The sequence below is a fragment of the Aneurinibacillus sp. Ricciae_BoGa-3 genome (assembly GCF_028421645.1).
Taxonomy (GTDB): domain Bacteria; phylum Bacillota; class Bacilli; order Aneurinibacillales; family Aneurinibacillaceae; genus Aneurinibacillus_B.
This window is the reverse complement of the sequence record NZ_CP116887.1, coordinates 4,395,172-4,510,514: the sequence shown is the minus strand read 5'-3', so window position 1 is coordinate 4,510,514 and position 115,343 is coordinate 4,395,172. Positions and strand designations below refer to the sequence as shown.

Sequence of the window (115,343 nt, the reverse complement as noted above, 5' to 3'; positions counted from 1 at the left end):
CACCGCCCGTCACACCACGAGAGTTTGCAACACCCGAAGTCGGTGAGGTAACCGTAAGGAGCCAGCCGCCGAAGGTGGGGCAGATGATTGGGGTGAAGTCGTAACAAGGTATCCGTACCGGAAGGTGCGGATGGATCACCTCCTTTCTATGGAGAATCGGCACACTGGCACTTTCACTGTTCAGTTTTCCAGGAACGTCTGGAATTAAATAAGATGTGGGGGTATAGCTCAGCTGGGAGAGCGCCTGCCTTGCAAGCAGGAGGTCAGCGGTTCGATCCCGCTTACCTCCACCATGTCTGGCAATTACGGCGAAGGGGTCACACCTGTTCCCATCCCGAACACAGAAGTTAAGTCCTTCAGCGCCGATGGTACTTGGGCGGCAACGCCCTGGGAGAGTAGGACATTGCCAGGCCGGCAACCTAACGGTTGCTGTCACATTGCACTTTGAAAACTGAATCATGGAAGAAACAATGCGCAATAGGAAAATCCAATTGTAAAAACCTTTTAGGTGAAACCGGATTTCCATGAAAGAAAGCGGCATGAGAAACGAGAGATTCAAGGCGCGGCAGGACCGAGCAGCGGAGCGTATGATTTTGATACGTGAGCAGCGCAGGGATAACGCAACGCAGAAGATCGACGTTGATCAGGACGCTTGATTGGAAACCAGAGGTTAAGCTATAAAGGGCACACGGTGGATGCCTTGGCGCCAGGAGCCGAAGAAGGACGTGGCGAACTGCGAAATGCTCCGGGGAGCTGTAAGCAAGCGTTAATCCGGAGATGTCCGAATGGGGAAACCTACGATTCGTAATGGGATCGTACTCCTGCCTGAATCCATAGGGCAGGTAGAGGCAGACCAGGGGAACTGAAACATCTAAGTACCCTGAGGAACAGAAAACAATAGTGATTCCGTAAGTAGCGGCGAGCGAACGCGGAGAAGCCCAAACCGGAAGGTTCGCCTTCCGGGGTTGTAGGGCGTCTCACATGGAGTTACAAAAGACGGTCATAGATGAAGCGGCCTGGAAAGGCCCGTCACAGAAGGTAACAACCCTGTAATCGAAATGGCCGTCTCTCCGAGACGTACCCTGAGTACCGCGAGACACGTGAAACCTCGTGGGAAGCTGGGAGGACCATCTCCCAAGGCTAAATACTACCTGGCGACCGATAGTGGACCAGTACCGTGAGGGAAAGGTGAAAAGCACCCCGGGAGGGGAGTGAAAGAGAACCTGAAACCGTGTGCCTACAACTAGTCGGAGCACATTAACTGTGTGACGGCGTGCCTTTTGTAGAATGAACCGGCGAGTTACGGTTGCGTGCGAGGTTAAGGTGAGAAGCCGGAGCCGCAGCGAAAGCGAGTCTGAACAGGGCGAGTGAGTACGCAGCCGTAGACCCGAAACCGTGTGATCTACCCATGTCCAGGGTGAAGGTGCGGTAACACGCACTGGAGGCCCGAACCCACGCACGTTGAAAAGTGCGGGGATGAGGTGTGGGTAGCGGAGAAATTCCAATCGAACTCGGAGATAGCTGGTTCTCCCCGAAATAGCTTTAGGGCTAGCCTCGGATTTACTGTACCGGAGGTAGAGCACTGATTGGATGCGGGCCCCTCGCGGGGTACCAAATTCAGTCAAACTCCGAATGCCGGCTACAGATATCCGGGAGTCAGACTGCGAGTGCTAAGATCCGTAGTCAAAAGGGAAACAGCCCAGACCACCAGCTAAGGTCCCTAAATCTTCACTAAGTGGGAAACGATGTGGAGTTGCCCAGACAACCAGGATGTTGGCTTAGAAGCAGCCACCATTTAAAGAGTGCGTAATAGCTCACTGGTCGAGTGACTCTGCGCGGAAAATGTAACGGGGCTAAGTGAAGTACCGAAGCTGTGGCTTGACACCGTAGGTGTCAGGGGTAGGGGAGCGTTCCTGCAGCAGTGAAGCTCGACCGAAAGGACGGGTGGAGCGGCAGGAAGTGAGAATGCCGGTGTAAGTAGCGAAAAGAAGGGTGAGAATCCCTTCCGCCGAAAGCCTAAGGGTTCCTGAGGAAGGCTCGTCCTCTCAGGGTTAGTCGGGACCTAAGCCGAGGCCGAAAGGCGTAGGCGATGGACAACAGGTGGAAATTCCTGTACTACCTCTACTTCGTTTGAGCAACGGAGGGACGCAGGAGGGTAAGGCAAGCAGACTGCTGGTTATGTCTGTCCAAGCAATGAGGCGTGTGTATAGGCAAATCCGTACACTGTAACGCCGGGTTGTGATGGCGAGGGAAATTTAAGTACCGAAGTTCCTGATCTCACACTGCCAAGAAAAGCTTCTAGCGAGAAGTAAGGTACCCGTACCGCAAACCGACACAGGTAGGCGAGGAGAGAATCCTAAGGCGCGCGAGAAAACTCTTGCTAAGGAACTCGGCAAAATGACCCCGTAACTTCGGGAGAAGGGGTGCCCCGCTAGCGTGATAAGCGTGAGGGGGCCGCAGTGAAAAGGCCCAAGCGACTGTTTAGCAAAAACACAGGTCTCTGCGAAGCCGCAAGGCGAAGTATAGGGGCTGACGCCTGCCCGGTGCTGGAAGGTTAAGGGGAGCGGTTAGCGCGCAAGCGCGAAGCTGTGAACCGAAGCCCCAGTAAACGGCGGCCGTAACTATAACGGTCCTAAGGTAGCGAAATTCCTTGTCGGGTAAGTTCCGACCCGCACGAAAGGCGTAACGACTTGGGCACTGTCTCGGCAAGAGACTCGGTGAAATCATACTACCTGTGAAGATGCAGGTTACCCGCGACAAGACGGAAAGACCCCATGGAGCTTTACTGCAGCTTGATATTGAATGCTGGTATGATTTGTACAGGATAGGTGGGAGCCTTTGAACCCGGACCGCCAGGTTCGGTGGAGGCATCCTTGGGATACCACCCTGATTATGCCGGCCTTCTCACTCGCATCCCTTATCGGGATGGAGGACCGTGTCAGGTGGGCAGTTTGACTGGGGCGGTCGCCTCCTAAAGTGTAACGGAGGCGCCCAAAGGTTCCCTCAGAATGGTTGGAAATCATTCGCAGAGTGTAAAGGCACAAGGGAGCTTGACTGCGAGACCTACAAGTCGAGCAGGGACGAAAGTCGGGCTTAGTGATCCGGTGGTTCCGCATGGAAGGGCCATCGCTCAACGGATAAAAGCTACCCTGGGGATAACAGGCTTATCTCCCCCAAGAGTCCACATCGACGGGGAGGTTTGGCACCTCGATGTCGGCTCATCGCATCCTGGGGCTGAAGTAGGTCCCAAGGGTTGGGCTGTTCGCCCATTAAAGCGGTACGCGAGCTGGGTTCAGAACGTCGTGAGACAGTTCGGTCCCTATCTGTCGTGGGCGCAGGAAATTTGAGAGGAGCTGTCCTTAGTACGAGAGGACCGGGATGGACGCACCGCTGGTGCACCAGTTGTTCCGCCAGGAGCATCGCTGGGTAGCTATGTGCGGCCGGGATAAGCGCTGAAAGCATCTAAGCGTGAAGCCCCCCTCAAGATGAGATTTCCCACAGCATAAGCTGGTAAGACCCCTTATAGATGATGAGGTAGATAGGTTCGGGGTAGAAGTGCGGCAACGCATGGAGCTGACGAATACTAATCGGTCGAGGGCTTAACCCAATTTTTAAGGAATTCCTAACGCATCGTTCCTTCCAATTCAGTTTTGAAAGTGCAAATCTTCAGTTTACATAAGCAGGTTCTGCTAAAAAAGAGGCTTAATCTTTTTCTGAGACAGAATGACTAACACCGTGTTATTCCGCAGTAGCTCAGTGGTAGAGCAATCGGCTGTTAACCGATCGGTCGCTGGTTCGAGTCCGGCCTGCGGAGCCATATTTTCTTTGTGAAGAATACATATTGCTACAGATTACGTTTGGGCCCGTTGGAGAAGCGGCTTAACTCACATGCCTTTCACGCATGCATTCAGGGGTTCGAATCCCCTACGGGTCACCATAATATCCTGGTTTTTATTGGAGGATTAGCTCAGCTGGGAGAGCATCTGCCTTACAAGCAGAGGGTCGGCGGTTCGATCCCGTCATCCTCCACCATTATTTAACTAAAATGCGAACTATATGGCCGGTGTAGCTCAACTGGTAGAGCACCTGACTTGTAATCAGGGGGTTGAGGGTTCAAGTCCTTTCGCCGGCACCATTAATGTTGATTTTAACTACGTCGAATAAGCCTCGGAGTTAAAATCAAATCAGTAGTACCCGCAGGGTGAACCATTAATATTCATTCTATCTACGTCGAATAAACTTCTTAGCAAGGAATGAAATCAGTAGTACCCGACAGGGTGCACCATTAATATTGTGGTACGCGTATACGATGCACCACTATTTTTTTTTGCGGAGCCGTGGTGAAGTTGGAGTTCACGCTGGACTGTCACTCCGGAGGTCGCGGGTTCGAGTCCCGTCGGCTCCGCCATTAAATAATAATGTAGACGGCACTCTCACCCGAGAGGGAAACTACATAAAGTTGGCTCGGTAGCTCAGTCGGTAGAGCAGAGGACTGAAAATCCTCGTGTCGGCGGTTCGATTCCGTCCCGAGCCACCATGTATTTTGGAGGGGTAGCGAAGTGGCTAAACGCGGCGGACTGTAAATCCGCTCCCTTGGGTTCGGCGGTTCGAATCCGTCCCCCTCCACCACTTTTGGGGTATAGCCAAGCGGTAAGGCAACGGACTTTGACTCCGTCATGCCCTGGTTCGAATCCAGGTACCCCAGCCATTTTTTAGGTACGAGCCATTAGCTCAGTTGGTAGAGCACCTGACTTTTAATCAGGGTGTCACTGGTTCGAGTCCAGTATGGCTCACCACATTCAATTAAAGGTGATGAGTATGATCATCTGCAGACTTCGTAAATAATGCAAACAGGACTCTCACCAGAGAGGAAGTTCTGCTAAAAGCGCAACGTCGTGTTGCAACGCAGAACCTTGCACATCCTGTGCATCGGAGTCCAGTATGGCTCACCACATTCAATTAAAGGTGATGAGTATGATCATCTGCAGACTTCGTAAATAATGCAAACAGGACTCTCACCAGAGAGGAAGTTCTGCTAAAAGCGCAACGTCGTGTTGCAACGCAGAACCTTGCACATCCTGTGCATCGGAGTCCAGTATGGCTCACCATTAATACATTCAAATAACAAATAGACTGAAACCATTTTCTTACGAAAGTGGTTTTTATTTATTTTAAATGAACAAACATGTAGGATTTTATGATTTACCTAACATACACTCAGGTTGTGTAAGTGGGTTATTTTGAATTATGATATACTTGAACTATGAGTAAGAAAACAATGGAGGGACATATGGGCAAACAGCAATACGTGCCAGCGAAAAAGAATAACATTGTTCCCATAAAAATGGATGCCTCTTTCTACTATGAAAGAGCAATGAAATCATTAAACAAATTAAATTATCAAAAAGCGCTGCGCTACTTTCGTAAAACATTAGAATGTGAACCAAACAACCCCGTCCATTACTGCAATACAGCCTGCCTGCTGGCGGATTTAGGCAAGTTTGAGGAATCAAATCGCATTATATGGCATGTACTTGAGAGGATCGATTCCGACCTACCTGAATGTTATTTTTATTTAGCAAGCAACTATGCTAACTTAATGGATTTTGAACTGGCTGAACAATATGCATTAAAATATTGCGAGACCGCTCCGATGGGCGAATATATAGAAGACGCAGAAGATATATTGGATTACGTGGCGGAGAATTTACAATTTCCTCCCAGGGAAGGCGGCCATGAAAATCGGGAACTTTCCCTGAGCCATGAGAAGGCTCGGAGGCTTCTGGAAGAGGGGCGATTCGCCGAGGCATCCCGCCTTCTGCAAAAGCTTGCGGGGGAAAATCCTGACTTTATCGCTGCTCGCAACAATCTGGCACTGTGCTACTATTATATGGGCCGCTTTGAGAAAGCGATGGAGACCGTTAGACAAGTGTTAGAGAGTGAACCGTTTAATATTCATGGGCTATGCAATCTGGCTGTCTTCTACTCGCATATTCAAAATCAGAGTAAGCTTGATGAGTTGCTTGCCATGCTGAAAAAAATTGTTCCTTACCATTATGACCAGACATATAAGCTTGCAACTACGCTTGGAATCCTGGGAGAAAACGACGCAGCCTACTTTTTGTTTCGGCTAATGATCGCTCATACGGGCTACAGTGACCCTTATATCATGCATTATTGTGCCGCTGCTGCCTATAACACAAAGCGTTTTGGAATAGCGGAACGCCTATGGGAAAAGATTAACCGCCTCGATCCAGGTCAGCCGGTTGCATCGTATTACTTACAGCACATTCAGGCGAAAAAAGTTGGCAAGCCTGCTATAGAAGAGGCATCTTATCATTACGAAATTCCGGATATGGAGAAGCTGCTCTGCACGGAATCACTTAAAGGTGAGGGCTTAAGCGAAGAAATGAAAAAGAACCCTTTAATTCGCTCTTCCTTTTTGTGGGCTCTCCGCTTTGGGGATAAAGATACGAAGCTTCAGGTTATCCAATCCTTTGAGCATATTGCGGATAAGGAAGTCGAAGAGGCTCTACGCTTGTTTCTCATGAATCCGGCCGAGGATGATTATTTAAAGAAAGTCGCCGTATTTGCCCTTCGCAAAATGGGCGCAAAAGAACCAATCGACGCCATTATTAACAACACAAAGCAAACCATCGATCCGAATGACATGCCAGAAAAGCCTCCCGTGTGGCTGGATAAATGGCAGCGGGTTATGGATTGTGTGTATACAAGAATGGATGAACGCTATGACATATTCCAACAGCAGCAAGCGCGCAACCTGTGGATGCAATATATTGATGCTGTGTATCCGGATGTTCCCGTTATCCGAAAAGAGGAAGCCTGGGCAGCCGCCATTGAATACCTGGTTGCCAGGCAAAACCGCGCTGCCGTTACACAAGCGGAACTCGCCAAAAGGTATGGTGTTTCAACCGCATCACTTGCCCGCAACTGCAAATTGATTAGTCAGGCTTGCAGCCTGCAGGAGTAGGTGGAAAGCATGCTGAACACTGTAGATAAGCCCCGGTAACCCGGGGTTTTTGTTTTGACTTTTTAGCGCTTTGGCTTTATGATAGAACTATTAAATCGAAAAGAATCGATGAAATCGAATAGGTTATCCCATATTGAGGTAATCTATTATATATAGGAGGGAAATGGGATGAATGAAGAAAAAATTTATGACGTAATTATTGCGGGGGCAGGGCCCGCCGGCATGACAGCAGCAGTGTATACGTCTCGTGCAAATATGACCACGCTTATGATTGAGCGGGGAATTCCAGGCGGCCAAATGGCGAATACGGAAGAAATTGAGAACTACCCTGGCTACGAATCAATCCTTGGACCTGACCTTTCTAATAAAATGTTTGAACATGCGAAGAAGTTTGGCGCTGAATACCAATATGGCGATATTAAAGAGGTTATCGACGGCGACCCTTATAAGATTGTTAAAGTTGGAGACAAGGAATTTAAGGCAAAATCCGTTATTATCACAACAGGTGCCGAACACCGAGAACTGGGTGTTCCTGGTGAAAAAGAATTATCTGGACGTGGTGTTTCGTACTGCGCCGTATGTGACGGGGCCTTCTTCCGCGGGAAAGAACTTGTTGTGGTAGGCGGGGGAGACTCTGCGGTTGAAGAAGGGACCTTTTTGACCCGCTTTGCGACAAAGGTAACCATCATCCACCGCCGAAATGAACTTCGTGCCCAAAAAATTCTGCAAAAGCGCGCGATGGAGAATGAAAAAGTTGATTTCATCTGGAATACAACCGTCAAGGAAATTCGCGGTGAGGGCGTTGTACAGTCTGTTCTTCTGCAAAACACGGAAACGGGAGAAGAAACAGAGTTTAAGGCAGATGGCGCTTTTATTTATGTCGGTATGGATCCGTTATCGAGCTGCGTTAAAAATCTGGGTATTACAAATGAAGCGGGCTATATTGAGACAGATGAAAGAATGGCCACCCGTATCCCAGGAATTTTTGCAGCGGGTGATGTTCGGGAGAAAACACTACGCCAGGTTGTAACGGCAACTGGCGATGGCGCCGATGCGGCATTATCTGCCCAGCATTATGTAGAGAATCTGGATGAGCGCCTGAAGGAAGAAGCAGCAGCCGCTTCCAAATAACCATAATAAAATTTTAATGTCTCTGTAACATGAATGAAATATTCCTCGGGTATTCTAAAGATACTTAATTGACCCCTTTTATAATATACTTTAGCGCAGACGAAAGTCTGCGCCCTTTTTTTGGCCTCCTGTTCGCTGGATACGGTTGATTTGACAGAAGTGGTATGCTTAAATTAGCAGGATAGCGTTAATTTGCTTATATCCTTTCCGTAGGAAGTGAATATAGTATGGAAAAACCAGTGAATCAAATAAATCTTTTGATTATTACGGGGTTGTCAGGTGCCGGAAAGACGGTGGCCGTTCAGAAGTTGGAGGATCTGGGCTTCTTCTGTGTCGATAATTTGCCGCCTGTTCTGATCCCTAAATTCGCTGAACTTATCGATCAATCGGGCCGGGGCAATATCGAACGCGTTGCCCTTGTTATTGACCTTCGGGGACGGGAATTTTTTGACTCACTCTCGGATTCGCTGGAACGTCTGAGCGAAATGGAGCATATTTCATACCAAATTCTCTTTTTAGATGCCAGCGATCAGGCGTTGGTTCGCAGGTACAAAGAAACAAGGCGACACCACCCGCTGGCTCCGAATGGTCTGCCGCTCGATGGCATTCGTTCTGAGCGGAAGCTTCTTGAAGAACTTAAAGGCCGCGCCAATCTAATTATTGATACGAGCAGTCTGAAACCTGCAGCACTGAAAGAAAAAATCAGCCAGATGTACGCAAACATGAACAACGGGTTGATGGTAAACATCCATTCGTTTGGCTTCAAATACGGCATTCCGATTGACGCCGATTTGGTGTTCGACGTGCGTTTTCTACCAAACCCCCACTATGTTGACACGCTGCGTCCGAAAACAGGGAAAGACGAAGAGGTTTATGAATACGTTTTTAAATGGGATATTGCAACGGATTTTATGGAGAAATTAACAGGCTTAATCGACTTCACGCTTCCGCACTACCAGAAAGAAGGCAAAAGCCAACTTGTGATTGCGATCGGTTGTACCGGCGGTAAGCATCGCTCAGTAGCCATCGCTGAATATCTGGGGAATCGTTATCAGGAGCAGTATAATGTTCGTGTAACGCACCGGGACATGGAGAAGGGCCGCTCATAGAGGTGTAGGATGGGAAGAAAAAATGGCAAACCACGCGTGGTGGTTATCGGAGGCGGGACAGGTTTGTCTGTTCTGCTTCGCGGATTAAAAGAAAAACCTGTGGCGATTACAGCAATTGTAACCGTCGCTGATGATGGTGGAAGCTCTGGCCGGTTGCGTTATGAAATGAAGATGCCGCCTCCTGGAGACATTCGAAATGTGCTCGTTGCACTGGCTGACACGGAACCGGTGCTTGAAGCGCTCCTCCAGTACAGGTTTGTTTCAGGAAACGGGCTGTCAGGGCACTCCATCGGCAATCTGTTACTGGCTGCGCTGATGGAACTAAGCGGGGATTTTGTGACCGCGATTGAGCAGATGAGCCAGGTATTGGCTGTACGAGGTCGGGTTCTGCCTGCAGCAGAGGAAGCGATTGTTCTTCATGCGGAAATGGAGGATGGCAGCATTGTAACCGGTGAATCCATTATTCCTAAATCAGGCAAGCGAATCAAGCGCGTTTTTATTGAGGACAATGTGGAGGCGCTTGAGGACGCCATAAAAGCCCTTAAACAGGCTGATGCCATTATTATTGGACCAGGGAGTCTATATACAAGTATTCTTCCAAATCTGCTTGTTCCAGGGATTGTAGAAGCAATTCGGCAAAGCAAAGCAACCAAAGCGTATATTTGTAACGTCATGACACAGCCAGGAGAAACTGATGGCTATAATGCGGCTGACCATCTTGCCGCTATTCACAGCCATGTTGGAAATTCCTTATTCCAATATATTATTGTGAACAATGGCGTTGTACCCGATAATGTCCGTACCATGTATAAGGAGCAGGGACAGGAACCCGTTTCCTATTCTGAGGAGGACCTAATCGCTAAAGGATATAAGGTAGTCGCTGAAGAACTTTTGCTATACGATAAATTTTTGCGGCATAACGCGGCTAAACTAAGTGAAATCATTATGGAGTTAATCGGCAAAAAAGCATGAGGTGATGGTATGTCTTTCGCTGCACAAACTAAAAAAGAGTTAACCCAACTCGATACCTCCCCTTGCTGTGAAAAAGCGGAGTTAACGGCGCTAATTCGCATGAATGGAGCATTGCAGTTTGGCGGCAAGCGTTTCGTACTTGATGTATCTACTGAGAACGCTGCAATTGCCCGCCGCATCTATACGCTGGTAAAAAAAATATTTCAAATACACGTAGAACTTCTTGTTCGGAAGAAAATGAGACTCAAAAAAAATAATGTCTACATGGTTCGGATTCCACAGCTGGCTCGTGAAATTCTTGAACAGTTGGGTATTATGGAAGCAGGGGGATTTTCCTATGGGATATCTCCTGAAATTGTGGAGAAAGAATGCTGCAAGCGCGCATATCTCCGCGGCGCGTTTCTTGCAGGGGGTTCCGTCAATCATCCCGAGGCATCAAGCTATCATTTGGAGATTTTCTCCTCCCATCATGAGCACTGTGAACACCTTGTGGAGTTGACGAACTTTTTTCATCTGAACGCGCGTTGTATCGAACGTAAGAAAGGCCATATCATGTATATTAAAGAAGGAGAAAAAATTGCCGAATTTTTGCGTGTCATCGGCGCCAACCAGGCCCTTTTCTTTTTTGAGGATGTCCGGATTGTAAAGGATATGAAAAATTCCGCAAACCGGCTGAACAATTGTGATATGGCAAATTTGAATAAAACAGTGTCGGCAGCTATGCAGCAGATTGAGAATATTCTGCTGATCGACAAGGAACTTGGACTGGATAACCTGCCTGATCGGCTGCGGGAAGTAGCAGAACTGCGGCTTAAGCATCGCGATATGAATCTTACAGAACTGGGAGAAATGATTCCCAGCGGAAAGGTAAGCAAATCCGGCATTAATCACCGTTTGCGAAAAATTGGTGAAATCGCGTCTAAACTTCGTATTCCACAGTAAAACCGTAAGGATAAACCCGCAGTATCATGCTATAATGGAAAAATATAATCACTCTAATTGTCAGAATAGGTGGGGGAGGTCCTACTATGGTCCAAGAAAAGGCCACTGTAAATCTAAAAACAGGGCTGCAAGCTCGTCCTGCTGCTTTTTTTGTACAGGAAGCGAACCGATTTGTTTCCGATGTTTATTTGGAAAAGGATAATAAACGAGTAAATGCCAAAAGCATTATGGGAATTATGAGCCTTGCTGTTGGTTCAGGTGTTGTGATCCTCATAAGTGCTGAGGGAAATGATGAGGAAGAAGCAGTAAAAAAGTTAAAAGAATTTGTAGAAAAAGAAGAATAACAACAAGAACAATAAAAAGAGTCGATTCCTATTTGGTATCGGCTCTTTTTATGTAGATTATATTTGTTTTTGATTACAGAACATCCGGGTCTTTTTTGCTGAGACTTTCAATAACCTGGTCAATCAAGCCATACTCTTTCGCTTCATTAGCGGACATGAAATAATCTCGGTCTGTATCTTTTTCTACTCGTTCAAGCGGCTGGCCGGAGCGATCCGCGATAATCCGGTTTAGCTGATCGCGCATCTTAAGAATGCGGGTGGCAGCAATTTGGATATCAGATGCCTGCCCCTGTGCGCCGCCGAGTGGCTGGTGGATCATAACTTCGCTGTTAGGGAGTGCGAAACGTTTGCCAGGCGCACCCGCTGTCAGCAGGAATGCTCCCATAGAAGCGGCCATTCCAACGCAAATAGTGGAAACGTCAGGCTTAATAAACTGCATCGTATCATAAATGGCCATACCTGCTGTAATGGAACCGCCAGGACTGTTCACGTAGATGCTGATGTCTTTGTCAGGGTCTTCAGCAGCCAGAAAAAGAAGCTGGGCTACGACACTATTAGCAACCTGGTCGTTGATGGCGGTACCAAGAAAGATAATCCGGTCTTTTAAAAGACGGGAGTAAATATCATAGGCTCTCTCACCACGGTTGGTTTGTTCGATTACTGTAGGAATTAGATTCATTGTTTCTTCCTCCTCTCGGGATTTATCTATATAGTACAACAATGGTCAATAAAGGTCAAATATGAAGAGCTGCACTATACCTTTTCATTTATATGCGTTTTTCCCGGATTTTACACATGCGAAACAAATTTGTCGAGCCGTTGCTTTTTGCAGGAACCTTTGTCGAAGATAAGGCATATTCTAATTAAGTATGCCATAATATTTGAAAATACAGAATTGATTTCTGAAGGGAGCTATCATAATGAATCAATACGATGAATGGACCGGTAAAATGGTACAATTAACATACAGCGATCTGGACGGTGAAACCGTCCAAGGAATCGGAAAAATTCTCTATACATTGAAGAATCGGGCTTTTGTTTTTGAAACTATAGAAGAGGGACGCCAGGTGATTGTGTATAACCGACACGTTATGGACATTCATCCTACATCCATGATTCCCCCGATCCTAACGGGTGACGAAATTATACAGGATGATATAAGCAGCAGGTAATCTAGTTTAGGTACAAGGAGAGATTCGATGAAGCAGTCTTTTCAACTAGTGCGTAAAGAAGGATTAACCATTCGCGGAGATGTTTATCTGGAAGAAACGGAGCCTTATCGTAAACCAGTCATTATCATATGCCATGGTTTCAAAGGGTTTAAGGATTGGGCCATGTTCCCCGTTGCAGGTACATACTTCGCACGGCACGGCTTTATCGCCATTACCTTTAATTTCTCAGGGAATGGAATCGGAGAAGACCTGCACAATTTCACAGAACTAGAGAAGTTTGGGCGCAATACGTACCAACAGGAATTAAGCGATCTCGATTTCTTAATTCAGATGCTTAAAGAAGGACGTCTTCCCTTCGCTGAACATACGGACACAAGCCGCATCGGGCTGGTCGGCCACAGCAAGGGCGGAGGGGACGCGATTCTGTATGCGACCTCCTATCCCGAAAACATCCGCGCTACTGTTACCTGGAACGGCGTTGCACACGTGGATGTCTTTGGTCCGGAAATTCGAAAACAGGTAGAGGAAAACCAGGTGGGCTATGTCGTGAATAGCCGTACAGGCCAGAAGATGCCCATTGAAAAAATGGTTCTTCAAGATATTGATATTAATGCAAGACAGTACGACCTGCTGAGCCGGGTGGCTGAAATGGAACAGCCGTTGCTTATCATCCAGGGCAGGGATGACTCTGAGAAGCTTGTTCGCGGTGCTGAATCGTTAAAGCAGCATGCGCGTAATGCGCTCCTCCATTGGATAGAAGGAGCGGGCCATACTTTTAACATGGTCCACCCGTCTAAAGGCTACACGCCACAAATGCTCGAAGCGCTGGATGTTACGGCTGGCTTCTTTAGCGATCACCTGTAGAACTCTTTGTTTGTCCCTGCGAAAATACGGGTAATTCATCTCTATAACGCCATTTACTTAAAAGGAGGAATCGCAGCATGAACGACGACAAACTAAAAGGCAAATGGGATCAGGTAAAAGGTGAAGCCAAAAAGCAGTGGGGCGAGTTAACCGGTGATGAATCCACCCGTCTCGAAGGAAACGTAGACAAGGCAAAAGGCAAAATTCGTGAAGGATATGGCGATGCCAAAGAAAGTGCTGCCAGAAGCATCAACAAAGCCCTCGACGACGATGATCTATAATATTCGGTAATAAGTATAGAATTAGATAAGCGGTAAAGAAAGGATCGGGGCCTCCCGATCCTTTTCAATGTACTTACACCAAAGTATCTACTTTGAGAGAGGGAAGCAAGAGCGGGCATCAGTCACGAGGTTTTTTAGAAATTGGCAGGATTTTTGCTAGTGAAACAAGCCAGCATTGATGTATAATAAAGAATATTACAAGCAATTTGTGAGTAGAGGGTGATGCCAATGCAAATGGGTTTCGGATTATATCAACAGCAGACACTAAAATTGGTCATGACACCTGAATTACGCCAGGCGATAACGATTTTACAATACTCATCCGTCGATCTCGTTGATTTTCTACACCAGCAGGCTAGTGAGAATCCTGTACTCGAGATTACAGAGAATGATAAGAATTACCTTCGGGAGACGGCTACGACAGACCAGGTTGCAGCTGCTAAACCGGAAATTGACTGGCTGGAGTATGCCCGTGTGCGTGCCACAGGGGATACCACCTATTCCTCAGGCGCAACTCGCAGAACCGACGTGGAGCCTCTTGATTTTGTTCGTGCAGATGACTTAACGCTCGAACGCCATTTATCTGAACAAATCGCAATTATGAAGAACCTTTCAAAGCTTGAACGAAAAATATTACGATTTCTTATTGGAAACTTAAATGAAAGCGGTTACCTATACATTGATGCAGCAGAAGCTGCTTCTATACTGGATGTTCCGCTGGAGCAAATGGAAGACATGATCACTTTTTTGCAGGGTTTAGACCCGGTTGGAGTAGGCTCCCGCAATCTGGTGGAGTGCCTCCAACTGCAAATTCTGGCGCGTGCGGATGCCCCCCCACTTGTTTATGAAATCGTAACGCATTACCTTCAGGATGTAGCTGACAGGCGTTTTCCAAAGATCGCCTCGGCTTTGGGTGTTACGGTTCAAAGTGTGCAGGAAGCAGCCGATTACATCAAAAGCTTAAACCCTCGTCCCGCGGGACAATTCGGCGGCAGTTCCCCGCGTTTTATTACGCCTGATGTTACCGTTGAAAAGGTTGGAAATGAATATGTCGTAATTGTTACGGACAGCATGACACCGAACCTATCAATAAGCCGTTTTTACCGCCAAATGCTGCAGGACGGTGATCAGGCAGGCGCCCAGCGCTATATCCAGGAAAAACTCAATTCTGCTATGTGGCTCATCAAAAGCATCGAACAAAGAAGGATGACGCTCTATAGAGTTACACAGGCGATCGTTGAGGAGCAGCAAGCTTTCTTTAAAAGTGGGATTACTTCTTTAAAGCCGATGACACTAAAGGACATTGCCCAAAAAGTAGACCTGCATGAATCGACCATCAGCCGGGCAACCAGCAACAAATATGTGCAGACCCCTCGTGGATTGTTTGAACTCAAATACTTTTTTACCAACGGGTTGGGCCGCTCGGATGGAGGGGATGCAGCTTCTGCGCTCTCGGTAAAGAAAAAAATAAAAGAGCTAATTGACTCTGAAGATAAAAATAAGCCTCTTTCCGACCAAAAAATCATGGATATACTGGTGGCAGACGGTACCCAGATTTCCCGCCGGACGGTAGCGAAGTATAGGGAGGAACTTGGAATTGCCGGTTCTTCAAAACGCAAAAGATTTTAATTCGAAGGAGATCCTGGGGTGGATAAGATAAACAAGAAGATTGTGGTTACCATTTACACCCGCAAAGGCTGTGGGTTATGCGAAGAAGCAAAAGAAAAAGTACTATGTGCATCCCGGGAATTTCCCATCCAGCTTGAGGTGGTTGACATTGCGCAAGACCCGCTTCTCGTTTTGGAATATGACCTGTACATCCCTGTCGTATTCATTGATGGGGAGAAGGCCTTCGTTTCGAGAATGGATGAGAAGTGGCTGTATCGGGAATTAGAAATTCGATCACGGAAGCAAGTTGAATAATGAAGTGGAATTTGATAGAATAAGTAAGGAAATGAATACCTGTTTTTATCAGGTATTTTTTTAACAGGCCTGTTGGGACATAAAATATCTTATAGGGACAAAAAACGTCCCTTAAAAGGTGAGACGAGTGCCAGAGTATAAATGGATTTCCCTGCTTCAAAGGATGTCACCTGAAGCAATCGACGTTCTTGAGAAGCGCTACCGGATTCTGCGCCAAATTCGCCTGCTCCAACCGGTAGGGAGAAGGCTGCTGGCTGACGTTCTGCAGAGTACGGAGAGGGTCATACGGCGTGAAGTTGACTTTTTGCGTGAACAAAGGCTAATAGACTCTAATCGTGCAGGCATGTTTGTTACGCCAGATGGTGAAGAGATGCTCGTGGAATTCCATCCTCTATGGAAAGAAATCGGCGGCATTGGCTACCTCGAGCGAGAGATGGAGAGACGTCTAAAGATACGGCGTGTCATTATTGTTCCCGGAGACTCCGATGACAGTGATTGGGTTAAAGATGATATGGCCCGCCATGCGGCAGAGGAGCTTGCTAACATTCTGGCTGATGGTGTGACCGCGGCAGTAGCAGGAGGAACTTCTGTTGCGCGCGTAGCTGATCACCTGCGCCCTGTGCAGGGGCTTGACAGAGTCACTATTGTTCCCGCCCGCGGTGCACTTGGCGAAGAAGTAGATATACAATCCAACACGATTGCAGCCCGGATGGCACAGAGACTGAATGTTTCCTATCGGCTGCTACATATGCCGGATGTAATGGAAGAAGAGATACGCCGCAATCTGAAACGCGATCCAGTTATTTCAGAAGTATTACAACTCATTGAGCAGGCAACTGTATTGATTCACGGTATTGGTGAAGCGGCAGAAATGTCCCGACGCCGCGGTTTGAATGATGATATCCTTCATATACTACAGAAATGTAAAGCTGTTTCTGAAGTGTTTGGTTATTATTTTGACCGTACCGGAAAACTCGTATACCGTATGAGCACGATGGGTCTGCAAATGGAGAAAGTTCAACAATTGGATACAGTTCTTGCGGTAGCGGGCGGCAAAAGCAAGGCGGAAGCCATTCTATCCTACATCGAGAACCGTCCTAACTATGTACTGGTTACCGATGAGGCTGCCATGCGCGAGTTGCTGGCGTGGACGGCTCATGCCTGAACCGCACGCTTCCCCGAGAATCTTTTTCGTCTATAACAAATTTTATACTTGTGTTATAGACCATAAGGTAACAAAGGCTGATTGCCCACGCGAGGCTTGGCATCAGCCGAGTTTTGTTCACACATAAAGGAGGAAGTAAAAATGGTTAAAGTTGCAATTAATGGTTTTGGAAGAATTGGGCGTAACGTATTTCGTGCTTCGATGAAAAACCCTGAAATCCAGGTAGTTGGCATTAACGATTTAACGGATGCTGCCACTCTTGCACACCTTCTGAAATACGATTCCGTTCATGGCACCCTCGATGCTGACATTCGCGTTGGCGAAAACAGCATCATCGTGAACAATCAAGAAGTAAAAGTTTCCGCTGAGCGCGACCCGGCTAACCTTCCTTGGAAAGAGTGGGGCATCGACATTGTAGTTGAATCAACCGGCCGTTTCACAAAACGTGCGGATGCTGCAAAACACCTTGAGGCTGGCGCGAAAAAAGTTATCATTTCCGCACCTGCTACAAACGAAGATATTACGATTGTTCTTGGTGTTAACCAGGAAGCCTATGATCCGCAAAACCACCATGTTATCTCCAACGCTTCCTGCACAACCAACTGCCTTGCTCCGGTAGCGAAAGTGCTTGACGATACATTCGGCTTAAAGCGTGGTCTGGTAACCACTGTTCACTCATACACAAATGACCAGCAAATTCTGGATCTGCCTCATAAAGACCTTCGCCGTGCCCGTGCAGCTGGCATGAACATTATCCCTACAACAACAGGTGCTGCCCGTGCAGTTGCTCTTGTACTGCCGCATCTTCAAGGTAAATTAAATGGCTTTGCTATGCGTGTTCCGACTCCAAACGTTTCTGTTGTCGACCTTGTAGCTGAGTTTGAAAAAGACGCAACAGCAGAACAAATTAACGAAGCGCTGAAGCAAGCAGCTGAATCCAGCATGAAGGGTGTACTTGGCTTCACGGATGAACCGCTTGTATCCAGAGATTTCAATGGGGATTCCCGCTCTTCTATCGTTGATGGCCTGTCTACTATGGTTCTGGATGGCAACATGGTGAAAGTTGTGTCCTGGTATGACAACGAATGGGGTTATTCTAACCGCGTAGTAGACCTGGTTAATTTTGTTGCAAGTAAAGGTCTCTAAACTATAAAATAAATGAAGCTACCAGGAGGAGGAGAAAACGTGTTGATTCTCTCCTCTTTCTCTTTATTTAAGGAGGGCTTTTCATGAACAAGAAGTCAATTCGTGATGTAGATGTGAAGGGAAAACGCGTATTTTGCCGCTTTGATTTCAACGTACCTCTTGAAAACGGCAGGATTACGGATGACACGCGGATCCGTGCGGCGCTGCCTACCATTGAATATTTAATGAACCACGGTGCCCGCATTATTATGGCCAGCCACCTGGGACGCCCGAAAGGACAGGTCGTTGAAGAACTGCGTCTGAATCCGGTTGCGGACAGACTGGCCGAGCTTCTCGGACGCGATGTGCTCAAAGTCGATGAAGTGTACAGTCAAACCATCCGGCAGGAAGCAGACAAGCTTGCGGATGGCGATCTTATGCTGCTTGAAAACGTACGTTTTCTTCCAGGCGAAGAGAAAAACGATCCGGAGTTAGCGAAGCAATTTGCATCACTGGCTGATTTGTTTGTAAATGACGCATTCGGAACCGCTCACCGGGCCCATGCCTCAACAGCCGGAATTGCCGCTTATGTTGAGAGTGTAGCAGGCTTTCTGATGGAGAAGGAAATTGAATTCATGGGCAAGGCTCTTTCCAATCCGGAACGTCCTTTTACTGCCATTATAGGCGGAGCGAAAGTAAAAGATAAAATCGGTGTCATTGAAAACCTTCTTGATAAAGTGGATACGTTAATTGTGGGCGGCGGCCTTTCCAACACGTTTATCAAAGCGGAAGGCTACGATGTGGGAAATTCTCTGCTTGAAGAAGAGAAAGTAGACCTCGCGAAGTCGTTTATCAGCCAGGCCAAAGAAAAAGGCGTTCGGTTCCTTGTGCCAGTTGATGTGGTGGTTGCGGATGCCTTCTCAAACGAGGCCAATACGAAAGTGGTAAATGTAAGCGGAATTCCTTCCGGCTGGCAGGCGCTTGATATCGGACCTAAAACCGTTGACTTGTACCGCAAAGCCATCGTTGAATCGAAGACCGTTATTTGGAACGGACCGATGGGTGTGTTTGAAATGGATGCTTTTGCCAATGGAACGAATAAAGTAGCAGAAGCGCTGAAAGAAGTAGACGGCACCACAATTATCGGCGGCGGTGATTCGGTAGCTGCAGTGGAGAAAGCAGGCGTTGCAGAAGCAATGACCCACATTTCCACAGGCGGCGGTGCTTCCCTTGAGTTTATGGAGGGTAAAGAATTACCGGGCGTTGCTGCGTTAGCAGATAAGGAGTGAATCGTAATGGCTGAACGGACACCAATTATTGCGGGCAACTGGAAAATGCATAAAACCATCGAGGAAGCGCGCGCTTTTGCCGGCGCTGTAGCAGCAAAACTTCCTCAGAAGAATGTGGATGCGGTCATCTGCGCTCCTTTTACCGCGCTGCCATCGTTAGTTGAAGAGCTGGGCGGCAAAGCGGTTGGAATCGGCGCGCAGAATATGCACTGGGAAGAATCCGGTGCTTTCACGGGCGAAATCAGCCCTGTTATGCTTAACGAACTTCGCATCGAATATGTCATTCTGGGGCATTCTGAAAGACGGCAGTACTTTGCAGAAACAGATGAAACGGTCAATAAGAAAGTCAAGGCGGCTTTTGCCCATAACCTGACACCGATCGTTTGTGTGGGAGAAGACCTGCAGCAGCGCGAGTCCGGCCAGACTAAAGAGTTTGTCCGTGAACAGGTGATGAAGGCGGGTGAGGGCCTCTCTTCAGCTGATGCGAAAAAGCTGATCATTGCTTATGAACCGATCTGGGCGATCGGGACTGGCAAATCTTCTACCGCAGACGATGCACAGGATGTCATCGGATTCATCCGCGGCACCGTGGCGGATGCTTTTGACCAACAGGTGGCAAACGAAGTCCGCATCCAATACGGCGGCTCGGTTAAACCGGACAATATCGCGTCATACATGGCGCAGCCAGATATTGACGGGGCCCTGGTGGGCGGTGCAAGTCTCGAAGCGGTTTCCTTTCTTAAACTTATTGAAGCAGTTGTAGGGGGCAATCAATCATGAATCGACCCAGACCGGTAGCATTAATCATTATGGACGGTTTTGGACTAAGGAACGAAAATTACGGGAATGCAGTAAACCAGGCGAATAAGCCTAATTATGACCGCTATCGTGCAGAGTTTCCAACTACTCAGCTGCAGGCCAGCGGGGAAGCGGTTGGACTTCCTGAAGGGCAGATGGGTAACTCAGAGGTTGGACACCTTAATCTGGGTGCCGGACGGGTTGTCTATCAGTCTCTGACGCGTGTATCCAAAGAAATTCGTGAAGGCAACTTTTTCACCAACGAAACGTTTTTGGGTGCAGCCGAGAACTGTAAAAAGCATAATTCCGCGCTCCACCTGTACGGGCTGCTCTCGAATGGCGGCGTTCACAGCCACATTAATCATCTGTTCGCCCTGCTTGATTTTGCGAAGCGGCAGGGACTAACGCAGGTATATATCCATGCATTCCTGGACGGGCGTGATGTAGAGCCGGATAGTGCGGTGAATTACATCGAGGAATTGCAGGAGAAAATTAAACAAATCGGCGTTGGCCAGATTGCTACCGTACAGGGACGCTATTATGCGATGGATCGCGACAAACGCTGGGAGCGTACAGAAAAATCCTATCGTGCTATGGTGTATGCGGAAGGTCCCCAGTACCATGATCCCATTAAAGCCGTGCGTGAGTCGTATGAAAAAAGCGTGTACGATGAATTTGTGATGCCTACCGTCATTATCCATGAAGACGGCACCCCAGTAGCAACGGTTAAAGACAACGACAGTGTGATCTTCTTTAACTTTCGCCCTGACCGTGCGATCCAGCTGTCCCAGGTGTTTACCGATGAGAAATTCACTGGCTTTGACCGGGGCGATAAGCTGCCGCACAACCTGTACTTTGTCTGCATGACGAGATTTAGCGAGTCTGTGAAAGGCTATGTGGCTTACAAGCCAGCCAATCTGGATAATACGCTGGGTGAAGTAGTGGCAAATGCTGGCCTGAAGCAGATACGCATCGCGGAAACTGAGAAATATCCGCATGTTACGTTCTTCTTCAGCGGCGGCCGGGAAGCCGAATATGAGGGTGAGAAGCGGATCTTGATCCCTTCGCCAAAAGTGGCGACCTACGATTTGAAACCGGAAATGAGCATTTACGAGGTAACAGATGCTCTCCTTAAAGAAATTGAGAATGAAACAGCGGACGTGATTATCCTGAACTTTGCCAACTGTGACATGGTAGGGCACTCCGGTATGATGGCGCCGACTATCAAGGCTGTAGAAGCCACAGATGAATGCGTGGGTAAAGTAACCGAAGCGATTTTGGCAAAAGGCGGGGTTGCGCTTATTACAGCGGATCACGGCAACGCTGATATCATTCTGGATGAGAAGGGCAATCCGGTTACCTCCCATACCACGAATCCTGTGCCGTTTATTCTGACGAAGAAGGGCGTCGAGCTGCGTAAAGATGGCATTCTTGCCGATATCGCACCCACAATGCTTAAATTGCTCGGAATTGAACAACCTAAAGAAATGACCGGAAAACCTCTTTACTAATCCGGAAAACTGCGATAAAAATAAACCTGGGCAGCCATATAAGAGAAGAGCTCCTCAGGCTGCCGGGTACCTTACATATAGAAACCTAAAGGAGATGAAGCAGCAATGTCTATTATATCTGATGTTTATGCTCGCGAGGTCCTGGATTCCCGTGGCAATCCGACTGTAGAAGTTGAAGTTTACCTGGAGTCAGGCGCAAAAGGCCGTGCTATGGTACCATCCGGCGCTTCCACCGGTGCGCATGAAGCGGTGGAACTGCGCGATAACGAACCAACCCGCTACCTTGGCAAAGGGGTATTAAAAGCGGTTGACAATGTAAACAACATCATTGCACCTGAAATCATCGGCTTCGATGCTCTGGACCAGGTTGGCATCGATGAGATGCTGATTGAACTGGATGGAACAGAAAACAAAGGCAAATTGGGTGCGAATGCGATTCTGGGTGTATCCATGGCGGTTGCGCGTGCTGCGGCAGATTACCTGGATATCCCGCTTTATAACTACCTCGGCGGATTTAATGCCAAAACCCTGCCTGTGCCGATGATGAACATTGTAAACGGCGGTGCACACGCGGATAATAACGTTGACATTCAGGAATTCATGGTTATGCCAGTAGGTGCGGAAAGCTTCAGCCATGCCCTTCGCATGGGTTCTGAAATCTTCCATAACCTCAAATCCGTCCTGAAAGAAAAAGGGCTCAACACGGCAGTAGGGGATGAGGGCGGTTTTGCTCCTAACCTTGGCTCTAATGAAGAAGCGCTGCAAACCATCATCCAGGCGATTGAAAAAGCTGGCTACAAACCTGGTGAAGAAGTTATGCTTGCGCTCGACGTTGCTTCAACAGAAGTGTTCAAAGATGGCAAATATGAGCTCGCCGGTGAAGGAATCACGAAAACAACCGATGAAATGATCGATTATCTTGAAATGCTGGTTAATAAATACCCGATTATCTCGATTGAAGATGGTCTGGCTGAAGACGATTGGGAGGGCTGGAACAAACTTACCCAGCGCATTGGCAAGAAAGTACAGCTTGTAGGGGATGACCTGTTTGTAACGAATACAGAGCGTCTCTCCAAGGGAATTGAAGAGGGTACAGGAAATTCCATCCTCATTAAAGTAAACCAAATTGGAACGCTTACCGAAACATTCGATGCGATCGAAATGGCGAAGCGCGCTGGCTACACAGCAATTATCTCCCACCGTTCAGGTGAGACAGAAGACAGCATCATTGCCGATATCGCGGTAGCAACAAACGCCGGCCAGATTAAAACGGGTGCACCGTCCCGTACGGACCGCGTAGCGAAATATAACCAGCTTCTTCGCATTGAGGACGAATTGGCTTATATCGGACGCTTCGGCGGAAAGAAAGCTTTCTACAATCTTAATTTAAAATAGGGTAAACCAGGACGAAAAGTGGCAGGGTTCTCTTAATGAGAATCCTGCCGCTTTTTTTTGGCAAAAATAAGGAACAGCATGAGCAGGCATCGCCTACGGTGTCTATCCAATTTGTAATGAATTCTAACAGATAGTATATTATAATAGGGAAAACCTTTGCAGCGCCAAGTATTCAACGAGAAAAAACGGAAAGGAGGACAACCGATGAATCCAGGCATTATTGACACGGTTATTCAGCGCATCAAGGAAAGAGGAGGGCGTGTAACCGTTCAGCGACTTGCGATCATAAACGTTTTAATGAGGCTGGACCATCCGACCGCAGAAGAGATTTATCAGTACATGCGTGCAGAGTTTCCCACCCTTTCCTTTACAACGGTATATAATACGCTTAAATCCTTAAAAGATTTGGACGTCGTTCGGGAGTATTATCAGGATGAGCGGTCCCGCTTTGAAATAAGCGAGAACCTTCACCATCATTTTCACTGTGTTCATTGCAATCGGCTCATTGATATAGAACCCGGGGGCATTTCAGTGCAAATAAGCCCTGAAATCGAAGATGAATTCGGCCCTTTTGATAAAGAAGTCATTTTGCGTGGTATCTGCCGCTCATGCCGGGAGAAACGAGCGGAATCTTCTTGAAGCGAAAATAGGTTTATGATACAGTAATTTAGGGTATCTCTATAAATTGTATGTCTCCGCGAAGGAGGAGGAACGGAAATGGCAATTGCATTAAAAATTCTGCTCGTTATCGTATCGATCGGCCTGATTCTCGTTGTATTGCTTCAATCAGGCAAAAGCGCAGGCTTGTCTGGCTCAATTGCGGGCGGCGCTGAGCAGATTATGGGTAAGACGAAAGCTCGGGGAGTGGACGCTCTCTTAAATAGACTGACTGTATTTCTCGCTGTAGCGTTTATGCTGCTTACTATCGTTGTGGTATATGTAACCCACTAACTTCATATCGATTAGCAACATATTCTTGAGACAGCAAGTGAAGGACTTGCTGTTTTTCTTTTTCATTAAGTTGGGTATGAATATCATACATATTAGAAAGTTTCAAATCCGCCCGTATAATAGACAGCGGGAAGCATGTACGGGGGGCTGGGGGAAGCGAATGAAAAGCAGAGAAAGGGCGAACGACTATGATAGGGTGTCTGCTTATACACGGTTTTACCGGGAGTCCCTATGAAGTGGAGCCGGTAGCCAGAAGGCTTGCTAAATATGGCTGGCGAATTGAATCGCCAGTATTAGCCGGCCATGAAGGCCATTCTGAATCCCTTGGAAGGGTAACCTGGCATGATTGGGTCCACACAGCCGAAGAAGCACTTAAGAATTTGCTCGCTGAATGCGAAACCGTGTACATCGTGGGATTTTCTATGGGCGGATTGATTGCAGCCCACCTATCTACCCGCTATCCAGTGGATAAGTTGGTGATGTTGAGCGCTTCCCTTTTTTACATCAATCCGCAGCAGCTTTTTCATGATGTAGCGTCTCTCATCAAAAGCAATTTTAAAAATGCTGCGGGCAGTAAAGAACTTTTCCGGCGCTATGCGGCGAAGGTGAAGACCACGCCGCCACGCGCTGTTATTCACTTCCGCCATCTGGTCAGGGTGCTTAAAAATGACATTTCGCACGTTACCACTCCCGCACTTATTATACAGGGTGGCAAAGATGATCTGGTTGAGCCGCGGAGCGCGCACTATATATATGACCATATCGCGTCTAAAGAAAAAGAATTACACATTCTTCCTGATTCGAAGCATATCATCTGCCACGACTGTGAACAGGAAATGCTTCTTTCTTTGATCGAATCCTTTTTATTGGGGGAAAAAACACCACAAGGGGGAGCGCATGATGAAGATTAGGCCGCGATCACCGGAGCCTTTTTTATATGAAGGAGGGGAAACCGGCATTCTCCTTATTCACGGCTTTACAGGCAGCACGGCTGAGATGCAGCCCATGGGCCGATATTTCCAGCGTGCCGGCTATACGGTGCATGCTCCACTTCTGGCCGGACATGGCACAACACCCGAAGATATGGCCACAACAAGGTGGCCTGACTGGTGGAACAGTGCGCTTGCGGGCTTTCAAGCGCTTAAGCGGCGCGGCTGTAGAGCCATTATTCCAGCAGGCCTCTCTATGGGCGGCCTGCTTGCTCTCCGTCTCGCCATCCACCAACCAGCAACAGCCGTCATCTCTATGAATGCGCCAATTGAGGTGAGAGACAAGAGGATTAGGTGGGCCAAATATGTCCGTTTTGTTAAACCCTATATTTTGCGCACAGAGAAGAAAGCGGATCACATTGAAGCTGGCATGTTTCCGTACGACCGCAGCCCGTTAGTCTGTACGGCCAGCTTGTGGGATTTAATCAAAACCGTAAAAAGAGAATTGGACCATGTCACAGCTCCGGCCCTGATTATACAGTCTGAACAGGATGAAACAATCGAGCCTGACAGCAGTGGTTATATTTATTCGACTATTCGGTCAAACTATAAAGAAATCAAGCTGTATGGAAAATCAGGCCATATTATTACACTTGACCGAGAGCGGGAACAGGTATTTCAAGACATCGCGAATTTTATGGAGGGTTTACCAGGAAACGATGCAGCAGTTTAACTGCTGCCGAATCAAAGGAGGCGACAAAATGCCAGATGAAGATAAAATTATAACATTTATGCGGGAACAGGCTTACCGGCCTATGACCATCAAAGAGCTGGAAGAGGCATTTGAAGTGGACTCAGCCAGTTCTTTTAAGGAGTTTGTCAAAGTACTAAATAAGCTGGAAGAGGAAGGCAAGGTTGTCAGGACGCGGACAAACCGATACGGTGTACCCGAAAAGATGAATTTAATTAAAGGAAGACTGCAGGGCCACGCCAAAGGGTTCGGCTTTGTGCTGCCTGAAGAGGAAGGAATGCCGGACATTTACATTCATGCCAACGACATGAACGGCGCCCTCAACGGCGACACGGTTCTGGCCCGCCTGAATCCGAACTCCCATGGCCCGCGGCTGGAAGGGGAGATTGTCCGGGTTGTCCAACGTGCAAACCATCAGATCGTCGGAACATACCAGGACGAGAAGCATTATGGTTTTGTGATAACGGATGACAAGCGAATTAACAAGGACATTTTTATTCCGAAAGGCGCATCTATGGGTGCTGTAGATGGCCATAAGGTTGTGGTGGAAATTGTAAAATTTCCGGAGACCGGACGCGGTAACCCTGAGGGCGCAATCGTTGAAGTACTTGGCCATAAAAATGATCCAGGCGTCGACATTTTATCGGTGATCCGCAAGTACCAGCTGCCTGAAGCCTTTCCTGAAGATGTTATGAAAGAAGCAGAGGCTGTTCCAGATGAAATCAGCCCGGCAGAAATAGAGGGCCGCCGCGATTTAAGAGAGCGTACGATGGTGACCATCGACGGTGCGGATGCAAAGGATTTGGATGACGCCGTTTCAATTGAAGTGCTGGACAACGGAAATTATCTTCTGGGCGTCCATATCGCCGATGTGAGCTATTATGTACGGGAAGGGTCAGAGCTTGATAATGAAGCGTTTAAGCGGGGAACCAGCGTATACCTGGTTGACCGGGTTATCCCGATGCTGCCGCACCGCCTCTCCAACGGAATATGCAGCTTAAATCCGCGGGTAGACCGCCTTACATTGACGTGCGATATGGAGATGGACAGCCAAGGCAATGTGGTTAAACATGAGATTTATGAGAGTGTCATCCGCACAAATGAGAGGATGACATACAGGGATGTATATAAGATCCTCGAGGAAAACGATGAAAAGTTGATTGCCCGGTATGATTACTTGGTCGATCATTTTCAGAGAATGAAGGAGCTGGCGCTCACACTTCGCCACAAACGGATGGAGCGGGGGGCCATTGACTTTGATTTCGGTGAGGCCAAAATCCTGGTTGATAAGGAAGGAAAGCCAACTGAAGTGAAAATGCGTGAGCGCACGATTGCTGAGCAGATGATCGAGGAATTTATGCTGGCAGCGAATGAAACAGTAGCCGAACATTTTCACTGGATGCGCGTACCGTTTATCTACCGGGTTCATGAAGATCCAGACGCGGACCGGCTGCAGACTTTTCTCGAGTTTGTTACGAACTTCGGTTATTATGTGCGAGGCAAGGCCAGCAGCATCCATCCGCGCGCTCTGCAGACTTTATTGGAAGAGGCAAAAGGGACACCTGAGGAAATCGTCATCTCAAAAGTGATGCTGCGTTCCATGAAGCAGGCCAAGTATGAGGCGGAGAATCGGGGACACTTCGGGTTATCCACCGAATATTATACGCATTTTACTTCGCCTATCCGCCGGTACCCGGACTTAATCGTACACCGCATGATTCGTGAATCGCTTAAGCCAGGCGGATTTACTCCAGAGCGCGCTGAAGAGTGGACGATCAAAATGCCGGAAGTGGCGAAGCACTCTTCTGAGCGGGAGCGCAACGCGGTTGATGCTGAGCGGGAAACAGACGATCTGAAAAAGGCCGAATATATGCTTGAACACATGGATCAAGAATTCGATGGAATCGTCAGCAGTGTCGCTTCGTTCGGAATGTTCATTGAACTTCCAAATACGATTGAAGGTATGGTGCACATCAGCTACCTTTCTGATGACTATTATGATTTCCATGAGAAGCAGTATGCCCTCATCGGCCAGCGGACAGGTCGCATGTTCCGCATCGGGGACGAAGTGCGGGTTAAGGTTGTTAATGTTAACGTAGATGAGCACACGATTGACTTTGAAGTCGTCGGACTTCCTAAAAGTGGCAAAGGGGGGCCTCGCCGCGGGAGAGAAGAGCGTAAGCCACGCGTTATTGCCGTTGATGCCCCCAAGCGCAAGAAAAAGACGGGGGCCAAGCCAAGGGCCGGTAGAGACAACCCGTTCTGGATGGACGCTGTTGAGAAGAAAAAGAAGAGAAAAAGCAGTTCGCCCTCTGTCCCTAAATCGGTAAGAAAGAAAAAGAAGAAATAAGAGAGGCATGGTAAGCAGATCACGTACGCCCGAATTTTGCCTTCTTAGGATGGCGGATTTGGGCTCACGCGCTTGGAACCGCATTGTTGAGATCTTTTTCACACAGCGAAACTGTGGTAAGATCTATTAACAATGTTGTTTAAGGAGAAGGCCATGAGCAAAGAAGGAATCAAAGTAGTTGCGCAGAACAAGAAGGCGCGCCATGACTATTTTATTGAAGAAACATATGAAGCAGGAATTGTACTGACAGGTACAGAAATTAAATCGATTCGCGCGGGGAAAGCCAACTTGAAAGACAGCTATTGCAGCATACGCAACGGGGAAATCAGTGTGCTGAATCTGCATATCAGCCCGTATGAGCAGGGCAACCGATACAACCACGACCCGCTGCGTCCGCGAAAACTTCTGCTGCATAAGGACGAGATCAACAAACTGTTTGGGCACATGAAAGTAAAAGGGATGTCGCTTATCCCGCTTCGCTTATACCTTAAGGGTGGCTTCTGTAAAATAGAAATCGGACTGGCTAAAGGTAAGAAAAACTACGACAAAAGAGAAACGATCAAGCAAAAAGATGCCCAGCGCGATATTCAGCGTGCCCTGCGTGAGCGCAACCGATAATGCTTGCATCGTATATCAATTTGTGATATACTCAAGCTATAACTTCATAAGAGGTACAAATGCTCTGATTTCCCAGGAGCGACCCTTATTATATGGGGGCGTTCTGGATTCGACGGGGATGGTTCGAGCATGAGTAGCGAGCCGGTGGGTTGCGATTCCGTAAACAACGCAAGCGTAAATACAAACGCTAAAGAACAAAACAACTTCGCTTTAGCTGCCTAATAAGCAGTAGCGGTCCTCTCTCTCTATCGTCCATGTGGCGGGAATAGGACTCACCTTTTAGTGGACTACGCCTAAGGCTTCCGTCTGGAGCTGAGGGAAGAGACTAATCAGACTAGCCTATCAGGTAGTGGGTTGCCTGGCAGCCGGGTAGGCGAAACCAACCACAGGTAACTGCGCTCGGAGAAGCTTATGTGTCGGAGTCTTCGGACGTGGGTTCGATTCCCACCGCCTCCACCAATACATATGTGTGGAGCAGGTACAAATGTGTGATTTGAAGCATAATTTTGCCGCAACGGCAACGGTATGCTTCAACAATATAGCAATGCAGAGGTCGACTTTAATTAGTCGGCCTTTTTGATTAATGACTCTACATTTAACGAGTGCCCGAAGAACATCTCTTATTGGCGTATTTGTAAGATACATTGATTTATCTTCGAGTGAAATAGCAATGAATAAAATTCTCAAAACGATTAATGAGAATACCAGATAAATAACGTAAAAAAGTGGGAAGCATTCTTTTCCCACTTTTTTTGATAATTAGTGTGTGTTTAGGTTGATTTACTTTTATTAAAATTACACCTTATTCAACTAATGATTATTATCGAAATCACAGGGACCTTTACTTTCATAAGAGATCTGCTTCGGCGGTCCTTTTTTGTTCTGCTAACGGGCAAGATACGCAACAATACAAAAAATAATCCGTCCTATCCTATAGTAAAAATAAATCAATAACATATTACTTAGTGAATATGGAGGTTATTATAACAATGAAAGAAAGTATTGTTATTGCTTGTTAGGAGGTCTGCATTAAATGAAGTTGATTAAAATTATAGTACAAGTTGCATTGTTATACGCTTTTTCTTTTGTTGGAGATTGGTTGCGAAACATATGTATTTGTCAACTCAAAATTCCCCCACTTAATCATTTAAAATTCCCCCGCCTAAGTTTTCCGTTTAGGCGCAGGAATGTCTATTTTTCCATTAGAAAGGGAAGTATTCCAACTTGGTTAGTAATTCATTCATCAACTTTCGGTTTCCGCTACACCAGTTGCTGCTTTTCCAGCCATTCCTTGGTTTGTTTCATTCGATAGGAATTCCCGTTCATATTGACAAGATAAGCCTGGTGGGTAAGCCGGTCAATCATGGCTGCCGTCATCACGGGATCCTGGAATATTTCCTCCCATCTCTCAAATGATAGGTTTGTTGTGATGATGGTGGATTTCTGCCCCGCACGGAGAGAGAGGTGCGTGAACAATAATTCCGCCCCTTCCTTGTCGAAGGAGATATATCCCATCTCGTCAGCGATGACCAAGTCGTATTTCTCAAAGCGTTTCTGGAAAGCCCGAAGGGTCCTCTCGGACCGGCACTCCTTGATTTGGTTGATCAATAGTGGGACGGTCGTGAACCAAACCTTATAACCCTCTACACACGCCTTCATCCCTAAGCCTATTGCCATATGTGTCTTTCCGGTTCCGGGGTTTCCGGCTAGGATGAGGTTCCTGCCTTCCTTGATGAATTCAAGGGTCTTCAAACGCTTGTATTTCTTTTGGGCATCTTCCGGCAAATCATACACCGATAGATCCTCCAAATGCTTCTTATAAGGGAACTCAGCCCTCCGGATCCTGTTGTATTGCGCGGAATCCTGTCGGGAGTCCCACTCTTTTTGCAATAAGGCTGCCAGGAATTCCTCATAGCTCGCATCCTTTTGATTCGCCTCTTTGATCAGTTCCTGGAAGCACTGGCGGACGATGGGGAGCCTAAGATCCTTGCTGTAATTGAAGATTTCTTCCGCCCATTCCTTCTGTTTGCTCATGCGATGGCCTCCTTGTTCCCTACTTCTTCCGTCTTGAACAGGGCATCGTACATTTTCAAATGTGCTTTCGATTGTTCACTGATGTCCTTTGTTTCCTTTGAAAGGGCAGAGTCAAGAGGCTTTATCTCTCTGTTTTTGGCACAAAGAATCTTTATCTTATCCGTCGTCACATGGCTTGCATTGATCTTTTTGAGTTTCGTGATGCTCTGTTCAATCTCGGCTATGCTTGATTCTTCCTTCAAAAACTGCATCAACTCTATAAATTCCTTCTCCCGACTGCTATAATAAGTCGTATAAATTGATTTTATCTTTTTGTCTGCCTGTTGTAATGCTGTGCTACCAGCTAATGCACCAGGCTTTTTCTTTAGTGTTTCAAGATAATGCTCCAAGTGCACACTCCATTCATGGCATCCTGTCAGGCGAAGATGCTCAGCTATTCTTTTTTCTTCGTGGAAAAAAATAATCCGGTTTGAGTAGGCTTTCACCTTTACAATTTCGCCAACCAAATGATCGGGGACCGAATAATGGCTTTGATCAATTACTACCGTCGAATACTTGTCGACACGCACGTTTTGGATTCGTGCGGCATCGAATGGAGGGGGAAGGGGGAGGAATTCATCTTGCTCGATTTCCAGACACTCTTCGGCAGTATGGTTTTGTTGGGATGGCTGGGATTTTCGGTTTCGCCGCTCACAGACTTTCATTAAGTATTCATTTGCTTCTTCCAAAGATGCAAAGCTATCCTGAAAAGCAAACGCCTTTCTTCGAACGACCTCAACGCTCCGCTCAACGTGTCCTTTTTCATTTCCTTTCCTTACATTACAAAAGCGATGTCTGAATCCATAATACAGGGATAGCTTCATTAGCCCATCGGTAGGTTCCTTTTCAGTTCCGACAAACCGTTTGACGGCGACTCTCATATTGTCGTAGACCATGGTTTGGTAAACACCGCCGGTGTTCTGGAAGAAGAGGGCATGTGCTTCCTGGAAACACTCCATCTTCTGGGTCATGAACAGGTAGGCCATGCGATAATTTCCAAAAGCCGAAGTGAAAACAGCCATCTGCAGCTTACGCCATTTTCCCGCTATTTTGACCTTCACTTCGCCCCAGTCGAATTCACATATATCACCGGGTAGATAAGTGCCTTTTATAAATGCTTCCTTTGTTTTTTTCTCCAGCTGCCTGATGGTCCGAAGGACGGTACTGTAACTGACTCCGATATCTTCTGCCTCTAGCGCTTCAAAAATATCAATAGGTTTTTTTAGTTGTTTTCGCAGCCCTTTCTTCCGCTTTTGTTCATTTTCTTCAAGGTATCGTATTATCTTTTGTTCTATTTCCTTCGTCATCACTCGCTTTTGACGAATGCCCACCTTATACTTTGGGGCCTCCACAAGTTCCTGGATCAATTCTCCTGTATGTACAGAATCACCACATTGTTCCACTTCAATCTTTTTATTCTCATATTCTTTTATATATTTGCTTACCGTCTTGCGGTCAATCCCTGTCTCTCTTGCAATCTCCCTTTGCGACTTTGCCTCCCTTAAGTACATCAGTAAGACTTCCTGTTTCTTTCTCAACGTAATCAACACTCCAGGCTCCCCACATTATGAAATAATATCTGTAGGGTTTAATTATATAATGGGGGAATTTTCGGTGACTACGGTGGCCCACTTTTAGATTACTAGATACAAACATACTCCATTTGCCTATTCCAGGTAGCATCATTGGCTTAATGGTATTGTTTATGGCACTGATTTTGAATATCTGTCCTTTACAATGGATCGAAACGGGGGCTGGATTTCTACTAAAGTATTTGCCGATGGTATTTATACCTGCAACTGTAGGCGTTATGAATTATACCCCTATCTTTGCCGGTCATGGTGTCGTACTTCTCCTTATCGTTGCTATAAGCACAGTGATCGTGATGATTTCAGCTGGATATACCAGTCAATTTTTAGCAAATAAAGTTCAAAATAGAAGGGACCAGAAATTGTGGCAATCCTCATGATTGTATTAACGGTAGTTGTTTACTTAGGTATGAATCGGTTGTATGGACGTTATCGTTTTCCATTTTTAATCCCAACGTTGACAACGACATTCACAATTGTTGTTCTTCTAGTGGGTTTCCAGGTTCCTTATAAAACGTATATGTTGGGCGGCCAATGGATTAACCTCCTACTAGGACCATCAATTGTTGCTCTTGCGTACCCCTTATATAACCAAAGGATGATCTTAATTCGAAATTTTATTCCGATTTTAAGCGGTATACTTGTAGGATCAGTTTTTGGAATTGTCAGTGGATTATTGTTTGCAAAATATCTTGGTGTGGAAAAAAGTCTTATTATTTCTATTGTCCCAAAGTCCATCACCATCCCTGTCGCAATGCGTCCCATGCAATAGGAATTGCTAAGGCCTTCGAATATGGTGAACGTACTGTATCAATCAGTTCCGTTGCGATGACGTTAAGTGCGATCTCTGGGGCAATTTTTGTACCTTTGATCGTATGGTTATTTTATGTGTAAACAACATTTCTTTATAAAACGTCCCTTCGTGTGCAGCAGTTGGCGGAGCGGCAAGACGTTTGCGTTCAGCGCGCTACCCGGCAACAACATGAGCCCGGTGGCGAACACAGACAGTCTCATACCGTTCTGCAGAAACATTGGCAGAATACTCATACTCGATAAGATGACTATCATACACGATAGCACCAAAAGCAGCCCAACGATGTACATTGGATACTTAAACACGCGCAGATTCATCATCGGATCGCGCATAAAAGTCTGCCGCAGGGTGAATAGCACGAGCGCGACTAGCCCGATGACGATCGAAGTCAACACGACCGTGTTGGTCCAGCTTTCCGCGCCTTCGCCCGCCTTGCTGAAGCCGAAAACAACTCCTCCGAATCCGATTGTTGACAATGAGACGGACAGTATCTTTATATTGATTTGTCCGGTGTTGTCATGATGGATACGATGGTGTCCCAACAAATTTTCCGTCTTATAAAGACATTAAATCTACTCGGGCTAAAAAGCACCTTGTCCGGGATAAGACCCGAAATTGCACAAACAGCTGTAGGCTTTGGAATTTCCATTGAACCAACGGGTGTCAATACTTGAGGAGCAGTTGTATTACTGCTCCTCATTTATGTGTTTCCGAGTATATCGAAAAGTTTATCATGCAAATAAATAGTAAATAAAAAATTATTTTTAATCGGATATAGTGTTGATTTTATTTAAATTTAGTAATAATATATTTACTAAATGGAGGGTTGTTAATGAATGAAGAAATTGCTAAAGAATACATTTCCTTGATACCAAATTTATTTGGTAATTTTAGCGAATTAAACAAGGATTCGGTAAAGTTATCACACATGCAGAATCACGTAATTGAGTTTATGTACATGCAACAAAGGGCTTTGAATCTTAAAGAAATTAGCACTGGTTTAGGTATAGCAAAGCAACAATTAACGAATATCATTAGTGATTTAGAAGCTGGTGGCTATTTGGTTAAGGTGCCTGACACAAAGGACAAACGTGCAGTTCTGGTTTCATTGACACCTACGGGTAAGGAGATTGAAGAAACAAAATGGACTAAGATTTATCAAAGATTTAGTGAAAATCTAACTAAGTTAAATGATGAAGAGAAGTTAGATTTAAACTTTGCTCTTCATAAAGTTAATGCCTTATTAAAAAAGATGGAGGATTGAATAATGAGTCAAAGAGAACGAGTTTCAATCATAGTTTTAGGTGTGATTATTGGTGTAGTGTTGGGTTTAATCTTTAAAGATATGTACAAATGTCTGGTTACTGGTGCTATAGTATCTTCAGTAATCTTGGTAAGATTAAGCCATCAGGCTAAAAAGCACAACTCGTAATGTATGGTTTCTCCACAGTGCAAAAACAATAGCCCATGGTAGAGGCTGGTTGATTTTGAGACTGTGGAGAAAGTGTTATCAGTGTGTTTTTATCAAAATTGGTTAATTTATATAAAATAAGCTTAGATTCGGTCTGTTAAATACTTAGGTAAAATAGTGAAAGCTAAGTTCAATAAAACCAACGTGAAAACAGTTGCTGATCCGCTTGGATCGTAATGAGGTAGGTTGTGGTTCATTATCCATATTCAAAAGGAAGGAAAAAAACAATGTATTTTCAGTTGACCCAACAGATGATTAAATCGTTGTGCGGCCCGCTTACTTATGAAAAAGGAGAAGCCTACTACCATGCCAGAAAAGTGATCTTGACGAATTACGACCCCGAAACGTCTATATATGAAGCTACGGTTAAAGGAAAGAGCAGCTTCCAGGTTACCGTCAAAATCAATCAAAATGGGGATGTGGATGCGGAATGCACCTGTCCCACGCTTGATTCTTATGATAATAATTGTCAACATATCGCTGCGGTCTTATTGAATATCATAGAGATTGAACAAGAGGGATTCTCGGAAGGAACCGGATATGTCGAACCACGATTTGCCGTTTCTGCACCTAGACCATCTGGGATAATGTCAGAAGATATTCAACTTACCAACAGCGTGATGGAACTGTTTGGTGGCAAGCCGCTTCGTCCGAGGAGTACCCGTGCTCTCTTCGATACAAGGGTACTCCTTGATGTCGAGTTTACCTGCAGACCCTTCGCCTATGGTCATCGGAAGTACATGTTCGCCATTGAAATTAAGGTTGGGCCTAAAAGACTGTACACTATACAGAAAATAAGAGAATTTCTCGACCATATCGACCGGAGAGAAGCGTATACATTTTCCAAGCACTTCACTTACGATCCCGACCTGCATAGCTTTTCAAAAGAAAATGATGCGGTCATGCGGCAGTTAATTCAAATTTATCACAACGAAAACGTGTACACTGAAACTGCAAGCCTTTCTTCCGTTCATGCTAATAGTATTAGCGGCGATCGAATGCTTCTGGTTCCTCCTTTCTCATGGGAATCCCTTCTTCCCTTGCTTGCCAAGGCTCCATCAGTACAACTTGAGCAGGGTGATAGCAGATTCAATGGGATCCATTTATCAGACGAACCAATTCCGCTCCATTTTGAGTTCGATCAAGCCCAGGACGAAGGCTATCAATTGGACGTTCAAGGTTTGGAGAGGATTATAGTTATGGAATGGTATGGGGTTGTCCTCTCCGAAGGAAAGCTTCTGAAGCTGCCAGCCGATCAGTGCAAGCGTCTCTCGCAGCTGAAGCAAATGCTCGAAACTTCTCGCAAGCACCAAATCCAGATTCCGAAGGAGCAAATGGAACATTTTATGGAGAGGGTAGTACCCGGTTTGATGAAGTTGGGCAGCATCCAGGTCACCCAAGCCGTTTCTGATCGCATCATGCAAACACCGCTAAAGGCCAAGCTATATTTGGACCGGGTGAAGCATCGACTACTTGCCGGACTGGAGTTTCGATATGGCGATATTGTCATCAATCCGCTAGAAGGACATGATCAGATGCGCGGCACGGATCGCATCCTCATGCGGGACGGGGAGCGGGAGCGACGAATCCTAGAGCTTATGGAGCAAAGCTTGTTCTCCAAGACGGAAAGTGGATATTTCATGCATGACGAAGAAGCGGAATACGATTTTCTGTACCATGTCGTTCCACAGCTGGAGAAGTTGGTGGAGGTATATGCCACTACCGCCGTGAAAGTAAGACTTCACACGGCACATGTGACCCCGAAGGTGACTGTGGATATGGCAACACGACCCGATTGGCTGGAATTCCAGTTCGAAATGGATGGGATTCCTGAAGAGGAAATCCGCAATCTGTTGAAAGTCCTCGAAGAAAAGCGCAAATACTACCGGCTGCCGAACGGAGCGTTATTACCGCTGGAAAGCGCAGACTTTCAGGAAATCATCCGTTTCATGAACGGAATGGGCATTCATAAAGAGGATGTGAAGGGAACGAAAATTCGCCTTCCATTGGTCCAAGGACTACATTTGGTGGATTCCGAGAGACAAGGAAAAGCCGTCAAGCTGGGTAAATCGTTTTGCCGGCTCTTGGAAAATATGCGGAATCCGGACAATCTAGATTTCCCCGTACCCGACACTCTGGAACCCATACTTCGGGATTACCAGAAGTATGGGTTCCAATGGCTAAAGACGCTCGCCCACTACCGTTTCGGCGGCATTCTAGCAGACGATATGGGGCTAGGCAAGACACTGCAAAGCATCGCTTTTATCGTATCGGTGCTACCTGAAATCAGAAATCAGAAGCTGCCGACGCTGATCGTCTCTCCCGCTTCTCTCGTGTATAACTGGAAAAATGAGCTGAAGAAATTCGCACCCGAGATTCGGGCTATCATCGCCGACGGCAGCAGAGAGCAGCGCAGCAGTGTTCTGAATGATGTATCCCAGGCGGACGTCATCATCACCTCCTACCCACTTTTGCGTAGGGATATCGAATTGTATGGCGAGCAATCATTCCATACTGTCATCTTGGACGAGGCGCAGGTCTTTAAGAACCACGCCACTCAGACGGCGAAGGCGGTGAAGCAAATTCAGGCCCAATACCGTTTTGCCCTCACTGGAACTCCCGTGGAGAATTCGCTAGAGGAACTATGGTCCATCTTCGACGCGGTGTTCCCCGAGTTGTTCCTTAGTAGAAAGGCATTTAATGACTTATCCCGGGAAATCGTATCCAAACGAGTCCGTCCGTTTCTGCTGCGTCGATTAAAGACAGACGTGCTGAAGGAGCTGCCAGAGAAAATTGAGTCACTGCAAGCCTCTGAGCTACTGCCGGATCAGAAGAAGCTGTACCTGGCCTATTTAGCAGAACTGCAGCAGGAAACAGTGAAGCATCTGAACAAAGGGTTTCAGAAAAACCGGATCAAAATCCTAGCCGGATTGACCCGACTTCGACAGTTATGCTGCCACCCTGCCTTGTTCGTCGAAGGATATGCCGGAAGCTCGGCCAAATTCGAGCAGCTGATGGAAATTGTGGCGGAATGCCGAAGCACGGGGAAACGGGTTCTGATATTCTCACAATTTACCGAGATGCTGGGCCTGATCAGGCGGGAACTTGGTTATCTAGGAGTACCGTATTTCTACCTGGACGGCAAAACCCCTAATTCCGAGCGTGTTCAGCTGTGCAGCAGGTTTAATGAAGGCGAACGGGACTTGTTCCTCATCTCATTAAAGGCCGGCGGTACCGGGCTGAACCTGACCGGAGCGGACACCGTTATTCTGTACGACCTATGGTGGAACCCCGCCGTGGAGCAGCAGGCAGCTGATCGTGCACATCGCATTGGACAGAAGAAAGTAGTGCAAGTGATTCGCCTCGTCACCCAGGGCACCGTGGAAGACAAGATGTACGAACTTCAACAGAAAAAGAAAAACCTCATTGAGGAAGTAATCCAGCCTGGCCAGCAGGAATTGTCCACCCTGACCGAGCAAGATATCAGGGAAATTCTGATGATATGATTATATACGGATACCTTTAGTCGGTCTTTTTGTTTTATTGATCTTTTAGCGATACGCTCTTATTATATTTGAAGTGGGATTCCCATACAAAAGCTATTGCTCTTGCGTCATGACGAAACTATTGCCTTCACTGTCCTTAAAGATGGCCTGTATCCCCCATGGCTGAGGCTTCGGAGGTTCGATAAATTCCACCCCTCTGGACGTAAATTCATGGTAGGTTTTTTCAATATCATCGGTGACGATTGAAGCCATCGAGAAGCCGCCAACCCGGTCTTCCATGCCAGGTGGGGTGAAAAGTACAAACGCGGTTTCTCTCTGCGGCCATGCCACCTCAATCCATCGCATTCCATTCCCAAACGGTTGATCGGTGAGAACTTCACATCCAAGTTTTTCTGTGTAAAATTTTAAGGCCCTGTCTTGATCGGCTACCGGGATCGTGCAAAATTTAATTTTTAGCATATGTATCCTCCTCGTACTATAGCTTTACCCATTGTACACATATTGGATACTTTTTCTCCATGCAAAGGCAGACAAACCCCTTTTCTGAACGGGTACGATCCAAAGGGGGCGATGCAACAAGGTTTGATTTCTTGTATAATAATGGGAAACAATAAGTTCTAATAGTATGTCGGGGAGGTGGTTAAAATGGCAAGCAAGGTTGGGTTGCCAGAATCCGCAGCGTCTCATGCAAAGCCTGGTATTGGAGGCGATACTTTGCATGGGGCGGACATTTATTTAAAATAAAATCGCCCAAGTGAGCATAGATCATTTCTAATATTTTGGCTTTGCACCTTATTTTCATTCTTAACTAATGAATAAGGGGCTGGCAGAAATGAAATATGTAAAAGCAACCGAAATTTTACCTGAAGATTTGATCGTAGAGATCCAGAAGTATGTCCAGGGAGAAACCATCTATATTCCTAAACAAAAAACGACGTATCGAAAATGGGGCACACTTTCTGGAGGAAGAAAGTCCATTGATGACAGAAATGCCGATATAAAAAACGCATTTAAAAGCGGCAGCACGTTTAATCAATTAGCGGCGGAGTATTTCCTTTCGGTAGAAACGGTCAAGAAAATTGTTTATTCCAAATAAATAGGTGTGGCACTGTAGCACTGACCATCTTAAGAAGAGAGGATCAGTGCTTTTTATATGCCGAGTTTGGTTCTTACTCATCTTCCACATTTCGTAAAAGAAGCGAATCCTTTAAACTGAAAAGGGAAGAAGGAAGTACCAAACGAGTTTGGAGGGAAGGATATGGTTGAACCATTTATTCGCAATCATCACTATAACTTTATTAAGAAGCAAATGCAGATCGTACAGCACGCTTCGAACACGGTTCCTGATCCAACAATCATTCAAGCAGTAAAGGATAGTGCGCAATCTAAAGTAATCGAAATATTTTCTGATGTTCCAGATGCCCAAAAACAAATCGTAGCAAGAATTTCTGCTTTAAAAACAGTTGAAGAGTTTCAGGAATACCTGAGTTCTTTGGTACCCTATTTAGCAGAATTCCCTCAAGTGACGGAAAAGCAGGTAAAGAAACTATTTCCTAAGAATAAGAAGTTGAAGATGCCTGATTTAGCAACGACCAATTTCCGTCCCTTAACCTATCTTGGCTGGATTGATATCTCAACAAATAAATGGTTTATGGTTTATGATTTGGACGGAAATGTTGTGGGGGTCGAAGGCAAATTTACACTGACAAACAAGAAAGATATGTGTTCATTATGTAAAGGGTATGGCGAAGTGGCTTTGGTTTCAGCGATATCCAAATCAAGGGCCTCCCATTCACCTGATTATTATAAAGCCGTTGGTAATTACATGTGCATGAACAGCCTTGAATGTAACAAGAATATTACGAATGTTGCTGATTTAGAACGATTCATTCACAATGTTATCGGCTGAAAAAGCAGGCTGAGACCGACCTTGAATATTCGGTCTGTCTGTCTTTATTGCGTTGGACTTGTGGTTATTCCTTTGAGAAGATCGGCTACAGCGGTACGGCTCAATTTTTGGTGGCCCGCTTTTATTGCATCAAGCGTAGCGTTGGCCAAAACAAGAGGAATTTGGCAAAAAGTAAAAATGGGTCCACGTTTTATGCCTTTTAGATAAGTATCCGCTAAGGCCAGGTTCCGCTTCGCATACTCGAACATGTCGTCCAGTTCCCATCCATCTGGCCAAAAATTGACCCCGCGGGATAAATCTTCCGTACGATTTCGGATAATATTCACAGCCTGCAGGCCTCGTCCAAAAGCAACGGCGAGTTCGCGGTCGGTGTCAACCTCCTCATGCCATTGCCAAATGTCTGCAAGAAGCAGGCCAACCAACCCTGCGACATAAAAGGTGTAATCATTTAAATCCTCTTCACTCTTAATTTTCCACTGCTTAGAAACCCATTGGGCCATCCCCTTGGACATTCTTGCTGTTGCCATTTTTACGTTTGGCAACATGGATACCGGACACAGGCTTGCCCAGTCTGCCAGCCGTAACGTCACCTCCGGCAGGACAGACTTGTATGGTTCAAATAGAACGTTTAATTTATTGTTCAGATTAGATTCCTCGATAACCAAACTTATCGTATGTAACAAGTGAATTTTTACATCGGATGGAAGTTCCGGGTGATCTTCTATCTCGTCAATAGCCCGCATACATAAATACGCTGCCGCGACAGTTTCCTTTAATTTTGATGGCAACAGGCTAATCGGAATAAAGAACGTCCGACTGGTATGTAATAACATGTCCATGGCCTCTTTGTGCAAACTGGATGTGTCTTTCATGGGAAAACGCTCCTTTTCTTTAGCAAAAAGCCGATCTTCTTAGGTGTGCCCTTGCATATAAATCTTTATAATAGTTTGTGCAGTTGGGCGGCCCTCATTCTTCATGCTAACCCGCTTCACCAGCGCGTTTTTGTTCCACGAATGCAGAGAATGTTTAATAATTACCCTTGCACTTGTATCCGAAACATGGTTAAGTCATAATTTGTGCCAGAGACACAAATTTCATCTGAACCTATCAGTAAGCACATGTCAATTTTTATACTATTACATTAACATGGTATGTGGAGAGAATAGGGATGAAACGGTGGGTTATTGTGACAATTTGGACCTTGTTACTGGTTTTAGGGTGGAAAAAATGATAAAACAAAAGCCCATAGCTAACCCAACTATGGACTCTGGTTTTCAAATGGAGACTAGAAACTAGATTAGGAGTGGAGAGCTAACGTCTACTATCGTTAGCAAAAAATATTATACCACTTCAGAAAATCAAAAAGCCGTATTCAGAAAACGGTCACTTAATGTTCAAAAAATCCCCGATTGTCATTACAAGATGAAGAGGAGAAATGAAAAATGAAATCGCTCCAAGATAAAACCAGCGAATCGAGTAGTTTGGAAGATAAGAGGATGGGCAGCCAACCGGTTTGGCGTTCCATGTTTAACTTTCTTATACCCATGATATTTAGCAATGCACTTCAATCAATCGGCCAGTTGGTTGGCAGTGTCGTTGTTGGCCGTTGGCTTGGCGTAGATTCCCTAGCTGCCATTTCGGCCTTCTTTCCTTTGTTCTTTCTGCTGGTTTCTTTCACGATTGGAGTAGGATCTGGCAGTGCAATCTTGATTGGTCAAGCGTATGGTGCACGGAACGAGGAGAGGTTAAAAGCAATCGTCGGCACAACGCTCACGTTCACTTTCTTTTTGGGATTGGTGCTATCCATAATTGGCGGTCTATTTACCTGGGATATCCTGCGGTTAATAGGCACACCGGAAAATATTATTGCCGTCAGTGTTCATTATGCACGCATCTTATTCTGGTCTATGCCTGTTATGTTCCTTTATTTTGCCTACACCACGTTTATGCGCGGTATAGGTGATTCTAAGACACCGTTTTACTCGCTTATCGTCAGCACGGCAATAAACATAGGGATGCTGCCTCTTCTCATCTTTGGGTGGATAGGTTTGCCCAGGCTAGGTGTGTATGGATCAGCATACGCCTCGGTATTTTCAATCGTCGTAACATTTATCATCTTGCTGGTCTACCTGCGAAAAACAAAGCATCCGCTGCAGTTTGATGCATCTGTTGTTCAGTGCCTTCGCATGGATTGGGGACTGTTAAAATTATTATTGCGCCTTGGCATCCCATCAAGCATCAATATGATCCTGGTATCACTCGCTGAAATTGCCGTGATAACGTTTGTGAATCGCTTTGGTTCTGACGCTACCGCAGCTTACGGTGCAGTAAATCAAGTGGTGAGTTACGTATCAATGCCAGCAGTAAGTCTGGGTATCACCGTCTCTATATTTGCCGCACAGTCTATTGGAGCAAACCAGTTTGACCGGCTCAGGCAGGTCATTCGGGCGGGCGTGGTGCTCAACTATGTAGTGGGCGGCATTTTAATCATACTCGTCTACCTCTTCTCTCAGGACATTCTCTCGTGGTTCCTAACGAGTAAAGGTACGCTTGATATCGCCCATCGTTTACTCATGATTACCCTTTGGAGTTATTTGATCTTTGGCCATACAATGATCATTGCCTCAACGATGCGTGCAAGCGGAACTGTACTCTGGCCAACCGTATTTAGTGTCCTGTCGGTTTGGTGTGTTGAAGTTCCTGTGGCATACGTACTTTCAACTCACACGAGTCTCGGGATACAAGGAATATGGATTGGTTACCCGGTCGCTTTCCTCGTAAATCTTATTTTGCAATTTTCGTATTACCGTTTGTCATGGAAGAAGAAGCGAATTACCCGTATGGTTGAATGAAAAGGTAAATAACGAGTGGTCAGCCTAACCTTAAAGCGGGTTAGGCCAGGGAGGGGAAAAAATGAATGCCGTGCCCAATATTGCCGAAGTAGCTGCGCTTATCGCAGATTCTTCACGAACAACTATTCTCTTTAGCTTGATGGATGGAAGAATGCTGCCGGCGAGTGAGTTAGCCCGCAGAGCTAAAATTTCACCACAAACGGCAAGTGCCCACCTGGCTAAGCTAGTAAACGGAAAATTGCTAGATGTTGAAACGAACGGGCGGTACAGGTACTACAAATTAGCAAATGCAGAGGTAGCCCATGTGCTTGAAGGGATGATCAGCATTGCTCCGGTTAAAAAAATCACCTCACTTCGGGAATCTGAGCAAGTAAAAGCTCTCAAGTATGCACGAACTTGTTATGACCACTTGGCAGGTTTGGCCGGTGTAAAGTTAACGCAATGCATGCTGGATAATGGGATCATTTTGCCTGTCGAGAAAGATTTTACAGTAACCAAGCAAGGGGAAGATTTCTTTGTACGGTTTGGCATCGACATACAGGTCTTAAAGAAGAGTAAAAGGGTATTTGCCCGTCAGTGTCTTGATTGGAGTGAGCGGATGCATCACTGCTCAGGAATTTTAGGTGCAGCCATAACGAGGCAATTATTTGATTTGGGTTGGATTAAACGAGTGCCGGACACCAGGGCTGTACAGGTGACACGTGAGGGGTATAGTGGGCTATATCACACGTTTGGCATGAAATTGGAAGATAAAATAGCACACTTCGACACGCAGCGAACCTTTTAGTGGCTACAATGGAACTGACCACTAAATTGGAGAAGGGGAGAAGCGTTATGAACCAGCAAACTCAGTTTCAGCGCACTCAAACTGTCCAGCCGACTATTCTATATTTCGGCACACCAACCGTATTGCTCAACACCTTAAATGAAGATGGAACCACCAACATCACACCCATGTCATCTGCCTGGTCTTTAGGGAAATGCCTTGTACTGGGCCTTGGTATGGGTTCTAAGGGATTACAAAATATGCAGCGGCACCCCGAGTGTGTTGTAAATTTACCCGATCCTTCCCTTTGGAAAAATGTTGAGGCGCTGGCTCCTCTAACGGGTCTTAATCCAGTACCCAATCATAAGCGGGGCAAATTTGTTTTTGAGAAGGATAAGTTTGCAGCTTCCGGATTAACACCCGCAGACTCTCTTTGTGTAATGCCCCAAAGAATTTTAGAATGCCCTCTGCAAATTGAAGCCAAGGTAGCTGATATTCGAATGCCAGACCATTCGCCTTTTGCCATTATTGAGGTGTTGTCTGTTCACGTCCATGCCCATGAAAATATTGTAATCGATCAGCATCACATTAACCCTAAAACGTGGTCTCCGCTCATTTACAACTTTAGACACTATTTCGGCTTAGGCGATGAACTGGGTAAAACATTTCGTGCTACAACCTAATGTGCAGTTTTTCATCTTGCTATTGTGTTTTATCCTGATTTCTTGTATTGTAGTTGTATGAATATTGAACTAAAAGCAGAAGATGATATGCGAGTCAAGATTTTTAAGGCTTTGTCAGATCCTACACGAATTGAAATTATTCGTACACTATACACGGTGAATAAAGAGATGGCTTGTGGGGAGGTAGGCGAATATTGTTCCATCTCAAAGTCCAATGCTTCTTACCATTTCCGAACGTTGCGTGAGGCAGAACTGATAGAAGTGCGAAAAGAAGCCCAAACCAAGTACACCAAGTTAAATCAAGGTACGTTTCACAAATACTTACCAGGATTCCTGGCGACTTTGTAAAAAATCCAGGATCCCTTTTTTTCATCATTAGTTCAATAGTTATTTAACTACTTGATAATAAATGAATGGATGGAGGGTGTATGATGAAATTGCTTAGTTTACTTTTTTTGATTATGTTTCTGATTGGAACGGATACTTTTCTTATTTCACCTCTTTTGCCTATGCTGAGGGAAGGGTTTCATATCACTGCGGAAGCATCCGGCTGGATGGTGGGGGCTTATGCGATTGGCTATGCGGTGTCTGCTCTCATCTCAGGGCCTCTTTCAGACGGCTGGAATCGCAAGAAAGTAATGGCCTATGGAATGTTGGGTTTTACAGTCTTTACGTTTTTGTGTGGCTTAGCAACAGGTTTTTGGTCCATATTTCTTTTTCGGGCATTGGCAGGAATCTGTGCCGCCTGTGCTGCTCCTCAAGTCTGGGCCACTATCCCCGCTATCGTCCCGCCGCAAAAAATCATAAAATCAATGGGAATCGTAACGGCAGGCCTTGCTGTTTCCCAAACAGTTGGGGTTCCAATCGGTACGTATTTGGCTATTCGGTCATGGTCAACGCCATTTTTTATTATCGCCGCTTTTTCTTTAATACTTGTCTTGCTAATCGTTTCATTTGTTCCAAATATTCCACCGGCCGCGCAAGATAAGAAGCATTCGTTACTGGAGCGGTATGAAACGCTTCTCAAAGAGAGAAAAGCCCGACGAACATTTCTTGCATACTTTATTTTTCAAACGGGAAACTTCGCCGCATTTACGTTTTTAGGCAATTGGCTTGCGGATAAATTCACAATGAGGGTAGATGAAATTGGCAGTGTTCTGGTATTTTTGGGGCTTGGCAATATAATTGGCAGTTTCTATGGCAGTATGGCTGTTAAAAAAATCGGCCAGCACGCTTCTCTTGTAATCGGAATCATTTCCATAACGATTCTCTATCCGGTAATCTCTTATGCCCCTTCGGTTGTCTACGTAAAGATCGTCTATTTTATCATCTTTTTAATTACGGGTACCATATTTCCAGTTATGATGGCATTGTTGCAGTCACTATCTCCTACGGCTCGGGGTACAATTGCTGCCTTAAGCAGTGCCCTTATGTATGGGGCAACAACGGTAGGTGCTTATTTAGCCGGATTATTTTATGGACATTTTAGTGGCTTTACTTCGGTTTGCCTATTTACCGCCGTTTGTTATCTGATTTCAACTTTTCTGTGGGTGAAAAGTACAGTGCTTACAGCTGAACCGTTGCAAGCGAAGATAAAAGAAAATTCGAATGTACAATAAATGCGTTATCTCCAATATAAAATAGCCGATACTCCACTGTTTAGGAGTATCGGCTAATCTTTTTTTTTAAAACTTATTCGAAGACACGTGCACAGATAATCATCTATGCTATCCTAAATTACTTATTTAAAATGCTTTCTTCTAAAACAGAAAATTTATCACCATATACTTTGACAATATGGTTTTCTCCCCAGGAACAAAGAGAGTCCAAAATGTCTTGTAAACTCCAGCCATATTCGCTAAGCTCATACTCCACTTTGGGAGGAACTTCATTATAACTAATTTGATTGATGATTCCATCTTGTTCCAATTCCTTTTACCACACTGATGTTATGTAGATACGTCCTAGGAGAGATTCAATTATTTGAAGGGAGGATCAAATAACCATGGATAAAAAACGAAGTACTTTGGCGCTGCTGGCATTGGCAGTGAGCGCATTTGCAATAGGAACAACAGAATTTGTCAGTGTCGGGCTGTTGCCCCTTATCTCTCAAGATATGCATGTTTCAGTTACGACAGCGGGTTTAACCGTCATTGCTGCTTTTTCACATGGTGTAATGGTGTACAAATGCCATGGTTTGGTTTGGGAGTATTTAAAGTAGAAGAAGGCCCGGAACTTGTGAATGCGGTAAAAACAGCGATCAAGCATGGCTATCGCAGTATTGTCACCCTATGGTTAATCAAGTAGAACACCATCCACGTTTAACCCAAAAGGAACTGCAAAATTTCTGCAAGGACAAAAGCATTCAATTTGAAGCATGGTCACCGTTAATGCAAGGACAATTACTTGATAATCCGGTGATAAAAGAAATCGCAGATAAATATCAGAAATCTGTTGCCCAAGTCATTCTACGCTGGGATCTACAAAATGGTGTTGTAACGATTCCTAAGTCTACAAAGGAACATCGAATCGTTGAAAATGCGGCGGTGTTTGATTTTGAGTTGAGCATAGAAGATATGGAGCGAATTGACGGTTTGAATCAAAATGAGAGAGTTGGTCCTGACCCGGACAATTTTGACTTTTAAAATAAGGTTGGAGGTTCTAGACACGATTTTTGTTGTCTAGAACCTTTTTAATTGCTTTCTTTTTTGCGAAAGACATATTTCTTTTTAGCTTTGGGCTGTAATAATCCTGTCGATTAAGCCATACGATTTAGCTTCTTCTGCGCTTAAAAATTTATCCCGATCTGTGTCACGCTCAACTTTTTCAATAGGCTGCCCGGTTTGTTGCGATAAAATTTGGTTCAGGTGGTTGCGCAATCTTATAATTCTTTTCGCGCTGATTTCGATGTCAGAGGCCTGCCCCCGCGCACCTCCAAGTGGCTGATGAATCATAACTTCGCTGTTGGGAAGAGCCAATCTCTTCTCCTTCGCTCCGCTTGACAGTAGGAAGGCCCCCATTGAAGCAGCGATACCAACACAGAGCGTGCTTACATCGGGTTTTACATGCTGCATCGTATCATAAATGCCCATTCCGGCTGTAATGGAGCCGCCTGGAGAATTGATATAGAGGCTGATGTCTTTGTCTGGATCTTCCGCCTGCAAAAATAATAGCTGTGCAATTACACTGTTGGCTACGTCATCGGTGATCTCACCAGCTAGAAAAATAATGCGGTCTTTGAGCAGTCGAGAGTATATATCATAAGAGCGTTCACCGCGGCTTGTTTGTTCTACTACATAAGGAATCAGATTCATGTATTTGCCTCCAAGTGTATGTTAGTATAGAGCACCGTCAATTCTGTACTTCTTTTCTAAGTCTGATAATTGACTGGCTATGTACTGGATTTGTATCGGCTGTACAGACATTCCTTCATATGCATTTGCTTCGCTTAATTTTTTTAGACGGGATACTACTTCCTCATCAATGGCTGCATCATCCATTTCATTTTCTGCAACGAGCTGCAAAGGAATAGAACTTGTAACCTGCACAAGCTGGTTTTGCTTATCTTTATAGCTTAAGCTCGCCGTAATTTGAGTTTTCTGGAGTGGAACTTCCTGTTGCGTGTAAATCTCTATCATAATTTCCTCCTGCTGGATAACACTTCCCAACAATATAACCCCCTTTTCATCTTCAAAATAGCCGTTAAGGTTTTCTAAACGGTATACTTCGGGAGGTAAGTGAAGAGTTAGCCGGGCGTTTTTTAAATGATAGGAGGGGGGAGGCGTAATTTGAATCCATACATGATTCATCCCTTCTTCGTTTTCCATTTTGGATTTAGCTAGTCGGATAGTTAGCATCACTGTTTTTCTCCTTTTAAGATTTCAGAAACCGAGTTAATAACTTTTCCCCTGGTTTCTGCCGATATTTTGGGACTTAGCGTAATAAAGACATCATCGCTTATCTTGTGCGTTTCATTTTCAAGCAGGCGTTTGGACTGGTAAAGAGGCATTTGCTGGCTTATTTTTTCAATCGCTTCAAGCGAGAGGGATTGCAGTTTTTCTTGGATCGATGCCAAAGATTCACCGGTTTTTGCCAGAGTGAGAACGGCGCGGAAATAATGAATATGCTTGTCAGTATAGACTCTCTTGTGACCAACGAGCTCCAAAGGAGGGATGACGCCAATCTGGGTGTAGTACCTGACAGTACGTAAGTTTATGTCCTGCCCTTCACTCTGTAAAATATCTGTAATCTGTTTTGCAGTATAAGTATCCATAAGAGGTGCCTCCGTATATACAGTTTACTGTTTTATAATCAGTTAAATGTAACAGTTACAGTATACTGTAACGTATGTATTTTAGTCAACCAAATTTTGGATTTAATTCTGTGCGTAAATGAAAACAAAAAAATGCCGGAAAACATAAACGTTTTCCGGCTTATACTGCCATCTGCTATCAATAAGTTGGCCTCATATCAGTTACCGCACGAACATGCTATGACAACAAGTAGAATAAAGAGCACCAGAATAACTCTAATTTCTCTTCCTTCACCGCAACTTAAACTCATACATCTTACCCCCTGCCCTAAGTTGAGTACATTTCATACTATGTGAATGCCTATAGACCAGTGTTAAGTATGCATCAATTTTTTTTACAAGGAATGGATTTGAACAGGGCGTGAGCAGAAGATACGCTGGCGGTTTTTATCGAAGCCTGGCTGGTTGTGTTTGAACGAACAGAATACGTGGAAATCCCGTATTGATAGCTGCACAGTCACAAGATTAATCGCATGCACATGCAATAATCACGAGCAGGATAAAGAGTACCAGAATTACACCGATTTCCTCACCAAAGCCACCACATGACATATTCATTCACCCTCTTTTTTAGTTATTTGGTATGGTACTACATTATGTAGATGAGACTAGACAAGTGTTAGGCAATGGCCCTTTTTTATATTTGTTAACTTAAATATAGTTGCTTGACATTTGTAAGTAATATCCGTTAATATACTTACATAAAGTTAGTACTAGATAATACTTCATTTAAAGGAGGGCAAAAAATGATCAATCTTGGACTTTTACTTATTCGTTTGGTTATTGGAGTAACATTTATGGGGCATGGGACACAAAAACTGTTTGGCTGGTTTGGCGGCCACGGTTTAAAAGGGACTGCCGGATGGTTAGAATCTATTGGTGTGAAACCCGGTGTTCTCATGGCATTCCTGGCCGGGGCAGGGGAATTTGTTGGAGGCCTGTTGTTTGCTGCAGGTGTTTTAACGCCAGTTGGAGCGGCTTTGATCATCATTACTATGCTTGTCGCGATTTTTACTGTCCATGGTAAAAATGGATACTGGGCAACAGAAGGCGGGTTTGAGTACAACCTTATGCTCATTGCTGTCGCTCTGGGTGTCGCTTTGATTGGCCCTGGTGCTTACACTCTTTTTTAAGCAGGCAACGAAGAGGGACTTCATTTAAGAAGTCCCTCTTCGTTACTACAACTTAGACATTGGTTGCAACAGGTTGGTGCAGCGACTGAAAGGCATGGGCAACACGCAATACAGTATCATCTTCACCATGTTTTCCAACGATCATCATCCCTACAGGCAGACACTCGGATTTTTCACAGGGAACGTTGATTGCCGGATGGCCTGTAACATTGAATGGGGCAGTATTATGAATCATCTCTAAAGCTCTACTAATAATTTCTGCCTTTGAAGCATCTGAAGAAGGAATTTTTGTTGCTTTCATCGGTGTAGTAGGCATAATGAGCACATCGTATTCTTGCAGTGCGTTATCATACGCTTGTTTTAATTTTTGACCCAGGTTTTGTGCAATGGCATAATATTTCCCATTGTATTGCTCTGTCATGTATTGTCCAAGTAACATAGTCATTTTCACGGTTTCTGAATATTCATCTGCTCTGATTTTTCGACCTTTGCCATATGCATCTAAAAGTTTCGTGCTATAATGCCCCTTCCAGTTCGTTCCCATACCATTTCCATTTACCATTAACGAAGTAAGACCCTCTATACCAATCCCATTCCATATGTGAATCCCATCTCGATGCATGGGAATGGAGATTTCATCTACTATTGCTCCGCTAGCCTGTAAAGAAAAGCCCGCTTCCCTTACTACATGGTCCACATCTTCCTCTGACAATCCATCCCAGCCAAAGCCTTCCGTTACGATTCCGATTTTAATATTGTTCGCATTGCCGACTAATGAATCTGTGTACGGTTTAACTTCTGCACCTGATTGCCTTGGATCTAAGCCATCGTCACCTGCAATGACTTCCAGCAACAAAGCGACATCCTCAACCGTTCTGGCAATAGGACCGGTATGATCGATTGTGAGCTCTATTGGAAAGATTCCGGTATAAGGAACAAGTCCGTATGTAGGTTTTAGACCATACAAACCGCACCAGGAGCTAGGCATCCGAATCGATCCTCCCTGGTCACCCCCGATAGCCATATCAATTTCACCCGCAGCAACCAGCGCTGCACACCCACTGGAAGACCCACCTGTTGAGCGAGTAAGATCATGCGGATTTAAAACAGGTCCTGTAGCAGAGGTATGGCTTGTGTAGCTTGTATCATTCCTTGATAGGAAGATAAATCCTCATCCGTTACATTAAGATTAAAACCTTCTGCAATTTTTTTTAATTGTTCAATGGTTGGTTTTTTTACACTCATTCTATTATCCTCCTAAACAAATAAAATAGGTGTTCCCGCAATTTCTCAGTCGTCGATAGAAATATTTATGCTTTTACTACTGGTACTATGCTTTTTTAGTTCATGGTTTAAGTAATAGCTCTTTGTTTTTATTTTAATTTTTTGTAAACTCTAAAGGTAAACTTGTGTTAGGTTGTCTCACGTAAAATCTTCTATCAGTACGTAACAACATGAATTAAGTGATTATAGCCTAACGCAACCGCTAACTTTTAGAATGTAAGTGAATTGCTAGATTTAATAAAAATTATGTATAATGAAGTAGACAGTATAGGTGAAATATTATGTACAATTATACCGACAGAACAGATAGAGAAAAATTTGATAGAATGGGGGCAAAAATTATTTCAGTACATCTTACGAACTATTTGCCTGTTGATACAGAGTATTTCAAGAATGAAGAGCCTGTGGAGAAGTGGATGACCGCTGATCCTTATACGATCAGCCCGGGGGAACCTTTGCGAAAGGCGGTTGCCTTACTTGAAGACCATCACATTGATGGGCTGCCTGTAATTGATGAAAAACGCAAGGTAGTGGGGTTAATTACGAAATCCCGATTAATGAAATGTTTTGTGGATGGGGTTTCACCTGAATCACCGGTTTATGAGGTCATGACTCAATCCGTGATAACGATTGGGAGAGACCATTTAATCTCTGAGGCTTCCCAGATACCTGTTGGAAGGCTGCCTGTGGTCAATGAAGAGGGGACGCTGGTAGGAATTTTAACTCGTACGGATATTCTTCGTTCCTATTCTTATCATCTGGCACGCATGAAGGAGGCCGTGAACGCATCTGAAACATTAAACACTATTTTAGAAAGCGCTTACGAAGGGATCGCGGTCGTGGATTCGGAAGGGATTATCCTCGAATTCAATGATGCGTACTGCCGTTTTTTAGGGAAAAAGAGAGAAGAGGTAATAGGCAGGCATGTCACGGAAGTCATTGAGAACACCCGGATACACATTGTAGTCAAAACAGGTGTGCCGGAAAGGGGCTATATCCAGCGTATTCATGGGCATAACATGGTCGTTCACCGGATTCCGATACGAAAGGACGGCAAGGTGATTGGGGCCATAGGCATGCTGATTTTTGAAGGTGTAACGGAGCTCTATAACATTCTTGGCCGAATGCAAGAGTTATCGCGTCAAGTTGAAAAGAATGCAGTCCCAAGTAAGTCAACAAGCCACGGCTTTGACCGGATTATCGGGCAAAGCGATGAAATGCTTTCCCTCAAAGCAGTGGCCCGTAAAGCAGCCGGTTCCCCTTCTACTATTTTAATTACAGGGGAGAGCGGTACAGGCAAGGAGCTGCTTGCGAATGCGATTCACGAACTGAGCTCGTTTTCTGAAGGCCCCTTCATCAGTATGAATTGTGCAGCTATTCCCGAACAGCTCCTCGAAGCCGAACTGTTTGGATATGAAGAAGGCGCATTTACAGGGGCAAGAAAAGGTGGAAAACCCGGTAAGTTTGAATTAGCCCATAAGGGGACCCTCTTTTTGGATGAAGTGGGTGATATGTCGCCCCTGATGCAGTCGAAGATTTTACGCGTCCTTCAGGATCGAGAGGTAGAACGTGTAGGCGGTGTGGCCAAGCACCATGTGGATGTGAGGATTGTAGCGGCGACCAATCGCCCGTTGGAAGAGATGGTAAAAGAGGGAAAATTCCGCGAGGACCTTTACTATCGGCTCAACATTATTCGTCTTCGTATTCCGCCATTGCGCCAGCGCAAAAGTGATATTCCAATGCTTCTTCTACACCACCTTGAATCATTCTGCAGCCGTTTTGGGATACCTCAAAAATACTTTACGCCTGAAGCGATATCGATTTTGACGAACTATGATTGGCCTGGAAACATTCGGGAGCTTGTGAATGCCGTGGAAATGCTGGTTAGCCTGGTCGATTCACAAGAGATTGGGGCGGGGGATTTACCTTCTCAATATTGCAAGAATGGATCCATTTCTTTAACACCTGTCCAGGCTGTTCTACCGGCTTATCCGGAAGTTAACCAGTACAGGGAAACACCTTTGCACCAGGTGAAACATAAGGTTTTGGAACAGGAGAAGGAAGTTATTTGGATGGTTCTTAGTGAGGTAAATGGGAATAAGGCTGAAGCAGCACGAAGGCTGGGAATTCAACGTTCCACACTGTACGAAAAGCTGAAGAAATACGGATTGATGTGACATAGTGTATGTAGGAATAATCATACATATTCGGACACATTGTGTACGATATAAACTACACATTCATACTAGAAACAGTGATTTTTGGGGATTTGTTAATTGGCACGCTCTTTGCTTATATCTAATAGTATCTTCTGAAAAATATAAGCAAGGGGTGCTTTAAATGAAAGGGTTTACAGAATTTCGCATGCCTCAGGCGGTATTTTACGGCCGCGATTCGCTCACACAGCTGGGAGAACAAGCCGCATTGCTTGGTAAGAAAGCACTCTTAGTTAGTGATCGCGTGATGGAACAGATCGGAAATGTAAAGCGCTGTGCGGAATATTTGCAAGTAAAGGGAATTTCTTATGTGTCTTACCTTGATGTAAACTCTGAGCCTACCGACATTCATGTTTCTGAAGCGCTGAATCTCTGTCTGCAGCATCAATGCGATGTGATTATTGCGATCGGTGGCGGAAGCTGTATAGATGCAGCAAAAGCGGTGTCGGTTTTAGCGACAAACGGCGGGTACATTGGTGATTATATGGGGAGCAAGAAAGCGATCGTGAAGCAGCCCGTTCCTTTAATTGCAATCCCGACAACCGCAGGGACCGGATCAGAAGTTACGAGCGTAACGGTGATCTCGAATACTAAAGATGATATTAAAATGATGATTCGCCACCCAAAATTTATTCCGGCTGTAGCCATTGTGGATCCCATGTTGACTTTATCGATTCCACCGCATGTTACGGCTGCTACTGGAATAGATGCCCTGTGCCACGCAATTGAGGCCTACATCTCGCGCCGGGCGCAGCCGGTAACGGATATCCTCGCATTGTCTGCCATTGAATTAATAATGAACAACCTCCGGACGGCCTATGCGGATGGCAATGATATCGATGCAAGAGAGAACATGGCCTTAGCGTCGATGCAGGCAGGGGCAGCGTTCCCTAATTCATCCGTAACGCTTGTTCATGGTATGTCCAGGCCGATAGGCGCATTGTTCCATGTGCCCCACGGGGTTTCGAATGCCATGCTGCTTCCTGCGGTGCTTGAGTTCACCAGGGAGAGCGCGATTGAAAGGCTCGCAGTGATTGGACGTATTATCCGTCCGGAGTTAAGTGAGTTATCGAATGAAGAGTTGTCGGATGTCACGATCGCTGAGATTAAGCAGCTTTGTCAGGACCTTAATATTCCGAACATGAAAACATGGGGGATTGATAAGGGCAAATTGGATGAGCTCGTGTCAAAAATGGCAACAGACGCGATCGACAGCGGAAGCCCTGCAAATAACCCGAAAGTTCCATCGCACGAAGAAATTATCGAGCTTTACTACCGCTGTTATGATTATGATTTCAGCATTCAAGAGAAAGTGAGCCATTAATAGATAGATTCATTCATAGACTTTCATTTTCAATAAAAAGGAGAATAGATATGACGACAAAAACGGAAACGAAGACATTAAAGAACTATATTGGTGGACAGTGGGTGGCTTCTACATCAGACAAAACGGATGCGGTTCCAAATCCGGCAACAGGTGAGACGCTGGCTTATGTTCCGATTTCCAACCGGGCTGATTTAGACCAGGCCGTTCAAATAGCTAAGGAAGCTTTTAAAACTTGGAGTAAAACAGCTGTTCCTAAGCGGGCACGCATTCTGTTCCGCTACCAACAACTGCTTGTTGATCATTGGGACGAATTAGCCCGCCTGGTGACCCAGGAGAATGGGAAGAACTACGATGAGGCTTATGGAGAAGTGCTGCGCGGCATCGAATGCGTGGAGTTTGCTGCAGGCGCACCTACGTTAATGATGGGAACTCAGCTGCCGGATATCGCCACAGGAATCGAATCCGGCATGTACCGCTATCCAATCGGGGTTGTTGGTGGCATTACGCCCTTTAACTTCCCGATGATGGTGCCTTGCTGGATGTTTCCGCTTGCCATCGCGTGCGGAAATACATTTGTATTAAAGCCGTCTGAGCGCACGCCGCTTCTGGCAAATCGCCTGGTAGAATTGTTCTCTGAAGCAGGATTGCCTGACGGCGTTTTGAACATCGTTCATGGCGCACATGATGTTGTAAATGGCATACTCGAAAACCCGGATGTAAAAGCAGTGTCTTTTGTGGGCTCGCAGCCTGTTGCTGAGTATATCTACAGAACGGCCGCTGCCAATGGCAAGCGCGTTCAAGCTTTGGCTGGTGCGAAAAACCATAGTATTGTTATGCCAGATGCGAATCTTGACCTAGCTGTTCAGAACATTATAGGCGCTGCCTTTGGTTCTGCCGGCGAACGCTGCATGGCTTGTTCCGTTGTTGTGGCGGTGGGGGATGTTGCGGATGAACTTGTGAACCGCCTGGTAGATGAAGCAAACCGCATGACGATCGGAAATGGCCTTGATAAAGGTAACTTCCTCGGCCCGGTCATTCGTGATTCGCATAAAGAAAAAACTATCAAGTATATCGAAATAGGAGAAAAAGAGGGGGCTGTGCTCCTCCGCGATGGACGGAAGGATGCTTCTGTAACCGGCGAAGGTTATTTTGTTGGACCTACCATCTTCGATGAAGTAAAACCCGGTATGAAAATCTGGCAGGATGAAATTTTTGCGCCTGTTCTTTCCATTATTCGTGCGAAGGATATCAGCGAGGCGATAGAAATTACCAATCAGTCTGAGTTTGCAAACGGCGCCTGCCTGTTTACAGACAGTGCCAAAGTTATTCGCCAGTTCCGCGAAGACATTGATGCGGGCATGCTTGGTGTAAATATGGGAGTTCCGGCGCCCATGGCTTTCTTCCCGTTCTCCGGTTACAAGAAGTCTTTCTACGGCGATTTGCATGCCAATGGACGCGATGGCGTAGAATTCTACACGCGCAAGAAAATGTTGACGGCTCGTTATTAATTTATTTCTAAAAAAAAATTCTCGGATGGGCCCATTCCGTAGAGTGGGCCCGTTTTTTAAAGAAGGAGGAAGAATATGAGCCTTGTTTTCTTAATTATTGGTTTGGGCCTGCTTATTTTTATGACAATGAAGGGAATTAACATCATTGTTTCGGCGATTGTTGCCACGTCTTTTATCGCACTTACCTCAGCGGAAAATCTAGCAAAAGCCTTAACAGAGACATATATGAAAGGGTTTTCAGGATATTTTGCATCCTGGTTTATTTTATTCCTGCTGGGTGCTATTTTTGGTAAGGTGATGGAGGATACAGGTGCAGCGGATTCGATCGCAACCTGGATTATGAAGGTTCTGGGTCCTAAGGGTGCAGTCATGGCCACTGTGCTTGCCTGCGCAGTGATGACATACGGAGGAGTATCCCTGTTCGTCGTTGGGTTTTCCGTTTATCCTTTAGCTTTATCTTTATTCCGTGGCGCAAATCTTCCGCGCCGGTTTATTCCTGCCGCTCTCGTATTTGGCTCCATCTCATTTACCATGACGATGCCGGGCTCACCGGAAATTCAAAACTTAATTCCGACCAAGTTCTTCCATACGACACCGTGGGCTGGATCCTGGATTGGTATTTTAATGGCTCTATGTATTTTTGTAACCGGTTCCATCTATCTCACTCGTACAGTGAACAAAGCGGTAGCAAGAGGGGAAAAATTCGAAGAAAGCCTGTCTGAGATCGAAGCGGCGCAGCGTGAGATTGCAGCGGCAAGTGGCACAGTTTCTGTTAAAAATCTTCCAAATCCTCTGCTGGCAACCATTCCGCTGATAGGGGTAATCGTAATTCTCGCTGTACTGTCTCAGCATATTGATGCGTCTTCCGCGGCTGTTTATTCGCTGGGTTCAGGTATTTTCCTTGCATGGATCTTGATGTTTAATCATGTTAAGAAATTCTGGAAGTCACTCGCGGATGGGTCACAGGAGGCGATTGTTGCCACATGTAACACGTGTGCTGTCGTAGGCTTCGGCAGCGTTGCGGCGACAACAAACGGTTTTCATCAAGTGGTACAGGCTGTTACGCATATCCCTGGACCGCCGCTCCTTGGCTTAGGCGTCGCAGTCACGTTAATATGCGGGCTGACTGGTTCCGCTTCCGGCGGCCTTGGAATCGCTCTGCCGATTCTGTCCCCTATTTATATGGCGATGGGGATCGATCCTGGGGCAATGCACCGAATCTCTGCGCTTGCTTCCGGTGGATTGGATGCGCTTCCGCATAACGGATATATCGTCACCACCATTCGTGCCATTTGCGGAGATACCCATAAAAGGGCATATGGACCGGTATTCGTTGTCAGTGTTGTAATTACCACGATAGCTATGTTTATCGCTATTCTACTATTTTCATTCTTTAGTTGAGGAATAGAGCCTGCCGTCCTAGTGGATGGACGGGCTCTATTATTATGTAGATAATATTTCGAATAAATAGTATATTAAAATTGTGAGAATAGAAATAGGGAGATGTCAGGAATAAATGTAACTTGCAAGCTTATCATTAAATCGGAATATGAGGAGGCAATAGGATGAAGCTGCAAAGCAAAGCAGAGGATGTAATCGACAAAGACCGGCAGTATCTGTGGCATCACATTGCGCCGTATAACGAGGCGAACCCTCCAACGGTGGCGGTTGAGGCTGAAGGCTCATGGATTACGGACATTAACGGCAATCGCTATTTGGATGCTATGTCTGGACTCTGGTGCGTCAACGTGGGTTATGGCAGGGAAGAATTGGCTCAGGCTGCATACGAACAGTTAAAAACCATGCCGTACTTTCCATTGTCGCAAAGCCATCTCCCTGCTATTGAATTGGCTGAGAAACTGAACGAATGGCTTGAAGGGGAGTATGTCATCTTTTTTTCCAATAGCGGATCGGATGCGAATGAAGCTGCGTTTAAAATCTCGCGGCAGTACCATGAGCAAAACGGTGAATCAAGCCGATATAAATTTATCTCCCGTTACCGGGCTTATCATGGGAATTCCATGGGAGCGCTGGCGGCTACAGGCCAGGCTGTGCGCAAATACAAATACGAACCGCTGGCACCGGGGTTTGTTCACGTCCGTCCGCCTGACAGCTATCGCCGTCCTGCAGGCCAAAGCGTGGAGGAATTCAATTTACAGTGCGCCCAGGCAATTGAAGAAGCAATCATCTGGGAGGGAAAAGAAACGATTGCAGCTGTCATTATGGAACCTGCCATTACTGGCGGCGGGATACTCGTTCCCCAGCCCATTTATATGGAAAAAGTACAGGAAATTTGCAGCAGACATGGCGTCCTGTTAATCATTGATGAAGTGATTTGCGGTTTCGGACGTACAGGCAAAAAATTCGGCCATATGCACTTTAATATTAAGCCGGATATCGTCACAATGGCTAAAGGGCTGACAAGCGGATACCTTCCACTCTCAGCCACAGCGGTTCGCAAAGACATCTACGAATCCTTTAAGAAATCCGAAGAATACGGTCATTTTCGCCATGTGAATACGTTTGGCGGAAATCCAGCGGCCTGTGCGCTCGCGCTGAAAAACCTTGAAATAATGGAGAGGGAACAGCTCGTTGAGAGGGGACGCATACTTGGGGAACGGCTGCGGGAAGAGATGCAGGAACTACAAGATCATCCGCATGTGGGTGACATCCGGAGCTTTGGCTTCTTACTGGGAATTGAGCTAGTAGAAGATAAGGCGACAAAAGAACCAGCATCCCCAAGCAAAGTTGGCCAGGTAGTAGCTGAATGCAAAGCGAATGGATTGATTATCGGTAAGAACGGTGATACGGTAGCAGGGTTTAATAACGTCATCACGCTTTCCCCTCCGTTATCGACAACGGATGAAGAATTAAATTTCATTAGCAATACGTTGAAAGAAGCAATAAACAAGTTAGTTTAAATAGGCGCAAAACGAAAAAGTCCCAAAGTTAAGGGACTTTTCGTTCAAGTAATAGCCCTTTGCCTGATGCGAGTGAACGATAAGTAAATTGCTTTCCAGTGGTTTGTATCGGACTACAGAAAAGGAGGATTTACTTTGGAACAAAAAACAACCCATCTAAAAAAGGATTTACAAATCCGGCATATTACGATGATTTCAATCGGAGGAGTTATAGGGGCGGGACTGTTTATGGGGAGCGGGGCGGTTATTCATTCAGCTGGCCCGGGTTCACTAGTTTCATACGCTTTAGCGGGACTACTTGTTGTATTTGTTATGAGAATGCTTGGTGAAATGTCATCTATTAATCCTACTTCCGGTTCTTTCTCCACATACGCCCGGGAAGCCATTGGCCCATGGGCGGGTTATACGATTGGCTGGCTTTATTGGTTTTTTTGGGTCATTGTCATTGCCATCGAAGCGACGGCCGGCGCAACGATTATACAGTATTGGCTGCCATTGCCTTCGTGGTTGACAAGCCTGGTGCTCACCATATTGTTAACACTAACCAATATATACTCCGTTAAATCATTTGGAGAATTTGAGTACTGGTTTTCCCTTATTAAAGTTGTCACCATTGTCTTATTTCTATGCCTTGGACTCGGTGTTATGTTCGGGTTGATACCAGGTACCGGAACTCCAGGGCTGTCTAACCTGATTGGCAAAGGCGGATTTATGCCAAATGGGCTGGGATCCGTGCTGGTGGGAATTACTGTCGTGATCTTTTCTTTTATGGGAACGGAAATTGTTGCAATAGCGGCAGGGGAGTCAGCGGAACCGTCTAAAGCGATTCGAATCGCTACTAACAGTGTAATTTGGCGCATTCTCGTATTTTATATCGGATCAATTGCAGTGGTGGTCACCTTATTACCCTGGAATTCCGCTAATCTGCTAAAAAGTCCCTTCGTTGCCGTACTCGAGCACGTTGGCATACCAGCGGCCGCGCAAATCATGAATCTGATTGTTTTGACAGCCGTTCTATCATGCTTAAACTCCGGGTTATATACCAATTCCCGGATGCTATTTGGCATGGCGCAGAAGGGAGATGCACCGAAATCATTTTTGAAGGTTAACCACAATGGTGTACCGGTGCGGGCTGTTCTGTTCGGTACAATCTTCGCCTACATTGGCGTAATTTTTAATTATATCTCTCCCGATACTGTTTTCTTGTTTCTCGTGAATGCTTCCGGGGGAATTGCTTTACTGGTGTATCTGGTTATCGCTTTCTCTCATTTAAGGATGCGCAGAAAGATAGAAAGTGAAAATCCAGACAAGCTAAAAGTGAAAATGTGGTTATTTCCTTATTTAACCTATGTCACCATTGTAGGAATCGTGGCTATCTTAGTGGCGATGCTCTTTATAGACTCTATGCGTTCCCAGATGCTGCTTACGTTCCTTATTACGGCCCTCGTTATCGGCTCTTACTTTGTGACGCGAAAAAAAACGAACCAGGAAGCAATAAGTGATAGCATAGAAGGAGCAGAAGCATAACAATGCACGATGTATTCAAGAGAATGTAAACTTTTTTTACCGATGTACTGCAGGAAATGACCGAACTTGTTGAGTTCGGTTTTTTGTTTTATCACCATGTCAGGAACCATTGCCTTTTAAAAGCAAAAGTAATCTATTTAAATGGATTAGGGGATGTGGTAGCTCTTACCGACGGTTCGGGCAATGTGGTTGTGAGCTACACATATGACCCATGGGACAAACCGTAAATAAAACAGGTACCTTGTATAATCCCTTTACGTACCGCGGATATTATCAGGATGATGAAGCAGGGTTGTATTACCTTATTAACAGGTATTACGATCCTCAGGATGGCAGGTTCTTAAGTCAGGACACAATTGAACCTCTTAGTGCAAATCTATATTCCTACACCAGTGATGATCCAGTTAACTTCACTGATCCAAATGGAGAAAAGTATGGATCGCATAATGTGGAAGAATTTACCAATTTAGGTCAAGCTCTTCTTGATATGTATTTGTCATATACGAATAGAAACACAAAAACATTATGGGATATTAAGAAAAATGCTAGAGATAAAAAATCATACAATTTTCACGGACAAAAAGTAATGTTATACCAGGATAATACAAAAAAGGTTATTGGTGGGCTAAAGATACAACTAACCACGCTGGGTCTGCATATAAAGTGTATGAAAAGAGCGGGAACACTTTCATTGGGTTGCTGATGCGGATGCATATGGTAACTTTATTAGTGGTAAGCACAAAAGTCCTACCGGAAAGAAAATTAAGATAAAGTAAGTTAAAAGATTGCATAAGATTAGTCTCAAAGAGAAGACTGCTAAGGTCTCTCTTTGAGACTGCTTATCTTCTCTTAAGAGGTGAATGTAATGCATCCTAGTGAATTAGAATAATATCTGTTCGATCATTTCCCTAAACTAGAACTTAAAAAACCTTTATTTTATAACGCTTCTTTTGGCATAAGATTTGAATTAGGAGCGGGTCTAGATATGGTTGAAGTAAGAATGGAACAAGTGAACTATCGTTCAAAAACATTATTTCATGAAATAAATTCTGACGATGATGAATTATATTTTGTTATATTCGCAGATTCTTGGGAAGATGAACCTGTATCAAAAGTTGAAAGTAAAATTATTGATGTTTTTGTTAAATATTCAAATAAGTTTTCAATCGACGATGTAGATAAAGCTGTTTTACCATATCGGTATCGAGATGATGAAGATGAAGATAATACTATAACGCTTCGATTTTGTTTGAAAAGGAAAACTAAAGATATTCAAATAAATGATCTTTTAACTGCAAAAGCAAATGGTAGTATTTATGGAGATATTTATTTAATTAACTCAATAAAACATGTGATTTATCATTTGTATGATGATAGGGGATTAGACATTATTTCAAGTCAAAAGAAACCCTTGGAAAAATTATATGTTAATTATAATCATTGGATATTAGATGGATTGACGTGCTCATTAAGCTCAATAAAACGCATAAAATATTCGCAATTATTAGATATAATTTTATAATGAAGTAAATGAACAAAAATGGGGTGTGCTTTTGAAGGATCGAAATCGCTTAGAAGAGATGTGGAAAGGTTTTATCTTTGAGAAGAATCTTGATCCGGAGCTAAATCCAATCATTAAAGAATCCTGGCAGAGGTCTCTGTTCTATGAGGTAGATCCTTACAAAAGAAAGGGCGAACGCACCTTAACTTATTTCGAGCTAGAACAGCTGAAGAAGGACAGAGGCGATTTTTATTCCATTGCCCTCGCCGTTATGGAGAATTTGTATTCTTTTGTAAAGGGATCTGGCTTTCTGGTGATCCTTTGCACGGAGAATGGTTTTTTAATCAAGGTGATTGGGGACGAAGAGCCGCTTAGAAATGCCAGGAGCATTGACTTCGTGGAAGGTGCGGATTGGAGCGAAGAATCAATGGGTACCAATGCGATTGGAACTTGCCTGAAAACCAACAGGCCTGTTCAGGTTTATGGTGCCGAGCACTTTACACAAGTATGCCAAAGCTGGACGTGTTCGGCTGCCCCTATCCATGACCCTTCAGGAAAGCTGATTGGAATCTTGAATATGTCTGGTCCGTTTGAACGCGTTCATTCACACACACTGGGAATGGTTGTGTCGGCTGTCCAGGCAATTGAACAGCAAATGAAATTGATAGAGAAATCAAGGAAGAATGAAGTGATGCAAAGCTACATTGAAGCCACCATCAATACATTGACAGACGGTGTACTCATCACCAATCAGCAAGGTTTGATTCTAAAAGCGAACAACAGTCTGCTCCGTTTATCAGGGTTAAGCGAATTACAAATTGTTGGACAAACACTGGACATCTTGTTTGAAGAAGAAAGAATTATAGATAAAGCATTGGACTGTCCAAAGATCATCAACGAGGAAGTGAATGTAAAACAAGTGCGGAATGGCCAGTTGATTCCGTGTTTGCTTCATATCAAACCTATTTATGATCAGGATGGGCAATGGATGGGTTCGTTAATTTCCTTGAACGAAGTTAAGAGTGTCCGTAAATTTGTCAATGAAATAACAGGCAGTCAGGCTAAGGTTACATTCACAGATATTGTTGGATCCCACCCGCTTTTCATGGAATGTATAAAAGAAGCAAAATTGGCTGCCCGGACTGCCAGCACGGTCCTGTTGATGGGTAATAGCGGAACGGGAAAGGACCTTTTTGCTCAGGCCATCCATCAGGAAGGCGGAAGAAGCCATAAGCCTTTTATAGCGATCAATTGTGGGGCCGTTCCTAGGGATTTACTTGGAAGCGAACTATTCGGTTATGTTGAAGGAGCCTTTACAGGAGCAAGAAAAGGAGGCAGTGCTGGCAAATTCGAACTGGCGGATGGAGGAACCCTATTTCTGGATGAAATAGGAGAGATGTCTCTGGAAATGCAGGTACTTCTCCTGCGGGTCTTACAGAATCGGGAGGTTATCCGGATGGGTGGACACCGGGTGATTCCGGTAGACGTCCGAATTATATCCGCTACGAATAAGGATTTGGAAGAGGAAATGAGGAAAGGCCATTTTAGGGAGGACTTATTTTATCGCCTGAATGTGATGCCCATTAAAATTCCAGCACTGCGTCAGCGCAAGGAGGATATTTCACTGCTCGCTAAAAGTTTCTGTCAAAAGCTCAGTCAGAGGTTGAACAGAGATATCCGTGATATTTCACCAGAACTGATACGTCTGTTGGAAGGGCATGACTGGCCAGGGAATGTGCGGGAACTGCAAAACGTCTTGGAACGAACGATACTTCGTTCCGAGGGAACCGTTTTATTACCACAATTTTTACCGGCAGAGCTGCAATCCTGGCCGCGAGTTGAAAAGCAAGAAGACATGCTTTCATGGAAGGAAGAAATGAAAAAACAAGCACTGTTACAAAGCATTCAAGAATGCAAAGGAAATCTAAAAAAAGCCGCCACTCTTCTTGGAATTTCCCGAAGCACGCTTTACCGTCAGATGGAGAGGTACGGATTGCGTTCATCCTTTTAGTGTCCCACTTTGTCTCAATGTGTCCCATTTGTATTGCAGGACACTTGTCCCGAAATGGGACATTTTTAGTTAGATAGGAAGCTGAAGAAGTAGGAAAACCAGACTTGAAAGAGCTGCCGTTGGCCAAGCGAGTATGGCATGCTATTTGCACTTGCTTGTAAAGTGAACAAAACATGAAAGGGGAAGTGTCTATGTCAATCCCGGTGAATCAGATGAAATGGATGTACGAAACCATGTACAAGATTCGTTATTACGAGGAAACAATGGTTCAGGCTTATATGGAAGGGAAACAGCCTGTATTTAATATTGGCGCGGGGACGGTACCAGGAGAGATGCACCTCGCTCCTGGCCAGGAACCGGCAGCCGTTGGGATTTGTGCGCATTTGCGGCCGGAAGATACGGTTACATCCCCGCATCGCCCCCACCACCACGCAATTGCTAAAGGTGTTGATTTGAATCGCATGACAGCTGAAATATTTGGGAAAGTTACAGGTTTAGGAAAAGGGAAGGGCGGTCACATGCATTTGTTTGATCCTGCTGTAAAGTTTTCTTGCGGAGGAATTGTTGCTGCGGGGGTGCCGCATGCTGTTGGGGCCGCATTGGCTGCAAAGATGAAAGGAAAGGATTGGGTTGCTGTTGCCTTTATTGGGGAGGGAGCAGCTAATGCCGGAGCCTTTCATGAGTCTCTGAATATGGCTGCATTATGGAAGCTTCCATTTATTATCGTAGTAGAAGATAACGCATATGGAATCTCTGTCGCCAAGAAAGAATCGACGGCAGTAGCCTCCAATGAAATACGCGGGGCTGCTTATGGTATCCCAGGTTACCTTGTGAAAGATAATGACCCGATAGAAATGTATCGGATTTCCGAAGAAGCGGTATCCAGAGCGAGACGTGGTGAAGGACCTTCCATCATTGAAATCGAGACGCATCGCTATCTTGGACACTTCCAGGGCGATCCGGAACTGTACCGTGACAAGCAGGAAGTTCCGGGACTGCGGGAGAGGGATCCAATTGCACGATTAGAAGCCAAATTGCTTAAGGAAGGCGCTGCCAGCCAAGATGACATTGCGCAGATGCAAGCCCGCGCTGAAAGCACTGTCCACGATGCTTATACATTTGCGAGAGAAAGTGCTTATCCTGCCCCTGAGGAAGCGCTGCAAGGCGTTTTTGCTTAATCGACGTTTAGCTGCAGGTATAAATTACAGTGGAGAGGAATGATGTACATGGAAACGAAGGAAAAACGCCTGCTCACAGGCAATAAAGCGTTGGCTGAAGCGATTGCTTTAGAAATGGAGAGAGACCCTAATGTGTTTGTACTAGGTGAAGACGTTGGCAAATATGGCGGCATCTTTGGGTCTACCGAAGGGCTGCTCGACAGATTCGGACCGGCCCGCGTACTCGATACGCCTATTTCTGAAACCGCCTTCATTGGAGCGGCGATTGGTGCAGCAGCGGAGGGAATGCGTCCCATTGCAGAGCTGATGTTTGTCGATTTCTTCGGTGTGTGCATGGACCAAATCTATAATCACATGGCTAAAATCCCGTATATGTCCGGCGGAAATGTAAAGCTGCCTATGGTTTTGATGACGGCAGTCGGAGGAGGGTATAGCGATGCGGCTCAGCACTCGCAAACGTTGTATGCAACCTTTGCCCATATGCCGGGAATGAAGGTTGTGGCACCTTCTACTCCATTCGATATAAAAGGGATGATGATTTCCGCCATTCGTGATGATAATCCGGTTCTATTCATGTTCCATAAAACGCTGCAGGGGCTAGGGTGGATGGATCAAATCGATGCTTCCCTCGGACATGTTCCAGCGGAGTCTTACACGGTACCGTTAGATAAAGCAAAGGTGGTGCGCGAGGGTAATGACGTGACCATTGTTGGCCTTCAGATGACGCTGCATTACGCTTTAGAAGCCGCACAAAAACTGGCAGAACAAGGGATCGAGGCAGAAGTGATAGATTTAAGATCCCTTGCGCCGCTAGATACCGAAACGATTATTCAGTCCGTTAAAAAGACCCATCGGCTGGTGGTTGTGGATGAAGATTATAGATCCTACGGAATGACAGCGGAGGTATCCGCCGCTGTTGCCGAGCATGCGCTCTATGATCTGGCGGCTCCTATTCGCCGCTTAGCCATACCAGATGTTCCAATTCCGTACAGCAGGCCGCTGGAACAGTTTATTCTTCCTAATTCGGCCAAAATTATCGAAACGGTTTTGGACTTAATGAACGAATAAATTTAACAGCTTCATAGATAGGAGGGAGATTCGTTGTATTCTTTTGTCATGCCTAAAGTTGCTGAAGACAAAGCAGAAAGTTTAATTGTTTTCTGGCATAAATCGGAGGGGGATTTTGTCAAGGAAGGGGAAGTTCTTGTTGAAGTCCAGACCGAAAAAGCCGTATCTGAAATTGAATCACCCATTAGCGGAAGATTGACAAGAATTGAGGCCAAACGGGGTGACGTCGTCGCTGAAGGCCATTTGCTAGCTGTAATTGAGGCGGCGGCGGAGCACCTGGAATCGCAAAAAGAGATTGCGGCTTCCTCAGCTGTGCTTGAGAAAGAAACAAAAGGAGGATGCCAACCTGTTGCAGCTGGGTCATCTTCTTTTGTTCAAGCTTCCCCGTTTATTCGCCGCTTAGCCCGTGAATTGAAAGTTGATCTCGGCGCTGTGCAAGGCTCAGGTCCGAAGGGAAGGATTACTGAACAGGATGTAAGAGCGGTAGCTCAAAATCGACAAAACCCACCTGCAGCTCTTGAAACGAAACCGGAAGTTCGCAACAGCACGGAAGCAACAGATCGCACGCAGCTCGCTCAAGCTACTGGCGAGAGGATCAAAATAGAAGGGACACGCCGTATTATTGGACAACGTATGGTGCATAGCGCTTCTACTGCACCCCATGTAACCCTGGTTGCTGAAGTGGACATGGGCGCTTCTATGGAGTTGAGGAACAGGCTCCTTCCTGTCATTGAGAAAAAGTGTGGATACCGACTTTCATACACGGAAATCATTATCAAGGCGGTTTCTCAGGCACTTACGCTACATCCAAAAGTCAACGCGTCTCTTGATGGGGACTTTATTATCCTACATCCTGAAGTAAACGTTGGTCTCGCCGTAGCTGCTCCCAATGGATTAGTGGTACCGGTGGTGCAACATGCAGATAAAAAAGGGTTAGCTGAACTAACCACGGAATGCAAAAACCTGACAGGGCTAGCTAGAGAAAATAAGCTGACGCCGGACCATATGTCGGGCGGAACGTTCACCATTAGCAATTTGGGTATGTATGCGATCGACGCGTTTACACCTATTATTAATCAGCCTCAATCCGCCATCTTGGGGGTAGGCCGAATTCATGATAAACCAGTAGGTGTAGAGGGAAAGATTGAACTTCGCCCGATGATGACACTCAGCCTTTCTTTTGACCATCGCGTAATCGATGGAGCACCAGCCGCTGAGTTTCTTCAGGCTGTAAAGGATGTATTGGAAAATCCATACCAAATGATAGTCTAGTACAACCAAATTAATTATCGCAATATTGCCTCTACCTTTAATGCACGGGGCGATTTAGTTCAACAGCAAAAGCCGCTGGTTAGGGATTTCCTTGCCAGTGGCTTCCTCCAATCCGAAAATGCTATTTTATGCGAAAAACCCGCTGTGGCCGGCCGATGGCCCCATACACTAATTCTTCATCAGCTGAATTTTCTTCAACAAGGTATGCCAGGTACGTCCGGGCGGTTGATCGGCTGACACCTGCTGTTTTGGCGATTTCTTCTGCACTCTGCGGTGTTTCACTTAGGGATAAACTGCTTTTGATGCGCTCCAGTGTTCGGAAGTCAATTCCAGATGCCATAGGTTTAACGTGGGAGGCCGAGCGCATTTTCTTGAGATCGTCAACCATGCCTTGGTTGACGCTCGTTAAGCTGGAGAGCCGGGATTTGAATTGCCCATACTTTTTAAGAGAGTCCTGCAGATGATTTAAATCAAACGGTTTAATCAGGTAGTCAAATACCCCGAACCGAAAGCCCTCTTCCACCACCTCTAATTCGTTAGCCGCTGTAATCAGAATCGCATCACATGGAATGTTCAGTGCCCGAATCTCCCTCAATACATCAATGCCGGAGCGATCAGGCATGAACACATCGAGCAGAAGGAGATTGGGGTTTGTTTCCTTTACAATTGACAAGGCTTGTTCATAATTATGCGCGATTCCAACCAGCTGGTACCCTGGCTGGGAGTCAATGAATTTTCCATGAAGCCTCGCGATCATAAAATCGTCATCCACAACAACCGCTCGTACCGAAACATGAGTCAAACGTATCACCTCTCTAACGAAATAATTCTAATTTGGCAGCTTCGCCTCCAAGATAGCACCCTCATAAGAAGACAGAATGGATAAATTACCCCCTGCATCCGCTACGAGTTTGGATAGAAGAGCTAATCCAAATCCTCTGCCAGGGCCTTTGGTTGTCATCCCATCTTCAAAGATGCGTTCCTTTAAAGAAGGATCAATCCCAGGCCCCTTATCTTCTACGTTTACAATCAGGTGCTCTGTTTCATCATTTATAAAAACATTGATTTCCGGCCTGCAAAGGGGATTCTGCGAGCCGGTTATCGATTCAATCGCATTCTCAATGGCGTTGCCCAAAATGGTAATGACTATTTCCCGGTGCTTACATGGGTCAGCTAAATGTGATTTTGGGTCAATTGAAAGGGTAATGCCCTGCTCCTTCGCCCGATGGACTTTTCCGATTAAAGTTCCGACTATCGCAGGGTCGCGAATCCGGCTCATAAAGAAAGTAAGTACTTGCTGCTGCTCTTCATTGACCTTATGGATCAATTCTCGAACTAATTCGTATTCTTCCAGCTGAATCAGCCCAGATATGGTATGGAGCTTATTCATAAATTCGTGCCGCTGGCTGCGAAGGGCATCTGCATATTTTCCAACATCCGCCAGACGTTGATCGATTTGCTCTAACTGAATCTTATCGCGAAAGCTGGCGACAGCTCCAATGACATGGCCCTTTAGCGTGACAGGCACGCGATTAACAATCACAAGTGTATTGCTGATAATCATGGGCTGGTCGTTATGCGAAATGCCCTCCTCTAAAACTTCGGGCAGCCGGGAATTGGGAATGATCGTTTCAATAAATTGCCCAATTATATCACTGGATTCTACGCCTAATAAGCGCTTTGCTTCCTGGTTGCAGGTTGTAATCATGCCCTCTCTGTCGACGGCAATAATTCCTTCGCGAATGGATTCCAGAATGCTCGCCTGTTCCTGAGAAAGGAAGGCAATCTCAAACGGCTCCATGTTAAAGGTTTGTTTCTTAATGTGACCGGATAGCAGATAAGCGCCCCACAAGCCTAGGGCCAGGGCCACTATACCTGAACCTATCGTTCGAAGCAGAAAGAGGGAAATCTTGTTCCAGATATCACTAACGAGGAAGCCTACTGAGACAAGGCCAATTTGATGGTGCTGTGAATTAAATACCGGTGCTTTGCCTCTAACGGACAGGCCAAGGCTGCCTGTCGCACGGGAAATACTTGTTTCTCCTTTGAGCACCTTTTGATCGTCCCCTGGGTCCGTACCCATGTTTTTTCCGATTAGCAAAGGATTGGGATGGCTGTAACGAATCAAATTCATATCGGCCACAACGATAAACTGAGCGCCTGTAACAAGCTTAATATTTTCGGTTATCGGCTGTATCGCGGCAGCGGGATTCGACTGCTCAAGACCGCGCTTTATTTGCCGCATGTCAGCAACCGTTTTGGCCAGTGCAACAGCCCTTTGCCCAATATCTTCAAATTCATTGTTGATAAACATGTAGCAAATCACGGAGATCACCAGGGTTAGCACCAAAACAATATTCAAGAAGACTAACCAATTGATTTTAGCCCGCAATGTCATGCGTTTACTCGCAAGCTTGTGCTGTCTAAACTGTTGCATCTGTTTTGACCCCTCGTTGTCAAAATCAACGAAACTATTTTTACTGTTTTATTCGGAGTATTTAGCAAAATATTCTAAATAAAATATTAACTTATTATACTACTAACTGTAAGCGGTATCAATTCACAAATAGAAAGGGGTTGATTGTTAGCAATGGGAAGCCATGAACCAGTTCGCTACGCATCTTCACCGGTTCAAACACCAATGATAGAACTTAAGAATGCCTCAAAGGAATATGTGAAGCCTTCTGGTGAGGTTCATACTGTTTTGCGAAACATAGATTTGCGCATCGAGAAGGGGGAGTTTTGCTCCATCGTAGGCCCGAGCGGCTGCGGTAAATCTACCACGCTAAATTTAATTGCCGGGTTTGAAGAGACAACGGGAGGCAAGGTGCACATTATGGGAGAGCCTTTAAAAGGCATCAACCCGCGTGCCGCCTGTGTGTTCCAAACAGACAATACGTACCCGTGGAAAACGGTGATGGACAATGTTTCACTCGGACTGCGTCTTAAAGGTCTAAAGAAGGGAGAAGCTTATCGCGAAGCAAAACGCTGGATTGAGCGGGTAGGCCTAAAAGGTTTTGAGAACCATTTCCCGCATCAGTTATCCGGCGGCATGAGGAAGCGCGTTGCACTGGCACAGTGTTTAATTGTACAGCCGGAAATCCTGCTCATGGACGAATCATTTTCCGCGCTTGATGTTCATACCCGTCAGTTGATGGAGGATGAACTGCTGAACATCTGGGAAGAAACGTCGGCATCGGTTGTGTTTATTACGCATGATTTGGAAGAAGCGATTGCACTTAGCGACCGCGTGGTGGTATTAACGGCCGGTCCGGGCGCAACCGTCAAAGGTGACTACCGGATTAACCTACCCAGGCCCCGCAATGTAGCGGAGATCCGGTTTCAGCCGCAATTCATGAGCTTGCATGAGCAAATCTGGGATGACTTACGAGATGAGGTTATGATTAGTTATGCAAACGCAAATAAGTAGCCAGGCAAAAAGTCTCGAGCAGACAGCAGAAGTGATTTCGCGTAAGAATGAGCTGCGCGCACAGGCTATGAAGCGCCGGGTTCGCGATTTAAGCTTACAGATTGCCGTGTTTATTGTGATTATGGGCACCTGGCAGGTTTTGACCAGCCGCAAAATCATTGATCCTTTTTTCTTCTCAAGCCCTTCTGATATTGTGCTGCATATTTGGAGTTGGGTTGTGAAAGGAACGAGCCAGGGACCTCTCTACATCCACTTTGTTGTTACGTTTGAGGAGACGATTCTTTCTTTTCTCTTAGGCGGAATTGCAGGGATCATCTTCGGTTATGCATTAGGCGTAAATGAATTGTTGTCGGTCGTTCTAGGGCCTTATATTAAAATGTTAAACGCGATCCCCCGGGTTGTCCTTGTACCGATTTTTATTTTATGGCTGGGACTTGGGATGTCATCGAAAGTCGCTTCAGGATTTGTTCTGACCTTTTTCATTGTATTCTTTAATGCTTTTCAGGGCGTAAGAGAAGTAGACCGAAATCTCGTGAACAATGCCCGTTTGCTGGGAGCCAATAAAAGGCAGTTAGCCCGGCATGTGATTATACCATCCGCTTTAACCTGGATTTTGTCCAGCTTGCATTCCAGTTTTGGCTTTGCGCTTATCGGAGCCGTTGTCGGTGAATTTATTGGATCTACTGAAGGGCTGGGCTACCTAATCGCGCAAGCACAGGGCTCATTTGATACGACTGGCGTATTTGCCGGCATGGTCATTCTGTCGGTAACCGCGCTGCTCGCTGATTGGCTGGTAACAAAGCTGGAGAAAAGGTTTATAGCCTGGCGACACGTGCGCAAATAAGAATCAAAAACTATCGATAAAAGGGGAGAACACAATGAAAACAAGCAAAAAAGTAAGTATAGGGGTTTCAAGCGCAGCGCTGCTCGCCATGCTGGTTACAGGTTGTGGAACAGGAACAAACACAGCGCCTACGTCTGCTGGAGCAGCAAAAAGCCCCTCAACCACTACGGATACTGCTTCATCCTCAGGTTCGGACAGGGTTGCCATTATGGTGGGCGGCCTTGAGAAAATCATCTACCTGCCGTATATGCTAACGGAGAAGCTGGGCTATTTCAAGGATGAAGGTTTAACCGTGACGCTGGTAAATGAAAGTGCCGGGCAAGACGCTGAAGTGGCTTTGCTTTCCGGTCAGGTAGATGGTGCAGGCGGATTCTATGATCATACCATTGATCTGGCAAGCAAAGGAAAGAAAGTAGAAGCTGTTGTTACAATGGCTGACGTGCCTGGTGAGCAGCTGATGCTGGCAGATAAATTAAAGGACAAAGTTAAAACATTAAAAGATTTAAAAGGGTTGACCATCGGGGTTACAGGGCTAGGTTCATCTACAAATATGCTGGCAAGCTACAATGTAGTAAAAGGCGGAAATAAGGAAAGCGATTACAAACCTCTGCCTGTTGGAGCTGGCCAAACATTGATCGCAGCCATGCAGCAGGGGCGAATTGACGCAGCTGTAACGAGTGAACCAACGGCTTCCATGCTCAAAGCCAAACATCTCGCTTCTACTTTTGTCGATATGAACTCAAAACAGGGAACCGTTGAAGCGCTGGGCGGGAAATACGCATCTACCAGCCTCTATATGACAAACGACTACGTAAAAGCACATCCGGCTGTCGTACAAAAACTGGCCAATGCGTTTGTAAAGACACTAAAATGGATGAACATCCATACACCGGAGGAAATCGCATCTAAAATGCCAGAGGAATATTATGCAGGCGACAAAGCTATGTATATAACCGCTCTTAAGGGCCAGCTTCCAATGTTCACCCCAGATGGAAAAATGCCGCAGGGTGATCCGGAAAATGTATTAAAAATACTGTCTTCATTTAAACCGGAAGTAAAAAATGTGAAGCTTGATGAGACTTATACAAATGAGTTTGTTGACAAGGTTAAATAATAGCGTAGATTGATAATGGGGAAAAGGAGGCTGCTGCCTCCTTTTCTGGATGTTTAGATACCAGTAATAAAAAAACATTGCATAAAGATGCATAACGTTCCGTGATGAATCATATGCCATTCGTAAGCAATTTCCTAAAAATCGCTTTTAATAATTTGAATAATAAGAATAAGGAGCAGTAAAATACACCTGCTCCTGAACAATCGAATCGAAATGACCATTAGTTCTATTTTTGGAGGATGTTCGCCAAACGTCTCTGTGCTTGTTCTGCCGTTGAAATCATTTCATCAAACAGTTCCTGAACTGTAGGGATACTATTAATTAGTCCAATAACCTGACCAGCCCACCCGAACCCTTCTGCATTATCACCATCATAAATAAACCTGCAATTTGCTTTTCCGCTAATCACATCTTTTAGGTCTTCATAAGTTGCTCCACTTTGTTCATGTTTAATGATATTAAGGGTAAAGTCTGATTTAAGAACACGCCCCGGAGCACCTAATGTCTTTTTTATAATTACTGTGTCTGTCTCTTTCGCACCTAGAATCGCTTGTTTATATTCTGGGCTTGCATGAACACACTCTTGCGTAGCAATAAAGCGAGTACCCATTTCAATTCCTTCTGCGCCAAGTGCCAGAGCCGCCAATAAACCACGTCCATCGCCAATACCCCCGCTGGCAATTACCGGAATTGATACAGAATCGACGACACGAGGAATAAGTATCATTGTACCAATATCGTCACGTCCTAAATGCCCGCCGCCTTCCTGTCCAACTGCCATTACCGCATCAGCACCAAGTTCTTCCGCTTTCTGTGCTTGTCTAACACCCGCAACAAGGACAAGAGATCTAATATTTTCTCCTTTAATTCGTTTAAAAACCGGTTGTGGATTAGCTCCGGTTATAGAAATCGCAGGTACCTTTTCCTCGATAGCAACTTCGAGCAATTCCTGATATTGCCCGTCGTGTCTTGCAATAGCAAAATTTACGGCAAAAGGTTTATTAGTAAGTCTACGTACTTTACGGATTTCCTCCCGGAGTCTTTCGGGTGTACCTAGCGTTGCCGCAGTAATTTGTCCGAGTCCACCTGCATTCGAGACAGCCGAAGCTAGTTCGGCATAAGCTAGGTAAGCTAATCCTCCTTGTATAATCGGATACTCGATTCCAAAAATCTCAGTCACCCTTGTTTTCATGTCTCTGGTCTCCTTTGTATATTATTTTAGATTTCTATCACGAGTGAATCCAAGATGACTAAATTTATCTATAATATTACGGTTATATTACAAAAGAAAATTGAAATTTTTTGTTAAATGAATCAATTTCATAACTCATAGTCCTTGAACCGTAAGGTTCAATAAGGATGAAAAAAAGGAGTACCTCCCTAAATCTCGAATAGAGTAGTTGCTCAGACAACTCAATGAGAAAGGTTGGTCTCCTCATGTACTCTATTCGTCAAGGACATTTGTTTTCCCTGCAAGATTTGTTAGATTTAGAACCTACCGAACGTTACACGGCGATTTTTGAAGGCATTAATATTATGCCGCTGCTTAAAATTACGTCTAAGAAAACATCTGCAGGTGCCCCTCAGTCACTTAATTATCCCGCGATGATTTATGCCATGTTGGCTCGTATTTTAGAGGGGGTCCCAACGATGGCACTTCTTGTTCGCCGTTTAAAACAGGATGTTCTTTTCCGTCTGGATTGTGGTTTTTCCTTTTCCGATCGGGTGCCATCTGAATCTTCTTTCTCACGTTTGATTCGAAAGATCAAAACCTCAAACGTGTTGGCTGAAATGAATGATCAACTTCTATCACAAGCGATGGAAGAAGGTTTTATTGATGGCAGCCATATTGCCATTGACGCAACGCACATCGAAGCGCGAGATCAAGCTCCACAAAAAGATGAAGTGGAAGAGGAACCCGCTGTCAAAGAACCGAAAAAACGAGGCCGCAAAAAGAAAGAAGACTATGAGGCCTGGAAAAAAGAACAGGAAGAAATCCAAAACAACCTGCCTATTTTTGAGCAGAAAATCGAAAAACAATTGGATTACACCTTCGGTGAGCTTCAAAAAGAAATGCCAAACGCTCCCAGGTGGGGAATTAAGAAGAACTCCGAAAATAAAAACCTTTTTTGGTATGGCTACAAACTTCACTTAGCTGTAGAAACGAAAAGTCAGTACATTTTAGGACATTTGCTTTCGTCAGGAAACATGAACGATGCCAAAGCTGCGATTCCGCTATTAAAAGGTATAGCTGAACGTTTTCCTATTCTGAACCATCACGAAAGTGATGGCGGACGCCGGATATGATTACAAACCGATTTATGAGCAGATTTACCGTATGAAAGCAGATGGGATTATCGCCTATAATAAGCGGAATGAAGCGCCACCTATCGGTGTTGATAAGTATTTCGCACCGACCTGTGTCCGTGAGTATTCCTATCGTTATGATAGCTATGATAAAAAATACGAAACGCTCAAGTATACAAGACCGAAGGAATGTAAGGATTGTCCGCTCGCTCACGACACGCTCTGTCAAAGGAGCATGAAAATCAAAAAAACAGTGGATTTGCGCCGGTATCCAGCTCCCGCCCGTGGAAGCAAGTCGTGGAAAGAGCTTTATAAGGAACGTACTTCTGTTGAACGAGTGAACGCGTACTTAAAAGAATATTTCCAGTTGAACAATATCCGGTATCGTTCCGGAGAATTAGCGAAAGTCCATGTTGATTTACTGTGCCTATTGTTTAATGCTTCTCAATTAGCTGTTGATCGTATCAACACCAAATTGAGCGTTAAAGCCGCTTAACAGAACGCGACCTCCGGTCGTTTTTAAAATTGAATACAAAAATTCTGTAGGTATTGAGATTTTTAAAAAGCAATTATGAAATTGATTCAAATAAAAAATTTATTGAACTAATCTACCCGATCGTAAATAGCAAAAACGCAAATAAAAAACTGTCTTACATTGACAGGCTAATCTTAAATTGGTATAAATTCATAAAGAGTTATAAAAATACACTCAATACAGTTTCTCGACACTCTCGAAAAGGAGGCTGATATCTCCTTTTTAATTTTGATATTTTTGCGATTAGTTGGTATGCAATGTTTATCACAGGTATATAAACCTCTATAAGTAAGCGCATTAGACAAGCACAAGGATTTGTTTATTCTTAAAATAAGTGCTATGCTCTTCTGTGACTTCCTCCCCCCACTAAAGTGAGGGGCTTCCTTGTGGAAGCTCGGTAGTGACTTGCTCTGGCAGAGATGATATCTCACGACATGATCCGTTGTTCCATTTCTGACCCGCCTTCATCTCAGACACCATAGGTAATGTCACACTTACCCTCCCGCAAAGGCTTTGCTCTGCGGGCACATAGTCTATCAAAAATTCCTTGTGGGAATTTCACAAGAAGTTTCAACAGCGATGGCTAGATACCAATCTGCTCCTTTTCGCAAAAGCTGAATGGTCGAACGGTTTTCTCGATTCTTGTCCACCCTAACTTCTTTTTTTACCAACTTTTTCGTTGCTTTGCTTTTAACTTGTTTCATCTCGTATGTAATGCTTTGTTGGAAAAAAGAAAAATACCGGGTAATAAACTCATTCTCTTCAACAGGAAGGTATTTTTTCTTTTTATCCACAACAAAACCTACATACCATTTGCCTTTGACACACTTAGTGTCCCAATTTTGGTTGTTGATGCTGATAGGGGCTCGTGATTTAAAGTAAGGGGCGTTCTGCCTTCGTATCGTAAAAGAATTATAGGAGATGTTGATATGGTAACCGAGGTAATCTTAAATGATGTGCATATAAACGTAACGGGATATAAAGAGGATGAGATAACGGATGAAAAAAGCGGCCATCCGCGGCATAAGATTGCCTTTGATTTTAAAGTTAGAAGTGGTGAAGAGTATCATAAAATTACGACGCTGTTATACAAGCAGACTTTCGATGTTGCTGTGCCTGAGCGTAAACTGAAATTTAGAGGAACGATAAGCAATTATTCGACTTCCTTTACAAACCTTTACGAAGAAAATGCAGTAGGTGATTTTAAACTTGAGCTGCTTGAAATTGGCTAGGAAAAAACGAACCAATTAACTTTCAACAAATAAAAACCTATTCGACTCTGCAGCGGTCGCTGACTGCTTATAGGGGGATTCATACTTCGCATAAAACTAACTAAAACCCGGAAGACAGAAGTATAACTGTTTTCGGGGTTTTTATCTATCTCTATCTTTATAATCCTTGCCCATGAGCATGGTCACTATAAAAAATAGGGGAACTGAGCACGCACCTATAACGATAACTGCCGTCCCGATCACACCGATCAACGCCAGCCAATATGGCGCTGTAGCAAACAAAACAAGGACAATGCAGGTAAGGCAGAGCAGATAACGCAGCGCTTTCCTTTCCAGATAAAATGTCAACACCCTCACCTCCGTTACATTTTTCCCGTTCATATTCATGATAACAGTTGATGTAAAAATAATCCAGCCCAATAACAGGTTGATTAACCCTTGCCTAAGTAGCCTTTGCATAAATGGCTCGCTTCATAACGTTTATTATTGCTATGCATAGGCAGTGATAACTTATAATAAACAAAAACGCGATCGGGGAGGAGCGTACATCCTTACTTTAACTGATTGAATATTATATAATTATCGAGAAAAGATACATAAATGATTTCACAACTATTTTAGGAAAAGAGGTCGTTATTGTTGGTTACAATTCATGCATTTTTTAAGGTTGATCCTAAACATCGCGATGAATTTCTGGCGCTGGCCAAAAAGGTTGTAGACGGTACACGAACAGAGGAGGGCAATATTAGCTATAACTTATTAGAAGATACTGAACAGCCAAATGTGTTTGTGTTTTTAGAGAAGTGGCAGGATCAAGCCGCTCTTGATATCCATGGAAAGACACCTCATTTTGGAGAATTTGTTAAGGGAGTCAAGGGGCTTCTGCTTGAGCCTTTTACAGCTGATGTTTTTGAAGTGGTGGCAAAGAGGTAAAAGATGTATACCCTTCTACAAAACTTGTAAAAAAAGCCGATGGATATCAACTGTACCCCAATTGTGAGACACAGCTAACAATTGGGGTACAGTTCAATACTACAGATGTAGCATAATCGGTTTTTTTGCTTTTATCGACTAGTTAAGCATATTCTACATAAAACGTTAAAGTTTCTCTTACGGTTACTGGCTGGCTACCGATCCGCCATCCACGCGAAGATTTACGCCATTAATGAACGAAGCCTGGGTTGATGCCAGGTAGAGAACCGCGGAAGCAACTTCCTCAACCTTGCCCGGCCGTTTTACTTCAATGTGAGGCCGCTTTTCCCGTAAGAATTGCTGAATCGCTTCCTCAAATTCGATATTTTGTTTCCTTGCGTTATCCTGCAGTAGATTTTCCAATAGCGGTGTCATGATAAAAGCAGGGGAGACGGTATTGACTAGAATTCCCTGCGCCGCATATGCTTTCGATAAGCTTTTCGTGAAATTGATTAAAGCCGCTTTAGAAGCATTATAATGGGGCATAAACGGATCAGGCTGTACGCCGGATTCAGAGGAAATGTTGATAATACGGCCGAATCCTGACTTTTTCATAAAAGGGATCACCGCTTTTGTTACCCGCACGGTTCCGAACAAATTCACATTGAACAGTTCCTGCCACTCTTCAATGTCTATTGACTCGAAATCGTCAAATCCCGCGACTATTCCGGCATTGTTGACGAGGATATCAATCGATTTAAATCGATCAATAGCCGCAGAAATGAGCTGATCGACATCGCTCTGTTTTGAGAGATCCGCTTGAACGGCAAGTACCGTTCCCCCATTGTGCTCAATTTCTTTTCTGGCTTCGTTTAAAGCTTCCTCGCCGCGACCGCAAATGACCACATTGGTTCCTTCTGCTGCAAAAGCTACAGCGATGGCTTTGCCAATCCCTTTTGTGCCGCCGGTTACAAGTGCAGTTTTATTCGTTAAACCCAGATCCACTTCAAATCCATCCCTTCAGCGTATAATGTCTAATGGTTGTTCCAAGAAGTGATTTGCTGTTGCTAAGATTTACTATACCGAACTTTGGACATGTAAAGCAACGAGACAACTTTTTCGGACGAATTGGTTTCTTTATCATTGCATGAGGAGATTAATTTGACAAAACATAGTTGACAACACGGAATAATAGGTATTAAAATCAGGTTTATAAAAATTGCGAAAATATAGAGACATAAACTGTAGTTGCTGCATAGGCTGAAGCGTAGGTAATGTTGATTATATCTATCAAGATTATAGGGAAAGGAGGAGTATGGAGCGATTTATTGCCACAAATCTTAAAATTCCACCATTAGGAGGCGTAAAGCATGTGTAAACATCTTAATGATCGGGGAGTCGAGTTTATAATGCAAGCGCTCGAGGAAATTCAATTCGGCTCCCTGCTTATTACCATTCATGACTCAAAAATCACACAGGTAGACAAAACAGTGAAAAGCCGCTTTCCCTTAGAGAGCAGAACTACTTCTGTAAAAACTGCTCCATCTTTGTCCAACAAAAAATAAACATGAACAATAGAATATGCCGATCGGGCTACCGAAGGCTCCTTGTTTGCTGCATACCGGTTAGGGATGCACATGACAGGAGCCTTTTTCTATACACCAGACCAAACAAAGGAGGAATTTATAATGTCTGACATCATTTTGCTTTCCGGCAGTCCTTCGCTTACTTCCCGCTCTACTGCAGTCCTCACCTACATCGAGGAACGAACATTCGAAAGGAGGGAATTTCTACTTGCGCCATCACTCTTCGAGACCTGCCAGCAGAGGATTTACTTTACGGGTTGTATGATAACAGGCACATCCAGAAGGCAGTTGACAGAGTAATAAAAGCAAAAGCGGTGATCCTCGCGACCCCTGTTTACAAAGCTGCCTATACAGGTTTTTTAAAAACCTTTCTGGACCTGCTGCCCAGCGATGCGCTGCATGGCAAAATTGTGATTCCTATAGCGGTAGGCGGTACGCTGGCTCATCTGTTAACGATTGACTACGCCCTTAAGCCGGTTCTTAACGCGCTCGGCGCACGCTACACCTACAGCGGGGTTTATATTCTTGATTCACAGATTGCCCGCGAAGGTTCAAATGTTCGAATTGAGGACCAAATCAAGCACCGCATTGATAAAACGGTGGAGCAATTAGTAGTTGAATTCAGGCAACAAATCCATCCAATCTTTCAAACGAGAGGGGAACAGCGATGAAACAGTTAACAAAGGTGCTGACACTATTACGCGTTGTAATTATCACGGCACTAGCTGCTTTCATGACGTTGACAGGCTGCTCGCAGGGGGCGACACAACAGAAAGCTTCAGGCAGCCCCGATCAGCATACCGTACGTATTGGCTACCAAAAGTTCGGCACGCTCAACATCCTTAAGGCCCAGGGAACACTTGAAAAACGTTTAAAATCTCTCGGTGTCTCTGTGGAGTGGATTCAATTCCCAGCAGGGCCCCAGTTGTTAGAAGCCATGCATGTTGACAGTATTGACATCGGTCATACGGGAGAAGCCCCCCTATTTTCGCACAGGCAGCGAACACGCCACTTGTCTATGCTGCAAAAGAGCCACCGAATCCTGCAGGAGAGGCCATACTTGTTCCTAAGAACTCTTCCATTCGGTCATTGGCTGATTTAAAGGGGAAAAAAGTAGCGCTCAATAAAGGATCCAACGTCCATTACCTTCTCGTTAAAGCCCTGCAAGCGCCGGGTTAAAATACACAGACATTCAGCCAGTGTATCTGCCACCTGCTGATGGCAGGGCAGCTTTCGAGAGGGGAAGCGTGGATGCATGGGTGATCTGGGACCCGTTTTATGCCGCTGCGCAGCGTGCAACACAAGCGCGGGTAATTGCCGACGGGAAGGGATTGGCGGCAAACCGTGAGTTCATTGTGGCCTCTCGTTCCTTCGCAAGGGAGCGGCCCCAAGTTCTCACAGATGTGCTTGATGAGTTGAAGAAAACCGACAGCTGGGTGAAGCAAAATCAGCAAAAGGCCGCAGAATTCTTATCGCCCCAGGTTGGTATTGACGCTGCTTCGTTAAAGGAGGCGCTCATGCGAAGAACATTTGATGTACAAAAGATCAACTCAAACGACATGAATGAGCAGCAGAAAATTGCAAACACCTTCTACCAGATTAAACTCATCCCAAATCAGATTTCGGTTAAGGATGCTATTTTAAACAACTAACGACAATTTTTAAAAAAAGGAGAGAGCATGAAATGAACATTTTCTGGTTTATTCCCACGCATGGCGATAGCCGTTATCTCGGAACACAGACTGGGGGACGCGCTGTTAGCTTTTCATATATGCGCCAGATTGCGCAGGCGGTAGATGAACTCGGTTTTGCAGGTGCTCTGCTGCCAACCGGCCGTTCATGCGAAGATGCATGGGTTGCCGCATCTGCGCTCATCGCAGCAACCGAAAAAATGCGCTTTCTGGTAGCCATTCGGCCAGGTATCATGTCGCCTGCACAAGCGGCGCGCATGGCGGCGACCTTTGACCGCATTTCAAATGGCCGTCTGCTGATTAATGTAGTAACAGGTGGTGATCCGGTTGAGTTGGCCGGAGATGGGCTGCACCTGAGCCATAGTGAAAGATATAAACTTACCGATGAATTCCTTACGGTTTGGCGTGAAATCATGGCAGGCAAAACCGCAAACTTTTCTGGCGAGCATCTCGAAATCAAAGAAGCAAAGCTAATGTACCCACCGGTACAGCAACCCTATCCGCCGTTGTACTTTGGCGGTTCATCTGCCGCGGGCCATGAAGTGGCAGGCAAACATATTGACGTGTACTTAACATGGGGGGAACCGCCGCAGCAGGTAGCCGATAAAATCAAGCATGTTCGGGAACTGGCGGAGAAGAACGGCCGTACAATACGGTTTGGGATCCGTCTTCACGTTATTGTACGGGAAACAGAAAAAGAAGCGTGGGATGCGGCAAACGAACTGATCAAGTACGTAGATGATAATATGATCACGGCAGCCCAGCGTACGTTTGCCCGTTTTGATTCGGAAGGCCAGCGCAGGATGGCACAGCTGCATCAGGGAAACCGGGATTCGCTTGAGATTAGCCCTAATCTTTGGGCAGGTGTCGGACTTGTGCGGGGTGGTGCCGGTACCGCTCTGGTCGGTGATCCAGCAACCGTTGCGGCACGCATAAAGGAATATGCGGAACTTGGAATCGAAACCTTTATTTTGTCGGGTTACCCGCATCTTGAAGAAGCGTATCGGGTGGCTGAACTCCTGTTCCCACATCTTCCTATTCATACGAATAGAAGAAGGGAAGAGACCCAGATCATCAGTCCGTTTGGTGAAATCGTTGCGAATGCTTATTATCCGAAGAAAAAAGAGGTGCGAAGCAGTTGAAGAAAACAGTTCATAAACGGATTAGTGATTTGATTCTTCCATGGATGCTGCCATTACTTGTATTGATTGGCTGGCAAGCGGCGGCTTGGAGCGGCTGGCTTTCGTCCGGGATCCTCTCTTCTCCCTTTGATGTGCTTCGAGCGGCTTTCCGATTAATAAAAACCGGCGAACTCTTTCAGTATATTGGCATTAGTTCACAGCGAGCATTTATCGGGTTTGCTATTGGGGATTCAATCGGGTTATTGTTGGGTTTGCTTACCGGGCTATTCAGTATTGCGGAAAAGCTGTTTGATACATCGGTACAAATGCTGCGAAATATTCCGCATCTGGCGCTTATTCCGCTTGTCATTGTGTGGTTTGGAATTGAGGAAGAGGCGAAACTATTTCTGGTCGCGCTTGGGGTGCTATTTCCCGTCTACCTTAATACCTTTCACGGCATCCGTACGGTAGACGCAAAGTTGATTGAGATGGGGCGTATCTATGGACTGCGGGGATTTGCCCTATTCCGCCACATCATTTTTCCAGCTGCTCTGCCGTCCATACTGGTTGGCATCCGATTCGCCTTAGGGATTATGTGGGTGACGCTCATTGTAGCAGAAACGATCTCTGCCAATTCCGGGATCGGCTACATGGCCATGAACGCGCGCGAGTTTATGCAAATTGATGTGGTCATCGTCAGTATTTTGCTGTACGCTTTGCTCGGCAAACTATCCGACTCTATTGCAAAGCTGGTAGAAAAAAGATTTCTTCAATGGAATCCAAGTTATAGGAAAAGCAGAGCGTAACTTCTAGTCATTTGAAAAGAAAGGAGAGAACAGTTTATGGGGCCGCAACTGCATGGTTCACATGTAAAGCTAACGGAAGTTAGAAAATCATTCGGCAGTCATAACGTATTGCAGCAGATTAATTTGGAAATTAAACCGGGTGATTTTATAGCAATAGTCGGGAGAAGCGGCTGCGGCAAAAGTACGCTGCTTCGTCTTCTGGCCGGTCTGGATCAGCTTACAGAGGGAACCTTACTTGTCAACGGGAAGACTCTATCTGGCATTGACCATACTGTGCGTATGATGTTTCAAGAGGGCAGGCTCTTACCGTGGAAGCGGGTACTTGACAATATTGGCCTAGGTCTGCCGAAGGGCTGGCGCAAAAAGGCAGAACAGGCGCTTGGCCATGTAGGCCTATTAGATCGGGCTGATGAATGGCCAACCGTTCTCTCAGGTGGACAGCAGCAGCGGGTTGCTCTGGCACGTGCACTTGTAAACGAACCGCGCCTGCTTTTGCTTGATGAACCATTAAGTGCGCTGGATGCGCTGACCCGGCTGGAGATGCAGGGCTTGATTGAACGTCTCTGGCTGCAGCATCAATTTACCGCTGTGTTTGTTACACACGATGTGGAGGAAGCTGTGGCGCTTGCGAACCGGGTGATTCTAATAGAAGAGGGAAAAGTAACCATGGACTATCCGATCCAACTTCCACGTCCCCGTCAGCGCAGCCATGCGGTCTTCGCCTCCATTACCGGCAAAATACGAGAACGTATCATCGGGGCGGACGAAAATGCAAGAAACACCGGTGCTGCTGTTAATTCACAATAAAATAGAAACAACAGGGAATGATACAAATTGTCTCTTTATAGAAGCCGATGGATTCCTGCAAATGTAGGAGTCATCGGCTTGTTTGTAATCTTAAGTATGCTTGACGGTCTTTTTATTGGTATTTTAGTTAAACCGATAATACGGGTTGGTATTATTGGATTTTCCAAAGCTGTTTTGCTATAATAGATCTATCATTTTTTTAGAAGGGGGAACAAATTGTGTCGGCTCACGCTAACGAATTACAAATGGTTACAGTGCACACAGAGCCAAATCACAATCGTATATACGCAATTATAACGGCGGTTTTGTTCGTTCTTGGAGCTCTGTATCTTACTAAAGTGGTCTCGGGCACGCAGGGGCTGCTTCTGCTTGCAGGCGGGGTGCTCGGCCTGGCTCTTTATCATGCGCATTACGGTTTTACAAGTTCGTTTCGGGTTTTTCTAACAGATAGACGCGGTGCAGGAATCCGGGCGCAAATGATCTTGTTTTTCATCACGAATCTGGTGTTTCTACCGTTTTTTCTAAAAGGGTCAATTTTTGGCCATCCCATAACAGCAAGCGTATCGCCTGTCGGTATATCTTTGTTGTTTGGGGCCTTTTTGTTTGGGATTGGTATGCAGATGGGCGATGGATGTGCGTCCGGAACGCTTTACCATATCGGCGGTGGTGATGCGAGAGGGATTGTGACGCTTGTCGGCTTTATACTTGGTTCCGTTATTGGAAGTGCGAACTTCACGTGGTGGAGCAATACGCCGCATATAGCGCCGATTTCTTTTATAAAAGAATTTGGAGCTTTTGGCGGACTGTTAATCAATGTGGTGATTATGGTGATTGTTTTTGTGGTTACTGTCATTGCCGAACGCAAGCGCCACGGAGCTTCACAACCTGCATTTCATAAGGAACCGTGGAGTTTAAAACGACTGGTGCATGGCCCCTGGTCCTGGATGATGGGAACGGTGGTTCTGGCAATTGGAGCCCTCGCAGTACTGCTGCTTTCAGGGAAGCCATGGGGCGTTACGTTTGCTTTTGCCCTGTGGGGTTCTAAAGTCGCTCATTTCGCCGGGGTGCCTGTTGAGCAATGGGGTTACTGGCAGACGGCTGCCAACGCCAAAGCATTGCATAGCAATGTGCTAAAAGATGTAACAACAGTGCTGGATATTGGTGTGATATTGGGTGCCTTTCTTGCCCTGGCACTGTCTGGCAAGAAGATCTCCTTCTCCCTGCGCCAGTACCCTGCCCGCATGATTATCGGGCTTTTCATTGGAGGCATCATGATGGGGTATGGGGCCCGCCTTGCTTTTGGATGTAACATTGGGGCTTATTTTGCTGGTGTTGCTTCATTCAGCTTACATGGCTGGGTATGGTTTGTAATGGCTATGCTTGGGAGTTTGGTTGGCATCAAGTTCCGTGGCTATTGTTCTTTTAAATAAACGAGAAATCGTAATATCGGATGAGGGCTGCTTCCCATAGCAGCCCTTAATTTATTTCTTTCTTTTTAACTGATACACGAAAACCTCGAATGCAGGCAATGTATGCAGTACAATATAAGAAAACTTTGCCACAGTTAAACAGGCGTTGGAACATATCAATAGCTAAATGGAAGAATTTTCACATATGAGGAGTCAACGAAATGAGCAGACAAGGCTGGATCGTTTACAACGGCAATCTCAACGCGGAGAAATTCCTGTACCAGGTGAGGTGGCTGGAGCGGACGGGAAAGGAACTTGGTTTTGACATGAGAAGCATTAAAAACAACGAATTGATTGCTTCTATTATAGATGGCGTTTCTGTCATCAAAGGAAAGTATGAAGGATCTCGTCCTGATTTCGTATTCTTCTGGGACAAGGATATCAGGCTGGCCAGGCATTTGGAGAAGATGGGCTTTAAACTATACAACAGCGCGAGCACTATAGAGATCTGCGACGACAAATCCTTAACCTACCAGATGCTTGCTGATCATCACATCCGCATGCCAAGGACATTGATTACCCCCAAAGTATTTGATAACTGTCAAATAATTGATTTCAGTCCGTATGAATATGTGGTGGATGAATTAAACTTCCCGCTCGTCATTAAAGAGGTGTTTGGCTCGTTTGGTTCCCAGGTATATCTCATCCACAATAAAGAAGAAATGATGAGCAAAATTGTGGAGCTGGGGAGTAAGCCTTATGTTTTTCAGGAGTTCATTGAGACAAGCTTTGGGCGGGATATCAGGCTCAATGTAGTGGGTGATAGGGTGGCAGCCTCCATGTTTCGAAAATCTGAGAACGACTTCAGGGCCAATGTAACGGCAGGCGGAAAAATGTATAACTATACACCTACTGATTCAGAGGTTGAACTGGCTGTTAGATGTTCCAAACTGGTCGGGGCCGACTTTTCCGGTGTGGATCTGTTATTTGGAAAAGACGACGAACCTGTTTTATGCGAGATCAACTCCAATGCTCATTTTAAAAACATTTTTGACTGTACGGGAATCGATGTAGCGAAAAGCATGATGCAATACATTAAGGATGAATTGGACGGAATAAAGCATGTATAAAGCGTGGCTTATCTACAACCAGCGTGATGCTGAAAGAAATCGGGAATTCATTCGGTGGATGGTGGCAGAAGCAGCAGAGTTGGCTATTGATCTTAACGTTATGTATAAAGAGAAATTTACAATCGGTGTGAAAAATGCTTCATTGTACGCAACTTATGAGCAGGTGCAAATAGATAAGCCTGACTTTGCCATCGTGCGAAACATCGATGAACTATTCAGTTCGCAATTACAGTATCTCGGCATCAACGTATACAATTCTGCCTTTGTCTCAGAGATAGCTAACAATAAAGCGAAGACGCATCAATTTTTGGCCCGGCACGGCATTCCGATGGCCGACACGGTGTTTTTAAACACAGATGATTTTCGCAAAGATTCCTTTTCCATGGCCTTCCCGTGTGTCGTGAAGAAAGTAAGGGGCAGAGGAGGCGAACAGGTATATAAGATGGAGTGCCTGGATGATATCTCCTTATTTTGTGGGAAGGAGAAGAATGAAAATATTATTGTTCAGAAAATGGCCGCCCCCGGCAGGGATGTCAGGGTTTTCGTTGTGGGTAAGCAAATTGTGGCGGCTATCCTAAGAGAATCTAACACAGACTTTCGGGCAAATTATTCGCTGGGGGGAACATCCAGCGTCTATCAATTATCGGCGAGGGAGCAGCGGATCGTGCGTAAAATAATGGGCCTGTTTGACTTCGGCATGGTGGGCATCGATTTCATATTTGATGAAGCCGGGAATTTTCTATTGAATGAAATTGAAGATGTTGTGGGAAGCAGGACATTAAGCAAGAATACAGACATTAATATCGTTCGCATCTATTTGCGCCACATCTTGGATAACTGCCTGCACGCGAACTAAAAAAGAGACGTTTCCCCGGTTCCGGGAGAACATCTCTTTTTTTTTCGACATGATGAGATAGTGGCTCTATTGCATCATGCGTACAAGTATTCTTGAGATGGCCAGAAGAATCAGGCCGAATACAATCGATAACACACCGATTAAGCTAAATACCTGGAAATAACCTAGGGATTCAATGGCCGATGCCAATTGTCCGCCTACGATGTTGGCCACACCAGTGCTTGCCAGCCAAACACCCATAAGCAAGGAGACCAGGCGCACAGGGGCTATTTTACTTACGAGTGATAAACCTACCGGTGACAGAAACAGCTCACCGAGCGTATGAAGCAGGTAGGTGAACACGATAAATAAGATATTTGCTTTGGTCATAATGTGCTGCTCATTGCTGCCTGTTTTCGTTACAGCGACAAGCAGCACCATGTAACCCACACCAAGCAGCACCATACCGAGTCCCATTTTCGTCGGGATCTTAATGTCGCCTCTTTTGGAGTTAGCGAGTTTATACCACAACGCGGAAAGAATCGGAGCTAAGATGACGATAAATAATGGGTTTAACGACTGGAACCAAGATGTTGGCACTTCCCAGTCAAATATATGTCGGTTAATAAATTTGTCAGTGTATAAAGTCAGCGAGCTGCCTGCTTGTTCAAATCCAGCCCAGAAGAAGACCACGAAGCAGGTTACAATAACAATAACAGCAGTCCTCTGCTTCTCTTTCTTTGTTAAAGGCGTTTTGGCTGATGTAGCATTGGTTTTCGCTTTCGCAACTTTTCCAGTTGCCACTTTACCGATATTGCCGAGGTATTTATTGCCCAGCGCGTTAAAGATAATTTGCCCGATAACCATGCCTATACACGAAGCTAAAAATCCGTACTTAAATCCATAATGAATGAGCCCGTCAAAAGATGTTTTAAAATACGTTTCGGCAAGGCCGCCGCAAACGAGCGGCGCGAAGAAAGCACCAACGTTAATACCCATGTAGAAAATGGTGAAAGCACCATCTTTACGTTTGTCATTTTCTCCATATAATTCACCAACAAGGGTGGAAATATTGGGTTTAAAGAATCCATTTCCGATAATTAACAGGGCAAGTCCAACATACAAAGCCATTTTGCTTTGCTGCGCAAATAAAGCAAAGTTACCGAGCGCCATGATTACGCCGCCAATGGTAATGGCCCTTCTTCTGCCAATAAACCGGTCTGTCAAATAACCGCCAAGCATAGGGGTAAAGTAGCAGGCGCCGGTATAAAAACCATATATGCTTACCGCAACACCTTCATCGAAACCCAGTCCGCCGCTGACGAGGGCTGTTGTTAAGTATAACGTCAACAACGCTCTCATACCATAATAACTGAACCTCTCCCACATCTCTGTAAAAAACAACAGGTACAAACCTGGTGGATGTTTTTCTTTTTGCGGCTTGTTTAGTTTTTGATCGTTTTTTTGTAGCTCTAAAGCTGCTCCCACTTACCCAACCTCCTGGCTCTTATTCTTTAACAATAATAATAATTTTATTTTACAAATAATTTACACGCAATGTTTTTTTGTGGAAATAGACAAAAATATATGTCGTTCCTGGCGATGTGGAAGAGATAGGGAATTGCTTATACATCTATTACTATTAAGGAATATTTGATGATATGCGAAACTTTTGCAAGTAAGTTTTTTCGATAGTCAGGGGGTGAAATTAGAAAAATAATTTATAAATCAATCAAAAACACGGAATATATTATTGTGATCTATGTCGTATTTTACGGGAATATGGCGCTTGTGCCGAAAAAAGTGTAGATGAGGGGTGCGCTTTTGCGGGAAGTTAACTATAATATTGTAAGTAGGGGTGAGTAGGGGAGGGTATAGGTAAACGATTTGTCATATTAGGTGTCAATTTGTATAAAATGGGGTAAACGGCTTTTTAGAGTCAACAAGAATAAACGGATGGCATATCCATCTCTTTTAATAAGCCAGCCTACCCGGAAAATGCCAGGTGGGCTGGTTGTTTTGGTGAGCAGCGCATGAGGAAGTACTACAATAAAGACGTGTTTTTTCGGGAAACCTATATGAGACAAGAAAGCAAAAAGGTCATATTAATATGGTGAATGTATGAAGACAATGAAGAGGGATAAGATACTTATTCTTTTTGGAAATTACGGAGACGGACACCGGCAGGCGGCTTACGCGATCCGCAAAGCAATGCGTATGCATTTACCACATGTTGAATCGGTCGTTTTGGATTTTATGAAATGGACACATCCTTATCTTCACTCAATTGCTCACTACGTTTTCATGCAGGGGGTGAAAAAGTTCCCTTATGTTTACGGGTATTTTTATGAAAAAACCCGCGAAGGAAACCCTTATCCCAGGGTTTTAAAAACATTTAATATATTTGGGCTCAATAGAATATTAAAGCTGATCCAGAAAGTTCAGCCATCGATTGTGATTAGTACATTCCCACTGGCGGCTGCGGCCATGTCCCAATTGAAGTCGCTCGGTTTGACTGATTGCCGAACCGTGACCGTTATAACCGATCATACGGATCATCGTTCCTGGATTCACCCGAATACGGATCAATATATCGTAGGATCAAATCCGGTCCGGCTTGCTCTTCGGGAACTCGGGATAGCTGACACCCAAATTGCTGTCACTGGCATTCCTGTGCGTCCGGAATTTACGAAATCCTACAAACGGGAGCAGCTGGCAGCGAAACATGGCTTGCAGGAAAATGTGCCAACGGTTCTTCTTATGGGGGGCGGAGCGGGGATTATTGGGGAAGGAAAAGCCACTTTTAAGGCACTCGAAGCGCTGCCCGAGCCCGTACAGTTCATTATTGTATGCGGGCATAATCAGAAATTAAAGCAGCGCTTGGAGGAAAAATTTAAAACTTCCAAGCACCGCGTGATCCTTACGGGCTACGTGAGCCACATTCATGAATTTATGGCCATCGCTGACATTATGATTACCAAATCAGGCGGGGTTACTACTTCAGAAGCGATCGCGATGGAACTGCCCATGCTGCTTTATAAATCTCTTCCCGGCCAGGAAGAGGAGAACGCCAAGTTTCTTGTGGAGGCCGGCGTTGCCATGCAAGCGGAAGATCCGCTTGATCTCGTGAGAAAGCTTGAATTTTTATTAGAGAATCCGAACTGGCTATCCTGTATGAAAGATAGATCCAGACAATTTCATACCAAGCTGGCCGCTTTTCACGCGCTAGACATCATCTTCCAGACGAAAGCGGAGGTCAGAATATAAATCCTGGGTAGGATATGGAGTGTGACCAATGAATCCAGATATTAAAGTGCTCATTCTCTATGCAAGCTACGGAAAAGGCCATATTCAAGTATCAGAGGCCCTTATGAAGCGGTTTCAGGATAGAGGCATACGAAATATCGTTCTGATGGATTTATTCGCGCAGGCCCATCCGTTGATTGATGCGATTTCCCGCTATATCTATATAAAAAGCTTCACCGTTTTTTCCTCTGTTTATGGCTGGCTCTATGATCGCACCAAAGATATGCGCCATGATACACCGGTTTCCAGCCGATTTAATGCTTTTGGAATTCGGGAGCTTAAAAAAATAATCGAAGAAGAAAAACCCGATCTCGTCATCAATACATTCCCCATGCAGGCGATGGCGGAACTGTGCAAAAAGATTGGTCAGAAAATCCCGACTTATACGGTTCTTACCGATTTTACCATTCACAATCGCTGGCTTCATCCGGGTATCGATAAGTATTTTGTGCCAACAAGGGATATTAAGCTAAAGCTGGTAACCAAGGGAATTCGGCCGGAAAAAATAAAAGTCAGCGGCATACCGCTGCGGGAGGGCTTCGAGAAGCAAGCACCCCTTCCTTATTCATATGAAAGGTTTGGTCTTTCCCCCTTGAAGAAAACGGTTTTAATCATGGGCGGAGCATATGGTGTATTAGCTGAATTAAAACAGCTGTGCGAGGCGATTTCCTTTATCGACGGGGTTCAGGTTCTTCTTGTCTGCGGCGGCAACGACAAGGTAAAGAAAGAGATGGATGCCAGGTTCGCGCGCAACCAGGATGTAAGTGTGCTTGGTTTTGTTGAGGATGTACACAATGTGATGCGAATGGCCTCGTGTATTGTGACCAAAGCGGGGGGAGTTACTTTATCCGAGGCTTTGGCTGTGACACTGCCTATCGTAATTTTCAGGCCGGTTCCGGGACAGGAAAAAGAAAATGCAGATTACTTGTCCCAAGCCGGAGCAGCCATCACTGCTGAGCATATTGATGAATTAACCAAGAAGGTAAGCCATATTCTTGCTGATAACCAACGTCTTATTGAGATGAAAAAAGCGATTCTTCGGCTGCAGAGAAGGAATGCAGCAGACACCATTGTTACTGATATTATGAACAATGTTCTGATACGTCAATAAGTAAATGTTTCTGGAGGGTATTATGGGAGAATTTCTGCTGTGGGGAACCCTGCTCCCAATCTTTGCTTACTGGGCCGTACCTGGAATCATTACAAGGATTTTTGGGATCGGTATTTTTAGAAAAAGTGAGGGAGGCAGAGAAATTGCGCTGACATTTGACGACGGCCCTGATCCATCTTTTACTCCGCTGCTTCTGGACCTCCTGCAGAAATATGGGGTGAAAGCAACGTTCTTCGTGCTGGGTTCACAAGCAAAGACGTACCCAGAGCTCATTGCCCGGATGCATGAAGAAGGACACCTGATCGGGATGCATAATTACGTACACAGGACCAACTGGCTCATGTTTCCTTGGACAGTCAAAAGGCAGCTGCAGGAAACGGCGGCAATCATTGAAGATATTACCGGCAAAAAACCGGCTTTTTACCGGCCGCCATGGGGACTTTTAAACTTATTCGACTTCCGGCTTAGAAAGCAATACCAATTAATTCTCTGGTCGGTGATGGCTGGTGATTGGAGCTGCAAAGGAGGAAGTGAAAGAATAAGAAGGCAGTTGCTGAAGAAAATGAAGAGCGGTTCTGTTATCTGTCTGCATGATAGCGATAAAGCGTTTGGCGCGGATGCAAATTCCCCCACCTACATGCTTGAGGCTTTGGAAGATGTCCTGAAAGAGATCTATTTCCGTAATTATATATGCAAGAGGATCGATGAAATGACCGGTATGAAATACAGGAGTTAGATGCCCGGGATCGAAGAGAGGGGACATTACATTGGGCAAGCGGAGAATTTTTCGCCTGTGGATGAAGTGGGAGCAATTATTTCATTTTCTTTATAAAGTAAAGCCCATAGATGAAGAACATCCACTGCTTCAGATCAGATTGCGCACCTATAAAGGTCAGCCGCTCCTACTGAATGATGGTGAAGAACTTCGCAGGGGTGACCGAATTTTTGAATTGCATTTCGACAATGAAACGCTTGCTGCACTGGCAGCTGGCTCAAAATCTACCGTCCACCTTGCCATCCACCTTATCCGCGGAACCGAGCAGTTGCTCCCACAACTAGCGGATCGGATTCGAACGCAGGCTGATTATCAGGATATTAAGGCTTTATACGGCATCTCACACATTTACAGGGGAACAGAAAAACTTGGTTTTACCGTAATTGAGATGCAGCGGGGTATTTTCCGCTTCCTGACGACGCATTACCTTCGCCTGCTGTTATCCGTTATCCATCCTGAAGGGAAAAAGAGGGTAACAGCAAACACTGAACTTATTGTGCCTAAAATTATAGCTTTTTCATCAAAGAAATTGTTGGAAAAATATTAACAGCCGACCGCATAAGCGATCGGCTGTTTGAATCCCGTTAGATAAATTTAGTAAGCAGAATGATAATGCCTAGACCCCAGCAGTAGTAGGCGAACGGTCTCATGGCATTAATTTCGCGTTTCTTAAACCAGCGCATTAAAATCCAAACGCTTATCAATGCGAAGACACCGGATAAGACTCCTCCTAACAAGGAGTTCGCGAATAAGCCCGGAACATGTGATTTATACAGTTTAGGGAGCTCTTTTACGCTTGCACCTAAAATAATAGGGGTGGCCAGCAGCATGGAGAAACGGGCAGCAGCCTCATGCTTTAGGCCCATCCAGAAACCGGCTGTCATACTGGCACCGGAACGGGAGAAACCCGGAACGAGAGCCAGCGATTGGAAGAACCCGATCACCACTGCTTGCTTGTATGATAAATCTTCGAGTTCTAATTTGCCTCTGGAGCTTGCTTTTTCACCGAAAAACAAGAGAAAACCGTTTAAGATCAGGAAAATTGCCGCGCTTGTTACACTGCTGAACAGGAGCGTAAGCCGCTTTTCCAGCAGAAGTCCCAGTATCGCCGCCGGAATCGTGCCCACCACGATTAACAAGAATACCTTGCGGCTGTTGCGCATGCTTCCGTCAAAGAAGGAACGAATGATGGCAACCCATTCCTTCCAAAAAAATAGGAGCAGGGCTACTGCGGTTCCCAGATGCAGCATTACTACATAGGCAAGAAAGTGTTCTTTTAAGAACTGGGGATCAAGATCCCAGCGGAACACGTAAGGTGTAAGAACGCCGTGCGCCACGCTGCTGACCGGGAATAGCTCAGTAATGCCCTGGATAATAGCGATAATAACCGTTTGAATAAATGACATATTCGCTTGTCCTTTCTGTACGGGTTGATATGCAATTCGTACTAATTATAACAACGCATTGTTAAGATTGGGTAAAATTTTATGGGGATTATGAGAAAAATCGACAGCGTTCATGATACATGCCGTGTCACTTTTTGCAGAATACGTTCTATTTTAGTAGAATAAAAAGATAGATTATGGTGTTGGAAGAAGGTCTTTGTGTGAGTTATTTACAACAGGGTTCCCCTGCTTTTCACAAAGCGAATTATGCTTTGTTTGCCGGTGGTTTTGTTACATTTGCTATTCTGTATGACGTGCAGCCGCTTATGCCGATATTTTCGAAGGAGTTTAATGTTTCGCCCGCTGTCGGAAGTCTTTCTTTGTCAGCAACGACCTGCGCACTTGCGGTGTCGATGCTCATTGTTGGTTCGCTTTCCGAATCATGGGGACGAAAACCAGTCATGGCGATTTCGCTCCTGGTTTCATCGATTCTCGTTATGCTAACGGCTTTGAGCCCGAGTTTTATGTCGCTGCTGGGTATGCGGATCATACAGGGCATTGTGCTGGCGGGGCTGCCTGCCATTGCTATGGCTTATCTTGGTGAGGAAGTGGATCCGGCAAGCCTTGGCGTTGCAATGGGTTTATATATCAGCGGCAATTCAATCGGGGGAATGGCTGGGAGAATTATAACGGGATCAATAACTGATTTTTTCTCCTGGCGCATCGCGATGGGGTCCATCGGTATCATTAGCCTGGCGTGCAGCCTATGGTTCTGGTTCAACCTGCCTGCATCCAGAAACTTTAAACCGAAACCGCTCAATTTGCGAAATTTATTCTTTTCACTGCTGCATCACCTGCGAGATCCCGGGCTTCTCTGCCTATATGGCATATCCTTTCTCCTTATGGGGAGTTTCGTGACCCTATATAATTATATCGGCTTTCAGCTGGTGGAGCCGCCTTACCGGCTTAGCCAGACAGTGGTAGGCTGGATTTTTATCGTGTACTTAATGGGAACATTTAGTTCCACCTGGATGGGCAGGCTTGCTGACAAGATAGGGCGGCGCAAAGTGTTATGGATTGGGCTTTTAATTATGCTTGCAGGAGCGTGTATTACGTTATCTCCGAACCTTGCGCTTAAGATCGCTGGGATTGCTATCTTTACGTTTGGCTTTTTTGGCTCCCATTCCATCGCCAGCAGTTGGGTTGGAAGACGGGCCAAAACGGAAAAGGCGCAGGCCTCGTCACTTTATCTATTCTTCTACTATCTGGGTTCAAGTGTTGCTGGAACGGCAGGGGGCTTCTTCTGGATGCACTTTGGCTGGCCCGGCGTTATTGGGTTGATTTGTATCCTGCTTCTGCTGGCTTTTCCTTTATCTAAAAAGCTTTCCTCATTGCCGCCCTTATAATAAGCAAAATAAAAAGCCTGCTGGAACGAATCCGTTCATTCTTAAGCAGGCTTTTCCTCTTTATTAAGCGTTAAGGGTCGTTATAAAAGATTCAAGTCGATTTAACCCTTCCTCCAGTATTTCCATGGAATAGGCATACGAAATACGGATAAATCCCTCGCCATGAGCGGAGAAGGCATCTCCGGGTACGATAGCCACCCTTTCTTTTTCTAATAGCGATAAAGCGAAATCAAAGGAAGGCATATTGAAATTCTTAATCGAAGGAAAAAGATAAAAGGCACCATTCGGTTTTACCGCAGGAAGCCCCATCTTTTCAAGCCGTTCCATGACATAATCCCGTCTTTTTCTGTATTCATCCCTCATTATCGCAGCATCGTTGATTCCGTTTGTTAAAGCTTCTATCGCAGCATACTGGCTGATGGAACTGGCACATGTCGCATTGTACTGATGGACTTTTAACATCTGGCCAGTTAAATAGGCAGGGGCAAAAGTAAACCCGATGCGCCAGCCGGTCATGGAGTGTGACTTGGAAAGCCCATTGATGACAATGGTTTTTTCTCTCATGGATGGAATAGAGGCAATGGACTCATGTCTGCCTTCGAAAACCAATTCGCTGTATATTTCATCCGAAACCACAAAGATTGGCTTATCCTTCAGCAACTCGGCAATTTCCTCAAGATCTGAACGGGACAGTGTAACGCCTGTGGGATTGGATGGATATGGTAGGATAATGCAGCGGGTTTTTGCTGTAAGATGCTGCTCTATTAAAGAAGCGCTTAGTTTGAAATGAGTAGACGTTGTATCTACATGTACAGGGGTCGCCCCGCACAGTGTAATGATGGGTTCATAACCCGGATACACGGGCCCGGGAAGAATGACTTCGCAGCCTTCTGTTAAAATGGTGCGAAGGGTAATGTCGATGGCTTCACTGGCGCCGTTAGTTGTTATGATTTCATCTTCGGCCCGGTATACCAGTCCGTACTTGGTGGATAAAAAGTCAGCAGCCGCCTGCCTCAACTCAGGCAGTCCTGCATTGGGTGTGTATGTTGTTCTATTTGTTTCAATGGCTGTTTTGCCGCTGTTTTTTATATGTTCCGGTGTTGGGAAATCAGGCTGGCCAATTGTAAGCGATATGGCATCCGGGTAATGGATAACCCTGTTAAAAAACTTACGTATGCCTGAGATCTGAATGCTTTGAACCTGTGGGTTAATGAGGTGCTCCATCATCTGCAATCGTCCTTTCCGCTTATCATGGGGAAAATCTTATTTTTCTATTCTACTACTATTTGGTTTTAAGCGGACATAATTATTCAGCAATGCGCTTAGTGTGGCCAGACAACGTGAGAAAAACACCGCGGGCCATGCCGCTCTCTCCTTTCCCATCATAGAAGTTTTTACGGCCGCTTTGTGGAACGACGGACGGACCGGCAAAACATCTGGGTATCTCAATGATGGAGACAGTTGCCGGTCTTTTTCGCCCTCTGTTCCTCACGCTCCACAAAGGGAAAGAAAGGTGCGGACATGCGCCTCACGATGTTTTTCTTCGGTGCTTCGGGACCGGAGGTTCCATTTAAAATATCGCTCCAGGCATTTCAACACTGTGAAGCCCATAAACTTTTCATATGAACAAAGAGCAAGGGACCTAGTGGTCCCCATCCCGTACCAATTTAGCGCTTTAAAGCAACATGTAGTTTCTTATAAGATAAAAAAGGCCCCGTTTCGTTACGAAACGAGGTCCTCCTTACCGGGTTTTACGCACCGGCAATGTTTGAAATATAGCCGGTCATGACGCGAATAGCAACTTCTATTGCCTGCTCGCTAGGTTCTATTTTGGCGTGGTGGAGGCCGTATGGCGTATCCACACCAAGCCAAAACATAAAACCGGGAATCTCGGAGAGAAAGTAGCCGAAGTCTTCACCCGTCATCGCTTCCGTGCACTCGATGACTTCTGCCTTGCCGGATTGGCTTACCCAGTCCATAAAGCCCCGCACGAGTTTTTCATCGTTATACACCTGGCAATAGTTCGCCCCGTAATCGATGTCTGCCTGGCACTCAAATCCAGTCTCAATTCCTTTGATTAACGATTCAATTCTGGACTTTATTTTGCTCATGGATTCCAGCGATAGCGTGCGAATGGTTCCTTCCAGCCGGGCCTTCTCCGCAATAATGTTCTGCTTCGTTCCGGCTTCGATCTTTCCGATGGTGATCACACCGGAATCAAGCGGATTTAAATTTCGTGAAATAATGCTTTGCAGCTGTGTGGCAAGGTGTGCAGCAGCCACAACCATGTCGTTAGCTGTGTGGGGAAATGCCGCATGGCCGCCTTTTCCGGTCAGGTCGATGAACAGTTCAGAAGTATTGGCAAAGAGAATGCCCGGTTTCGTGGCAATGGTGCCGACCGGATACTCAGGAGCAACATGCAGGCCAAAAATGCAATCCGGTCGCCATGCCTGAAACTCCTCGCTATGCATCATAGGCAAGGCGCCGCCAGGGCCTTCTTCCGCCGGTTGAAAAATAAAAAGCAAATCATCGTTTACTTGATGCTCCACGAAGTAGGTCAGCACGCCAAGGCCAATGGCCATGTGCATGTCGTGGCCACAGGCGTGCATATATCCAGGATGGCTGGACCTAAATTCGTACGATGTCTCTTCTTCGATGGGAAGCCCGTCCATATCTGCGCGATAGGCGATGAGTTTAGTCGGATTTTTCCCCTTAATCTTCACCAATATGCCAGTCTTCCACGTCTTTAGTTCCATTCGGTCGTGCTCAAGAGTGGACAGGTAATCAAGCAGAAGCTGCTGTGTTTTAAACTCAGCGAATCCCGGTTCTGGAATTTGGTGGAGACGGCGGCGAAGCTCAACGAAAGGACTGACAACAGTTGTCATGCTCAGCTCTCCTTTCTATGGTGTCGGTCTTAGCCTCGCAGTACTTAGCAGACAATTAGAGCTGGCGAAGCTCTTGTTTAATTTCTGTTTTTGATTTCGTTTTGTCATCAATTTTTTTAATGATGCGTGCCGGTGTACCTGCTACTACGACATTTTCCGGTACATCGTCAATAACCACAGCGCCTGCGGCGACAACTGACCCTTTACCAACTCGAACGCCTTCCAAAATTACCGCATTAGCGCCTACAACTACATCATCTTCAATAATAACCGGTGTAGCAGAAGGCGGTTCAATAACACCCGCAACAACCGCGCCTGCGCCGATGTGGCAGTTCTTACCGATTGTGCCGCGTCCGCCAACGACCGCATTCATATCGATCATGGTGCCTTCGCCAATCACAGCTCCAATGTTGATCATTGCACCCATCATGATAACGGCATTGTTTCCGATTTCTACCTGATCTCGGATGATGGCGCCTGGCTCAATGCGGGCCTGAATATTTTTTGCGTCAAGAAGAGGAATCGCAGAATTCCTACGGTCGCTTTCGACAACATAATCTTCAATTGAAGTTTTATTTTCTTCAAGCACCGGCTGAATTACTTTCCAATCCCCGAAAAGTACGCCAACATTTCCGGTTACAAATGCTTTTGTTGTGGGCCCAAAATTAACTCCCTCTAGGTTCCCTTTTATATGTACTTTCACCGGTGTTTTCTTTTCGCTTTTTTGAATGAATTCGATAATCTGATTGGCATCCATTAAATTCATCTTGTTTCTCCTTTCACTACGCTAAAGTATTTTGCATGCTTGCATTATAACATCCTGTGAACAAATGTTAAAAGCAGCTACGAATAAAACATTCATGCTTATGGGGAAGAGTATGCTATTTTGTTTTTAATCCATACTATTAGCAGCATAGTTTGGGAGGCGGTATTCATGAACAAGCCTTTTGATATTTCATTGGTGCACAGGCTGGCTGATCAGTTGGAAACGACAGCCCAGAGCCTGAAAAAAACGGTCAATTCCCCATCTGAAATGCAAACGCACATGGATAGGCTACACTCTATAGTCGGCAGCATGGAAACCTTAATAGGGCAGGCGCAAAAAGCGGGAGCCAATCCTGTTTCCAACAGAGGCGATATCCGCTAGGAAAGAATGAGGGGGGTGCGAAATTGCATCTGCCCTTTTTTTGTTTTGAGTAATCAGGTAAAATACATGGTAAATATTATAACCTTAAACATATTTATTTTATTTATTACGTTTGCAGATTGGAAGGGTGAGGACACATATGAAAACTTCGTCAGGGACCAGTGTAATAGTCCGGCTGGAAATGGAAGCACATAAGGTCAGTTTTGTAGATATTGCAACCGCCGTCAGCGATGCCGATGGCGACATTGTTGCAATTGATGTAATCGAAAGTTCTAATGAAATTACGGTTCGCGACTATACGATTAATACGAGACAGCAGAGTCAGACTGATGTCATCATAAAAAAAATCTCCGAAATACCCGGCGTAAAAGTGTTAACGGTATCAGACCGGACATTTCTCGTACATATTGGCGGTAAAATAGAAATGCAGGCAAAACGGCCAATCCAGAACCGGGATGACTTATCGCGTGTGTATACACCGGGGGTTGCGCAGGTGTGTGAAGCCATTGCAGCAGATGAAGAAAAGGCTTACAAATTGACGATTAAGCGTAACACAGTAGCCATTGTCAGCGATGGAACAGCTGTTTTGGGACTTGGCGACATTGGACCTTATGCCGCGATGCCTGTTATGGAAGGAAAAGCGATGCTGTTCAAGCAATTCGCAGGTGTCGACGCCTTTCCGATTTGCCTGGATACGAAAGACACGAATGAAATTATAGAAACGATCGTTAGAATGGCGCCTGGTTTTGGCGGGATTAACCTGGAAGATATCTCAGCTCCGCGCTGCTTTGAAATTGAAAAAGCGCTACGCGAGCGCCTTAACATTCCGGTTTTTCATGACGATCAGCACGGAACAGCCGTTGTTATTCTGGCTGGACTCCTAAACGCGCTTAAAATTATCGGCAAAAAAATTGAGGACTGTAAGATTGTGGTCACTGGCATGGGCGCTGCCGGGGTAGCCTGCACCAAAATTCTCTTAAGCGCAGGCGCAGGAAGCGTAATCGGAGTGGATAAGGATGGAATTTTATCCCGCTCGGAACATTATTCGAATCCTGTATGGACTGAAATTGCTTCCATTACAAACCCAGATAACATACGTGGCAGCCTTGAGGATGCCTTAGTTGACGCAGATGTGTTCATTGGTGTGTCCCGAGGCAACATTTTGTCGAGGGAGATGGTTAAATCGATGGCACAGGACCCGGTGGTGTTTGCCATGGCCAATCCACAACCGGAAATCGAGCCCGAAGAAGCAGTGGGCGTAGTGAGGGTGCTTGCGACCGGCCGATCTGATTACCCAAATCAAATTAATAATGTACTGTGTTTCCCAGGTATTTTCCGCGGGGCTTTTGACTGCCGGGCTACAGATGTAAATGAAGAAATGAAAGTGGCTGCCGCACACGCAATTGCTTCGATTATTACGGATGCGGAATTAAACGAGCAGTATATTATTCCGAGTGTATTTAACAGCCAGATTGTAGAGCGGGTTAGAGATGCTGTGGTTGAAGCGGCAATAAAAAGCGGTGTTGCACGTAAAGTGCCTCGCGAATACAGATAATTTGGCAACTATGAGATAGTGGTTTGAACTTTGTGATGAGGTTTGTGGATAGCTGTGTGAATTTTGTTCAGAGACCACGGTCACCATAAACCTCTCACTTTTACGGTTTTGGAAGGGGATTTTTATTTAAAAAATAATGCTTGCTTTGTAGATGGATTTCATGATATATTATTCATTGTCGCTGATGGAGCGGCTTGAAACTAGTAAACGTAATTTGCTCATAGATAGTTTTTTTATCAATTTGTTTCAAAAACAACTTAACAAAAAACTATTGACACTGCGTTTGCGAAATGATAAAATATAAAAGTTGCCGATTTATTCGCTAATGATAATTGAGGCGCTTGGATGTTCCTTGAAAACTGAACAGTGAAATGCCAAATGTGCGATCGACCCAGAATTCTATTCTGGATATAAAGTAAGACCAGCTCGTATATGAGCGAACAGCATCGAACCTTTTTGGAGAGTTTGATCCTGGCTCAGGACGAACGCTGGCGGCGTGCCTAATACATGCAAGTCGAGCGGACTTTGGAAAGCTTGCTTTTCAAAGTTAGCGGCGGACGGGTGAGTAACACGTGGGCAACCTGCCTGTAAGCCTGGGATAACTTCGGGAAACCGAAGCTAATACCGGATAGGATTCAGAACCGCATGGTTCTGGATGGAAAGTTTTCGAACACTTACAGATGGGCCCGCGGCGCATTAGCTAGTTGGTGGGGTAGTGGCCTACCAAGGCGACGATGCGTAGCCGACCTGAGAGGGTGATCGGCCACACTGGGACTGAGACACGGCCCAGACTCCTACGGGAGGCAGCAGTAGGGAATCTTCCGCAATGGACGAAAGTCTGACGGAGCAACGCCGCGTGAGCGATGAAGGTTTTCGGATCGTAAAGCTCTGTTGTCAGGGAAGAACCGCCGGGATGACCTCCCGGTCTGACGGTACCTGACGAGAAAGCCCCGGCTAACTACGTGCCAGCAGCCGCGGTAATACGTAGGGGGCAAGCGTTGTCCGGAATTATTGGGCGTAAAGCGCGCGCAGGCGGTTTCTTAAGTCAGGTGTGAAAGCCCACGGCTCAACCGTGGAGGGCCACCTGAAACTGGGAGGCTTGAGTGCAGAAGAGGAGAGTGGAATTCCACGTGTAGCGGTGAAATGCGTAGAGATGTGGAGGAACACCAGTGGCGAAGGCGACTCTCTGGTCTGTAACTGACGCTGAGGCGCGAAAGCGTGGGGAGCAAACAGGATTAGATACCCTGGTAGTCCACGCCGTAAACGATGAGTGCTAGGTGTTGGGGACTCCAATCCTCAGTGCCGCAGCTAACGCAATAAGCACTCCGCCTGGGGAGTACGGCCGCAAGGCTGAAACTCAAAGGAATTGACGGGGACCCGCACAAGCGGTGGAGCATGTGGTTTAATTCGAAGCAACGCGAAGAACCTTACCAGGGCTTGACATCCCGCTGACCCTTCTGGAGACAGAGGCTTCCTTCGGGACAGCGGTGACAGGTGGTGCATGGTTGTCGTCAGCTCGTGTCGTGAGATGTTGGGTTAAGTCCCGCAACGAGCGCAACCCTTGTCCTTAGTTGCCAGCATTCAGTTGGGCACTCTAGGGAGACTGCCGTCGACAAGACGGAGGAAGGTGGGGATGACGTCAAATCATCATGCCCCTTATGTCCTGGGCTACACACGTGCTACAATGGATGGTACAACGGGCTGCTAACTCGCGAGAGTATGCCAATCCCTAAAAACCATTCTCAGTTCGGATTGCAGGCTGCAACTCGCCTGCATGAAGCCGGAATCGCTAGTAATCGCGGATCAGCATGCCGCGGTGAATACGTTCCCGGGTCTTGTACACACCGCCCGTCACACCACGAGAGTTTGCAACACCCGAAGTCGGTGAGGTAACCGTAAGGAGCCAGCCGCCGAAGGTGGGGCAGATGATTGGGGTGAAGTCGTAACAAGGTATCCGTACCGGAAGGTGCGGATGGATCACCTCCTTTCTATGGAGAATCGGCACACTGGCACTTTCACTGTTCAGTTTTCCAGGAACTTCTTCTTGGAATTGAATACAAAATGAGATACACTAAGTATCTTGCTGTCTGGCAGTTATGGCGAAGGGGTCACACCTGTTCCCATCCCGAACACAGAAGTTAAGTCCTTCAGCGCCGATGGTACTTGGGCGGCAACGCCCTGGGAGAGTAGGACATTGCCAGGCCGGCAACCTAACGGTTGCTGTCACATTGCACTTTGAAAACTGAATCATGGAAGAAACAATGCGCAATAGGAAAATCCAATTGTAAAAACCTTTTAGGTGAAACCGGATTTCCATGAAAGAAAGCGGCATGAGAAACGAGAGGTTCAAGGCGCGGCAGGACCGAGCAGCGGAGCGTATGATTTTGATACGTGAGCAGCGCAGGGACAACGCAACGCAGAAGATCGACGTTGATCAGGACGCTTGATTGGAAACCAGAGGTTAAGCTATAAAGGGCACACGGTGGATGCCTAGGCGCCAGGAGCCGAAGAAGGACGTGGCGAACTGCGAAATGCTCCGGGGAGCTGTAAGCAAGTGTTAATCCGGAGATGTCCGAATGGGGAAACCCACGATTCGTAATGGGATCGTACTCCTGCCTGAATCCATAGGGCAGGTAGAGGCAGACCAGGGGAACTGAAACATCTAAGTACCCTGAGGAACAGAAAACAATAGTGATTCCGTAAGTAGCGGCGAGCGAACGCGGAGAAGCCCAAACCGGAAGGTTCGCCTTCCGGGGTTGTAGGGCGTCTCACATGGAGTTACAAAAGACGGTCATAGATGAAGCGGCCTGGAAAGGCCCGTCACAGAAGGTAACAACCCTGTAATCGAAATGGCCGTCTCTCCGAGACGTACCCTGAGTACCGCGAGACACGTGAAACCTCGTGGGAAGCTGGGAGGACCATCTCCCAAGGCTAAATACTACCTGGCGACCGATAGTGAACCAGTACCGTGAGGGAAAGGTGAAAAGCACCCCGGGAGGGGAGTGAAAGAGAACCTGAAACCGTGTGCCTACAACTAGTCGGAGCACATTAACTGTGTGACGGCGTGCCTTTTGTAGAATGAACCGGCGAGTTACGGTTGCGTGCGAGGTTAAGGTGAGAAGCCGGAGCCGCAGCGAAAGCGAGTCTGAACAGGGCGAGTGAGTACGCAGCCGTAGACCCGAAACCGTGTGATCTACCCATGTCCAGGGTGAAGGTGCGGTAACACGCACTGGAGGCCCGAACCCACGCACGTTGAAAAGTGCGGGGATGAGGTGTGGGTAGCGGAGAAATTCCAATCGAACTCGGAGATAGCTGGTTCTCCCCGAAATAGCTTTAGGGCTAGCCTCGGATTTACTGTACCGGAGGTAGAGCACTGATTGGATGCGGGCCCCTCGCGGGGTACCAAATTCAGTCAAACTCCGAATGCCGGCTACAGATATCCGGGAGTCAGACTGCGAGTGCTAAGATCCGTAGTCAAAAGGGAAACAGCCCAGACCACCAGCTAAGGTCCCTAAATCTTCACTAAGTGGGAAACGATGTGGAGTTGCCCAGACAACCAGGATGTTGGCTTAGAAGCAGCCACCATTTAAAGAGTGCGTAATAGCTCACTGGTCGAGTGACTCTGCGCGGAAAATGTAACGGGGCTAAGTGAAGTACCGAAGCTGTGGCTTGACACCGTAGGTGTCAGGGGTAGGGGAGCGTTCCTGCAGCGGTGAAGCTCGACCGGAAGGACGGGTGGAGCGGCAGGAAGTGAGAATGCCGGTGTAAGTAGCGAAAAGAAGGGTGAGAATCCCTTCCGCCGAAAGCCTAAGGGTTCCTGAGGAAGGCTCGTCCTCTCAGGGTTAGTCGGGACCTAAGCCGAGGCCGAAAGGCGTAGGCGATGGACAACAGGTGGAAATTCCTGTACTACCTCTACTTCATTTGAGCGATGGAGGGACGCAGGAGGGTAAGGCAAGCAGACTGCTGGTTATGTCTGTCCAAGCAATGAGGCGTGTGTATAGGCAAATCCGTACACTGTAACGCCGGGTTGTGATGGCGAGGGAAATTTAAGTACCGAAGTTCCTGATCTCACACTGCCAAGAAAAGCTTCTAGCGAGAAGTAAGGTACCCGTACCGCAAACCGACACAGGTAGGCGAGGAGAGAATCCTAAGGCGCGCGAGAAAACTCTTGCTAAGGAACTCGGCAAAATGACCCCGTAACTTCGGGAGAAGGGGTGCCCCGCTAGCGTGATAAGCGTGAGGGGGCCGCAGTGAAAAGGCCCAAGCGACTGTTTAGCAAAAACACAGGTCTCTGCGAAGCCGCAAGGCGAAGTATAGGGGCTGACGCCTGCCCGGTGCTGGAAGGTTAAGGGGAGCGGTTAGCGCGCAAGCGCGAAGCTGTGAACCGAAGCCCCAGTAAACGGCGGCCGTAACTATAACGGTCCTAAGGTAGCGAAATTCCTTGTCGGGTAAGTTCCGACCCGCACGAAAGGCGTAACGACTTGGGCACTGTCTCGGCAAGAGACTCGGTGAAATCATACTACCTGTGAAGATGCAGGTTACCCGCGACAAGACGGAAAGACCCCATGGAGCTTTACTGCAGCTTGATATTGAATGCTGGTATGATTTGTACAGGATAGGTGGGAGCCTTTGAACCCGGACCGCCAGGTTCGGTGGAGGCATCCTTGGGATACCACCCTGATTATGCCGGCCTTCTCACTCGCATCCCTTATCGGGATGGAGGACCGTGTCAGGTGGGCAGTTTGACTGGGGCGGTCGCCTCCTAAAGTGTAACGGAGGCGCCCAAAGGTTCCCTCAGAATGGTTGGAAATCATTCGCAGAGTGTAAAGGCACAAGGGAGCTTGACTGCGAGACCTACAAGTCGAGCAGGGACGAAAGTCGGGCTTAGTGATCCGGTGGTTCCGCATGGAAGGGCCATCGCTCAACGGATAAAAGCTACCCTGGGGATAACAGGCTTATCTCCCCCAAGAGTCCACATCGACGGGGAGGTTTGGCACCTCGATGTCGGCTCATCGCATCCTGGGGCTGAAGTAGGTCCCAAGGGTTGGGCTGTTCGCCCATTAAAGCGGTACGCGAGCTGGGTTCAGAACGTCGTGAGACAGTTCGGTCCCTATCTGTCGTGGGCGCAGGAAATTTGAGAGGAGCTGTCCTTAGTACGAGAGGACCGGGATGGACGCACCGCTGGTGCACCAGTTGTTCCGCCAGGAGCATCGCTGGGTAGCTATGTGCGGCCGGGATAAGCGCTGAAAGCATCTAAGCGTGAAGCCCCCCTCAAGATGAGATTTCCCACAGCATAAGCTGGTAAGACCCCTTATAGATGATGAGGTAGATAGGTTCGGGGTAGAAGTGCGGCAACGCATGGAGCTGACGGATACTAATCGGTCGAGGGCTTAACCCAATTTTTAAGGAATTCCTAACGCATCGTTCCTTCCAGTTCAGTTTTGAAGGTGTAAAATACAATGTAACAAGCCTCTACTTATTCAGTAAAGGCTTTTTTGCTGTGGATATGTGGATAACTCTGTGCATAACCAAACGCTTGTTCCTTGGCTGACATCTTCTTATTCCAAACACTTCGCTAATTTACAGAAAATACAGATTTTTTATCTCCGATAATAGTAGAGATTACTGATTAGTTTGCCGGACATAAATTTTCGTTGGATCACCGTTAAAAATATACCCGCTGGATAAATAACTCCAATTATACTTTTCATAGAACCCATCCAAATCTGTACATAAGTAGAGGTTTTTAAATCCTTTCTCAGTGGCCTGTTGAACAGCGTGTTCAAGCATCAGCGACCCTAATTTGTTTCCTCTTAATTCCGGAATTATGTATAAGCAAGCAAGCCACGGAAATAGATCCTGGCGGCTTATTAAATCATTTCTCAGCAATGCATAAGTTCCGATAATGGAGTTGTTTTGAACAGCTATATAGAATCGTGGTAAATCGCTGTCTGATTGACATGAATGTCTTATACAATCATGGTAAAACTCATAGTTTTTTGGATTTCCCCATTGCTCCCAGAATAGCTCAACAGCTTGATTAAATAGATCCAATTTTTGATTTAATTCGACTATCTCTATCATCCTATTCCCCTTTCTACGGTTCGCATTTTTCCTTCGTATCCAACTCCACCTCGCTGTTACTTGTAGCAGATAGGAAAGTATAGCTTTCCTATCCACATAAGCTTAGGCTGCGGACCTGTATCTGCAGTTGGCCTCGGCAAGGTTTTCTTTAGCTCATTCGGAGGACAATCTTGCCTGTGTTTTTATTCGCTTCCATATACTGGTGAGCTTCGTTCACATTTTCCCACTCATACACAGAATCAACAATCGGCTTAAGGCGTCCATCAGCAAACCGGTGAAGTGCAAATTCGCTGAACTTCTGTGTTAGCATGATTTTATCTTCGACAGACCTCGAACGGAGTGCTGTGCCAATTACCTGCAGACGGCGGGCAAGAAGCTGGCCAAGGTTGATACTATCGGCTTTAGCCCCTCCCATTGTGCCTATTACGATGAGCCTGCCGTCAACAGCGAGCGAAGAGATGTTCTGTTCTAAGTATGGGGCACCGATAAAATCGAGTATGATATTTACCCCTTTTCCATCGGTAGCCTCTTTAACTTTAGGGGCAAAGGGGCCCGCTTTATAATCGATAGCATGGCTTGCTCCCAGATCCATACAGGTGCGGCGTTTTTCCTCACTTCCTGCCGTTATTACGGAGCGCGCACCAGCCTCACGCACAAGCTGGATGGCAGCTGTGCCGACTCCGCTTGCACCCGCATGAATGAGAACATTATATCCCGCCTTAAGGCCACCAAGAACGAATAGATTTAGATAGGCAGTTAAGAACACTTCCGGAATGGCCGCAGCTTGTTCAAAGGAAAGGTTATCAGGAATTCTCATCGCCATATCAGCGGGAACAACCGCACGTTCAGCATACCCGCCACCAGGGAGCAGAGCAAAGACCCGGTCGCCTTCTTTCCATCCGTTCACATCTTTTCCAACGGACCGTACGGTTCCTGCCATTTCAAGCCCGATTATAGGGGAAGCACCCTGCGGTGGTGGATAGAGACCTCGTTTTTGCAGAAGGTCGGCTCTATTTAGTGCGGTCGCCTTAATATCAACAACTAAATCATTATCCCCGCCCTTAGGCTCGGGAGCATCACCGATATAGAGAGTCTGCGTCTGTTCATGAACAAGTACTGCTTTCATATTGTGTTGCCTCCTTTTTTCGTGTGATAAATTCGATGAATCTCACCTAATATGATATCGTATAGAGTGGATGTATACAAAGAAAGGACGAGAGTTATGAGCACATCACTCCATACCCTTAAAGTGGTCCCGCAAGAAGTTCTGCAAAATCGAATCCAGACGGTAAAAGAGCTTACAGGTGACGAACATAATAAATACAGCATCGTAAAGGACAACGAAACAGGAGAACATTATATACGCTATACATATCATCACCTGAACCTAATGGAGGGTGGTACTGAAGAAACCTTCGATCACCTTCTGCCGGTGGAATCGGATGAAGTAGTGGCTGTTGCGCTTGGAGAAGCATCTTATGAGTATCCAGACTCGTGGAACCGTAAATATCTGCAGGGAAGCCATGCTGAACCGTACCTATGGTTCGACCCATCAAGTTTACAGGAGAAGGAAGATGAGCAGAAGGGAGAAGCGTTTACATCGATGTTGACTGATTTTAAGAAATCAGGCCAATATGATGAAGACTCTATTAAAAACCTGCTTAACCGGATTGATCAATTGTGGAAAGATCAAGAATAAGAATATCTTTGGGAGTAAAAAAGAGAAGGGAACTTATGTCCCTTCTCTTTTGCTATTCAACGGATTATACTTCAGCTGTTTCAGCAGCAAGCTGGCGAAGTACAGTTTGCAGGATACCACCATTGCGGTAGTATTCAATATCCACAACACTGTCAAGGCGGACAACTGCATCGAAATCGAAAGAGGTGCCGTCTTCACGAGTAGCTGTTACTTTGATAGTTTGGCCAGGTTTGATATCGTTCGTAATGCCAAAGATATCGAATGTTTCAGTACCTGTAATGCCAAGTGTGTCAGCGCTTGTTCCTTCCGCAAATTGAAGTGGAAGTACACCCATACCTACAAGATTGCTGCGGTGAATGCGCTCGAAGCTCTCAGCAATAACCGCTTTTACGCCCAGGAGGAATGTACCTTTCGCTGCCCAGTCACGGGAACTTCCTGTACCGTATTCTTTACCTGCAATAACAACAAGCGGTGTGCCAGCATCTTGGTATTTCATAGAAGCATCATAGATTGGCATTACTTCACCTGTAGGCAGGTAAGTGGTTACGCCGCCTTCTGTACCAGGAGCCATTTTGTTGCGGATGCGGATGTTGGCAAAAGTACCGCGCATCATCACTTCATGGTTACCACGACGTGAACCGTAAGAGTTAAAGTCTTCTTTTGGAACATCATGGCTTTGCAGGTACAGGCCTGCGGGGCTGTCAGCTTTGATGTTACCAGCAGGAGAGATATGGTCGGTTGTTACAGAATCTCCAAGGAACGCCAATGCTTTTGCGCCGACAATTTCATGAATAGATCCAGGCTGAGCGCTTAAGCCGCTGAAGAATGGAGGCTGTTGAATGTATGTGGATTTATCATCCCATTCATACAGCTGCCCTTCAGGGAATTCGATTGAATTCCAGCGTGGATTTGCTGTGAATACATTGCCATATTCCTTCGCAAAGGATTCCGGACGGAGTGCTTTTGCGATGGTTTGTTTGATTTCTGCGTTCGTTGGCCAGATATCTTTCAGATAGACAGGCTGGTTGTTTTGGTCGTAACCGAGCGGCTCTGTTGTCAGGTCGATGTTTACTGTACCGGCAATGGCATAAGCCACAACAAGCGGTGGAGAAGCCAAGTAGTTTGCTTTTACTTGAGGATGGACGCGGCCTTCAAAGTTACGGTTACCGGAAAGAACAGAGGCAACCGTTAAATCATTTTCAGCAATGGCATTGCCCACTTCTTCAGGCAGCGGACCGCTGTTACCAATACATGTAGCGCAGCCGTAACCTGCTGTATAGAAGCCAAGTTTTTCAAGCGGTTCAATTAATGCAGCGTCCTGCAGGTATTGTGAAACCACGCGGGAACCTGGAGTTAAGCTTGTTTTCACGTATTCAGGTTTTACAAGACCTTTTTCCACGGCTTTTTTCGCCACAAGGCCTGCACCGAGCATAACGCTTGGATTGGAAGTGTTCGTACAGCTTGTAATAGCCGCGATCACAACGGCACCTGAAGTGAGTTCAGATGTTTTGCCATTCTTGTGGACAATTGGAACTTTCTTCTCGATTTCTTCGTCGCTTAAGCCGAAGCCGCCTTTATCAAGCGGAGTGCGAAGAGCATCGTTAAACGCTTCCTTCATGGAAGTAAGCTCGATGCGATCCTGAGGGCGTTTCGGACCAGCAAGAGTTGGCACAACCGAACCAAGATCAAGTTCAATTGTTTCAGAGAATACAGGATCCGGCGTATTATCTTCACGATATAGACCTTGTGCACGGTAGTAAGCTTCAACAAGTGCCACCTGCTCCTCGGAGCGGCCAGTAGCGCGAAGGAAGTGAAGCGTTTCGCTATCAACCGGGAAGAAGCCCATTGTTGCGCCATATTCAGGAGCCATATTGGCAACAGTCGCACGGTCTTCGAGCGTAATGGCAGAAAGGCCTGGGCCATAGAATTCAACGAATTTGCCTACTACTCCTTTTTTACGGAGAATGTTAACCACTGTTAAAGCAAGATCAGTAGCTGTAGCACCTTCAGCCAGGCTGCCTGTCAGTTTAAAGCCGACAACTTCCGGTGTTACGAAGTACAGAGGCTGTCCAAGCATACCGGCTTCTGCTTCAATACCGCCGACACCCCAGCCTACAACGCCGAGGCCGTTAATCATCGTAGTATGGGAGTCTGTACCAACCAGGGAATCCGGGAATACTTCAACCACGCCGTCAACTTCGCGGGTAGCGGCTACAGAAGCGAGGTATTCAAGGTTTACCTGGTGAACGATACCCGTTGCAGGAGGAACTGCGCGGAAATTGTTGAATGCAGTTTGAGCCCAGCGGAGGAAACGATAGCGTTCCTGGTTGCGCTTAAATTCAAGTGTCATGTTATTTTCAAGAGCGTTCGGGTTGCCGAAATCATCAACCATTACAGAGTGGTCAATAACGAGATCAACCGGTACGAGCGGGTTAATGCGCTCAGGGTTGCCGCCCATTTCTTTCATAGCAAGGCGCATAGCTGCGAGGTCAACAACGGCAGGGACGCCTGTGAAGTCCTGCAGAACAATGCGAGAAGGTGTGAAAGGAACTTCCTGATTTGCATCGCGGCCTTCTGTCCAGGTTGCAAGCTGTTTTACATGATCTTCTGTGATTGCCACTCCGTCAAACTGGCGGACAGCAGCTTCCAGAAGCACTTTAATAGAGAAAGGCAGTTTAGACACAGAACCTAACCCTTTATCTTCAAGTCCTTGCAGAGAGTAGTATGCGTAAGATTTGTCGCCAACTTTAAGGGTTTGGCGAACGTTGTAGGCATCTTTTTTAGCCAAGTTAATTCCTCCCCGTACGTTTAGGATAGTTTCATACAATGAAACCCGGTTTCTCTTACCGATACTATTATACTTCCTTTTGTACGGAACGTTCAATAGTCTTTTTAAACTTTTTTGAGTGTTATGAAGCCGGTTTACTGTATTGATTAAAGTGATGTATAATGTGACAATAATGCAACGTGGTTTCAACAAGCGAAACGCAACGGAAGAACAGGGAGTGAGTATATGCCTGAGGGTAAAAGTACGGTGCGGGCAGCCGACCGGGCTCTCGATATTTTGCTTTGTTTTATAGAAGAAAAAGAATTAACGTTAACGGAGATATCCCATCGGGTAGGATTGAATAAAAGTACGGTTTACCGGCTGCTGGCTTCTTTGGAAGGGAGAGGGTTTCTGGCACGTCACCAGGATACGGAAAAATACCGCCTCGGCTTTCGCATCTGGGAGTTGTCTGCGAATTTGATTCAGGAGGATGACCCAGCTACCATCCTGTTGCCTGAAATGATCCGTCTGCGCGACCAAATCGAAGAAACCATCAGCCTGTATGTCAGAAGCGGCAATGACAGGGTGCGCGTGCAAGCAGTGGAAAGTACCCAGACCATCCGCAGGGTGGCGCCGATCGGGGTCCGCCTTCCTTTATACGTTGGGGCTTCGAGCAAAGTGTTAGTCGCGTATGCGGATAACGAAACAGTAGACAGCATTCTGTCGGATCCCGACTGGCCTGAATCCATCGAACGCACAGCTTACCTTCAACAGCTCGAGGAAATCCGCCATAAAGGGTACGCCATTAGTGTGGGTGAAAGGGAGGAAGGCGCAGCAGCTGTGTCTGTCCCGCTTTTTAACAGGCGGGGGCAGCTTGTGGCGGCACTATCGGTGTCCGGCCCTTCGAACCGCTTTACCATGGAACAGATGGAAGAAATCGCGCCCCGGGTAATAGAGGCAGGCAAGCGATTAGGCAAGATGCTAAAATAAATGAAAACAATCCATTTTGTAGTAAGTGAGGAAATAAGCATGACAGAATATAAGCTCAACCTGACAGACTTTCAACTTGCCATCTTACTTGATACGGTTAAAGGGTTCGTGGACAATAAAAAGCTGATTCATGTGCCAGTTGGCGGAGGCGGCGTGGCAGGGCTTCCGTTAACACAGGATGCGCTCGAATGGATGCTTGATGCTTATGAGAAGGCCGGCCTGGAAGAGCCAGCGGCCTATACGGTGATGGTTGAGGAAACGCAGCAAGGCCCGGCAAGCATTACGATCGATTTTGCTCAAGCATCCAACGCCTATGCATACAAAGCGAATCTAGCGGAATTTGATGAACAATAGCTACAAAGGAAGGCATGAGAAAACATCGTGGGCCATGCAACTCTCTCCTTTCCCCTCATAGAAGTTTTTACGGCCGCTTTGTGAAACGACGGGCGGACCGGCATTAGGGAATCTTGGCTAGCGGCAAGCGTAAGCGCAGGCAGCAGCCTAAGTTGCACTTATGCCGAAAGGTAAAATGGATACACCTTTCGGCCTGGAGGAAAGAAAGGTGCGGACATGAGCCTCGCGATGTTTTCCATGGGTGTTTCGGGACCGGAGGTCCCATTTAAAAAATCGCTCAAGGCACATCAACACGTTAAAGTAAAATATACTTTCCTATAAGATAACAAAAAGGCAGATCCGTTAAATTGGATCTGCCTCTATAATTTAGTCATAACCAGTCCGAGCAGCGCGGCAAAAATACCAAACACCTGATATATTTTTAGTCTTTCATTAAAAAGATAAAGGCCTGCCAGCATCACAATTAAACAATTCAAACTGACAACGGGAAATACAATGCTGGCTATTCCCGTTGTCAGTGCAAAATAATAGCAGCTGAAGCCAATAACGCTTAAGAGCCCCACAGTCGCGCCCGTTGCTACTTCCTGAACGTTTACTTTTTCTCTTCCAAGCCAGGCGCTGAGATAAGCGCAGCCTCCCCCGTACATGGATACAAGGACATCCAGTGAGTGGATGTGCAAATAAGAAGACCCCTTCATCAATATACCCAGCAGACCAAATGAAACGATCGCCAGCGCTACCCGGACAATCCAGGGTGCGTAGTTTGTGTCTGTGCCTTTATGCGGGCTGTACTGGATAATCACTGCAGAACCGAGCATACAGACGATGCCAATCCAATGAAGGAGCGGTATTGATTCATGAAATATCACACCTGCGGCCAGAACCGGAAAAATCGCGTTGGCTGCCACAAGAGGCGAGGTTAAACTGGCGGGGCCTTTCTCGAAAGCCCTGGCCATTTGAATGTTGCCGTTTGCATTTAAGATCCCAATTGTGATGCCCATAATTACTGAGAGAATGGATGGGCGAAAAGAATGGGTGCTTGTCCCATAGCTCATGGTGATGATAAACGCTGCAAGGTAAAAGAAGAACTGAATGTTTACTTTAGATAAATGCCGGGTCGTGCTCCATTTGAATATGGAATTATTTGTGCCAAAACAAATGGCAGTTGCAACTGCTGCCATAAGCCACATAGTTGTCATCCTTCTTTTATGTAGAGAATAAAACTGCGCATAACTAGAATAAACCCTCGCATGAAGCAGTGCAAGCCCTACCTAGAATTCGCTGATTCATCCTGCTAAAGTGTTAAGCCGCAAATAAATGCTATGGAGATAGTGAATGAGCTTTTTACAATCTTCCTTATCGTCTGTCTCTAACAAAATCCGACTGATACACTTAGATTCGACAATTAATTTATCAATATCCGTGCATTTGTTTATAAAAGTCTCATCTGTCATCCTGTTTGCTCCTTCAGATCGCTCTTTCTAGGAATGTGATCAGGTATGTATACCTATCTATAATTCTAGCATTAACACTGTAACCATGCAATTAATACTTTAAAGTCGTGGAAATATAAAACATAAGACCTATTATTTTGGATGAAACACGGACAAGGGACACAATTTGACAACTCCAGGTGCAATTGGACTGCCGCAATTAATGATGGCAGGAAAACTGCCTATTGACGAACGGGGTGGTTCTGGCTGATAATTATAAAAAATGAAACAGAATAACTTCTTATCAAGAGCAGGCTGAGGGACTGGCCCGATGAAGCCCGGCAACCGGCGGTGATTCCGCACGGTGCCAATTCCAGCAGGGAAGGTTTTTCCTGGGAGATAAGACTAGCTTGATCTTACCTCAACATGTAGAGACCTTTCCATTGGAAAGGTCTTTTTGCGTTTATGATAATCCATCGAATTGGTAAGGGGCATCAGGGCCCGGAAAGGAAATGAAGCAGATGAGCGAAACCGCAGCATATACGAGAGTAACCATACAGGAGAGGCTAAAGGAAAAAATCCTTGTGATGGATGGGGCGATGGGAACCATGCTCCAGCAGGCTAACTTAACCGCTGAAGACTTCGGCGGAGAGCAGTACGAAGGCTGTAACGAGATTTTAAACCTTACGCGTCCGGACGTCATTCGCAGTATTCACGAGGCGTATCTGGAAGCGGGCGCGGATATTATTGAAACGAATACTTTTGGTGCGACCGCGGTTGTACTGGCTGAATATAACCTGGAGGCTAAGGCATCGGAGATAAACAGGAAAGCGGCCAGCCTGGCAAGGGAGGCTGCAGAGGCTTATTCTACGGATAGCTGGCCAAGGTATGTTGCCGGAGCGATGGGTCCTACAACAAAAACGCTTTCTGTTACCGGCGGGGTGTCATTTGACGAACTTGTGCAGAACTACTACGAACAGGCCATAGGGCTTATCGAGGGTGGCGCTGATGTGCTCCTTCTTGAAACATCCCAGGATACACTTAACGTGAAGGCTGGCGGCATCGGTATCCGCAGGGCGTTTGAGACGACAGGGAAAACCATCCCGCTTATGATCTCGGGTACGATTGAACCAATGGGCACCACGCTTGCGGGAC

At 45.8% G+C, this 115,343-nt stretch carries 98 protein-coding genes, 10 tRNA genes, 6 rRNA genes, 1 other RNA gene, 7 pseudogenes and 1 riboswitch (2 of these 123 only partly in view); of the genes and pseudogenes, 95 read left to right on the top strand and 27 right to left on the bottom strand.

The genetic code is table 11. The features are described 5' to 3' along the window. The 19 genes from PP175_RS23040 to PP175_RS22950 form a co-directional block, all read left to right on the top strand. Positions 1 to 146, top strand: a 16S ribosomal RNA gene (locus PP175_RS23040); it begins 1,389 nt to the left of the window's first position. A 71-nt stretch (positions 147 to 217) separates the two neighbouring features. Further along, positions 218 to 293, top strand: a tRNA-Ala gene (locus PP175_RS23035). A 2-nt stretch (positions 294 to 295) separates the two neighbouring features. Continuing rightward, positions 296 to 412 (top strand): 5S ribosomal RNA (rrf, locus tag PP175_RS23030). Positions 413 to 668: 256 nt separating this feature from the next. Continuing rightward, positions 669 to 3,607, top strand: a 23S ribosomal RNA gene (locus tag PP175_RS23025). Together the 16S, 23S and 5S rRNA genes with 10 tRNA genes alongside form the textbook arrangement of a ribosomal RNA operon. Before the next feature lie 135 nt (positions 3,608 to 3,742). Then, positions 3,743 to 3,817 (top strand) — tRNA-Asn (locus PP175_RS23020). A 43-nt stretch (positions 3,818 to 3,860) separates the two neighbouring features. Next, positions 3,861 to 3,937 (top strand) — tRNA-Glu (locus PP175_RS23015). A gap of 19 nt (positions 3,938 to 3,956) precedes the next feature. Beyond that, positions 3,957 to 4,032: transfer RNA gene (locus PP175_RS23010), tRNA-Val, on the top strand. A 27-nt stretch (positions 4,033 to 4,059) separates the two neighbouring features. Further along, positions 4,060 to 4,135 (top strand) — tRNA-Thr (locus tag PP175_RS23005). A gap of 196 nt (positions 4,136 to 4,331) precedes the next feature. Beyond that, positions 4,332 to 4,408, top strand: a tRNA-Asp gene (locus tag PP175_RS23000). 53 nt (positions 4,409 to 4,461) lie between these two features. Continuing rightward, positions 4,462 to 4,537, top strand: a tRNA-Phe gene (locus tag PP175_RS22995). 8 nt (positions 4,538 to 4,545) lie between these two features. After that, a tRNA-Tyr gene (locus PP175_RS22990) sits at positions 4,546 to 4,629 on the top strand. A gap of 4 nt (positions 4,630 to 4,633) precedes the next feature. Beyond that, positions 4,634 to 4,708 (top strand) — tRNA-Gln (locus PP175_RS22985). A 12-nt stretch (positions 4,709 to 4,720) separates the two neighbouring features. Continuing rightward, positions 4,721 to 4,796, top strand: a tRNA-Lys gene (locus PP175_RS22980). Positions 4,797 to 5,290: 494 nt separating this feature from the next. Further along, positions 5,291 to 6,991, top strand: coding sequence for a tetratricopeptide repeat protein (locus PP175_RS22975; protein ID WP_272440529.1), 1,701 nt, complete (start codon positions 5,291 to 5,293; stop codon positions 6,989 to 6,991). 168 nt (positions 6,992 to 7,159) lie between these two features. Next, positions 7,160 to 8,122: a thioredoxin-disulfide reductase gene (trxB, locus tag PP175_RS22970; RefSeq protein ID WP_272440528.1), complete on the top strand. Its 963-nt coding sequence runs from the start codon at positions 7,160 to 7,162 to the stop codon at positions 8,120 to 8,122. Positions 8,123 to 8,349: 227 nt separating this feature from the next. After that, positions 8,350 to 9,231: an RNase adapter RapZ gene (rapZ, locus tag PP175_RS22965; RefSeq protein WP_272440527.1), complete on the top strand. Its 882-nt coding sequence runs from the start codon at positions 8,350 to 8,352 to the stop codon at positions 9,229 to 9,231. Between the two features lie 9 nt (positions 9,232 to 9,240). Then, positions 9,241 to 10,203: a gluconeogenesis factor YvcK family protein gene (locus PP175_RS22960; RefSeq protein ID WP_272440526.1), complete on the top strand. Its 963-nt coding sequence runs from the start codon at positions 9,241 to 9,243 to the stop codon at positions 10,201 to 10,203. Positions 10,204 to 10,212: 9 nt separating this feature from the next. After that, on the top strand, positions 10,213 to 11,145 hold the full coding sequence (whiA, locus tag PP175_RS22955; protein WP_272440525.1) for a DNA-binding protein WhiA: 933 nt from the start codon (positions 10,213 to 10,215) through the stop codon (positions 11,143 to 11,145). A gap of 86 nt (positions 11,146 to 11,231) precedes the next feature. Further along, positions 11,232 to 11,489, top strand: coding sequence for an HPr family phosphocarrier protein (locus PP175_RS22950; protein WP_272440524.1), 258 nt, complete (start codon positions 11,232 to 11,234; stop codon positions 11,487 to 11,489). A 73-nt stretch (positions 11,490 to 11,562) separates the two neighbouring features. Here PP175_RS22950 and clpP (PP175_RS22945) read toward each other — a convergent pair whose 3' ends face one another. Then, positions 11,563 to 12,198 carry an ATP-dependent Clp endopeptidase proteolytic subunit ClpP gene (gene clpP / locus PP175_RS22945; protein WP_272443354.1) on the bottom strand — a complete coding sequence of 212 codons (636 nt, stop codon included), beginning with the start codon at positions 12,196 to 12,198 and terminating at the stop codon, positions 11,563 to 11,565. A 211-nt stretch (positions 12,199 to 12,409) separates the two neighbouring features. Between clpP (PP175_RS22945) and PP175_RS22940 the strand changes: the two genes are divergently transcribed. The 18 genes from PP175_RS22940 to ssrA all read left to right on the top strand — a co-directional run bounded on the left by PP175_RS22940 (position 12,410) and on the right by ssrA (position 29,070). After that, positions 12,410 to 12,661, top strand: coding sequence for a hypothetical protein (locus tag PP175_RS22940; RefSeq protein WP_272440523.1), 252 nt, complete (start codon positions 12,410 to 12,412; stop codon positions 12,659 to 12,661). Between the two features lie 27 nt (positions 12,662 to 12,688). Beyond that, on the top strand, positions 12,689 to 13,525 hold the full coding sequence (locus tag PP175_RS22935) for an alpha/beta hydrolase family protein (protein ID WP_272440522.1): 837 nt from the start codon (positions 12,689 to 12,691) through the stop codon (positions 13,523 to 13,525). Between the two features lie 77 nt (positions 13,526 to 13,602). Beyond that, the gene (locus PP175_RS22930) at positions 13,603 to 13,806 is read left to right on the top strand and encodes a CsbD family protein (protein WP_272440521.1); all 204 of its coding nucleotides are present in this window, start codon (positions 13,603 to 13,605) and stop codon (positions 13,804 to 13,806) included. 228 nt (positions 13,807 to 14,034) lie between these two features. Further along, a complete protein-coding gene (gene rpoN, locus PP175_RS22925; protein WP_272440520.1) occupies positions 14,035 to 15,435 on the top strand; it encodes an RNA polymerase factor sigma-54 in 1,401 nt (466 codons plus the stop codon). Between the two features lie 18 nt (positions 15,436 to 15,453). Beyond that, positions 15,454 to 15,729 (top strand): glutaredoxin family protein, encoded by a 276-nt coding sequence (locus tag PP175_RS22920; RefSeq protein WP_272440519.1) that lies wholly within the window; start codon positions 15,454 to 15,456, stop codon positions 15,727 to 15,729. 127 nt (positions 15,730 to 15,856) lie between these two features. Next, positions 15,857 to 16,894: a sugar-binding transcriptional regulator gene (locus tag PP175_RS22915; RefSeq protein ID WP_272440518.1), complete on the top strand. Its 1,038-nt coding sequence runs from the start codon at positions 15,857 to 15,859 to the stop codon at positions 16,892 to 16,894. A 141-nt stretch (positions 16,895 to 17,035) separates the two neighbouring features. Continuing rightward, positions 17,036 to 18,040, top strand: coding sequence for a type I glyceraldehyde-3-phosphate dehydrogenase (gap, locus tag PP175_RS22910; protein WP_272440517.1), 1,005 nt, complete (start codon positions 17,036 to 17,038; stop codon positions 18,038 to 18,040). Positions 18,041 to 18,123: 83 nt separating this feature from the next. Next, positions 18,124 to 19,308 (top strand): phosphoglycerate kinase, encoded by a 1,185-nt coding sequence (locus PP175_RS22905; protein WP_272440516.1) that lies wholly within the window; start codon positions 18,124 to 18,126, stop codon positions 19,306 to 19,308. Positions 19,309 to 19,314: 6 nt separating this feature from the next. Further along, positions 19,315 to 20,088, top strand: a complete 774-nt coding sequence (tpiA, locus tag PP175_RS22900) for a triose-phosphate isomerase (protein WP_272440515.1) — start codon at positions 19,315 to 19,317, stop codon at positions 20,086 to 20,088. Beyond that, a complete protein-coding gene (gene gpmI / locus PP175_RS22895) occupies positions 20,085 to 21,617 on the top strand; it encodes a 2,3-bisphosphoglycerate-independent phosphoglycerate mutase (protein WP_272440514.1) in 1,533 nt (510 codons plus the stop codon). Before tpiA ends, gpmI begins: the two co-directional genes overlap by 4 nt. Positions 21,618 to 21,722: 105 nt before the next feature. Next, a complete protein-coding gene (gene eno / locus PP175_RS22890; RefSeq protein WP_272440513.1) occupies positions 21,723 to 23,012 on the top strand; it encodes a phosphopyruvate hydratase in 1,290 nt (429 codons plus the stop codon). A gap of 204 nt (positions 23,013 to 23,216) precedes the next feature. Further along, complete coding sequence (locus tag PP175_RS22885) at positions 23,217 to 23,651, top strand: Fur family transcriptional regulator (protein WP_272440512.1); 435 nt, start codon at positions 23,217 to 23,219, stop codon at positions 23,649 to 23,651. Between the two features lie 78 nt (positions 23,652 to 23,729). After that, positions 23,730 to 23,963 (top strand): preprotein translocase subunit SecG, encoded by a 234-nt coding sequence (gene secG / locus PP175_RS22880; RefSeq protein ID WP_272440511.1) that lies wholly within the window; start codon positions 23,730 to 23,732, stop codon positions 23,961 to 23,963. Between the two features lie 188 nt (positions 23,964 to 24,151). Next, positions 24,152 to 24,874 carry an alpha/beta hydrolase gene (locus PP175_RS22875; protein WP_272440510.1) on the top strand — a complete coding sequence of 241 codons (723 nt, stop codon included), beginning with the start codon at positions 24,152 to 24,154 and terminating at the stop codon, positions 24,872 to 24,874. Next, entirely contained in the window at positions 24,861 to 25,625 is a 765-nt protein-coding gene (locus tag PP175_RS22870) for an alpha/beta hydrolase (protein ID WP_272440509.1), read from the top strand. Before PP175_RS22875 ends, PP175_RS22870 begins: the two co-directional genes overlap by 14 nt. 28 nt (positions 25,626 to 25,653) lie before the next feature. Beyond that, positions 25,654 to 27,993, top strand: coding sequence for a ribonuclease R (gene rnr, locus PP175_RS22865; RefSeq protein ID WP_272440508.1), 2,340 nt, complete (start codon positions 25,654 to 25,656; stop codon positions 27,991 to 27,993). A 153-nt stretch (positions 27,994 to 28,146) separates the two neighbouring features. After that, entirely contained in the window at positions 28,147 to 28,611 is a 465-nt protein-coding gene (gene smpB / locus PP175_RS22860) for an SsrA-binding protein SmpB (protein ID WP_272440507.1), read from the top strand. Between the two features lie 94 nt (positions 28,612 to 28,705). Beyond that, positions 28,706 to 29,070, top strand: a transfer-messenger RNA (tmRNA) gene (ssrA, locus tag PP175_RS22855). An 801-nt stretch (positions 29,071 to 29,871) separates the two neighbouring features. Here the strand turns inward: ssrA and istB are convergent. Next, the gene (gene istB / locus PP175_RS22850) at positions 29,872 to 30,645 is read right to left on the bottom strand and encodes an IS21-like element helper ATPase IstB (RefSeq protein ID WP_272439675.1); all 774 of its coding nucleotides are present in this window, start codon (positions 30,643 to 30,645) and stop codon (positions 29,872 to 29,874) included. Next, positions 30,642 to 32,231 carry an IS21 family transposase gene (gene istA, locus PP175_RS22845; protein WP_272440506.1) on the bottom strand — a complete coding sequence of 530 codons (1,590 nt, stop codon included), beginning with the start codon at positions 32,229 to 32,231 and terminating at the stop codon, positions 30,642 to 30,644. The genes istB and istA overlap by 4 nt, the downstream gene beginning before the upstream one ends. Positions 32,232 to 32,347: 116 nt before the next feature. On the opposite strand from istA, the gene PP175_RS30150 reads away from it, so the two are divergent. Together PP175_RS30150 and PP175_RS22840 are read left to right on the top strand one after the other, a co-directional pair. Further along, positions 32,348 to 32,653, top strand: coding sequence for a CidA/LrgA family protein (locus PP175_RS30150; RefSeq protein WP_442870400.1), 306 nt, complete (start codon positions 32,348 to 32,350; stop codon positions 32,651 to 32,653). Then, a pseudogene (locus PP175_RS22840) lies at positions 32,650 to 33,167 on the top strand (LrgB family protein). The gene PP175_RS30150 and the pseudogene PP175_RS22840 overlap by 4 nt, the downstream one beginning before the upstream one ends. Here the strand turns inward: PP175_RS22840 and PP175_RS22835 are convergent. Further along, positions 33,153 to 33,629, bottom strand: a complete 477-nt coding sequence (locus PP175_RS22835) for an efflux MFS transporter permease (protein ID WP_272440505.1) — start codon at positions 33,627 to 33,629, stop codon at positions 33,153 to 33,155. The pseudogene PP175_RS22840 and the gene PP175_RS22835 overlap by 15 nt on opposite strands. Here PP175_RS22835 and PP175_RS22830 point away from each other — a divergent pair. The 4 genes and pseudogenes from PP175_RS22830 to PP175_RS22815 form a co-directional block, all read left to right on the top strand. Then, positions 33,573 to 33,761: pseudogene (locus tag PP175_RS22830) on the top strand (STAS domain-containing protein); the annotation flags it as partial. The gene PP175_RS22835 and the pseudogene PP175_RS22830 sit on opposite strands and share 57 nt — an antisense overlap. Before the next feature lie 158 nt (positions 33,762 to 33,919). Then, a complete protein-coding gene (locus tag PP175_RS22825) occupies positions 33,920 to 34,351 on the top strand; it encodes a MarR family winged helix-turn-helix transcriptional regulator (protein WP_272440504.1) in 432 nt (143 codons plus the stop codon). Between the two features lie 3 nt (positions 34,352 to 34,354). After that, a complete protein-coding gene (locus PP175_RS22820; RefSeq protein WP_272440503.1) occupies positions 34,355 to 34,519 on the top strand; it encodes a hypothetical protein in 165 nt (54 codons plus the stop codon). Positions 34,520 to 34,785: 266 nt separating this feature from the next. Then, on the top strand, positions 34,786 to 38,064 hold the full coding sequence (locus PP175_RS22815; protein WP_272440502.1) for a DEAD/DEAH box helicase: 3,279 nt from the start codon (positions 34,786 to 34,788) through the stop codon (positions 38,062 to 38,064). A gap of 93 nt (positions 38,065 to 38,157) precedes the next feature. On the opposite strand, the gene PP175_RS22810 is transcribed toward PP175_RS22815, so the two are convergent. After that, positions 38,158 to 38,523 carry a VOC family protein gene (locus tag PP175_RS22810; protein WP_272440501.1) on the bottom strand — a complete coding sequence of 122 codons (366 nt, stop codon included), beginning with the start codon at positions 38,521 to 38,523 and terminating at the stop codon, positions 38,158 to 38,160. A gap of 373 nt (positions 38,524 to 38,896) precedes the next feature. Here PP175_RS22810 and PP175_RS22805 point away from each other — a divergent pair, with 373 nt between their 5' ends. Further along, entirely contained in the window at positions 38,897 to 39,160 is a 264-nt protein-coding gene (locus PP175_RS22805) for a CD3324 family protein (protein ID WP_272440500.1), read from the top strand. A gap of 162 nt (positions 39,161 to 39,322) precedes the next feature. After that, positions 39,323 to 39,973 carry a FusB/FusC family EF-G-binding protein gene (locus PP175_RS22800; protein WP_272440499.1) on the top strand — a complete coding sequence of 217 codons (651 nt, stop codon included), beginning with the start codon at positions 39,323 to 39,325 and terminating at the stop codon, positions 39,971 to 39,973. Positions 39,974 to 40,017: 44 nt separating this feature from the next. Here PP175_RS22800 and PP175_RS22795 read toward each other — a convergent pair whose 3' ends face one another. Then, positions 40,018 to 40,845, bottom strand: coding sequence for a phytoene/squalene synthase family protein (locus PP175_RS22795; protein ID WP_272440498.1), 828 nt, complete (start codon positions 40,843 to 40,845; stop codon positions 40,018 to 40,020). 624 nt (positions 40,846 to 41,469) lie between these two features. Here PP175_RS22795 and PP175_RS22790 point away from each other — a divergent pair. The 5 genes from PP175_RS22790 (at position 41,470) to PP175_RS22770 (ending at position 45,893) form a co-directional block, all read left to right on the top strand. Further along, entirely contained in the window at positions 41,470 to 42,825 is a 1,356-nt protein-coding gene (locus PP175_RS22790) for an MATE family efflux transporter (RefSeq protein ID WP_272443353.1), read from the top strand. 61 nt (positions 42,826 to 42,886) lie between these two features. Continuing rightward, positions 42,887 to 43,612 (top strand): ArsR/SmtB family transcription factor, encoded by a 726-nt coding sequence (locus tag PP175_RS22785; protein WP_272440497.1) that lies wholly within the window; start codon positions 42,887 to 42,889, stop codon positions 43,610 to 43,612. A 47-nt stretch (positions 43,613 to 43,659) separates the two neighbouring features. Further along, the gene (locus tag PP175_RS22780; RefSeq protein WP_272440496.1) at positions 43,660 to 44,274 is read left to right on the top strand and encodes a flavin reductase family protein; all 615 of its coding nucleotides are present in this window, start codon (positions 43,660 to 43,662) and stop codon (positions 44,272 to 44,274) included. Between the two features lie 57 nt (positions 44,275 to 44,331). Beyond that, complete coding sequence (locus tag PP175_RS22775; protein ID WP_272440495.1) at positions 44,332 to 44,622, top strand: ArsR/SmtB family transcription factor; 291 nt, start codon at positions 44,332 to 44,334, stop codon at positions 44,620 to 44,622. An 80-nt stretch (positions 44,623 to 44,702) separates the two neighbouring features. Continuing rightward, positions 44,703 to 45,893: an MFS transporter gene (locus PP175_RS22770; protein WP_272440494.1), complete on the top strand. Its 1,191-nt coding sequence runs from the start codon at positions 44,703 to 44,705 to the stop codon at positions 45,891 to 45,893. Positions 45,894 to 46,011: 118 nt separating this feature from the next. Here the strand turns inward: PP175_RS22770 and PP175_RS22765 are convergent. Then, a pseudogene (locus tag PP175_RS22765) lies at positions 46,012 to 46,209 on the bottom strand (winged helix-turn-helix transcriptional regulator); the annotation flags it as partial. A gap of 64 nt (positions 46,210 to 46,273) precedes the next feature. Between PP175_RS22765 and PP175_RS22760 the strand changes: the two are divergent. Together PP175_RS22760 and PP175_RS22755 are read left to right on the top strand one after the other, a co-directional pair. Then, positions 46,274 to 46,426, top strand: a pseudogene (locus PP175_RS22760) (MFS transporter); the annotation flags it as partial. A gap of 35 nt (positions 46,427 to 46,461) precedes the next feature. Beyond that, positions 46,462 to 46,919 (top strand): annotated as a pseudogene (locus tag PP175_RS22755) (aldo/keto reductase). A gap of 84 nt (positions 46,920 to 47,003) precedes the next feature. Here PP175_RS22755 and clpP (PP175_RS22750) read toward each other — a convergent pair. The 3 genes from clpP (PP175_RS22750) to PP175_RS22740 are packed head-to-tail and all read right to left on the bottom strand — an operon-like array spanning position 47,004 to position 48,547. Beyond that, positions 47,004 to 47,588, bottom strand: a complete 585-nt coding sequence (clpP, locus tag PP175_RS22750; RefSeq protein WP_272440492.1) for an ATP-dependent Clp endopeptidase proteolytic subunit ClpP — start codon at positions 47,586 to 47,588, stop codon at positions 47,004 to 47,006. A gap of 21 nt (positions 47,589 to 47,609) precedes the next feature. Next, positions 47,610 to 48,131, bottom strand: a complete 522-nt coding sequence (locus PP175_RS22745; RefSeq protein ID WP_272440491.1) for a hypothetical protein — start codon at positions 48,129 to 48,131, stop codon at positions 47,610 to 47,612. Then, positions 48,131 to 48,547: a MerR family transcriptional regulator gene (locus PP175_RS22740; RefSeq protein ID WP_272440490.1), complete on the bottom strand. Its 417-nt coding sequence runs from the start codon at positions 48,545 to 48,547 to the stop codon at positions 48,131 to 48,133. The genes PP175_RS22745 and PP175_RS22740 overlap by 1 nt, the downstream gene beginning before the upstream one ends. A 785-nt stretch (positions 48,548 to 49,332) precedes the next feature. Here PP175_RS22740 and PP175_RS22735 point away from each other — a divergent pair. Further along, a complete protein-coding gene (locus PP175_RS22735; RefSeq protein WP_272440489.1) occupies positions 49,333 to 49,719 on the top strand; it encodes a DoxX family protein in 387 nt (128 codons plus the stop codon). A gap of 52 nt (positions 49,720 to 49,771) precedes the next feature. On the opposite strand, the gene PP175_RS22730 is transcribed toward PP175_RS22735, so the two are convergent. Both PP175_RS22730 and PP175_RS22725 read right to left on the bottom strand, forming a co-directional pair. After that, complete coding sequence (locus PP175_RS22730) at positions 49,772 to 50,884, bottom strand: amidase (protein ID WP_272443352.1); 1,113 nt, start codon at positions 50,882 to 50,884, stop codon at positions 49,772 to 49,774. Next, a complete protein-coding gene (locus PP175_RS22725; protein ID WP_272440488.1) occupies positions 50,821 to 50,964 on the bottom strand; it encodes a hypothetical protein in 144 nt (47 codons plus the stop codon). Before PP175_RS22725 ends, PP175_RS22730 begins: the two co-directional genes overlap by 64 nt. Positions 50,965 to 51,419: 455 nt before the next feature. Between PP175_RS22725 and PP175_RS22720 the strand changes: the two genes are divergently transcribed. The 12 genes from PP175_RS22720 (at position 51,420) to PP175_RS22665 (ending at position 67,532) form a co-directional block, all read left to right on the top strand. Beyond that, complete coding sequence (locus PP175_RS22720; RefSeq protein ID WP_272443351.1) at positions 51,420 to 53,180, top strand: sigma-54-dependent Fis family transcriptional regulator; 1,761 nt, start codon at positions 51,420 to 51,422, stop codon at positions 53,178 to 53,180. Between the two features lie 163 nt (positions 53,181 to 53,343). Next, positions 53,344 to 54,543: an iron-containing alcohol dehydrogenase gene (locus tag PP175_RS22715; RefSeq protein WP_272440487.1), complete on the top strand. Its 1,200-nt coding sequence runs from the start codon at positions 53,344 to 53,346 to the stop codon at positions 54,541 to 54,543. A gap of 50 nt (positions 54,544 to 54,593) precedes the next feature. Continuing rightward, positions 54,594 to 56,054 (top strand): CoA-acylating methylmalonate-semialdehyde dehydrogenase, encoded by a 1,461-nt coding sequence (locus PP175_RS22710; RefSeq protein ID WP_272440486.1) that lies wholly within the window; start codon positions 54,594 to 54,596, stop codon positions 56,052 to 56,054. 75 nt (positions 56,055 to 56,129) lie between these two features. Next, a complete protein-coding gene (locus tag PP175_RS22705; protein ID WP_272440485.1) occupies positions 56,130 to 57,455 on the top strand; it encodes a GntP family permease in 1,326 nt (441 codons plus the stop codon). Positions 57,456 to 57,619: 164 nt separating this feature from the next. Beyond that, positions 57,620 to 58,975 (top strand): aspartate aminotransferase family protein, encoded by a 1,356-nt coding sequence (locus PP175_RS22700; protein WP_272440484.1) that lies wholly within the window; start codon positions 57,620 to 57,622, stop codon positions 58,973 to 58,975. A gap of 135 nt (positions 58,976 to 59,110) precedes the next feature. After that, the gene (locus PP175_RS22695) at positions 59,111 to 60,502 is read left to right on the top strand and encodes an amino acid permease (RefSeq protein WP_272440483.1); all 1,392 of its coding nucleotides are present in this window, start codon (positions 59,111 to 59,113) and stop codon (positions 60,500 to 60,502) included. 211 nt (positions 60,503 to 60,713) lie between these two features. Next, a complete protein-coding gene (locus tag PP175_RS22690; RefSeq protein WP_272440482.1) occupies positions 60,714 to 61,205 on the top strand; it encodes an RHS repeat-associated core domain-containing protein in 492 nt (163 codons plus the stop codon). A 189-nt stretch (positions 61,206 to 61,394) separates the two neighbouring features. Further along, positions 61,395 to 62,024 carry a DUF3885 domain-containing protein gene (locus tag PP175_RS22685; RefSeq protein WP_442870494.1) on the top strand — a complete coding sequence of 210 codons (630 nt, stop codon included), beginning with the start codon at positions 61,395 to 61,397 and terminating at the stop codon, positions 62,022 to 62,024. A gap of 25 nt (positions 62,025 to 62,049) precedes the next feature. Next, the gene (locus PP175_RS22680; RefSeq protein WP_334314176.1) at positions 62,050 to 64,014 is read left to right on the top strand and encodes a sigma-54-dependent Fis family transcriptional regulator; all 1,965 of its coding nucleotides are present in this window, start codon (positions 62,050 to 62,052) and stop codon (positions 64,012 to 64,014) included. Between the two features lie 191 nt (positions 64,015 to 64,205). Continuing rightward, positions 64,206 to 65,192, top strand: coding sequence for a thiamine pyrophosphate-dependent dehydrogenase E1 component subunit alpha (locus PP175_RS22675; protein ID WP_272440480.1), 987 nt, complete (start codon positions 64,206 to 64,208; stop codon positions 65,190 to 65,192). Between the two features lie 48 nt (positions 65,193 to 65,240). Beyond that, complete coding sequence (locus PP175_RS22670) at positions 65,241 to 66,260, top strand: alpha-ketoacid dehydrogenase subunit beta (RefSeq protein ID WP_272440479.1); 1,020 nt, start codon at positions 65,241 to 65,243, stop codon at positions 66,258 to 66,260. Between the two features lie 33 nt (positions 66,261 to 66,293). Continuing rightward, positions 66,294 to 67,532 (top strand): dihydrolipoamide acetyltransferase family protein, encoded by a 1,239-nt coding sequence (locus PP175_RS22665; RefSeq protein WP_272440478.1) that lies wholly within the window; start codon positions 66,294 to 66,296, stop codon positions 67,530 to 67,532. A gap of 121 nt (positions 67,533 to 67,653) precedes the next feature. On the opposite strand, the gene PP175_RS22660 is transcribed toward PP175_RS22665, so the two are convergent. Then, positions 67,654 to 68,334, bottom strand: a complete 681-nt coding sequence (locus tag PP175_RS22660; protein ID WP_272440477.1) for a response regulator — start codon at positions 68,332 to 68,334, stop codon at positions 67,654 to 67,656. Positions 68,335 to 68,361: 27 nt separating this feature from the next. Continuing rightward, entirely contained in the window at positions 68,362 to 69,969 is a 1,608-nt protein-coding gene (locus PP175_RS22655) for an ATP-binding protein (RefSeq protein ID WP_272440476.1), read from the bottom strand. A 153-nt stretch (positions 69,970 to 70,122) separates the two neighbouring features. Here PP175_RS22655 and PP175_RS22650 point away from each other — a divergent pair, with 153 nt between their 5' ends. The 3 genes from PP175_RS22650 to PP175_RS22640 are packed head-to-tail and all read left to right on the top strand — an operon-like array spanning position 70,123 to position 72,920. Continuing rightward, on the top strand, positions 70,123 to 70,962 hold the full coding sequence (locus PP175_RS22650) for an ABC transporter ATP-binding protein (RefSeq protein ID WP_272440475.1): 840 nt from the start codon (positions 70,123 to 70,125) through the stop codon (positions 70,960 to 70,962). Beyond that, a complete protein-coding gene (locus tag PP175_RS22645; RefSeq protein ID WP_272440474.1) occupies positions 70,943 to 71,806 on the top strand; it encodes an ABC transporter permease in 864 nt (287 codons plus the stop codon). Before PP175_RS22650 ends, PP175_RS22645 begins: the two co-directional genes overlap by 20 nt. Positions 71,807 to 71,840: 34 nt before the next feature. Further along, entirely contained in the window at positions 71,841 to 72,920 is a 1,080-nt protein-coding gene (locus tag PP175_RS22640) for an ABC transporter substrate-binding protein (RefSeq protein ID WP_272440473.1), read from the top strand. A 226-nt stretch (positions 72,921 to 73,146) separates the two neighbouring features. On the opposite strand, the gene PP175_RS22635 is transcribed toward PP175_RS22640, so the two are convergent. Beyond that, a complete protein-coding gene (locus tag PP175_RS22635) occupies positions 73,147 to 74,112 on the bottom strand; it encodes an NAD(P)H-dependent flavin oxidoreductase (RefSeq protein ID WP_272440472.1) in 966 nt (321 codons plus the stop codon). A gap of 245 nt (positions 74,113 to 74,357) precedes the next feature. Between PP175_RS22635 and PP175_RS22630 the strand changes: the two are divergent. Continuing rightward, a pseudogene (locus PP175_RS22630) lies at positions 74,358 to 75,723 on the top strand (transposase). Positions 75,724 to 76,298: 575 nt separating this feature from the next. Here the strand turns inward: PP175_RS22630 and PP175_RS22625 are convergent. Then, positions 76,299 to 76,556: a hypothetical protein gene (locus PP175_RS22625; RefSeq protein ID WP_272440471.1), complete on the bottom strand. Its 258-nt coding sequence runs from the start codon at positions 76,554 to 76,556 to the stop codon at positions 76,299 to 76,301. 135 nt (positions 76,557 to 76,691) lie between these two features. Here PP175_RS22625 and PP175_RS22620 point away from each other — a divergent pair, with 135 nt between their 5' ends. Next, complete coding sequence (locus PP175_RS22620) at positions 76,692 to 76,994, top strand: DUF3219 family protein (RefSeq protein WP_272440470.1); 303 nt, start codon at positions 76,692 to 76,694, stop codon at positions 76,992 to 76,994. Positions 76,995 to 77,135: 141 nt separating this feature from the next. Here the strand turns inward: PP175_RS22620 and PP175_RS22615 are convergent, their stop codons facing one another. Then, complete coding sequence (locus tag PP175_RS22615; RefSeq protein ID WP_272440469.1) at positions 77,136 to 77,453, bottom strand: hypothetical protein; 318 nt, start codon at positions 77,451 to 77,453, stop codon at positions 77,136 to 77,138. A gap of 180 nt (positions 77,454 to 77,633) precedes the next feature. Here PP175_RS22615 and PP175_RS22610 point away from each other — a divergent pair, with 180 nt between their 5' ends. Beyond that, positions 77,634 to 77,927: a putative quinol monooxygenase gene (locus PP175_RS22610; protein ID WP_272440468.1), complete on the top strand. Its 294-nt coding sequence runs from the start codon at positions 77,634 to 77,636 to the stop codon at positions 77,925 to 77,927. A 183-nt stretch (positions 77,928 to 78,110) separates the two neighbouring features. On the opposite strand, the gene PP175_RS22605 is transcribed toward PP175_RS22610, so the two are convergent. Further along, positions 78,111 to 78,911, bottom strand: a complete 801-nt coding sequence (locus PP175_RS22605) for an SDR family NAD(P)-dependent oxidoreductase (protein WP_272440467.1) — start codon at positions 78,909 to 78,911, stop codon at positions 78,111 to 78,113. A 365-nt stretch (positions 78,912 to 79,276) separates the two neighbouring features. Between PP175_RS22605 and PP175_RS22600 the strand changes: the two genes are divergently transcribed. The 10 genes and pseudogenes from PP175_RS22600 to PP175_RS22555 all read left to right on the top strand — a co-directional run bounded on the left by PP175_RS22600 (position 79,277) and on the right by PP175_RS22555 (position 87,312). Beyond that, positions 79,277 to 79,471 carry a YezD family protein gene (locus PP175_RS22600; protein ID WP_272440466.1) on the top strand — a complete coding sequence of 65 codons (195 nt, stop codon included), beginning with the start codon at positions 79,277 to 79,279 and terminating at the stop codon, positions 79,469 to 79,471. Positions 79,472 to 79,594: 123 nt separating this feature from the next. Then, positions 79,595 to 79,792, top strand: a complete 198-nt coding sequence (locus PP175_RS22595; RefSeq protein ID WP_272440465.1) for a hypothetical protein — start codon at positions 79,595 to 79,597, stop codon at positions 79,790 to 79,792. Continuing rightward, positions 79,708 to 80,163, top strand: coding sequence for an NADPH-dependent FMN reductase (gene ssuE, locus PP175_RS22590; RefSeq protein WP_334314225.1), 456 nt, complete (start codon positions 79,708 to 79,710; stop codon positions 80,161 to 80,163). The genes PP175_RS22595 and ssuE overlap by 85 nt, the downstream gene beginning before the upstream one ends. Beyond that, a pseudogene (locus PP175_RS22585) lies at positions 80,160 to 81,144 on the top strand (sulfonate ABC transporter substrate-binding protein). The gene ssuE and the pseudogene PP175_RS22585 overlap by 4 nt, the downstream one beginning before the upstream one ends. 32 nt (positions 81,145 to 81,176) lie before the next feature. After that, positions 81,177 to 82,325: an FMNH2-dependent alkanesulfonate monooxygenase gene (gene ssuD, locus PP175_RS22580; RefSeq protein WP_272440464.1), complete on the top strand. Its 1,149-nt coding sequence runs from the start codon at positions 81,177 to 81,179 to the stop codon at positions 82,323 to 82,325. Further along, positions 82,322 to 83,110 (top strand): aliphatic sulfonate ABC transporter permease SsuC, encoded by a 789-nt coding sequence (ssuC, locus tag PP175_RS22575; protein ID WP_272440463.1) that lies wholly within the window; start codon positions 82,322 to 82,324, stop codon positions 83,108 to 83,110. Before ssuD ends, ssuC begins: the two co-directional genes overlap by 4 nt. A gap of 36 nt (positions 83,111 to 83,146) precedes the next feature. Next, positions 83,147 to 83,917 carry an ATP-binding cassette domain-containing protein gene (locus tag PP175_RS22570; protein WP_272440462.1) on the top strand — a complete coding sequence of 257 codons (771 nt, stop codon included), beginning with the start codon at positions 83,147 to 83,149 and terminating at the stop codon, positions 83,915 to 83,917. Between the two features lie 218 nt (positions 83,918 to 84,135). Beyond that, entirely contained in the window at positions 84,136 to 85,347 is a 1,212-nt protein-coding gene (locus tag PP175_RS22565) for a YeeE/YedE family protein (RefSeq protein ID WP_272440461.1), read from the top strand. Between the two features lie 200 nt (positions 85,348 to 85,547). Next, positions 85,548 to 86,456 carry an ATP-grasp domain-containing protein gene (locus PP175_RS22560; protein WP_272440460.1) on the top strand — a complete coding sequence of 303 codons (909 nt, stop codon included), beginning with the start codon at positions 85,548 to 85,550 and terminating at the stop codon, positions 86,454 to 86,456. Beyond that, entirely contained in the window at positions 86,449 to 87,312 is an 864-nt protein-coding gene (locus PP175_RS22555) for an ATP-grasp domain-containing protein (protein WP_272440459.1), read from the top strand. Before PP175_RS22560 ends, PP175_RS22555 begins: the two co-directional genes overlap by 8 nt. Before the next feature lie 66 nt (positions 87,313 to 87,378). Here PP175_RS22555 and PP175_RS22550 read toward each other — a convergent pair whose 3' ends face one another. Continuing rightward, entirely contained in the window at positions 87,379 to 88,779 is a 1,401-nt protein-coding gene (locus PP175_RS22550; protein WP_272440458.1) for a peptide MFS transporter, read from the bottom strand. A gap of 633 nt (positions 88,780 to 89,412) precedes the next feature. Between PP175_RS22550 and PP175_RS22545 the strand changes: the two genes are divergently transcribed. Genes PP175_RS22545 through PP175_RS22530 form a run of 4 tightly spaced genes read left to right on the top strand, consistent with a single transcriptional unit; the run spans position 89,413 to position 93,030 of the window. Beyond that, complete coding sequence (locus tag PP175_RS22545; RefSeq protein WP_272440457.1) at positions 89,413 to 90,558, top strand: MGDG synthase family glycosyltransferase; 1,146 nt, start codon at positions 89,413 to 89,415, stop codon at positions 90,556 to 90,558. Between the two features lie 28 nt (positions 90,559 to 90,586). Continuing rightward, positions 90,587 to 91,708 (top strand): MGDG synthase family glycosyltransferase, encoded by a 1,122-nt coding sequence (locus PP175_RS22540; protein ID WP_272440456.1) that lies wholly within the window; start codon positions 90,587 to 90,589, stop codon positions 91,706 to 91,708. Positions 91,709 to 91,730: 22 nt separating this feature from the next. After that, on the top strand, positions 91,731 to 92,444 hold the full coding sequence (locus PP175_RS22535) for a polysaccharide deacetylase family protein (RefSeq protein WP_272440455.1): 714 nt from the start codon (positions 91,731 to 91,733) through the stop codon (positions 92,442 to 92,444). A 31-nt stretch (positions 92,445 to 92,475) separates the two neighbouring features. Beyond that, a complete protein-coding gene (locus tag PP175_RS22530; protein WP_272440454.1) occupies positions 92,476 to 93,030 on the top strand; it encodes a YkoP family protein in 555 nt (184 codons plus the stop codon). A 37-nt stretch (positions 93,031 to 93,067) separates the two neighbouring features. On the opposite strand, the gene PP175_RS22525 is transcribed toward PP175_RS22530, so the two are convergent. Further along, positions 93,068 to 93,889 (bottom strand): undecaprenyl-diphosphate phosphatase, encoded by an 822-nt coding sequence (locus PP175_RS22525; protein WP_272440453.1) that lies wholly within the window; start codon positions 93,887 to 93,889, stop codon positions 93,068 to 93,070. Positions 93,890 to 94,089: 200 nt separating this feature from the next. Here PP175_RS22525 and PP175_RS22520 point away from each other — a divergent pair, with 200 nt between their 5' ends. Next, the gene (locus PP175_RS22520) at positions 94,090 to 95,274 is read left to right on the top strand and encodes an MFS transporter (protein ID WP_272440452.1); all 1,185 of its coding nucleotides are present in this window, start codon (positions 94,090 to 94,092) and stop codon (positions 95,272 to 95,274) included. A 63-nt stretch (positions 95,275 to 95,337) separates the two neighbouring features. Here the strand turns inward: PP175_RS22520 and PP175_RS22515 are convergent, their stop codons facing one another. The 3 genes from PP175_RS22515 to dapD form a co-directional block, all read right to left on the bottom strand. Beyond that, on the bottom strand, positions 95,338 to 96,498 hold the full coding sequence (locus PP175_RS22515; protein ID WP_272443348.1) for an aminotransferase A: 1,161 nt from the start codon (positions 96,496 to 96,498) through the stop codon (positions 95,338 to 95,340). Between the two features lie 527 nt (positions 96,499 to 97,025). Beyond that, a complete protein-coding gene (locus PP175_RS22510; protein WP_272440451.1) occupies positions 97,026 to 98,159 on the bottom strand; it encodes an N-acetyldiaminopimelate deacetylase in 1,134 nt (377 codons plus the stop codon). Between the two features lie 55 nt (positions 98,160 to 98,214). Beyond that, positions 98,215 to 98,925 carry a 2,3,4,5-tetrahydropyridine-2,6-dicarboxylate N-acetyltransferase gene (gene dapD / locus PP175_RS22505; RefSeq protein WP_272440450.1) on the bottom strand — a complete coding sequence of 237 codons (711 nt, stop codon included), beginning with the start codon at positions 98,923 to 98,925 and terminating at the stop codon, positions 98,215 to 98,217. A 168-nt stretch (positions 98,926 to 99,093) separates the two neighbouring features. Between dapD and PP175_RS22500 the strand changes: the two genes are divergently transcribed. The 5 genes from PP175_RS22500 (at position 99,094) to PP175_RS22480 (ending at position 106,259) form a co-directional block, all read left to right on the top strand. Continuing rightward, positions 99,094 to 99,306 (top strand): hypothetical protein, encoded by a 213-nt coding sequence (locus PP175_RS22500; RefSeq protein ID WP_272440449.1) that lies wholly within the window; start codon positions 99,094 to 99,096, stop codon positions 99,304 to 99,306. Between the two features lie 139 nt (positions 99,307 to 99,445). After that, positions 99,446 to 100,861: an NAD-dependent malic enzyme gene (locus PP175_RS22495; RefSeq protein ID WP_272440448.1), complete on the top strand. Its 1,416-nt coding sequence runs from the start codon at positions 99,446 to 99,448 to the stop codon at positions 100,859 to 100,861. 453 nt (positions 100,862 to 101,314) lie between these two features. Beyond that, positions 101,315 to 102,849, top strand: a 16S ribosomal RNA gene (locus PP175_RS22490). Between the two features lie 98 nt (positions 102,850 to 102,947). Next, a 5S ribosomal RNA gene (gene rrf, locus PP175_RS22485) occupies positions 102,948 to 103,064 on the top strand. A 256-nt stretch (positions 103,065 to 103,320) separates the two neighbouring features. Then, positions 103,321 to 106,259 (top strand): 23S ribosomal RNA (locus PP175_RS22480). Between the two features lie 224 nt (positions 106,260 to 106,483). Here PP175_RS22480 and PP175_RS22475 read toward each other — a convergent pair. Both PP175_RS22475 and PP175_RS22470 read right to left on the bottom strand, forming a co-directional pair. Beyond that, entirely contained in the window at positions 106,484 to 106,945 is a 462-nt protein-coding gene (locus PP175_RS22475) for a GNAT family N-acetyltransferase (RefSeq protein WP_272440447.1), read from the bottom strand. Between the two features lie 148 nt (positions 106,946 to 107,093). Next, positions 107,094 to 108,071 carry an NAD(P)H-quinone oxidoreductase gene (locus PP175_RS22470; RefSeq protein ID WP_272440446.1) on the bottom strand — a complete coding sequence of 326 codons (978 nt, stop codon included), beginning with the start codon at positions 108,069 to 108,071 and terminating at the stop codon, positions 107,094 to 107,096. A 96-nt stretch (positions 108,072 to 108,167) separates the two neighbouring features. On the opposite strand from PP175_RS22470, the gene PP175_RS22465 reads away from it, so the two are divergent. Next, entirely contained in the window at positions 108,168 to 108,644 is a 477-nt protein-coding gene (locus PP175_RS22465; RefSeq protein ID WP_272440445.1) for a hypothetical protein, read from the top strand. A gap of 64 nt (positions 108,645 to 108,708) precedes the next feature. Here the strand turns inward: PP175_RS22465 and acnA are convergent, their stop codons facing one another. Then, complete coding sequence (gene acnA, locus PP175_RS22460; RefSeq protein ID WP_272440444.1) at positions 108,709 to 111,432, bottom strand: aconitate hydratase AcnA; 2,724 nt, start codon at positions 111,430 to 111,432, stop codon at positions 108,709 to 108,711. 225 nt (positions 111,433 to 111,657) lie between these two features. Between acnA and PP175_RS22455 the strand changes: the two genes are divergently transcribed. Together PP175_RS22455 and PP175_RS22450 are read left to right on the top strand one after the other, a co-directional pair. Next, positions 111,658 to 112,401 carry an IclR family transcriptional regulator gene (locus PP175_RS22455; protein ID WP_272440443.1) on the top strand — a complete coding sequence of 248 codons (744 nt, stop codon included), beginning with the start codon at positions 111,658 to 111,660 and terminating at the stop codon, positions 112,399 to 112,401. Beyond that, positions 112,402 to 112,755, top strand: coding sequence for a hypothetical protein (locus PP175_RS22450; protein WP_272440442.1), 354 nt, complete (start codon positions 112,402 to 112,404; stop codon positions 112,753 to 112,755). It abuts the gene before it with no gap. A gap of 359 nt (positions 112,756 to 113,114) precedes the next feature. On the opposite strand, the gene PP175_RS22445 is transcribed toward PP175_RS22450, so the two are convergent. After that, positions 113,115 to 113,945, bottom strand: coding sequence for a DMT family transporter (locus PP175_RS22445; protein ID WP_272440441.1), 831 nt, complete (start codon positions 113,943 to 113,945; stop codon positions 113,115 to 113,117). Between the two features lie 541 nt (positions 113,946 to 114,486). Beyond that, positions 114,487 to 114,594: riboswitch (SAM riboswitch) on the top strand. Between the two features lie 115 nt (positions 114,595 to 114,709). Here PP175_RS22445 and metH point away from each other — a divergent pair. Then, a protein-coding gene (gene metH, locus PP175_RS22440) for a methionine synthase (RefSeq protein WP_272440440.1) crosses the window boundary here: on the top strand, positions 114,710 to 115,343 show its beginning. It continues 2,831 nt past the right edge of the window; only the first 634 of its 3,465 coding nucleotides appear in the window; its start codon is at positions 114,710 to 114,712; the stop codon falls past the right edge of the window.

What these genes read in the sequence shown, in the direction of transcription:
- PP175_RS22975 (WP_272440529.1), top strand. Translation starts at nt 5,291, where the DNA reads ATGGGCAAACAGCAATACGTGCCAGCGAAAAAGAATAACATTGTTCCC.
- trxB (WP_272440528.1), top strand. Translation starts at nt 7,160, where the DNA reads ATGAATGAAGAAAAAATTTATGACGTAATTATTGCGGGGGCAGGGCCC.
- rapZ (WP_272440527.1), top strand. Translation starts at nt 8,350, where the DNA reads ATGGAAAAACCAGTGAATCAAATAAATCTTTTGATTATTACGGGGTTG.
- PP175_RS22960 (WP_272440526.1), top strand. Translation starts at nt 9,241, where the DNA reads ATGGGAAGAAAAAATGGCAAACCACGCGTGGTGGTTATCGGAGGCGGG.
- whiA (WP_272440525.1), top strand. Translation starts at nt 10,213, where the DNA reads ATGTCTTTCGCTGCACAAACTAAAAAAGAGTTAACCCAACTCGATACC.
- PP175_RS22950 (WP_272440524.1), top strand. Translation starts at nt 11,232, where the DNA reads ATGGTCCAAGAAAAGGCCACTGTAAATCTAAAAACAGGGCTGCAAGCT.
- PP175_RS22940 (WP_272440523.1), top strand. Translation starts at nt 12,410, where the DNA reads ATGAATCAATACGATGAATGGACCGGTAAAATGGTACAATTAACATAC.
- PP175_RS22935 (WP_272440522.1), top strand. Translation starts at nt 12,689, where the DNA reads ATGAAGCAGTCTTTTCAACTAGTGCGTAAAGAAGGATTAACCATTCGC.
- PP175_RS22930 (WP_272440521.1), top strand. Translation starts at nt 13,603, where the DNA reads ATGAACGACGACAAACTAAAAGGCAAATGGGATCAGGTAAAAGGTGAA.
- rpoN (WP_272440520.1), top strand. Translation starts at nt 14,035, where the DNA reads ATGCAAATGGGTTTCGGATTATATCAACAGCAGACACTAAAATTGGTC.
- gap (WP_272440517.1), top strand. Translation starts at nt 17,036, where the DNA reads ATGGTTAAAGTTGCAATTAATGGTTTTGGAAGAATTGGGCGTAACGTA.
- PP175_RS22905 (WP_272440516.1), top strand. Translation starts at nt 18,124, where the DNA reads ATGAACAAGAAGTCAATTCGTGATGTAGATGTGAAGGGAAAACGCGTA.
- tpiA (WP_272440515.1), top strand. Translation starts at nt 19,315, where the DNA reads ATGGCTGAACGGACACCAATTATTGCGGGCAACTGGAAAATGCATAAA.
- gpmI (WP_272440514.1), top strand. Translation starts at nt 20,085, where the DNA reads ATGAATCGACCCAGACCGGTAGCATTAATCATTATGGACGGTTTTGGA.
- eno (WP_272440513.1), top strand. Translation starts at nt 21,723, where the DNA reads ATGTCTATTATATCTGATGTTTATGCTCGCGAGGTCCTGGATTCCCGT.
- PP175_RS22885 (WP_272440512.1), top strand. Translation starts at nt 23,217, where the DNA reads ATGAATCCAGGCATTATTGACACGGTTATTCAGCGCATCAAGGAAAGA.
- secG (WP_272440511.1), top strand. Translation starts at nt 23,730, where the DNA reads ATGGCAATTGCATTAAAAATTCTGCTCGTTATCGTATCGATCGGCCTG.
- PP175_RS22875 (WP_272440510.1), top strand. Translation starts at nt 24,152, where the DNA reads ATGATAGGGTGTCTGCTTATACACGGTTTTACCGGGAGTCCCTATGAA.
- PP175_RS22870 (WP_272440509.1), top strand. Translation starts at nt 24,861, where the DNA reads ATGATGAAGATTAGGCCGCGATCACCGGAGCCTTTTTTATATGAAGGA.
- rnr (WP_272440508.1), top strand. Translation starts at nt 25,654, where the DNA reads ATGCCAGATGAAGATAAAATTATAACATTTATGCGGGAACAGGCTTAC.
- smpB (WP_272440507.1), top strand. Translation starts at nt 28,147, where the DNA reads ATGAGCAAAGAAGGAATCAAAGTAGTTGCGCAGAACAAGAAGGCGCGC.
- istB (WP_272439675.1), bottom strand. Translation starts at nt 30,645, where the DNA reads ATGAGCAAACAGAAGGAATGGGCGGAAGAAATCTTCAATTACAGCAAG.
- PP175_RS22825 (WP_272440504.1), top strand. Translation starts at nt 33,920, where the DNA reads ATGAATGAAGAAATTGCTAAAGAATACATTTCCTTGATACCAAATTTA.
- PP175_RS22820 (WP_272440503.1), top strand. Translation starts at nt 34,355, where the DNA reads ATGAGTCAAAGAGAACGAGTTTCAATCATAGTTTTAGGTGTGATTATT.
- PP175_RS22815 (WP_272440502.1), top strand. Translation starts at nt 34,786, where the DNA reads ATGTATTTTCAGTTGACCCAACAGATGATTAAATCGTTGTGCGGCCCG.
- PP175_RS22810 (WP_272440501.1), bottom strand. Translation starts at nt 38,523, where the DNA reads ATGCTAAAAATTAAATTTTGCACGATCCCGGTAGCCGATCAAGACAGG.
- PP175_RS22805 (WP_272440500.1), top strand. Translation starts at nt 38,897, where the DNA reads ATGAAATATGTAAAAGCAACCGAAATTTTACCTGAAGATTTGATCGTA.
- PP175_RS22800 (WP_272440499.1), top strand. Translation starts at nt 39,323, where the DNA reads ATGGTTGAACCATTTATTCGCAATCATCACTATAACTTTATTAAGAAG.
- PP175_RS22795 (WP_272440498.1), bottom strand. Translation starts at nt 40,845, where the DNA reads ATGAAAGACACATCCAGTTTGCACAAAGAGGCCATGGACATGTTATTA.
- PP175_RS22790 (WP_272443353.1), top strand. Translation starts at nt 41,470, where the DNA reads ATGGGCAGCCAACCGGTTTGGCGTTCCATGTTTAACTTTCTTATACCC.
- PP175_RS22785 (WP_272440497.1), top strand. Translation starts at nt 42,887, where the DNA reads ATGAATGCCGTGCCCAATATTGCCGAAGTAGCTGCGCTTATCGCAGAT.
- PP175_RS22780 (WP_272440496.1), top strand. Translation starts at nt 43,660, where the DNA reads ATGAACCAGCAAACTCAGTTTCAGCGCACTCAAACTGTCCAGCCGACT.
- PP175_RS22775 (WP_272440495.1), top strand. Translation starts at nt 44,332, where the DNA reads ATGAATATTGAACTAAAAGCAGAAGATGATATGCGAGTCAAGATTTTT.
- PP175_RS22770 (WP_272440494.1), top strand. Translation starts at nt 44,703, where the DNA reads ATGATGAAATTGCTTAGTTTACTTTTTTTGATTATGTTTCTGATTGGA.
- clpP (WP_272440492.1), bottom strand. Translation starts at nt 47,588, where the DNA reads ATGAATCTGATTCCTTATGTAGTAGAACAAACAAGCCGCGGTGAACGC.
- PP175_RS22745 (WP_272440491.1), bottom strand. Translation starts at nt 48,131, where the DNA reads ATGCTAACTATCCGACTAGCTAAATCCAAAATGGAAAACGAAGAAGGG.
- PP175_RS22740 (WP_272440490.1), bottom strand. Translation starts at nt 48,547, where the DNA reads ATGGATACTTATACTGCAAAACAGATTACAGATATTTTACAGAGTGAA.
- PP175_RS22735 (WP_272440489.1), top strand. Translation starts at nt 49,333, where the DNA reads ATGATCAATCTTGGACTTTTACTTATTCGTTTGGTTATTGGAGTAACA.
- PP175_RS22725 (WP_272440488.1), bottom strand. Translation starts at nt 50,964, where the DNA reads ATGAGTGTAAAAAAACCAACCATTGAACAATTAAAAAAAATTGCAGAA.
- PP175_RS22720 (WP_272443351.1), top strand. Translation starts at nt 51,420, where the DNA reads ATGACCGCTGATCCTTATACGATCAGCCCGGGGGAACCTTTGCGAAAG.
- PP175_RS22715 (WP_272440487.1), top strand. Translation starts at nt 53,344, where the DNA reads ATGAAAGGGTTTACAGAATTTCGCATGCCTCAGGCGGTATTTTACGGC.
- PP175_RS22710 (WP_272440486.1), top strand. Translation starts at nt 54,594, where the DNA reads ATGACGACAAAAACGGAAACGAAGACATTAAAGAACTATATTGGTGGA.
- PP175_RS22705 (WP_272440485.1), top strand. Translation starts at nt 56,130, where the DNA reads ATGAGCCTTGTTTTCTTAATTATTGGTTTGGGCCTGCTTATTTTTATG.
- PP175_RS22700 (WP_272440484.1), top strand. Translation starts at nt 57,620, where the DNA reads ATGAAGCTGCAAAGCAAAGCAGAGGATGTAATCGACAAAGACCGGCAG.
- PP175_RS22690 (WP_272440482.1), top strand. Translation starts at nt 60,714, where the DNA reads ATGGGACAAACCGTAAATAAAACAGGTACCTTGTATAATCCCTTTACG.
- PP175_RS22675 (WP_272440480.1), top strand. Translation starts at nt 64,206, where the DNA reads ATGTCAATCCCGGTGAATCAGATGAAATGGATGTACGAAACCATGTAC.
- PP175_RS22670 (WP_272440479.1), top strand. Translation starts at nt 65,241, where the DNA reads ATGGAAACGAAGGAAAAACGCCTGCTCACAGGCAATAAAGCGTTGGCT.
- PP175_RS22655 (WP_272440476.1), bottom strand. Translation starts at nt 69,969, where the DNA reads ATGCAACAGTTTAGACAGCACAAGCTTGCGAGTAAACGCATGACATTG.
- PP175_RS22650 (WP_272440475.1), top strand. Translation starts at nt 70,123, where the DNA reads ATGGGAAGCCATGAACCAGTTCGCTACGCATCTTCACCGGTTCAAACA.
- PP175_RS22645 (WP_272440474.1), top strand. Translation starts at nt 70,943, where the DNA reads ATGCAAACGCAAATAAGTAGCCAGGCAAAAAGTCTCGAGCAGACAGCA.
- PP175_RS22640 (WP_272440473.1), top strand. Translation starts at nt 71,841, where the DNA reads ATGAAAACAAGCAAAAAAGTAAGTATAGGGGTTTCAAGCGCAGCGCTG.
- PP175_RS22635 (WP_272440472.1), bottom strand. Translation starts at nt 74,112, where the DNA reads ATGAAAACAAGGGTGACTGAGATTTTTGGAATCGAGTATCCGATTATA.
- PP175_RS22620 (WP_272440470.1), top strand. Translation starts at nt 76,692, where the DNA reads ATGGTAACCGAGGTAATCTTAAATGATGTGCATATAAACGTAACGGGA.
- PP175_RS22615 (WP_272440469.1), bottom strand. Translation starts at nt 77,453, where the DNA reads ATGCAAAGGCTACTTAGGCAAGGGTTAATCAACCTGTTATTGGGCTGG.
- PP175_RS22600 (WP_272440466.1), top strand. Translation starts at nt 79,277, where the DNA reads ATGTGTAAACATCTTAATGATCGGGGAGTCGAGTTTATAATGCAAGCG.
- PP175_RS22595 (WP_272440465.1), top strand. Translation starts at nt 79,595, where the DNA reads ATGTCTGACATCATTTTGCTTTCCGGCAGTCCTTCGCTTACTTCCCGC.
- ssuD (WP_272440464.1), top strand. Translation starts at nt 81,177, where the DNA reads ATGAACATTTTCTGGTTTATTCCCACGCATGGCGATAGCCGTTATCTC.
- PP175_RS22570 (WP_272440462.1), top strand. Translation starts at nt 83,147, where the DNA reads ATGGGGCCGCAACTGCATGGTTCACATGTAAAGCTAACGGAAGTTAGA.
- PP175_RS22560 (WP_272440460.1), top strand. Translation starts at nt 85,548, where the DNA reads ATGAGCAGACAAGGCTGGATCGTTTACAACGGCAATCTCAACGCGGAG.
- PP175_RS22555 (WP_272440459.1), top strand. Translation starts at nt 86,449, where the DNA reads ATGTATAAAGCGTGGCTTATCTACAACCAGCGTGATGCTGAAAGAAAT.
- PP175_RS22545 (WP_272440457.1), top strand. Translation starts at nt 89,413, where the DNA reads ATGAAGACAATGAAGAGGGATAAGATACTTATTCTTTTTGGAAATTAC.
- PP175_RS22540 (WP_272440456.1), top strand. Translation starts at nt 90,587, where the DNA reads ATGAATCCAGATATTAAAGTGCTCATTCTCTATGCAAGCTACGGAAAA.
- PP175_RS22535 (WP_272440455.1), top strand. Translation starts at nt 91,731, where the DNA reads ATGGGAGAATTTCTGCTGTGGGGAACCCTGCTCCCAATCTTTGCTTAC.
- PP175_RS22525 (WP_272440453.1), bottom strand. Translation starts at nt 93,889, where the DNA reads ATGTCATTTATTCAAACGGTTATTATCGCTATTATCCAGGGCATTACT.
- PP175_RS22515 (WP_272443348.1), bottom strand. Translation starts at nt 96,498, where the DNA reads ATGGAGCACCTCATTAACCCACAGGTTCAAAGCATTCAGATCTCAGGC.
- PP175_RS22510 (WP_272440451.1), bottom strand. Translation starts at nt 98,159, where the DNA reads ATGACAACTGTTGTCAGTCCTTTCGTTGAGCTTCGCCGCCGTCTCCAC.
- dapD (WP_272440450.1), bottom strand. Translation starts at nt 98,925, where the DNA reads ATGAATTTAATGGATGCCAATCAGATTATCGAATTCATTCAAAAAAGC.
- PP175_RS22500 (WP_272440449.1), top strand. Translation starts at nt 99,094, where the DNA reads ATGAACAAGCCTTTTGATATTTCATTGGTGCACAGGCTGGCTGATCAG.
- PP175_RS22495 (WP_272440448.1), top strand. Translation starts at nt 99,446, where the DNA reads ATGAAAACTTCGTCAGGGACCAGTGTAATAGTCCGGCTGGAAATGGAA.
- PP175_RS22475 (WP_272440447.1), bottom strand. Translation starts at nt 106,945, where the DNA reads ATGATAGAGATAGTCGAATTAAATCAAAAATTGGATCTATTTAATCAA.
- PP175_RS22470 (WP_272440446.1), bottom strand. Translation starts at nt 108,071, where the DNA reads ATGAAAGCAGTACTTGTTCATGAACAGACGCAGACTCTCTATATCGGT.
- PP175_RS22465 (WP_272440445.1), top strand. Translation starts at nt 108,168, where the DNA reads ATGAGCACATCACTCCATACCCTTAAAGTGGTCCCGCAAGAAGTTCTG.
- PP175_RS22455 (WP_272440443.1), top strand. Translation starts at nt 111,658, where the DNA reads ATGCCTGAGGGTAAAAGTACGGTGCGGGCAGCCGACCGGGCTCTCGAT.
- PP175_RS22450 (WP_272440442.1), top strand. Translation starts at nt 112,402, where the DNA reads ATGAAAACAATCCATTTTGTAGTAAGTGAGGAAATAAGCATGACAGAA.
- PP175_RS22445 (WP_272440441.1), bottom strand. Translation starts at nt 113,945, where the DNA reads ATGTGGCTTATGGCAGCAGTTGCAACTGCCATTTGTTTTGGCACAAAT.